The sequence below is a fragment of the Caldimonas mangrovi genome (assembly GCF_023721835.1).
Taxonomy (GTDB): domain Bacteria; phylum Pseudomonadota; class Gammaproteobacteria; order Burkholderiales; family Burkholderiaceae_C; genus Caldimonas; species Caldimonas mangrovi.
Window position 1 is genome coordinate 108754 of record NZ_JAMKFE010000003.1, and the last position, 111556, is coordinate 220309.

The 111556-nt window shown below is 66.8% G+C and carries 105 protein-coding genes, 2 pseudogenes and 1 riboswitch (2 of these 108 running past the window's edge); of the genes and pseudogenes, 58 read left to right on the forward strand and 49 right to left on the reverse strand.

Annotated features, from left to right (window positions below; translation table 11 throughout):
• The 11 genes from M8A51_RS05620 to M8A51_RS05670 all read left to right on the forward strand — a co-directional run.
• Nucleotides 1–86, forward strand: partial view of a polysaccharide pyruvyl transferase family protein gene (locus M8A51_RS05620; protein WP_251777200.1) — the end only. The gene continues 1012 nt to the left of window position 1, outside the view; 86 of the gene's 1098 nt are visible here — the last part of the coding sequence; its start codon lies off the left edge, out of view; it ends in the stop codon at nt 84–86.
• Nucleotides 83–1084 (forward strand): UDP-N-acetylglucosamine 4,6-dehydratase (inverting), encoded by a 1002-nt coding sequence (gene pseB, locus M8A51_RS05625; RefSeq protein ID WP_251777201.1) that lies wholly within the window; start codon nt 83–85, stop codon nt 1082–1084. The genes M8A51_RS05620 and pseB overlap by 4 nt, the downstream gene beginning before the upstream one ends.
• Complete coding sequence (gene pseC, locus M8A51_RS05630; RefSeq protein ID WP_251777202.1) at nt 1084–2244, forward strand: UDP-4-amino-4,6-dideoxy-N-acetyl-beta-L-altrosamine transaminase; 1161 nt, start codon at nt 1084–1086, stop codon at nt 2242–2244. The genes pseB and pseC overlap by 1 nt, the downstream gene beginning before the upstream one ends.
• On the forward strand, nt 2241–2933 hold the full coding sequence (gene pseF / locus M8A51_RS05635) for a pseudaminic acid cytidylyltransferase (RefSeq protein WP_251777203.1): 693 nt from the start codon (nt 2241–2243) through the stop codon (nt 2931–2933). The genes pseC and pseF overlap by 4 nt, the downstream gene beginning before the upstream one ends.
• Before the next feature lie 5 nt (nt 2934–2938).
• Nucleotides 2939–4045, forward strand: a complete 1107-nt coding sequence (pseG, locus tag M8A51_RS05640) for a UDP-2,4-diacetamido-2,4,6-trideoxy-beta-L-altropyranose hydrolase (RefSeq protein WP_251777204.1) — start codon at nt 2939–2941, stop codon at nt 4043–4045.
• On the forward strand, nt 4042–4560 hold the full coding sequence (gene pseH / locus M8A51_RS05645; RefSeq protein WP_251777205.1) for a UDP-4-amino-4,6-dideoxy-N-acetyl-beta-L-altrosamine N-acetyltransferase: 519 nt from the start codon (nt 4042–4044) through the stop codon (nt 4558–4560). Before pseG ends, pseH begins: the two co-directional genes overlap by 4 nt.
• On the forward strand, nt 4557–5630 hold the full coding sequence (pseI, locus tag M8A51_RS05650) for a pseudaminic acid synthase (RefSeq protein WP_251777206.1): 1074 nt from the start codon (nt 4557–4559) through the stop codon (nt 5628–5630). The genes pseH and pseI overlap by 4 nt, the downstream gene beginning before the upstream one ends.
• A 23-nt stretch (nt 5631–5653) precedes the next feature.
• Entirely contained in the window at nt 5654–6751 is a 1098-nt protein-coding gene (locus M8A51_RS05655; protein WP_251777207.1) for a tetratricopeptide repeat protein, read from the forward strand.
• A gap of 120 nt (nt 6752–6871) precedes the next feature.
• Nucleotides 6872–8875 carry a capsular polysaccharide biosynthesis protein gene (locus M8A51_RS05660; RefSeq protein ID WP_251777208.1) on the forward strand — a complete coding sequence of 668 codons (2004 nt, stop codon included), beginning with the start codon at nt 6872–6874 and terminating at the stop codon, nt 8873–8875.
• A gap of 256 nt (nt 8876–9131) precedes the next feature.
• The gene (locus M8A51_RS05665; RefSeq protein WP_251777209.1) at nt 9132–10526 is read left to right on the forward strand and encodes a capsule biosynthesis protein; all 1395 of its coding nucleotides are present in this window, start codon (nt 9132–9134) and stop codon (nt 10524–10526) included.
• Between the two features lie 36 nt (nt 10527–10562).
• Nucleotides 10563–11345 carry an exodeoxyribonuclease III gene (locus M8A51_RS05670; protein WP_251777210.1) on the forward strand — a complete coding sequence of 261 codons (783 nt, stop codon included), beginning with the start codon at nt 10563–10565 and terminating at the stop codon, nt 11343–11345.
• Between the two features lie 30 nt (nt 11346–11375).
• Here M8A51_RS05670 and M8A51_RS05675 read toward each other — a convergent pair whose 3' ends face one another.
• Nucleotides 11376–12257 (reverse strand): amidohydrolase family protein, encoded by an 882-nt coding sequence (locus tag M8A51_RS05675; RefSeq protein ID WP_251777211.1) that lies wholly within the window; start codon nt 12255–12257, stop codon nt 11376–11378.
• 578 nt (nt 12258–12835) lie between these two features.
• On the opposite strand from M8A51_RS05675, the gene M8A51_RS05680 reads away from it, so the two are divergent.
• The 7 genes from M8A51_RS05680 (at nt 12836) to rfbC (ending at nt 18411) form a co-directional block, all read left to right on the forward strand.
• On the forward strand, nt 12836–13879 hold the full coding sequence (locus tag M8A51_RS05680; protein WP_251777212.1) for a hypothetical protein: 1044 nt from the start codon (nt 12836–12838) through the stop codon (nt 13877–13879).
• 287 nt (nt 13880–14166) lie between these two features.
• Complete coding sequence (locus M8A51_RS05685) at nt 14167–14667, forward strand: hypothetical protein (protein ID WP_251777213.1); 501 nt, start codon at nt 14167–14169, stop codon at nt 14665–14667.
• Nucleotides 14668–14784: 117 nt separating this feature from the next.
• Nucleotides 14785–14985, forward strand: coding sequence for a CsbD family protein (locus M8A51_RS05690; RefSeq protein ID WP_251777214.1), 201 nt, complete (start codon nt 14785–14787; stop codon nt 14983–14985).
• A gap of 87 nt (nt 14986–15072) precedes the next feature.
• Nucleotides 15073–16077: a dTDP-glucose 4,6-dehydratase gene (gene rfbB, locus M8A51_RS05695; RefSeq protein WP_251777558.1), complete on the forward strand. Its 1005-nt coding sequence runs from the start codon at nt 15073–15075 to the stop codon at nt 16075–16077.
• Nucleotides 16074–16976 carry a dTDP-4-dehydrorhamnose reductase gene (gene rfbD / locus M8A51_RS05700; protein WP_251777215.1) on the forward strand — a complete coding sequence of 301 codons (903 nt, stop codon included), beginning with the start codon at nt 16074–16076 and terminating at the stop codon, nt 16974–16976. Before rfbB ends, rfbD begins: the two co-directional genes overlap by 4 nt.
• Nucleotides 16973–17857, forward strand: coding sequence for a glucose-1-phosphate thymidylyltransferase RfbA (gene rfbA, locus M8A51_RS05705; RefSeq protein ID WP_251777216.1), 885 nt, complete (start codon nt 16973–16975; stop codon nt 17855–17857). Before rfbD ends, rfbA begins: the two co-directional genes overlap by 4 nt.
• A 5-nt stretch (nt 17858–17862) precedes the next feature.
• On the forward strand, nt 17863–18411 hold the full coding sequence (rfbC, locus tag M8A51_RS05710; RefSeq protein ID WP_251777559.1) for a dTDP-4-dehydrorhamnose 3,5-epimerase: 549 nt from the start codon (nt 17863–17865) through the stop codon (nt 18409–18411).
• A gap of 4 nt (nt 18412–18415) precedes the next feature.
• Here the strand turns inward: rfbC and M8A51_RS05715 are convergent, their stop codons facing one another.
• Nucleotides 18416–19021 (reverse strand): 2-hydroxychromene-2-carboxylate isomerase, encoded by a 606-nt coding sequence (locus M8A51_RS05715; RefSeq protein WP_251777217.1) that lies wholly within the window; start codon nt 19019–19021, stop codon nt 18416–18418.
• Nucleotides 19022–19339: 318 nt separating this feature from the next.
• Between M8A51_RS05715 and M8A51_RS05720 the strand changes: the two genes are divergently transcribed.
• On the forward strand, nt 19340–20611 hold the full coding sequence (locus M8A51_RS05720; protein WP_251777218.1) for an ABC transporter substrate-binding protein: 1272 nt from the start codon (nt 19340–19342) through the stop codon (nt 20609–20611).
• A gap of 172 nt (nt 20612–20783) precedes the next feature.
• Nucleotides 20784–21677 carry a choice-of-anchor L family PEP-CTERM protein gene (locus tag M8A51_RS05725; RefSeq protein WP_251777219.1) on the forward strand — a complete coding sequence of 298 codons (894 nt, stop codon included), beginning with the start codon at nt 20784–20786 and terminating at the stop codon, nt 21675–21677.
• Here the strand turns inward: M8A51_RS05725 and uvrA are convergent.
• Nucleotides 21661–24576, reverse strand: coding sequence for an excinuclease ABC subunit UvrA (gene uvrA / locus M8A51_RS05730; RefSeq protein ID WP_251777220.1), 2916 nt, complete (start codon nt 24574–24576; stop codon nt 21661–21663). The two genes, M8A51_RS05725 and uvrA, sit on opposite strands and share 17 nt — an antisense overlap.
• A gap of 118 nt (nt 24577–24694) precedes the next feature.
• On the opposite strand from uvrA, the gene M8A51_RS05735 reads away from it, so the two are divergent.
• The 4 genes from M8A51_RS05735 (at nt 24695) to gudD (ending at nt 28689) form a co-directional block, all read left to right on the forward strand.
• Nucleotides 24695–25111, forward strand: coding sequence for an Ig-like domain-containing protein (locus tag M8A51_RS05735; protein WP_251777221.1), 417 nt, complete (start codon nt 24695–24697; stop codon nt 25109–25111).
• Between the two features lie 49 nt (nt 25112–25160).
• Nucleotides 25161–26207 (forward strand): LacI family DNA-binding transcriptional regulator, encoded by a 1047-nt coding sequence (locus M8A51_RS05740; protein ID WP_251777222.1) that lies wholly within the window; start codon nt 25161–25163, stop codon nt 26205–26207.
• A gap of 126 nt (nt 26208–26333) precedes the next feature.
• Nucleotides 26334–27302 carry a Bug family tripartite tricarboxylate transporter substrate binding protein gene (locus M8A51_RS05745; RefSeq protein ID WP_251777223.1) on the forward strand — a complete coding sequence of 323 codons (969 nt, stop codon included), beginning with the start codon at nt 26334–26336 and terminating at the stop codon, nt 27300–27302.
• Between the two features lie 40 nt (nt 27303–27342).
• Nucleotides 27343–28689 (forward strand): glucarate dehydratase, encoded by a 1347-nt coding sequence (gudD, locus tag M8A51_RS05750; RefSeq protein ID WP_251777224.1) that lies wholly within the window; start codon nt 27343–27345, stop codon nt 28687–28689.
• Here the strand turns inward: gudD and M8A51_RS05755 are convergent, their stop codons facing one another.
• Nucleotides 28690–29115, reverse strand: a complete 426-nt coding sequence (locus tag M8A51_RS05755) for an OsmC family protein (RefSeq protein WP_251777225.1) — start codon at nt 29113–29115, stop codon at nt 28690–28692.
• A gap of 128 nt (nt 29116–29243) precedes the next feature.
• Here M8A51_RS05755 and M8A51_RS05760 point away from each other — a divergent pair, with 128 nt between their 5' ends.
• The 3 genes from M8A51_RS05760 to M8A51_RS05770 all read left to right on the forward strand — a co-directional run bounded on the left by M8A51_RS05760 (nt 29244) and on the right by M8A51_RS05770 (nt 30909).
• Nucleotides 29244–29606 carry a hypothetical protein gene (locus M8A51_RS05760; protein ID WP_251777226.1) on the forward strand — a complete coding sequence of 121 codons (363 nt, stop codon included), beginning with the start codon at nt 29244–29246 and terminating at the stop codon, nt 29604–29606.
• Between the two features lie 167 nt (nt 29607–29773).
• Nucleotides 29774–30307, forward strand: a complete 534-nt coding sequence (locus M8A51_RS05765; protein WP_251777227.1) for a hypothetical protein — start codon at nt 29774–29776, stop codon at nt 30305–30307.
• Nucleotides 30308–30318: 11 nt separating this feature from the next.
• A complete protein-coding gene (locus tag M8A51_RS05770) occupies nt 30319–30909 on the forward strand; it encodes a hypothetical protein (RefSeq protein WP_251777228.1) in 591 nt (196 codons plus the stop codon).
• Between the two features lie 42 nt (nt 30910–30951).
• Here the strand turns inward: M8A51_RS05770 and M8A51_RS05775 are convergent, their stop codons facing one another.
• Nucleotides 30952–32934: a RecQ family ATP-dependent DNA helicase gene (locus M8A51_RS05775; RefSeq protein WP_251777229.1), complete on the reverse strand. Its 1983-nt coding sequence runs from the start codon at nt 32932–32934 to the stop codon at nt 30952–30954.
• Nucleotides 32935–33065: 131 nt separating this feature from the next.
• Between M8A51_RS05775 and M8A51_RS05780 the strand changes: the two genes are divergently transcribed.
• Nucleotides 33066–34289 (forward strand): MFS transporter, encoded by a 1224-nt coding sequence (locus tag M8A51_RS05780; protein ID WP_251777230.1) that lies wholly within the window; start codon nt 33066–33068, stop codon nt 34287–34289.
• Here M8A51_RS05780 and M8A51_RS05785 read toward each other — a convergent pair.
• On the reverse strand, nt 34247–35647 hold the full coding sequence (locus M8A51_RS05785) for a chloride channel protein (protein WP_251777231.1): 1401 nt from the start codon (nt 35645–35647) through the stop codon (nt 34247–34249). The genes M8A51_RS05780 and M8A51_RS05785 overlap by 43 nt on opposite strands.
• 129 nt (nt 35648–35776) lie before the next feature.
• Here M8A51_RS05785 and ssb point away from each other — a divergent pair, with 129 nt between their 5' ends.
• From ssb to M8A51_RS05805, 4 genes are all read left to right on the forward strand, one after another.
• A complete protein-coding gene (gene ssb, locus M8A51_RS05790) occupies nt 35777–36280 on the forward strand; it encodes a single-stranded DNA-binding protein (RefSeq protein WP_251777232.1) in 504 nt (167 codons plus the stop codon).
• A 150-nt stretch (nt 36281–36430) separates the two neighbouring features.
• A complete protein-coding gene (locus M8A51_RS26700) occupies nt 36431–36850 on the forward strand; it encodes a methyl-accepting chemotaxis protein (protein WP_407062208.1) in 420 nt (139 codons plus the stop codon).
• Between the two features lie 91 nt (nt 36851–36941).
• Nucleotides 36942–38144, forward strand: coding sequence for a maltoporin (locus tag M8A51_RS05800; RefSeq protein ID WP_251777233.1), 1203 nt, complete (start codon nt 36942–36944; stop codon nt 38142–38144).
• 145 nt (nt 38145–38289) lie between these two features.
• Nucleotides 38290–39288 (forward strand): glucokinase, encoded by a 999-nt coding sequence (locus M8A51_RS05805; protein ID WP_251777234.1) that lies wholly within the window; start codon nt 38290–38292, stop codon nt 39286–39288.
• A 12-nt stretch (nt 39289–39300) separates the two neighbouring features.
• On the opposite strand, the gene M8A51_RS05810 is transcribed toward M8A51_RS05805, so the two are convergent.
• Nucleotides 39301–42444: an efflux RND transporter permease subunit gene (locus M8A51_RS05810; RefSeq protein ID WP_251777235.1), complete on the reverse strand. Its 3144-nt coding sequence runs from the start codon at nt 42442–42444 to the stop codon at nt 39301–39303.
• Nucleotides 42445–42460: 16 nt separating this feature from the next.
• On the reverse strand, nt 42461–43498 hold the full coding sequence (locus M8A51_RS05815) for an efflux RND transporter periplasmic adaptor subunit (RefSeq protein ID WP_251777236.1): 1038 nt from the start codon (nt 43496–43498) through the stop codon (nt 42461–42463).
• A 295-nt stretch (nt 43499–43793) separates the two neighbouring features.
• On the opposite strand from M8A51_RS05815, the gene M8A51_RS05820 reads away from it, so the two are divergent.
• Complete coding sequence (locus tag M8A51_RS05820) at nt 43794–44174, forward strand: cupin domain-containing protein (RefSeq protein ID WP_251777237.1); 381 nt, start codon at nt 43794–43796, stop codon at nt 44172–44174.
• Between the two features lie 87 nt (nt 44175–44261).
• Nucleotides 44262–44846, forward strand: coding sequence for a CAP domain-containing protein (locus M8A51_RS05825; RefSeq protein WP_251777238.1), 585 nt, complete (start codon nt 44262–44264; stop codon nt 44844–44846).
• Between the two features lie 25 nt (nt 44847–44871).
• Here M8A51_RS05825 and mnmA read toward each other — a convergent pair whose 3' ends face one another.
• Nucleotides 44872–45972: a tRNA 2-thiouridine(34) synthase MnmA gene (gene mnmA / locus M8A51_RS05830; protein WP_251777239.1), complete on the reverse strand. Its 1101-nt coding sequence runs from the start codon at nt 45970–45972 to the stop codon at nt 44872–44874.
• Nucleotides 45969–46463 (reverse strand): NUDIX hydrolase, encoded by a 495-nt coding sequence (locus tag M8A51_RS05835; RefSeq protein ID WP_251777240.1) that lies wholly within the window; start codon nt 46461–46463, stop codon nt 45969–45971. The genes mnmA and M8A51_RS05835 overlap by 4 nt, the downstream gene beginning before the upstream one ends.
• 212 nt (nt 46464–46675) lie before the next feature.
• Here M8A51_RS05835 and M8A51_RS05840 point away from each other — a divergent pair, with 212 nt between their 5' ends.
• The 5 genes from M8A51_RS05840 to M8A51_RS05860 all read left to right on the forward strand — a co-directional run bounded on the left by M8A51_RS05840 (nt 46676) and on the right by M8A51_RS05860 (nt 50902).
• Nucleotides 46676–47485, forward strand: coding sequence for a TIGR04325 family methyltransferase (locus tag M8A51_RS05840; protein ID WP_251777241.1), 810 nt, complete (start codon nt 46676–46678; stop codon nt 47483–47485).
• A gap of 176 nt (nt 47486–47661) precedes the next feature.
• Entirely contained in the window at nt 47662–48777 is a 1116-nt protein-coding gene (locus tag M8A51_RS05845; RefSeq protein WP_251777242.1) for a Re/Si-specific NAD(P)(+) transhydrogenase subunit alpha, read from the forward strand.
• Nucleotides 48774–49136 (forward strand): aspartate 1-decarboxylase, encoded by a 363-nt coding sequence (gene panD, locus M8A51_RS05850; RefSeq protein WP_251777243.1) that lies wholly within the window; start codon nt 48774–48776, stop codon nt 49134–49136. The genes M8A51_RS05845 and panD overlap by 4 nt, the downstream gene beginning before the upstream one ends.
• Before the next feature lie 20 nt (nt 49137–49156).
• Nucleotides 49157–49471: an NAD(P) transhydrogenase subunit alpha gene (locus M8A51_RS05855; protein WP_251777244.1), complete on the forward strand. Its 315-nt coding sequence runs from the start codon at nt 49157–49159 to the stop codon at nt 49469–49471.
• The gene (locus M8A51_RS05860) at nt 49472–50902 is read left to right on the forward strand and encodes an NAD(P)(+) transhydrogenase (Re/Si-specific) subunit beta (protein ID WP_251777245.1); all 1431 of its coding nucleotides are present in this window, start codon (nt 49472–49474) and stop codon (nt 50900–50902) included.
• Nucleotides 50903–50971: 69 nt separating this feature from the next.
• On the opposite strand, the gene M8A51_RS05865 is transcribed toward M8A51_RS05860, so the two are convergent.
• On the reverse strand, nt 50972–51337 hold the full coding sequence (locus M8A51_RS05865; RefSeq protein WP_251777246.1) for a hypothetical protein: 366 nt from the start codon (nt 51335–51337) through the stop codon (nt 50972–50974).
• Nucleotides 51338–51712: 375 nt separating this feature from the next.
• Here M8A51_RS05865 and M8A51_RS05870 point away from each other — a divergent pair, with 375 nt between their 5' ends.
• Both M8A51_RS05870 and M8A51_RS05875 read left to right on the forward strand, forming a co-directional pair.
• Entirely contained in the window at nt 51713–53380 is a 1668-nt protein-coding gene (locus M8A51_RS05870) for a long-chain-fatty-acid--CoA ligase (RefSeq protein WP_251777247.1), read from the forward strand.
• A 68-nt stretch (nt 53381–53448) separates the two neighbouring features.
• Nucleotides 53449–54197, forward strand: a pseudogene (locus M8A51_RS05875) (5'-methylthioadenosine/adenosylhomocysteine nucleosidase).
• Here the strand turns inward: M8A51_RS05875 and M8A51_RS05880 are convergent.
• The 7 genes from M8A51_RS05880 to argS form a co-directional block, all read right to left on the reverse strand.
• On the reverse strand, nt 54182–55435 hold the full coding sequence (locus M8A51_RS05880) for a THUMP domain-containing class I SAM-dependent RNA methyltransferase (protein ID WP_251777248.1): 1254 nt from the start codon (nt 55433–55435) through the stop codon (nt 54182–54184). The pseudogene M8A51_RS05875 and the gene M8A51_RS05880 overlap by 16 nt on opposite strands.
• Nucleotides 55436–55646: 211 nt before the next feature.
• Nucleotides 55647–57173 carry an RNA polymerase factor sigma-54 gene (locus tag M8A51_RS05885; RefSeq protein WP_251777560.1) on the reverse strand — a complete coding sequence of 509 codons (1527 nt, stop codon included), beginning with the start codon at nt 57171–57173 and terminating at the stop codon, nt 55647–55649.
• 11 nt (nt 57174–57184) lie between these two features.
• A complete protein-coding gene (lptB, locus tag M8A51_RS05890) occupies nt 57185–57955 on the reverse strand; it encodes an LPS export ABC transporter ATP-binding protein (RefSeq protein ID WP_251777249.1) in 771 nt (256 codons plus the stop codon).
• Complete coding sequence (lptA, locus tag M8A51_RS05895) at nt 57952–58569, reverse strand: lipopolysaccharide transport periplasmic protein LptA (protein ID WP_259371879.1); 618 nt, start codon at nt 58567–58569, stop codon at nt 57952–57954. Before lptA ends, lptB begins: the two co-directional genes overlap by 4 nt.
• Before the next feature lie 120 nt (nt 58570–58689).
• Nucleotides 58690–59358 carry a thiol:disulfide interchange protein DsbA/DsbL gene (locus tag M8A51_RS05900; RefSeq protein ID WP_251777251.1) on the reverse strand — a complete coding sequence of 223 codons (669 nt, stop codon included), beginning with the start codon at nt 59356–59358 and terminating at the stop codon, nt 58690–58692.
• A gap of 67 nt (nt 59359–59425) precedes the next feature.
• Nucleotides 59426–60046 (reverse strand): SPOR domain-containing protein, encoded by a 621-nt coding sequence (locus M8A51_RS05905; protein ID WP_251777252.1) that lies wholly within the window; start codon nt 60044–60046, stop codon nt 59426–59428.
• A 64-nt stretch (nt 60047–60110) separates the two neighbouring features.
• Nucleotides 60111–61796, reverse strand: coding sequence for an arginine--tRNA ligase (argS, locus tag M8A51_RS05910; protein WP_251777253.1), 1686 nt, complete (start codon nt 61794–61796; stop codon nt 60111–60113).
• 90 nt (nt 61797–61886) lie between these two features.
• On the opposite strand from argS, the gene M8A51_RS05915 reads away from it, so the two are divergent.
• On the forward strand, nt 61887–63224 hold the full coding sequence (locus M8A51_RS05915) for a serine/threonine-protein kinase (protein WP_251777254.1): 1338 nt from the start codon (nt 61887–61889) through the stop codon (nt 63222–63224).
• 79 nt (nt 63225–63303) lie between these two features.
• Nucleotides 63304–65157: a putative bifunctional diguanylate cyclase/phosphodiesterase gene (locus M8A51_RS05920; RefSeq protein ID WP_251777255.1), complete on the forward strand. Its 1854-nt coding sequence runs from the start codon at nt 63304–63306 to the stop codon at nt 65155–65157.
• Here M8A51_RS05920 and M8A51_RS05925 read toward each other — a convergent pair.
• Both M8A51_RS05925 and M8A51_RS05930 read right to left on the reverse strand, forming a co-directional pair.
• Complete coding sequence (locus M8A51_RS05925; protein ID WP_251777257.1) at nt 65151–65954, reverse strand: anti-sigma factor family protein; 804 nt, start codon at nt 65952–65954, stop codon at nt 65151–65153. The two genes, M8A51_RS05920 and M8A51_RS05925, sit on opposite strands and share 7 nt — an antisense overlap.
• A 2-nt stretch (nt 65955–65956) precedes the next feature.
• Nucleotides 65957–66499: an RNA polymerase sigma factor gene (locus M8A51_RS05930; RefSeq protein WP_251777258.1), complete on the reverse strand. Its 543-nt coding sequence runs from the start codon at nt 66497–66499 to the stop codon at nt 65957–65959.
• 103 nt (nt 66500–66602) lie between these two features.
• Here M8A51_RS05930 and M8A51_RS05935 point away from each other — a divergent pair, with 103 nt between their 5' ends.
• Complete coding sequence (locus M8A51_RS05935; protein WP_251777259.1) at nt 66603–67121, forward strand: flavin reductase family protein; 519 nt, start codon at nt 66603–66605, stop codon at nt 67119–67121.
• Here the strand turns inward: M8A51_RS05935 and M8A51_RS05940 are convergent.
• On the reverse strand, nt 67102–67518 hold the full coding sequence (locus tag M8A51_RS05940; RefSeq protein WP_251777260.1) for a tautomerase family protein: 417 nt from the start codon (nt 67516–67518) through the stop codon (nt 67102–67104). The genes M8A51_RS05935 and M8A51_RS05940 overlap by 20 nt on opposite strands.
• A gap of 31 nt (nt 67519–67549) precedes the next feature.
• Nucleotides 67550–67765, reverse strand: coding sequence for a hypothetical protein (locus M8A51_RS05945; protein WP_251777261.1), 216 nt, complete (start codon nt 67763–67765; stop codon nt 67550–67552).
• 92 nt (nt 67766–67857) lie between these two features.
• Here M8A51_RS05945 and M8A51_RS05950 point away from each other — a divergent pair, with 92 nt between their 5' ends.
• From M8A51_RS05950 to trxC, 3 genes are all read left to right on the forward strand, one after another.
• Nucleotides 67858–68766, forward strand: coding sequence for a LysR family transcriptional regulator (locus M8A51_RS05950; protein ID WP_251777262.1), 909 nt, complete (start codon nt 67858–67860; stop codon nt 68764–68766).
• Nucleotides 68767–68801: 35 nt separating this feature from the next.
• A riboswitch (FMN riboswitch) is annotated at nt 68802–68965 on the forward strand.
• A 103-nt stretch (nt 68966–69068) separates the two neighbouring features.
• Nucleotides 69069–69734, forward strand: a complete 666-nt coding sequence (gene ribB / locus M8A51_RS05955) for a 3,4-dihydroxy-2-butanone-4-phosphate synthase (protein ID WP_251777263.1) — start codon at nt 69069–69071, stop codon at nt 69732–69734.
• Nucleotides 69735–69824: 90 nt separating this feature from the next.
• Nucleotides 69825–70247 carry a thioredoxin TrxC gene (gene trxC / locus M8A51_RS05960; protein WP_407062209.1) on the forward strand — a complete coding sequence of 141 codons (423 nt, stop codon included), beginning with the start codon at nt 69825–69827 and terminating at the stop codon, nt 70245–70247.
• A gap of 90 nt (nt 70248–70337) precedes the next feature.
• On the opposite strand, the gene M8A51_RS05965 is transcribed toward trxC, so the two are convergent.
• The 6 genes from M8A51_RS05965 to M8A51_RS05990 all read right to left on the reverse strand — a co-directional run bounded on the left by M8A51_RS05965 (nt 70338) and on the right by M8A51_RS05990 (nt 77378).
• Entirely contained in the window at nt 70338–71591 is a 1254-nt protein-coding gene (locus M8A51_RS05965) for a carbohydrate porin (protein WP_251777267.1), read from the reverse strand.
• Between the two features lie 149 nt (nt 71592–71740).
• Nucleotides 71741–72823, reverse strand: coding sequence for an ABC transporter ATP-binding protein (locus M8A51_RS05970; protein ID WP_251777268.1), 1083 nt, complete (start codon nt 72821–72823; stop codon nt 71741–71743).
• Between the two features lie 17 nt (nt 72824–72840).
• Nucleotides 72841–73755 carry a carbohydrate ABC transporter permease gene (locus tag M8A51_RS05975; RefSeq protein ID WP_251777269.1) on the reverse strand — a complete coding sequence of 305 codons (915 nt, stop codon included), beginning with the start codon at nt 73753–73755 and terminating at the stop codon, nt 72841–72843.
• A complete protein-coding gene (locus M8A51_RS05980; RefSeq protein ID WP_251777270.1) occupies nt 73752–74651 on the reverse strand; it encodes a carbohydrate ABC transporter permease in 900 nt (299 codons plus the stop codon). Before M8A51_RS05980 ends, M8A51_RS05975 begins: the two co-directional genes overlap by 4 nt.
• 55 nt (nt 74652–74706) lie before the next feature.
• Nucleotides 74707–75918, reverse strand: coding sequence for an ABC transporter substrate-binding protein (locus tag M8A51_RS05985; RefSeq protein WP_407062211.1), 1212 nt, complete (start codon nt 75916–75918; stop codon nt 74707–74709).
• A gap of 92 nt (nt 75919–76010) precedes the next feature.
• A complete protein-coding gene (locus M8A51_RS05990) occupies nt 76011–77378 on the reverse strand; it encodes a GH1 family beta-glucosidase (RefSeq protein WP_251777274.1) in 1368 nt (455 codons plus the stop codon).
• Nucleotides 77379–77634: 256 nt separating this feature from the next.
• Here M8A51_RS05990 and M8A51_RS05995 point away from each other — a divergent pair, with 256 nt between their 5' ends.
• Genes M8A51_RS05995 through M8A51_RS06010 form a run of 4 tightly spaced genes read left to right on the forward strand, consistent with a single transcriptional unit; the run spans nt 77635 to nt 82095 of the window.
• Nucleotides 77635–78666 carry a LacI family DNA-binding transcriptional regulator gene (locus tag M8A51_RS05995; RefSeq protein ID WP_251777275.1) on the forward strand — a complete coding sequence of 344 codons (1032 nt, stop codon included), beginning with the start codon at nt 77635–77637 and terminating at the stop codon, nt 78664–78666.
• 59 nt (nt 78667–78725) lie between these two features.
• Nucleotides 78726–79619 (forward strand): DMT family transporter, encoded by an 894-nt coding sequence (locus M8A51_RS06000; protein ID WP_251777276.1) that lies wholly within the window; start codon nt 78726–78728, stop codon nt 79617–79619.
• 31 nt (nt 79620–79650) lie between these two features.
• The gene (locus tag M8A51_RS06005) at nt 79651–81168 is read left to right on the forward strand and encodes an MFS transporter (protein ID WP_251777277.1); all 1518 of its coding nucleotides are present in this window, start codon (nt 79651–79653) and stop codon (nt 81166–81168) included.
• Between the two features lie 6 nt (nt 81169–81174).
• Nucleotides 81175–82095 carry a M48 family metallopeptidase gene (locus tag M8A51_RS06010; protein ID WP_251777279.1) on the forward strand — a complete coding sequence of 307 codons (921 nt, stop codon included), beginning with the start codon at nt 81175–81177 and terminating at the stop codon, nt 82093–82095.
• Between the two features lie 21 nt (nt 82096–82116).
• Here M8A51_RS06010 and M8A51_RS06015 read toward each other — a convergent pair whose 3' ends face one another.
• Entirely contained in the window at nt 82117–82755 is a 639-nt protein-coding gene (locus tag M8A51_RS06015; protein WP_251777280.1) for an MBL fold metallo-hydrolase, read from the reverse strand.
• 84 nt (nt 82756–82839) lie between these two features.
• Entirely contained in the window at nt 82840–83289 is a 450-nt protein-coding gene (locus M8A51_RS06020; protein ID WP_251777281.1) for an SWIB/MDM2 domain-containing protein, read from the reverse strand.
• 392 nt (nt 83290–83681) lie between these two features.
• On the opposite strand from M8A51_RS06020, the gene M8A51_RS06025 reads away from it, so the two are divergent.
• Both M8A51_RS06025 and M8A51_RS06030 read left to right on the forward strand, forming a co-directional pair.
• Entirely contained in the window at nt 83682–84260 is a 579-nt protein-coding gene (locus tag M8A51_RS06025) for a DJ-1/PfpI family protein (RefSeq protein ID WP_251777282.1), read from the forward strand.
• 113 nt (nt 84261–84373) lie between these two features.
• On the forward strand, nt 84374–84745 hold the full coding sequence (locus M8A51_RS06030) for a ribbon-helix-helix domain-containing protein (RefSeq protein WP_251777284.1): 372 nt from the start codon (nt 84374–84376) through the stop codon (nt 84743–84745).
• A 30-nt stretch (nt 84746–84775) separates the two neighbouring features.
• On the opposite strand, the gene M8A51_RS06035 is transcribed toward M8A51_RS06030, so the two are convergent.
• The 4 genes from M8A51_RS06035 to M8A51_RS06050 form a co-directional block, all read right to left on the reverse strand.
• Nucleotides 84776–85909: an alpha-hydroxy acid oxidase gene (locus M8A51_RS06035; RefSeq protein ID WP_251777285.1), complete on the reverse strand. Its 1134-nt coding sequence runs from the start codon at nt 85907–85909 to the stop codon at nt 84776–84778.
• 220 nt (nt 85910–86129) lie between these two features.
• Nucleotides 86130–86813: a Fe2+-dependent dioxygenase gene (locus M8A51_RS06040; protein ID WP_251777286.1), complete on the reverse strand. Its 684-nt coding sequence runs from the start codon at nt 86811–86813 to the stop codon at nt 86130–86132.
• Between the two features lie 140 nt (nt 86814–86953).
• Entirely contained in the window at nt 86954–89224 is a 2271-nt protein-coding gene (locus M8A51_RS06045) for a TonB-dependent receptor (protein ID WP_251777287.1), read from the reverse strand.
• A 200-nt stretch (nt 89225–89424) separates the two neighbouring features.
• On the reverse strand, nt 89425–90390 hold the full coding sequence (locus M8A51_RS06050) for a TerC family protein (protein WP_251777288.1): 966 nt from the start codon (nt 90388–90390) through the stop codon (nt 89425–89427).
• 297 nt (nt 90391–90687) lie between these two features.
• Here M8A51_RS06050 and M8A51_RS06055 point away from each other — a divergent pair, with 297 nt between their 5' ends.
• Complete coding sequence (locus M8A51_RS06055) at nt 90688–91095, forward strand: hypothetical protein (protein WP_251777289.1); 408 nt, start codon at nt 90688–90690, stop codon at nt 91093–91095.
• 46 nt (nt 91096–91141) lie between these two features.
• Nucleotides 91142–91498, forward strand: coding sequence for a phage holin family protein (locus M8A51_RS06060; protein WP_251777290.1), 357 nt, complete (start codon nt 91142–91144; stop codon nt 91496–91498).
• A gap of 12 nt (nt 91499–91510) precedes the next feature.
• Here the strand turns inward: M8A51_RS06060 and M8A51_RS06065 are convergent, their stop codons facing one another.
• Entirely contained in the window at nt 91511–93082 is a 1572-nt protein-coding gene (locus M8A51_RS06065; protein ID WP_251777292.1) for a M48 family metalloprotease, read from the reverse strand.
• Between the two features lie 127 nt (nt 93083–93209).
• On the opposite strand from M8A51_RS06065, the gene moaC reads away from it, so the two are divergent.
• Entirely contained in the window at nt 93210–93713 is a 504-nt protein-coding gene (gene moaC, locus M8A51_RS06070; RefSeq protein ID WP_251777294.1) for a cyclic pyranopterin monophosphate synthase MoaC, read from the forward strand.
• Nucleotides 93714–93900: 187 nt separating this feature from the next.
• On the opposite strand, the pseudogene M8A51_RS06075 reads toward moaC, so the two are convergent.
• The 14 genes and pseudogenes from M8A51_RS06075 to recA form a co-directional block, all read right to left on the reverse strand.
• Nucleotides 93901–95307 (reverse strand): annotated as a pseudogene (locus tag M8A51_RS06075) (Wzy polymerase domain-containing protein); the annotation flags it as partial.
• Between the two features lie 341 nt (nt 95308–95648).
• A complete protein-coding gene (locus M8A51_RS06080) occupies nt 95649–96077 on the reverse strand; it encodes a pilin (protein ID WP_280925996.1) in 429 nt (142 codons plus the stop codon).
• A gap of 108 nt (nt 96078–96185) precedes the next feature.
• Nucleotides 96186–96626 carry a pilin gene (locus M8A51_RS06090; RefSeq protein ID WP_280925997.1) on the reverse strand — a complete coding sequence of 147 codons (441 nt, stop codon included), beginning with the start codon at nt 96624–96626 and terminating at the stop codon, nt 96186–96188.
• Between the two features lie 164 nt (nt 96627–96790).
• The gene (locus M8A51_RS06100; RefSeq protein WP_251777295.1) at nt 96791–97552 is read right to left on the reverse strand and encodes an MBL fold metallo-hydrolase; all 762 of its coding nucleotides are present in this window, start codon (nt 97550–97552) and stop codon (nt 96791–96793) included.
• Between the two features lie 29 nt (nt 97553–97581).
• Entirely contained in the window at nt 97582–99828 is a 2247-nt protein-coding gene (locus M8A51_RS06105) for a CHASE2 domain-containing protein (protein ID WP_251777297.1), read from the reverse strand.
• Nucleotides 99829–99912: 84 nt separating this feature from the next.
• On the reverse strand, nt 99913–100596 hold the full coding sequence (locus M8A51_RS06110; protein ID WP_251777298.1) for an FHA domain-containing protein: 684 nt from the start codon (nt 100594–100596) through the stop codon (nt 99913–99915).
• Between the two features lie 53 nt (nt 100597–100649).
• Nucleotides 100650–101432: a Stp1/IreP family PP2C-type Ser/Thr phosphatase gene (locus M8A51_RS06115; RefSeq protein WP_251777563.1), complete on the reverse strand. Its 783-nt coding sequence runs from the start codon at nt 101430–101432 to the stop codon at nt 100650–100652.
• A gap of 24 nt (nt 101433–101456) precedes the next feature.
• A complete protein-coding gene (locus tag M8A51_RS06120) occupies nt 101457–104171 on the reverse strand; it encodes a CHASE2 domain-containing serine/threonine-protein kinase (RefSeq protein WP_251777300.1) in 2715 nt (904 codons plus the stop codon).
• Nucleotides 104172–104294: 123 nt separating this feature from the next.
• Nucleotides 104295–105017, reverse strand: coding sequence for a TerC family protein (locus M8A51_RS06125; protein ID WP_251777301.1), 723 nt, complete (start codon nt 105015–105017; stop codon nt 104295–104297).
• A gap of 193 nt (nt 105018–105210) precedes the next feature.
• Nucleotides 105211–106104, reverse strand: a complete 894-nt coding sequence (sucD, locus tag M8A51_RS06130) for a succinate--CoA ligase subunit alpha (protein ID WP_251777302.1) — start codon at nt 106102–106104, stop codon at nt 105211–105213.
• A gap of 20 nt (nt 106105–106124) precedes the next feature.
• Nucleotides 106125–107285 carry an ADP-forming succinate--CoA ligase subunit beta gene (gene sucC, locus M8A51_RS06135; RefSeq protein ID WP_251777303.1) on the reverse strand — a complete coding sequence of 387 codons (1161 nt, stop codon included), beginning with the start codon at nt 107283–107285 and terminating at the stop codon, nt 106125–106127.
• A complete protein-coding gene (locus M8A51_RS06140; protein WP_251777304.1) occupies nt 107282–107884 on the reverse strand; it encodes a DUF2889 domain-containing protein in 603 nt (200 codons plus the stop codon). Before M8A51_RS06140 ends, sucC begins: the two co-directional genes overlap by 4 nt.
• A 110-nt stretch (nt 107885–107994) precedes the next feature.
• Complete coding sequence (gene recX / locus M8A51_RS06145) at nt 107995–108444, reverse strand: recombination regulator RecX (protein WP_251777305.1); 450 nt, start codon at nt 108442–108444, stop codon at nt 107995–107997.
• A gap of 20 nt (nt 108445–108464) precedes the next feature.
• Nucleotides 108465–109568, reverse strand: coding sequence for a recombinase RecA (gene recA / locus M8A51_RS06150; protein WP_251777308.1), 1104 nt, complete (start codon nt 109566–109568; stop codon nt 108465–108467).
• A 225-nt stretch (nt 109569–109793) separates the two neighbouring features.
• Here recA and M8A51_RS06155 point away from each other — a divergent pair, with 225 nt between their 5' ends.
• Together M8A51_RS06155 and M8A51_RS06160 are read left to right on the forward strand one after the other, a co-directional pair.
• Complete coding sequence (locus M8A51_RS06155) at nt 109794–110465, forward strand: response regulator (protein WP_251777310.1); 672 nt, start codon at nt 109794–109796, stop codon at nt 110463–110465.
• On the forward strand, nt 110465–111556 hold the 5' portion of the coding sequence (locus M8A51_RS06160) for a sensor histidine kinase (protein WP_251777312.1). 447 nt of this gene lie beyond the right edge of the window; 1092 of the gene's 1539 nt are visible here — the first part of the coding sequence; its start codon is at nt 110465–110467; the stop codon falls past the right edge of the window. Before M8A51_RS06155 ends, M8A51_RS06160 begins: the two co-directional genes overlap by 1 nt.

A 111556-nucleotide genomic window follows, 5' to 3' on the forward strand; every position in this document is an offset into this window, starting at 1 on the left:
ATTTCAACAATCTTGCTAGAAACCTCTACCTTGAGGACTCTGCAACTCACAAAACGCAGTATCTGACGGAGGTTCCGATTTCATGACTCTTCACAACTCCACCATTCTCGTCACCGGCGGTACCGGTTCCTTCGGCAACACCTTCGTGCCGATGACCCTCGCCAAGTACAACCCCAAGAAGCTGATCATCTATTCTCGCGACGAGATGAAGCAGTGGGACATGGCGAAGAAATTCGAGAACGACCCACGCGTGCGATTCTTTATCGGCGATGTACGTGACCGTGATCGCTTGTATCGCGCGCTCGACGGCGTGGATTACGTTGTCCACGCGGCTGCTACGAAGATCGTCCCGACGGCAGAGTACAACCCGTTCGAATGCGTCAAGACCAACGTGCTGGGCGCCATGAATCTGATCGACGCTTGCCTCGACAAGAAGGTCAAGCGTGTGGTCGCGCTGTCCACTGACAAGGCCAGCAGTCCAGTCAACCTGTACGGTGCCACCAAGCTGGCCTCCGACAAGTTGTTCGTATCCGGCAATTCCTATGCGGGAGGGCACGATACGCGGTTCGCCGTGGTTCGTTACGGCAACGTCATGGGCTCGCGCGGTTCGGTGATCCCGTTCTTTCTGTCCATCAAGGACAAGGGGGTGTTGCCCATCACCGACGAACGCATGACACGCTTCATGATCTCGCTCGAACAGGGGGTTGAACTGGTGTGGCACGCTTTCGACGACATGGAAGGCGGCGAGATTTATGTAAAGAAGATCCCTTCGATGCGGGTGGTGGACGTGGCCAAGGCGATTGCGCCCGAAGCCAAACTCGAAATGGTCGGCATTCGCCCCGGCGAGAAACTGCACGAGCAGATGATCGGCTCCGAAGACGCCTACTACACCTACGAGTACCCCGAGCACTTCAAGATCCTCCCGGCCATCCACAAATGGAACGAATGTGAGTCCCGCATCAACGGCGGCAAGAAAGTGCCAGAGGGGTTTGTCTACGCGAGCGACAACAACCCCGAATGGATGAAGCCGGAAGCGCTCACGCGCTGGATCGAGCAGAACCGGGCCAAGATCGGAGCGATCTGATGATTCCGTACGGCAGGCAAGACATCCGTCAGGAAGACGTGGATGCCGTGGTTGAGGTGCTGCGGTCGGACTTCCTGACCCAAGGGCCGGCGGTACCGCAGTTCGAGCAAGCGGTTGCCGAATACTGCGGCGTCGAGCATGCATTGGCGGTCAACAGCGCAACCTCGGCATTGCACATTGCCTGTCTCGCTCTGGGCCTGGGGCCCGGTGACTGGCTGTGGACCAGTCCGATCACGTTCGTTGCATCGGCCAACTGCGCCTTGTACTGCGGGGCACAGGTCGACTTCGTCGATATCGACCCTCGCACCTACAACCTTTGCCCGGTGGCGCTGGAGCGCAAGCTGGTCGAGGCCGAACGTGCTGGTCGGTTGCCGAAAGTCGTCGTCCCTGTGCATCTGTGCGGCCAGCCGTGCGATCTGGCTTCGATGCACGCGCTTTCGCAACGTTTCGGCTTCAAGATCGTCGAAGACGCGTCGCACGCCATTGGTGGCCGCTACAAAGGCGAGCCCATCGGGAACTGCCGGTATAGCGACATCACTGTGTTCAGCTTCCATCCGGTCAAGATCATCACCACCGCTGAAGGCGGCATGGTGACGACGAACGATCGCCCCCTGGCGGACAAGATGGCGCTGTTGCGCACCCATGGCATCACGCGTGATGCGGCGCAGATGACGCATGCGCCAGACGGGCCCTGGTACTACCAGCAGATCGAACTCGGCTTCAACTACCGCATGACCGACTTGCAGGCTGCGCTTGGCCTGAGCCAGATGCGGCGGCTGGACAGCTACATCGAGCGTCGCCATCAGCTGGCCAGACGCTACGACGCACTTCTGGAGGGACTGCCTGTCACGACGCCGTGGCAACACCCGGATGGCCATTCCGGGCTGCATCTATACGTCGTACGCGTCAAGGCGGGCCCTGGCACAGGGACGCACAAGCAGGTGTTCGAGGCGTTGCGTGCGAACGGTATCGGGGTCAACCTTCATTACATCCCGGTGCACACCCAGCCCTACTACCAGCGCCTCGGCTTTGTGGAAGGGCAGTTTCCCGAGGCGGAGCGCTATTACGCGGAGGCGATCAGCCTGCCGATGTATGCGACCCTGACCGACGAGCAGCAGAGCGAGGTCGTTCGTGCGTTGCAGGGAGCGCTGAGTTCATGAGACTGGCGGTGATTCCTGCCCGGGGGGGCAGCAAGCGGATTCCGCGCAAGAACGTCAAGGCGTTCTGCGGCAAGCCTATCATCGCGTGGTCCATTGACGCGGCAATCCGCAGCGAGTGCTTCGATCATGTGATGGTATCGACCGATGACGACGAGATCGCTGAGGTCGCGCGTCAGTGGGGGGCAACCGTGCCGTTCATGCGGCCAACCGAGTTGGCCGACGACCATACCGGCACGATTCCCGTGATTCGCCATGCAGTGCAGTGGCATGAGCAGCAGGGCCATGTGATCGAAGCCGCCTGCTGCATCTACGCCACAGCACCTTTCGTGACAGCGTCGGACTTGCAGCGCGGGTGGGAGACGCTGCAGGCGACCGCGGCGGACTACGCCTTCTCGGTCACCAGCTACGACTTTCCCATTCAACGCGCGATTCGGATCACTGCCGCAGGCAGGGTCGAGATGTTCGAGCCTCAGCACTTCAATACGCGCTCGCAAGACCTCGAAGAAGCCTTCCACGACGCAGGGCAGTTCTATTGGGGACGCGCCGCTGCCTGGGGTTCGGCGCAGCCCATCTTTTCGAAAGCAGCCGCTCCGGTGATGTTGCCCCGGCATCGGGTGCAAGACATCGACACGATCGAGGATTGGGTGAGGGCCGAATGGATGTTCAAGGCCCTGCAATCGGTGCAGTGACGAGCATGTCGGCGCGCAAAGCCGTCTTTAGAGTGGATGCATCGCTGCAGATCGGCACCGGCCATGTCATGCGATGTCTAACACTCGCGGAGCTGCTTCGCACCCAGGGCGTCGAGTGCCATTTCGTCTGTCGTGAGCATGCCGGGCACTTGCTGGATGTCGTCGCGCGGCGCGGGCATGAGGTGCATCGCTTGCCAATGGCTGAGCGCCCGGATTCGATGGAGTCCCGGCAACTGCCGGCCCATGCAGGATGGCTCGGCGGGACTTGGCAGCTTGATGCGCATCAGACCGGGGCGGTGCTCGCGGCCACGCGGCCGCAGTGGCTGGTCGTGGACCACTATGCGCTCGATGCACGCTGGGAGAGCGCGGTGCGATCGGCGGCCGGGAGGGTGCTCGTCGTAGACGATCTTGCAGACCGACGTCACGACTGCGATGTGCTGGTCGATCAGACTCTTGGTAGGCAGTCCAAGGAGTACGAGCACTTGGTGCCGTCGTCCTGTCGCTGCCTGACCGGTGCGTCGTATGCATTGCTTCGGCCGGAGTTCGCCCAATTGCGGCCGGAGAGTCTTGCGCGGCGGCGCGGGCAGATGCGACTTCAGCACGTGGTGATCACCATGGGGGGCGTCGATCGGGACAATGCTGCAGGTCGAGTGCTCCAGGCACTCGATCGCTGTACGCTGCCCGAAGACTCGCATATCACAGTCGTGATGGGACCGACCGCCCCCTGGCTGCTCCGCGTGCAGGAGCAGGCTGCCGCGATGCGGTGGCCAACCCAGGTACTTGTCGACGTGCACGATATGGCCCGTTTGATGGCAACCGCAGACGTGGCGATCGGTGCGGCCGGCAGTACGTCCTGGGAGCGGTGTTGTCTTGGCGTGCCGACACTGATGCTCGTGCTGGCGGACAATCAACGGGGCGTAGCCGAAGCGCTCGAGGCGGCAGGGGCAGCGATCGTGCTCGGAGACGCAGACGCCGGCCCCGACCGCATCGGAGCCGCTCTGCAAGACCTCACCGACAACCCGCGCCTCAGGCAGATGATCGAACGCGCCGGCGCCGTGACGGATGGCCGGGGGGCTGTCGCCGTGTCGAGTTGCATGCTGGACGAACGATGAAGGAAGCCCATCTCCCAGACGGGCGAGTACGCGCGATGACGGAGCGCGACCTCGGTACGGTGCTTGAATGGCGCAATCATCCGGAAGTGAGGCGGTACATGTACACGCAGCACGTGATTTCCATGGAAGAGCACCGGCGCTGGTTCGAACGGGCCGGGCATGAACCAGCTCGGCATCTGCTGGTCTTCGAGGATGAACGCGGCCCGACCGGATTCGCGAGCTTCCATGCACCCGGTCATGGTCGCGTTGCCGAATGGGGCTTCTACCTGGCACCTGACGCGCCGAAGGGAACGGGCAGGCGGCTGGGCCGCGCTGCTCTTGAATACGGGTTCTCGACGGCGGGCTTCCACAAAGTCTGTGGCGAGGCGCTGGCTTTCAACGAACGTTCCATCCGTTTCCATCTGACCCTCGGTTTCCAGCAGGAAGGTGTGCTGCGAGACCAGCATTTCGACGGCCAGGCCTACCACGCCGTGGTGCGGTTCGGTCTGCTCCATCATGAATGGATTCCGCAATGAGCACGAGCAAGGACATGTCCACCCATCCCAGTATCACCATTGCCGGCCGACGCATTGCATCGACTGAGCCCCCATATGTCATTGCCGAACTATCGGCCAACCACAACGGCAAGCTGGAGACGGCGCTGCGCATCGTCGAAGAGGCGAAAAAGGCCGGTGCCGATGCGATCAAGCTGCAGACCTATCGCCCCGACACGATCACCTTGAACAGCGACGCGCCCGAGTTCCAGATTCGCGGGGGGTTGTGGGACGGCAAGACGCTGTACGCCTTGTACCAAGAGGCGCACATGCCGTGGGAATGGCACCAACCACTGTTCGAACGCGCGCGCCAGCTGGGTATCACCATCTTCAGTTCGCCATTCGACACCACGGCGGTGGATCTGCTCGAGGAGCTTGGTGCACCTGCCTACAAGATTGCCTCGTTCGAAGCCGTCGACCTGCCGCTGATCAAGTACGTTGCCGCCACCGGCAAGCCGATGATCATCTCCACCGGCATGGCTGACGCCGAAGAGATCCAAGAGGCCATTGACGCCGCTCGTGCGGGCGGTTGCAAGGAACTTGCGATCCTGCATTGCGTGAGCGGTTACCCGGCACCAGCGGAGGACTACAACCTGCGCACTCTGTCCGACATGATCGATCGCTTTGGCATGGTCACAGGCCTGTCAGACCACACGCTGGACAACACGACAGCGATCACGAGCGTGGCGCTCGGTGCTTCGATCATCGAGAAGCACTTCACCCTGGATCGCAGCGGTGGCGGTCCTGACGACAGCTTCTCGCTCGAACCCGCCGAAATGCAGGCGCTGTGTCAGGGCGCGAGGACGGCGTGGAGCGCTCTGGGAGCCGTTGACTATGGGCGCAAGTCGAGCGAGCAGGGCAATGCACAGTTCAGGCGCTCCTTGTACTTTGTGAAGGCCCTCAAAGCGGGTGAAGTCGTTACGGCCGATGCGGTGCGCAGTGTCCGACCCGGGTTTGGCCTCGCGCCGAAGCACTGGGATCAGGTGATCGGCAAGCGTCTCGCTCAAGACGTCGCGGCCAACACGGCCGTCGAATGGCGAGTGCTGGCTTGATTCAAAAAAGCGGAGGGGGTCGAATGGTTGCGTTTCTCGATGAGAAGTATCTGCAAGGCGCAGACGTCTGCTTCATCCATTTCACGAGCCGGACCAAGAAGCCGGGCACATTCGAGAAATATCCGACCCCGCCGGGAGTGAGCAATGTTTACGTGAACTGCGAGAACAACGGCTGGTATCTGAACGGCATTCCTGAGCTGGGCGATATGCGTACCGCGGCAACTGCACTGTCGCAACGAGCGAAAGCGGCGGGTGCTTCGAAGATCATATGCATCGGTGCTTCGATGGGAGCCTGCGGTGCTGCCTTATATGCCGCGTTGATGGGTGCGGAGCTGATCGCCTTTGGCACTGAATTGTGGCCCAACATATATACCGGCTTCAGCAGAGAGAATCTGGCCCCAGACGTTCGCGTGGATCCGTCACAGCTGGGAACGCCCAGTCGCGCACTGCTGCTTTGCGGGACAACTTGGCTTTCGGATCTGATATGTGCTCATCACTTCCAGCGTGCCTGGCCTAGCTGCCGGGCTGTTTATTTGCACAACTGCAAACACGAGTCGGCGCGGTTCTTGAAGGACAGAGGTGTTCTGCCGCTGCTGCTGGAAGCCTTCATCCGAGGCGAAAGTGAAGAGGCCGCAATTGCAAAGGTAAAAACTTTGCCGACGCAGACGGTCGAAAATCTTGACGTGCCGGCTCCCGCTGAGCTTGACGACACATCTTTGGAACGGTTTGCATTTGCGCTCTCAGAGCACTTGACGGTGGGCGAGCGCATGAAGATCGGCACTTTTCTGTACACGCAAAAGGCACTTACCCCAGCAGCGAGGTATCTTGCTGGACTCAAGGCTGCCTGCGGCGACACCGCCGAGATGACACTTGTCGAAGTCATGACGTTGCGCAAGCTCAATCGCTACGCCGAAGCGCTGCAACTATTGCGCAGCATAGAGAGGAATCCGTACTTTCGTGAGCAAGCCCTTTGGTACAAGGCATTGCTGCTTGAGAAGCTGGGGCGCGCGTCCGATGCAGCGGCAGTCTTTCAGATCATTGTCGAAGAGCACATGAAGAGTTCCATTGCCAACGGAGCGAAGGAACGTCTCAAGGCTCTTGCACCGGAGGCGATGCAATGAGCGCCGGTCAATATTTGCCTCGCTGGCAATGAATGGCTCCCGCTGTCAGGCGCAGCAGTTTTGACACGCCTGCCTGAACCCGGCTTCCACTCCACTTGCCTGATCGCCAGGAACTGGGGCGTGTGGCGCATTCCGACGCTGCAGGCACTGCTGCACGAGTACAAGATCGCGTTCCGGGCGTGTCCTCGGGGGGCAGATGCTATCGCCGTCATTGGATGGGGGCGCAAGTCGAGCGGAGAGGCGGCCCGCAGATATGCTGATCGGCACGGGCTCCGGTTCTTGTGTCTTGAAGACGGCTTTCTTCGATCTATCGGTTTGGGCCGTACCAGTCCGCCGCTATCGATCGTTGTCGATGACCTCGGGGTCTACTACGACGCAACTTCTTCATCACGGCTTGAAAGGCTGATTGCTTCACAGCATGACGAGTACCAGCGTCGCAGAGCGCGTGATCTAACGTCTCTGTGGCGCACAGCGCGCGTCTCCAAATACAACCATGCGCGCACTGCCGCGCTGCCAATCGAGGGTTCTTTCGTTCTCGCCGTCGATCAAACCGCAGGGGATGCGTCCATTCAGTATGGCTTGGCCGAAGCATCCAGCTTCCGGCGAATGCTGGATGCCGCTCTCAGCGAGTATCCGCATCTGCCCGTTGTGCTGAAAGTGCATCCGGACGTGATTTCCGGGCGCAAGCAGGGGCACTTCAATACGCTCACACCGGGCGAAGCCGCCCGAGTCTTGTTGCTCGCGACCGACGCTCACCCGCCCGACATCCTGTATGCGGCACACGCCGTCTACACCGTCACATCACAGATGGGTTTCGAGGGATTGCTATGGGGCAAGCCCGTGCGGACGTTCGGCATGCCTTTCTATGCGGGTTGGGGCGTGACGCAGGATGACGTGCCGGCGCCGGGCCGCCGCTCGTCTCAGCCTAGGGTATCCATCGAGGACCTTGTGCATGCTGCGCTGGTGGAGTATCCCCGCTACATCGACCCGGAGACCGGAATGCGATGTGAAGTGGAGAGGCTCGTCGAATGGATGGGGCTGCAACGGCGGATGCGCGAGCGCTTCCCCGCGCAGATCCATGCGGTGAACTTCTCCGCTTGGAAGCGTCCGATCGTGCGGGCGTTCTTTGGCGGCAGCGCTGTGAATTTTGTCGAGCGCGACAGCACGATCCCGGCAGGGGGGACACTTGCCGTGTGGGGGCGTTCGGGGGCCGGCGACGTGCAGACATCCGCGCCGGGAGACGAGTCGCGCACGGCCGGGGAACACCGCTCGCCGCCGCGGCAAGTCCTTCGCCTGGAGGACGGATTTCTTCGGTCGGTCGGACTGGGCGCTGACTTGGTGCGGCCCCTGTCGTGGGTGATCGATCGTCGCGGCATCTACTACGATGCCACCACCCCGTCCGATCTGGAGTGGCTGCTGCAGGAAACCGCATTCGACCCACCTCTCCTGGAGCGAGCCAAGCGCCTCCGTGAGCGCATCACTCAGGCTGGCATCACCAAGTACAACGTCGGCTCAGGCGAGTGGGCGCGGCCTGCAACCGCCCAGCGCGTTGTCCTCGTCCCCGGGCAAGTGGAGTCCGACGCTTCCATCGCGCTCGGTGCTCGGGGCGTGCGCACGAACATCGCTCTGCTTCAAGCGGTCAGGCAGGTCGCCCCTGAAGCCCACATTGTCTACAAGCCCCACCCGGACGTCGTTGCCAAGCTGCGCCGTGCAGGGGCGGGTGAAGCCGATGCATCACGCTACTGCGATGAAATCGTCGTCGACACGCCGATGCACCTGTTGCTGGATCGAGTCGACGAAGTGCATGTGCTCACATCGCTGGCGGGCTTCGAAGCCCTGTTGCGCGGCAAGCCTGTCACCTGCCACGGCAGCCCGTTTTACGCGGGCTGGGGCCTTACCACGGACGTCCATGCGCACCCGCGCCGTACACGCCGGCTCGCGCTGGACGAACTGGTCGCAGCAACGCTCATCCTGTATCCGACCTATGTCAGCCGCACCACGGGCGCTTTCACGACGCCCGAGCGCGCGCTCGACGAATTGCTCGACTGGCGGTCTCGTGGTCGTTCGGAAGCCGGGTGGTGGCGCAAGGGTTTAAGGTGGGTGCTCGGTTGGCGCAGACGTTGAGCGGTGGGACGGCCAGGGGTAAATAGCCATTGATTATTGAAATCGGCGCGCGTATTGAGGGAGTCTCCGGTTCTGACTGTTGCTGACGCCGGCCCTATTCTTCTGTGGCACGAAGCACACATTTGCTATCACCGGCCCCCGCTTGAAGGGGGCGTCCCAAGGCTGGCTGGGCCACAATACCGGGCTTGGCGCCCCAGACCCGTGCATTTGCCGTTGGCCGGCACGCACGTATCGGGCATCGCCGCTACGTATATCGATGCCCCACCCCGCTTCGCTCCTGTCGCTGTTGCGCCACCGCCGCCCCCTGCTGTTGCAGGGGCCGATGGGGCCCTTCTTCGCGCGGCTGGCGGATTACCTCGAGGCGCACGGCCAGCAGGTCTACAAGATCAACTTCAACGGCGGGGATGGCTTGTTCTTTCGCCGTCCGGGTGCCGTGGCCTACACCGGGCGGGCGGCCGACTGGCCGCAATGGCTGGAAACGCACCTGCACTCGCACCGCGTCGACGCGATCGTGCTGTTTGGCCAGACGCGGCCGATGCACATTGCTGCGCGCAAGGTGGCAGCGCAACTGGGCCTGCCTGTCTATGTCTTCGAAGAAGGCTACCTGCGGCCCGACTACGTGACGCTCGAGCTTGGCGGTGTGAATGGCGATTCAGCCGTGCCCAAGGAGCCCTCGTTCTACCGTTCGCTGCCCACGCGGCCCTTGCCGCCAGCCATGCCCACGCGGCAAAGCTTCTTGTCGATGATGGCCTACGCGATGGTCTACGGTTTGGCCGCCAACGCGATGCGCTGGCGCTATCCGTTCCAGAAGCATCACCGTTCGCTCAACCCGCTGACCGAGTCGTTCAAGTGGGCGCGGGGCGGGTGGCGCAAGCTGGCACACGCATGGGCCGAACGGCATGTGCTCGCGCAGCTCACGTCGCCAGAGCGTTCCAGGCAGTGGTTCCTGTTGCCGCTGCAGGTGCACAACGACAGCCAGATCCTCCATCACTCGCCCTACCCGAGCGTCGAAGTGATGATCGACGAGGTGATGGAGTCGTTCGCGTGCCACGCCGACTCGCGCGACTGGCTCGTCATCAAGCATCACCCGATGGACCGGGCCTACCGGGACTACGCAGCCTTCATCGATGAACGCGCGCGGGCTCATGGCGTTAGCAAGCGGGTGCTCTACGTGCACGACTTGCACCTGCCCACGCTGCTGAAGCATGCGCGCGGCGTGGTCACGGTTAACAGCACGACCGGCCTGCAGGCATTGTTCCACGGCACCCCGGTGCTCACGCTGGGCGACTGCTTCTACGCGATCCCGGGGCTCGTGAGCCAGAAGCCGCTGAAAGGCTTCTGGCGCAGCCCGAGCGGGGTCGACGCCGCGCTGTTCCAGCGCTTCCGCCACTACCTGGTCCGCCACACGCAGCTCAATGCGAGCTTTTATGCCGACACCCCGGCCTTGCGCGTGCCGGCGTTGCATGCCGTAGGCGAGGGGGGCGTGCTCGACGACGTGGCCTCGCTGGTCAGCCAGCCGGGCCTGATGATGGACGCTGTCGAAGCACGCCAGGCGTTGTCGCCGGTGCAGGCGCAGGTGTTGGGGGGCACTCTCCCAGCAGCACCCTCCGGCGAGACCTGGAGCCAGACACAACCGATGCGCATGCCTTAAAGTCCAGCCGGTGTCTTTCTCCGGCTCCGGTCTCTCATGCTTCGCGTCATCTCCGCCAACCTCAACGGCATTCGCTCCGCCACCACCAAAGGCTTCTTTCCCTGGCTCGCCCAACAGCAGGCTGATGTTGTCTGCGTGCAGGAGCTCAAGGCCCAGGACTGCGACATCGTCGACACGGTGCGCCAGGCCGATGGGCTCCAGGGCTGGTTTCACTGTGCCGAGAAGAAGGGCTACAGCGGCGTCGGCCTGTACGCGCGCAAGCAGCCCGATCGGGTGGTGTCGGGCATCGGCCATGCGGGCTTCGACGCCGAAGGCCGCTACATCCGGGCCGATTGGGGCAACCTGTCGGTGATCTCGCTGTACCTGCCGTCCGGCTCGTCGGGCGAAGAGCGGCAGCAGATGAAGTTCCAGTTCATGGACGAATTCTTCCCGGTGCTGCAAGGCCTGCGTGCCGAAGGCCGCGAGATTGTCATCTGCGGCGACTGGAACATCGCCCACCAGGAAATCGACCTGAAGAACTGGAAGAGCAACCAGAAGAATTCGGGCTTCCTGCCCGAAGAACGCGCCTGGCTGACGCGGGTGCTGGACGAACTGGGCTGGGTCGACGTGTACCGCCGGCTGCACCCCGACACCACCGGCGAGGCCTACACCTGGTGGAGCAACCGCGGGCAGGCGTGGGCGAACAACGTCGGGTGGCGCATCGACTATCACGTCGCCACGCCGGGCTTGGCCGCCACGGCCAAGCGCGCCGCAATCTACAAAGACGAGCGCTTCTCGGACCATGCGCCGCTGACGATCGACTACGACCACCCGTTCTGACTTTGTCGCAGGGGGCGCTTCCGTCCCGGGCTAATTCATGCCGAACAGCGCAGCCCCGTTCTCCCACGCAACCCGCCTCGCCACATCGCCGGGCAAACCACCGAGCCACACCCGGTACCCGCGCATCAGCTCCTCGTAGTACTGCCAACGCTGGTTGATCCAGGTGTCCGAGCCGATCACGAAACGGTCCGGGTAGCGCAGCAGCAGCTCCCGCCATGCGGGTGCCAGTTGACCGTCGTCCTGGGTCAGCCCCGGCCGGTACGACAGCTCACCGACCAGGCCGGGGTGCCGGTCGAACAGTTCGCGCACCCGTTCCACCGGCACGCCGCCGATGCCGGTGTGGGCCCAGATCAGGCGGGCCTTCGGCGCATGGGCGAACAGCTTGTCGATCGCGACGTCGTCGACATGCGCCAGCACCACCAGGTCGCGGTCCTGGGCCAGCTGCATCAAACGGCGGGCCACCGGGCCGTCGGCGTTGGCGCTGTCGTACAAGTGGAATTCGCCGATGCCGCGGTAGGGCCCGGCCGGCGTGCCGCGCGCCAGCTCGTCCTGCACCATGCGATAGATGGAATCGTCGGCGAACCAGCCGGTGTAATCGGCCCGGTTCCGGTACAGCCGGATGAACGGCACCACCGTCACGCCGGCGGCGCGGGTTTCGTCGCGCGCGGCGGCCAGGGCCCGGGTCCCGTCGTTCGGGCGGCTGTTGGCGACGATCGCTTGTACGCCGCTGCGCTGCATGCGGCCCAGCACGTCGGGCAGTGGGTGGGGCGCCTGCGCATCGTCGTTGTAGTGCAGGTGGGTGTCGAACAGCGGGCCGTTGTACGTAGGCGGTGCGGCAGGCGACAACCCGGCGGCGAGGGCCAGGAGCCCGCCAGCGACTGTGGGCAGCAGAAGGTGGCGCAGGTGCGGCATGGGTGGCGTCAACTATAGGGTCGCTTCGCGAATTCGCACACCACTTCATTTCCGTGAGGCTGACCAGTGCTCCCTGGGCCATAAACCCCCACTGTGCTCCGCGCGGCGAGTCGGCGTAAGGCGTTACGCGGAGAGGTCGCGCGCTCGATATCACCTTGAGAGGCCATATGCCGCTGCATCGACCGAACTGGCCACCATTCGTCAAGAAGTACATCCCCAAGGGCGATTTCAGCGAACGTATCGGGTTGGGACGAAAGGCTCCAACGGAAAACCCTGCCCCGTCGCCGGTCGCTGCCGATGTACCCCGTCGTTCGAACCCGTCTCCGATGCTGGCGCCGAGGCAATCGATCTCGTTGGCCGAGCCGTCGTCCGCGGCCGCTTTGCCAGCAACAGCCGGGGCCGGACCGACATCGGGTGCGCCCTCCGGCATACCGGTGGCCCCGCAGAGTGATGCTGCGCCGATGGCTGGGCCTTCGACGTGGTATGCCCCTCCTCGAGCGAGTGGCGGCTTGGCGGCGGCGCACCTTGGCCACTCTCGTGCATCGTCGAGTTGGAGCGAGGGCACTCCATCCGATTCGATGAACAGCAGCAAAGCCGCATCGTTTGAGTCATTGCTGCAACGAACCGGCCTGATGGCCCGCGGTGTTCAAGCAAGCGCGACGCACGACACCACTGCGTCGACGGAGAGGTTCGCGGTCTTCAAGGATCGGGACGGCCTGCGCCTCCATGCCAGAAATTCCGAGCGGACATACGATTTTTCGGTCACATACCAGGTTGGAGCGCCGGCGCATCTGGCACCAGAAGCGCGCGAATGCCTGCGCGCTCGCTTCCCGGACGATTCAACGCTTCTCACCCATATGAAGCAGCTGCTTGCTGCCGATTTCTCGAATCTGAAGGACGAGGTGGTGTATTCACCGGACTACCTGAAGGCGCATGAAAAAGCGTTCTTGAGCATGGGTAAGCTGGATCCTCGCAGGCGCGCCCTGGAAAATTGGGCCGAGCCGGAGAACCAGTACACCTCGCTTTTGAACTGGTCACTGATCGATTACTCGACCACCGGTGAAGCGGAGCGCATTGAAAACGAAGACGCCTTGCGGCCGGAAGCGGATCTCGATCCCATCGAAGAGGAAGTCCACCTCACCAAGGGGTTGCTTGCGCTTCCTCCTTTGAGTGATGTGATTCCAACCTTGAGGGTCGCCACGGCGGATGCCGAGCACTACTCCAAAGTGGACGAAAAGGGACGTTTTGCGATCAGCGGGAAAATCGAGCCGGGCGACTATGTTTCGAACTATCCGATTCCGATGTCGACGACGTCAGGCGTCAACCTGGAGCAGTTCTCGACACTCGACGCCAGCAACAAGGAGATTCGAGTCCTTCAATTCTTCGGGAAAACTTGCAAACCGCTGCTAAAGATCAACCCGGTGGACGACGAAGAAAAAGAGGTCTTGTACCACTCGAGATCGGCCTATCAACTTCTGGGCGCAGCCCTTGCCGTCCCTTCGGACAATCGCGTTTGCCCTCGCCTGGTCGCGCTGTATTGCGCGGTCGACGATCAAGACCCGAAGACGCTCAAGAACATTCATACGGGGCACCTGCCGAAGCACTTTCTGCGCGATTTATGACAGGGCAATGGCGCGATGCCGGAGCGGCCGACCCTCCCCGTGCCGCGCCTGCAGCCCAACACGGCAGACCGCCTCCTCTGGCTGTAGGACCTGGCCGACACGCGTCGTCGCGCTGTCCTATCGGGTGTGCGCGACTTGTCCTGCATCTGCAGTGCTGGGCGCTCCATAAGCTTCGTTCACCACGCGATGCAGCGATGCGCCGCTTCAATGAACCGCTTAGGAGGAAACCCATGCGAACGACAACCCCCCACCGCCTTGCGCGAGCCGTCGCGGCAGCTGTTGGCGCCTTGGCCCTTGCCGCCGGCGCCCAGGCCGCAGGTGACAAGACCGTGTACGAGCAGGCACAGGCCACGGCCAAGGCCCAGTACGACACCGCACGCAAGCAGTGCGACAGCCTGTCAGGCAACGCCAAGGACGTGTGCGTGACCGAAGCCAAGGCCACGCGGACGACGGCGGAAGCCCGGGCCAAGGCCAGCTACGAAGGCACGCCGAAGGCGCAGCAGAAGGCGGCCGAGGACGTTGCACGGGCCGAATACAGCGTGGCGAAGGAACGCTGCGACGAACGCTCCGGCAACGCCGAGGACGTCTGCGAGAAGGACGCTAAGGCGGCTTACGAACGCGCGAAGGCGGAGGCTCGCCTCGACAAGACGGTGGGCGAGGCCCGCCAGGAGGCGGTCGAACACAAGCGCGAAGCGACCATCGACGCGCAGGCCGAACGCTGTGATTCGCTGGCCGGCGACGCGAAGGCGGCCTGCCTGGACCGCGCCCGCAACCCGCTCCGCGACTGAACTGCACCATGGATAAGGGCCCTGCCGTGCCCGTCTGCCGACGCTACCGACACCCGAAGGCATGCCGGCACCCAGGGCCCTTTGCCGAACCACACTTTTTCACCGAAAGGACATGACATGAACTGGGACCGTATCGAAGGCAACTGGCGTCAACTCAAGGGCAAGGCGATCGAGCAGTGGGGCAAGCTCACTGACGACGACTTCGACCGCATGGATGGCAAGCGCGAACAACTGGTGGGGCGCATCCAGGAAGCCTACGGCGTCTCGCGCGATGAAGCCGACCGCCAGGTGGACGACTGGTCGAACCGCCTGATGTGAACACCGGCGGGCGTTGCGCTGCACGCCCGCCACGCTGCCGGTGCGGCCGGCGCTACCATGAGCGTCTCTCAACGCGAGCTGGCGCTCATGATTTTCGTCACCGGCGGCGCCGGCTTCATCGGCAGCAATTTCGTGCGTGCATGGCTGGCCGGCGGCCAAGAGCCGGTGCTCAACCTCGACGCCCTGACCTACGCCGGCAGCGTCGAGCCGCTGGCCACGCTGCAGGGGGACGCCCGGCATACGTTTGTCCACGGGGACATCTGCGATGCATCGCTGGTGGCCCGGCTGCTGGCGCAGCACCGGCCCCGGGCCATCGTTCACTTCGCGGCCGAAAGCCATGTCGATCGTTCGATCGACGGCCCGGGGGCCTTCGTGCACACCAACGTGCAGGGCACGCTGTCGCTGCTCGAGGCCGCCCGCGCCTACTGGCTCACGCTGGGTGAAGCCGACCGCGCAGCGTTCCGCTTTCTGCACATCTCGACCGACGAGGTGTACGGCTCGCTCGATCCTGCCGAGCCCCCGTTCACCGAAGACAGCCGCTACGCTCCCAACAGCCCCTATTCGGCCAGCAAGGCCGCCGCCGATCACCTCGTGCGCGCTTGGCACCACACCTATAGGCTGCCGGTGTTGACGACGCACTGCTCGAACAATTACGGGCCGTTCCAGCACCACGAGAAACTGATCCCGCGCCTGATCGGCAATGCACTGGCCGGCAAACCCCTGCCCTTGTATGGCGACGGGCGCAACGTGCGCGACTGGCTCCACGTGCAAGACCACGTGGCGGCCTTGCACACGGTGCTGGCGCGTGGCGTGCCGGGCCGCACCTACAACATCGGCGGCGAGTGCGAGAAGTCCAATCTCGAGGTGGCGCGCGCGGTGTGTGCGCTGCTCGACGAACTGGCCCCCGCGGCGGCAGGCAGCTACGAGCGTCTGATCGCCTTCGTGCCCGATCGCCCGGGCCACGACCGCCGCTATGCGATGGACATCACCAAGATCCGCACCGAACTCGGCTGGCGCCCGATGGAGACTTTCGCCAGCGGGTTGCGCAAGACGGTGCCCTGGTACCTGGACCGCCTTCGGAGTCGGTCGTGAGGCTGCTGCTGCTGGGCGGGCAAGGCCAGGTGGGCTGGGAGCTGCAACGTGCACTGGCGCTGCTGGGCGAGGTGGTCGCTCCAACACGCGCCGAGGCCGACCTGACCCGGCCGGACTCGCTGCGGCGGTGGGTGCAGGCCGTGCAGCCGCAGGTGATCGTCAATGCGGCCGGCCATACCGCGGTCGACCGTGCCGAAACCGAGCGCGAGCTCGCGTGGCAATGCAATGCCGAGGCCGCCGGCATGCTGGCGGAGCAGGCGGCCGCAAGGGGGGCCTGGTTGGTGCACTTCAGCAGCGACTATGTCTTCGACGGCTCGGGGCAGCGGCCATGGCTTGAAGACGACGAGGCCCGTCCGTTGAACGTGTATGGCAGCAGCAAGCTGGAAAGCGAAGCGCGCGTTCGAGCGTGCGCCGGCCGACATCTGATCTTGCGGACCAGTTGGGTGCATGCCGCACGGCGCAGCAACTTCGTTGCCGCGGTCCTGCGGCGCGCGGGTGCGCAAGAGTCGCTGTGCGTGGTCGACGACCAGATCGGTGCACCGACCGGTGCGGAACTGGTCGCGGACGTGACCGCGCATGCGTTGCGCGTGGCGCTGCTGCAGCCCGAGGTGAGCGGCACGTACCACCTCGCGGCAGCCGGTGCCGCCAGCCGCTTCGAGGTTGCTCGTCATGTGCTCGCATGGGCGCATGCGCGCGGCCATGTATGTCAGCGAACCCTCGACGCGCTGCGACCGATGTCGAGCGAGCACCTTCACGCCCCGGCACGGCGGCCGCTCAATTCCCGGCTCGACACCGGCAAGCTGCAGCGCTGCTTCGGGGTGGCACTGCCACCTTGGCAGGTGGGCGTGGAACGGGTGCTGACCGAGCTGCTGGAACACCAACGAGAGGCACCGCCATGAATGCACGCAAGGGCATCGTGCTCGCCGGGGGCGAGGGCACGCGCCTGCATCCAGCCACCTTGGCGGTGAGCAAGCAGCTGCTGCCGGTGTACGACAAGCCGATGGTGTACTACGCGCTCAGCACGCTGCTGCTCGCCGGCATCCGGGAGATCCTCGTCATCTCGACACCGCAGGACACGCCGCGCTTTCAGCAACTGCTCGGCGACGGCCAGGCCTGGGGGCTGTCGCTGCACTATGCCGTGCAGCCCCGGCCGGGCGGCATTGCGCAGGCGTATCTGGTCGGCGAGCGATTCCTCGCGGGGGCGCCTTGCGCGCTGGTGCTGGGCGACAACCTGTTCTACGGGCACGACCTCGCGCCCCGACTGCGGGCCGCCGCGGCGCGGCCGAACGGCGCCACCGTCTTCGCTTATCCGGTGCATGAGCCGCAGCGCTACGGGGTGGTCGAGTTCGATGCGGCGGGCCGGGCCGTGGGCATCGAGGAGAAGGCCGCCGTGCCGAAGAGCCGTTATGCCGTTACCGGCCTGTACTTCCACGACGCCCGGGCGGTCGACATCGCCCGCGGGCTGCGGCCGAGCGCCCGTGGCGAACTCGAGATCACCGACCTGAACCGCAGCTACCTGGACGCGGGCGAACTCGACGTGCAACGGCTCGGCCGCGGTGATGCCTGGCTCGACACCGGCACGCACGACTCGCTGCTGGAGGCGAGCCAGTTCATCCAGACCATCGAGAAGCGCCAGGGCCTGAAGATCTGCTGCCCGGAAGAGATTGCCTGGCGGCAGGGCTGGATCAGCGACGAACAGCTGGCGGCCCTGGCGCAGCCGCTCGCCCACGGCGGCTATGGCCGCTACCTGCTGCAGCTGCTGAAGGACAAGGTGTATTGATGGCGATGCAGGCCATGCAGACGGCACTGCCCGGCGTGTGGTTGCTCGAGCCGCAAGTGCACGGCGACGAGCGCGGCTTCTTCGTCGAAAGCTACAACCAGCGTGCGTTCGAAGCCGCCACGGGGTGTTCGGTCAGCTTCGTGCAGGACAATCATTCGCGTTCGGCCGCCCGTGTGCTGCGCGGCTTGCATTACCAGTTGCCTCCGCATGCGCAGGGCAAGCTGGTGCGGGTGGTGGCCGGCGCGGTGTTTGATGTGGTGGTCGACCTGCGTCGCGACAGCGCAAGCTTCGGGCGCTGGACGTCGGCGGAGCTCAGTGCCGACAACAAGCGCCAGTTGTGGGTACCGCCCGGCTGCGCGCACGGCTTCCTGGCCCTGGCCGAGGGTACCGAGGTGATCTACAAGACGACCGCCTACCACGATGCGGCGGCCGAGCGGTGCATTCGCTGGGACGACCCGCAACTCGCGATCGACTGGCCATTGGCGGGGAGTCGTCCACAGCTGTCCGCAAGGGACGCGGCTGCGCCGGCGCTCGCCGAGGCCGAACTCCCCTGAGCCGTCAGCCCCGGGCCAGCCGCCGCTCGACGAAATCGAGCCGGTCCTGGCCCCAGAACAGCTCGCCTTCGATCACGTAGGTCGGTGCACCGAACACCCCGGCGGCAATCGCCTCTTCAGTGCTGGTCTCGTAGCGCTCGTGCGCGGCCTGGCTGTGCGCGTCCTCGAGACGGGCAGCCGGCATGCCGTTCTCGGCCAGCAGCGTGGCGAGCACCGATTCGTCGGCGATGTTGCGCTCCTGTTCCCACACGGCGCGCATGACGGCGCCGGCGATCTTCATCGCCGCTTCGGTGCCTTCCTTCATTTCCACCGCGATGATCAGCTTCGCGGCGTCGTCGCCGGCCACCGGGAAGTAGCGAGGCTCGACATTCATCGGCAGCCCCAGGTGTTCGCTGAAGCGGCGCAGCTCGACCAGCCGGTACGCCTGCCGCTGCGGCGCACGCTTGGACAGCGGCAGCCCGCCCGAGACCGGGAACACCTTGCCGCCGAGGTCGACCGGCCGCACGCGCACCGTCGCGCCGGCTTGGCGCGCCATATTCCAGAAGCGCTCGTGGCCGAGGTAGGCGTACGGCGATTGCGGGGCGAAGTAGTAGTCGACGGCAAGGCTCACGAGCAGGTCCTTTCTCAAAGGTCTCCACCGCGTTTCTCAGCGCGCAGTGGTCGGCGAATCGCCATTGCCCAGTGGCGCCGCGGATCCGGCTTCGCCAATCCGCTGGCGCCGCCCCTCAAGGGGCGGCCGAAGGCCGTAGGGGTGGTCCAGTCAGTGCGGCGCAGTCTAGCGGCGTTGGCCCAACCTTGCAGGCGACGCTGCATTGCGTTCATGTCGGGCCTCCTGCCGGCTGCTGAACCTTTGAAACCGGGCATTCATCCGCCGGAGTTCTCGTACGCCTTGTCGCCTGGTGCGACACCCAGGCAGGAGGGCACGCAGATGAGACACATCAGAACAACGGCGGGGTTGCTGGCAGCGCTGCTGCTGGGCGGTGCCGCGCAAGCCGCGACGATCCGGCTGTCGTGCGGCGCCGTGGGGCAGGAGCTGGAGCTGTGCAGGAGCGCTGCGCAGAACTGGGCCCAAAGGACCGGCCACACGGTCGAGGTGGTGACGACACCGGCCGACGCCAACGAGCGGCTGACGCTCTACCGGCGCCTCCTGGAAGCCCGTTCCGACCAGGTCGACGTGTTCCAGATCGACGTCGTGTGGCCCGGCCTGCTCGAGCGCCACCTGCTCGATCTCAAGCCCTACTCGAAGGGCATAGAGCAGCAGCACTTCGGCGGCGTCGTCTCCAACAACACCGTCAACGGCCGGCTGCTCGCGATGCCGTGGTTCATCGACGCCGGCCTGCTGTACTACCGGCGCGACCTGCTCGCGAAATACAACCTGAAGCCTCCCAGGACCTGGGACGACCTGGTGCATGCGGCGAAGACCGTGCAGGCGGGCGAGCGCGCTGCAGGCCACACGCAGATGTGGGGCTATGTGTGGCAGGGGCGCGCCTACGAGGGGCTGACCTGCAATGCGCTCGAATGGCTGATCAGCCACGGTGCGGGCACCGTCGTCGACGTCAGCGGCATCGTCACCGTGCGCAACTCGCAGGCCGTGAAGGCACTGCAGATGGCGGCCTCGTGGGTCGGCACGATTTCGCCCGACGCGGTGCTGAGCTATGGCGAGGAAGACGCCCGCCGCGTGTTCCAGGCCGGCCAGGCGGTGTTCATGCGCAACTGGCCTTACGCCTGGTCGCTCGCGCAGGCGGCCGACAGCCCGGTCAAGGGCAAGGTCGGCATCACCGTGCTGCCGATGGGCACCGGCCCCGGCGCCCGCTTTGCGGCCACGCTGGGCGGGCAGCAGCTGGCCGTGTCGAAATATTCGCAGCACGCTGCTTTGGCCGCCGAACTGGTGATGTACCTGACCAGTGCCGAGGTGCAGAAGGAGCGCGCGATCAGCGGGTCGTTCAACCCGACCTTGTGGCCGCTCTACGGCGACCGCGACGTGCTGAAGGCAGCCCCCTTCATGGGCGAGCTGTACGGCGTGTTCGCGTTCGCGGTGGGGCGCCCGGCCGGGCCGACGGGCCCGCGCTACCAGCAGGTGAGCGAAGCGTTCTGGAACACCGCGCACCAGGTGCTGTCGCGCAAGCTGCCGGCCGCCGAGGCGCTGAACCGGTTGGAGGTGGAACTGGCACGCGTGGGGCGCGGCGGCAAGTGGGATTGAGCGGCGGCGGGCGCCAAGGGGATACGCCTGCCGATACACAAGACACGCACTGACGCACTTTCGCCAGCGCGAGACGTCGAAAAGCGGGGCGTGCGCTGCTACGCTGCCCGCGCCTTCGTGAAAAGCATCACACCTCGAAGGCCTTCACCGTTTTTTCCCAGGGAGATTCCTCATGAAACGTCTACTTGCCGCCGGCATGGCGGTTGCTCTTGTCTCGGCCGCGCAGGCCGTCACCGTGGTGCCATTGACCGACGCCTCGACCGTCGGTGGCACGCTCGTCGACCACCTGCTCCAACCATCGTCGGGGCTCACGGTCCAGCCCGGCTCGGTGCAGTACATCGGCAACACCGCGGTCGGCCAGTCCGGCACGTACAGCGGATTCGACTTTGCGGCCACCGGCGGGCGGGCGGCGCTGTCGATCGCGGACGGCATCGTACTCAGCTCGGGCAGCGCGCAGGTGCCCGACAGCAACACGGCCGAGGGCTACACGACCATCACCGGCACCGGGGGCAGCGAGGTGATCAGCGAGATCACCGACCGCGACTCCTACGACCAGAACCTGCTCAGCTTTTCGTTCGAGGCGGTGGCGGGCAGCACCAGCGTCTCCGCATCGTTCATCTTCGGCACGGACGAGTACCCCGAGTTCGCCGAATCGCCCTTCGTCGACGGCTTCGCCTTCGTGGTCGACGGCGTCAACTACGCCACCTTCCCCGACGGTTCGCCGGTGTCGTTGCTGACCTACGAAAGCAATGACAACCTGCTCGACAACCAGGAGGGCTTGTACGGCATCGAGTACGACGGCCTGACGCAGCGGCTGACCATCACGGGGCTGCTCGACACCACCCGTTCGGTGCACACGCTCGACATCATCGTGGCCGACACCGGCGACGAGGAGTACGACTCGGCCGTTTACCTGTCCGGGCTGCGCGCCGGCACGGCAGGCAGCGGTGGCGTCACGCCGCCGCCGCCCATTCCCGAGCCCGAGACCTATGCGCTGATGCTCGCGGGCCTGGCCGGCGTGGGCTTCATCACGCGCCGGCGTTCGCGCGCTAAAGCAGCGGCTTGAGATACCGCCCCGTGTAGCTGCGCTTGCAGGCGGCGACGTCCTCCGGCGTGCCGGTGACCACCACCGTGCCGCCGCCGTCACCGCCCTCGGGGCCCATGTCGACGATCCAGTCGGCCGTCTTGATGACGTCGAGGTTGTGTTCGATCACGACGATGGTGTTGCCGTGGTCGCGCAACTGGTGCAGCACGCGCAGCAACAGCTCGATGTCATGGAAGTGCAGCCCGGTGGTGGGCTCGTCCAGGATGTAGAGGGTGCGCCCGGTGTCGCGTTTGCTCAGTTCCAGCGCCAGCTTGACGCGCTGCGCCTCGCCACCGGACAGCGTGGTGGCGCTCTGCCCGAGGCGGATGTAGCCCAGGCCGACGTCGAGCAGCGTCTGCAGCTTGCGCGCCAGGGTGGGCACGGCGCTGAAGAACTCGCGTGCATCCTCGACCGTCATGTCCAGCACTGCGCTGATGTTGCGGCCCTTGTAGAGCACCTCCAGGGTCTCGCGGTTGTAGCGCTTGCCGTGGCAGACGTCGCAGGGCACGTAGACGTCGGGCAGGAAGTGCATCTCGACCTTCAGCACGCCGTCGCCCTGGCAGGCCTCGCAGCGTCCGCCGGCCACGTTGAAGCTGAAGCGCCCGGCGCCGTAGCCGCGCTCGCGCGCGGTGGGCACCTCGGCAAACAGTTCGCGGATCGGCGTGAACAGCCCGGTGTAGGTGGCGGGGTTGGACCGTGGCGTGCGGCCGATCGGCGACTGGTCGACGTTGATGACCTTGTCGAACGCGTCCAACCCTTCGATGTCGTCGTGCGGCGCCGGCTCCAGGTGGCTCTGGTACAGCTTGCGTGCGACCGCTGCATAGAGCGTGTCGTTGACCAGCGTCGACTTGCCCGAGCCCGAGACGCCGGTGACGCAGGTGAACAGCCCGACCGGCAGCTCGACGTTCACGCCTTTCAGGTTGTTGCCGCGCGCATTCAGGATCTTCAGCGTGCGCGGGTCGGTGCTGTCGGCCAGGCGGTGGCGCTTTTTCGGTACGTCGATCTTCAGCGTGCGCGCCAGGTAGCGGCCGGTCAGCGATTCCGCGTGGCCGCACACCTCGGCCGGCGTGCCCTGCGCGATCACGCGGCCACCGTGCACGCCGGCACCGGGGCCCATGTCGATCACGTGGTCGGCCGCCAGGATCATGTCCTCGTCGTGCTCGACGACGAGCACCGAGTTGCCCAGGTTGCGCAGGTGCTTCAGCGTCTCGATCAGGCGATCGTTGTCGCGCTGATGCAGGCCGATGCTGGGCTCGTCGAGCACGTACATCACGCCGGTGAGGCCCGAGCCGATCTGCGACGCCAGCCGGATGCGCTGGGCCTCGCCGCCGGACAGCGTGTCGGCGCTGCGGTCCAGGCTCAGGTAGTCGAGCCCGACATTGTTCAGGAAACTCAGGCGCGAGCGGATCTCGCGCACCACCTTGTCGGCAATCTCGGCCTTGGCACCTTTCAGCTTCAGCGATTCGAAGTGCTGCTGCGCCTCGCGCAGCGTGGCGCGCGAGATCGCATAGATCGGCTTGCCGTCGCCGGCCTCGGCGTCGACCAGCTTCACGAAGCGGGCTTCGCGGCGCAGCCGGGTGCCGTCGCATTCGGGGCAGGGACGGGCAGCCTGGTAGCGGGCCAGTTCCTCGCGCACCGCCACCGAGTCGGTTTCTCGAAAGCGCCGCTCGAAGGTGGGAATGACGCCCTCGAACGGGTGCCAGCGCTTGACGGTGCGCTTGCGGCCGCTGCTGCCGTCGGCCTGGTAGACGAACTCGATTTCTTCGGTGCCCGACCCGTACAACAGCACCTGGCGGGCTTCCTTCGGCAGTTCCTCGAACGGCAGCTGGATGTCGAACTGGTAATGGCGGGCGACGCTCTCGAGCATCGAGAACGTGTAGGCGTTGCGCCGGTCCCAGCCCTTGACGGCGCCGCTGGCCAGGCTCAGCGACGGGAAGGCGACGACGCGCTCCGGGTCGAACACCGTCACTTCGCCCAGGCCGTCGCACGACGGGCAGGCACCGACCGGCGAGTTGAACGAGAACAGACGCGGCTCCAGCTCAGCCAGCGAATAGGTGCACACCGGGCAGGCGAACTTGCTGGAGAACAGGTGCTCGCGCGTGTCGTCCATCTCCAGCGCGATGGCCCGGCCGTCGGCGATACGCAGTGCCGACTCGAAGCTCTCGGCCAGGCGCTGCTGCATGTCGGCGCGCACCTTCAGCCGGTCGACCACGACGTCGATGTCATGCTTCTCGGTCTTCTTCAGCTTGGGCACGTCGGCGGCTTCGTAGATCGTGCCGTCGATGCGAAAGCGCACGTAGCCCTTGGCCTGCATGTCCTGGAACAGCTCGGCATGCTCGCCCTTGCGGTCGCGCAGCACCGGCGCCAGCACCATCAGCCGGGTGTCGTCGGGCAGCGCCAGCACCGCGTCGACCATCTGACTGACGCTCTGCGCCTCCAGCGGCAGGTCGTGGTCGGGGCAGAACGGCGTGCCCGCGCGCGCATACAGCAGGCGCAGGTAGTCGTGGATCTCGGTAACGGTGCCGACCGTCGAGCGCGGGTTGTGCGAGGTCGCCTTCTGCTCGATCGAGATCGCCGGCGACAGGCCCTCGATCACGTCGACGTCCGGCTTGTCCATCAGCTGCAGGAACTGCCGCGCGTACGCCGACAGGCTTTCGACATAGCGGCGCTGGCCCTCGGCGTACAGCGTGTCGAAGGCGAGCGACGACTTGCCCGACCCCGACAGCCCGGTGATCACCACCAGCCGGTGGCGCGGGATGTCGAGGTCGATGTTCTTCAGGTTGTGCGTGCGGGCGCCCCGCACGCGGATCTGCGGGCTTTCGGGCGCCGCGGCCCCGGGAGAGGCATCGTGCTGCGGAGGGGGAGACGGTCGCGCGGACATGCGGGGTATGGGCCTGTGCTGGAGCAGGAAAACCCACCATCATAGTGAAGCCGGGTGTCGGCGGTTGGCAGTGGCCCTGGCTTGGCGAGCTGGCGGCTGTCGGCGTAGCATCGCCCGCATGCCATTTGCTTCCTTGCGCTCCCCTGTCACCCCCGCTCGCCGCCTGCGCGTGCTGGCGCTCGGCGCTGCCCTGCTGCTGGCCGGCTGCGGCGGCGGTGTCTACTGGAGCATCGGCGACGACGACGAGCCCGACGTGGATCTGGCCGCGTCACCCGATCTCGTGTCGTCCGGCGATACCTTCGAACTGCAGGCCAGCGCTGGCGGCGGCTCGGGCTTCATCGACGAAGTGCGCTTCTACCGCGTGGACGACGATGCGCTGGTCTTCCTCGGCGCCGACACCGAGTCGCCGTACCGGTTGACCGTCACCGCACCGACGGTGACGTCGACCACCACCCGTCTATACGTGGCGCGCGCATGGGACGAATTCGGCAACCGCGGTGAAAGCGACGAAATCACTGTGACCGTGCAGCCCTGAGGCGAGCCGCCTGTGATCGTTACCATCGCAGGCTGACGAACGCCTCGCGATGCCCGACACCCCGCCCCCCGCCAAGACCCGCGCGCCTGGCCGCCGCGCCAGCATCACCGTGCACGACGTCGCCCGGCTGGCCGGCGTGTCGGCCATCACGGTGTCACGTGCCCTGAACACCCCGGCGCAGGTTTCTGCCGAGACGCTGCAGCGAGTGCGCGACGCGGTGCAGCGCACCGGCTACGTGCCCAACCTGCTGGCCGGCGGGCTGCGTTCCAGCAAGAGCCGGCTGGTGGCTGCCGTGGTGCCGACCCTCGCGGGGCCGGTCTTTCTTGAAACCATCGAGGCCTTGACCGCGGCACTTGCCGAGCGGGGCTATCAGCTGATGCTGGGGCAAAGCGGCTACGCCGATTCACGTGAGGACGCACTGCTGGATGCCATCATCGGCCGGCGCCCGGACGGCATCGTGCTGACCGGCGTCATGCACACGCCTGACGCGCGGCAGCGGCTGCTCGCCTGCGGCATTCCGGTGGTCGAGACCTGGGACCTGACACCCACGCCGATCGACATGCTGGTGGGCTTTTCGCACAAGCGCATCGGCGAAGAAGTGTGCGAATACCTGCACCGCAAGGGCTGCCGGCGGCCGGTGCTGATCAGTGGCGACGACGCCCGTGCGCGGCGTCGCCACGAAGGTTTCGTGCGGGCCGCGGCGCGGCTTGGCATGACCGGCGCCACCGCGACGGTGCCGACCTGGTGGGTGCCCGCGCCGGCCAAGCTGCCCGGCGGCCGCGAAGGGCTCACCCGCCTGCTGGCCGAGCACCCGGGACTGGACGGCGTGTTCTGCAGCTCGGACCTGCTGGCGCTCGGCGTGTTGACCGAAGCGCAGGCGCGTGGCCTGAGCGTTCCGCGCGACTTTGCCGTCGTCGGCATGGGCGATCTCGATTTCGCCGCCAGCCTGCACCCCGCACTGACCACGGTACGCATCGACGGCACCCGCATCGGGCGCACGTCGGCAGCGTTCATCGTCGACCGGGCGGAGGGGCGGGCGGTGGCCGAGCCTGTCGTCGACATCGGGTTTGCGCTCGTCGAGCGCCACAGCGCCTGAATCGGTTGTCCTAAGGGAAAACTCCTGGTTGTACGATCTTGACGGCAAGATTGTTAACGATAACACTTGGTGCTGTTAACGATAACAATTGTGCCGTCCACCCGCCCGGATGAAGGAGACCCGTCCATGATTCGTCGCCATCTGTTTTGCGCGATCGGCCTTGCCACCCTGCTGGCTGCCGGCGCCCACGCCGCCGATTACCCCACCAAGCCGGTCACGATGGTCGTCCCCTTCCCGCCCGGCGGGTCGACCGACACGATCGCCCGCACCCTGGCCGCCAAGCTGCAGGAGCGACTCGGCCAGCCTTTCGTGGTGGAAAACAAGGCAGGCGCCACCGGCACCATCGGTGCGGCCCAGGTCAAGCGCTCGCCTGCCGACGGCTACACGCTGTTCGTCTCGTCGCTGGGGCCCTTCGTGATCGCGCCGCACCTGATGAAAAACGTGCAGTACGACCCGGGCAAGGACTTCGACCTGCTGACGGTGGCGGTGCAGGCGCCCAACGTGCTGGTGGCCCACCCGTCGGCACCGGCCGGCAGCGTGGCCGAGCTGATTGCGGCACTGAAGAAGACGCCCGGGCAGCTCAGCTTCGCCTCTTCGGGCAACGGCTCGTCCGATCACCTCACGGTCGAGCTGTTCTGGCAGCAGACCGGGACCAGCGGCGTGCACGTGCCGTACAAGGGCGGCGCTCCGGCCATTTCCGACCTGGTCGGCGGGCAGGTGCCCTACTCGTTCCAGAACATCAACGCGGTGATCCAGCACATCCAGTCCGGCAAGCTGAAGGCCTTGGCCATCACCGGCCACCAACGCTCGCCGCTGTTGCCCAATGCGCCGACGATGGCCGAAGCCGGCGTGAAGAACGTCGAGGTCTATTCGTGGCAGGCGGTCGCGGCACCCAAGGGCTTGCCGGCCGACGTGAAGGCCACGCTGCACGCTGCGCTGCTCGCCGCCTTGAACGACCCGCAGGCGCGCAAGGGCATGACCGAAGTCGGCTTCGAGATCGTCGGCAACACGCCCGAGCAGTTCAGCCGTTTCCAGCAGCAGGAGTTCGCCCGCTGGCAGCAGGTGATCCAGGCGGGCAAGATCTCGGCGGACTGAGCCCGCCGCGTCCCCTGCGACCCTTCCACGTTCGATCACCATGCCCATCGACCATACCGCCCCTACCTCGCCGCTCGTGACCGAAATGCGCGTCGTCCCCGTCGCCGGGCACGACGGCATGCTGCTCAACCTCAGCGGTGCGCATGCACCGTTCTTCACGCGCAACCTGGTCATCCTGAAAGACAGCGCCGGGCACACCGGCGTCGGCGAAGTGCCGGGCGGCGAGAAGATCCGGCAGACCTTGGAGGACGCGCGCCCGCTGGTGCTGCAGCAGCCGATCGGTCGCTGGCACCGGGTGCTCGACGGCGTGCGCCGCAACTTTGCCGAACGCGATGCGGGCGGCCGGGGGCTGCAGACCTTCGATCTGCGCACCACCATCCACGTGGTCACCGCACTCGAAGCGGCGCTGCTCGACCTGCTCGGCCAGCACCTCGGCGTGCCGGTGGCCGAGTTGCTGGGCGAAGGCCAGCAGCGCGACGAGGTCGAGATGCTGGGCTATCTGTTCTACGTGGGTGATCGCAACGCGACCGACCTGCCGTACCGCAGCGAACCGGACGCCAGCGACGACTGGCTGCGGCTGCGGCACGAGCCGGCGCTGACGCCCGAGGCGGTGGTGCGGCTGGCCGAGGCAGCACATGCGCGCTATGGCTTCAACGACTTCAAGTTGAAGGGCGGCGTGATGCGCGGCGAAGAAGAAGTCGAGGCGATCCGTGCGCTGCACGAGCGCTTCCCGGGCGCCCGGGTCACGCTCGACCCGAACGGCGGCTGGCTGTTGAAGGACGCGGTGCGCCTGTGCCGCAACCTGCACGGTGTGCTGGCCTATGCCGAAGATCCCTGTGGCGCCGAGGACGGCTATTCGGGCCGCGAAGTGATGGCCGAGTTCCGCCGTGCCACCGGGCTGCCGACGGCGACCAACATGATCGCGACCGACTGGCGCCAGATGGGGCATGCGATCCAGTTGCAGTCGGTCGACATTCCGCTGGCCGACCCGCATTTCTGGACCCTGGCGGGCTCGGTGCGCGTCGCGCAGATGTGCCACGACTGGGGCTTGACCTGGGGCTCGCACTCCAACAATCACTTCGACGTGTCGCTGGCGATGTTCACGCACGTCGCCGCCGCGGCGCCGGGCCGCATCACCGCGATCGACACCCACTGGATCTGGCAGGACGGCCAGCGCCTCACGCGCGAGCCGTTGCGCATCGAGCGCGGGCGCGTGCAGGTGCCGCGCAAGCCGGGCCTCGGTGTCGAGCTGGACATGGCCGAAGTGGAGCGCGCACACGCGCTGTACCGTGAACACGGCCTGGGCGCGCGCGACGACGCGGTGGCGATGCAGTACCTGGTGCCCGGCTGGCGCTTCGATCCGAAGCGGCCGTGCCTGGTAAGGTGATCAGCTTTCCAGGCGGGATTCGAGCGTGATCTTCGCGTTCAGCAGCTTGGAGATCGGGCAGCCTTCCTTGGCGCGCTGAGCCGCTTCCTCGAATGCCGTGCGGTCGGCGCCGGTGATCCTTGCCAACAGGTCCAGGTGCACGGCGGTGACGGCAAAACCGTCGCCCACCTTCTCCAGCGTGACGGCGGCTTTCGTTTCGATGCTTTGGGCCGTCATGCCGGCATTGCCGAGCTGCGCCGACAGCGCCATCGAGAAACAGCCCGCATGGGCTGCAGCGATCAGCTCTTCGGGGTTGGTGCCCGGCCCGTCCTCGAAACGGGTGCCGAAGCCGTACTGAGCCCTTTCGAGCAACCCGCTCTGCGTAGAGATGTGGCCCTTGCCGTCTTTCAGGCCGCCCGACCAGACGGCGGTTGCAGTGCGCTTCATGCGGTTCTCCTGGCGTGGGTTGGAAAAAGCCGTTGCAGCGTAGACGAATTGGCACGGCGTCGCTGTTACCGCCCTGCCTGGGGCAGGGGCAGCCGAGGGGTTTTCACGGCGCGTACACAATCCGGAACATGTCCACCGTGCTGCCGCCTGCGCTCGCCGCCGCCATCGAGGAAGTCCGCTCCCTCGCGGAGCAGCGCGCCTGGGTGCTGCCCGGCGACGCCACGCTGGACGAAGCGCGCCGCCTGCTCATGTTGCTGCGCGCCGGCTGGCCCGAGCCTGTGGTACAGATCGAACCGGACGGCCAGGTGACGCTGACCTGGGAAGCCGGCCGCCGAGGCTGGCTGACCTTTACCGTCTCGGGCAGGGGCATGCTGGCCCACAACGGCGTGATCGTCGGCGATGACTACGTCAAGGAAGAGCCGTTCGGCGACGAGCTGCCTGCCTGGGCGGCTGAGGTGTTGCGACGGCTGTGGGGCACGGCGCTGCAATAGGGCCGGGCCCTGTGGCGTGCCGCCAACGAGGGAATGCGCGGGTGCGAAGGCCTATGGACTTGCATCACAATGGCGCCGCGCGAATCGCAAAGATCGCGCACATATAAACAAACATAGATCTGAGTTCGAGGGATTTCATGTCGCTTTTTCGAACGTGCGCTGCAGGCGTGGCCGCAGCGTTGCTGACTGGTTGCGCGTCGTTCATCGCTCCCCCTTATTCACCCCACTTCGAAACGCTGGACAGCTTGAAAAAGCAGCCCATCGACAAAGTGGCGGTGGGTCAGGTGCAGCCCACGGATCCTGCGGCGCCGGTCAATCGCATCACCTTGCGCGGGTCCAGCCTGAGCAGTCCGCACGGCACGTTCGCCAAGTATCTCGAGAAGGCGCTCGAGCAGGACTTTAAGGAACTGTCGGTCTATGACCCGGCGGCCAGCACGCGGGTGGACGCGACCATCGTGAAGAACGACATCGACATCTCGGGCATCAACACCGGCACGGGCGTGATGGAAGTGGAGGTCAAGGTCCATCGGGGCACCGAACAGCGCCTGAAGAAGACGTACCAGGCGACGACCGAGTTTCCCAGTTCGTTCGCCGGTGCCGTCGCCATTCCGAAAGGACAGGCCGAGTACGGCAACCTGGTGCGCAGCCTGCTGCGCAAGGTTTACGAAGATCAGGCATTCATCAACGCATTGAAGAAGTGAGGGAAACCGAGATGCAAGTCGTTCGTCTGGCCCGCTTGGGCATGGCCGCTGCCGTCGTCACGCTGCTGGCAGCATGCGCTCACCCCATCAACCTTGAACCGAGCATGCTGCCTGAGCGCACCGAGAGCCAGCTCGTCAAGAAAAAGGTCGGCTATGTGATCACTGATGCGGACCGCGCCAAGGAGGTCACGACACCCGGCGGTGGCGGCGACAAGGTGAGCTACTTCCCGTACAGGGACATGGAGAAGGCCGTGCGTTCGGCATTGCGCGCCGTCTACGAGGAAGTGTCTTCGGTGAAGGCGGGATCCGACGCCACCGCGTTGCGTGAGGCAGGCATCTCCTACGTCTTCACGCCGGAGATCATCACCAACTCCAGCTCGCCGTCGCCGTTTACATGGCCCCCGACGAAGTTCTCGGCCGAGGTCTCGTGCACTGTCACAGACGCTGCCGGCACGGTGGTGGCACGCGTCCGCGCGACCGGCAACGGCGCAGCCGAGTTCGAGGAGTTCAAGAGCGACTTCTCTTTGTCTGCGCGACGAGCAGTGGCTGACGTGGCCGAGAAGCTCGTCGCCGAGATCCGGAAGAGCGAGCAGTTGCGCTGACAGCCGGCGCTTGCACTGGCCCCCGTCCGTCGGGCGGGGCTTTCATCTCTCCAGCACACGCAGGATCTCCGCCCCGTAGGCTTCGAGCTTTTTCGCGCCGACGCCGCTGATTTCGCTCAGCTCGGCCAACGAGCCGGGGTGCACGCGCGCCATCTCGGCGAGGGTGGCGTCGTTGAAGACGATGTAGGCTGGCAGATTGTGCTCGCGCGCCACCTCGAAGCGCCAGCTTTTCAAGGCCTGGAAGCGCTGCAGCGCATCGGCGTCCAGATCGACCGGCGCAGCCCGGCCGGTCGCCTTGCCGGTGGCCTTCGCCTTGGCCCCCCGGCCGCGCTTTGTTTCGGTGGCCACGCGCAGTTGCAGGCTCACCCCGCCACGCAGCACCGTGCGGGCGCTGTCGGTCAGCCCCAGCGTGTTGAACTCGCCCTCGGCCACCACGTGGCCCAGCGCCACCAGCTGGCGCAGCACCGAGCGCCATTGCTGTTCCGACAGGTCAGCGCCGATGCCGAAGGTGCTCAACGACTCGTGGTGATACTGCGCGACCTTGTCGGTGCGCTTGCCCCGCAGCACGTCGATCAGGTGGCCGGCGCCGAAGGCGCGCGGCCCGAAACCGCCGCCGTGCTGCTGGAAGCGGTAGATGCACGAGAGCAGCTTGCGCGCGGCCTCGGTGGCGTCCCAGGTGGCGGGCGGGTTCAGGCAGTTGTCGCAGTTTCCACAACCAGCCCCCGGGGTCGGCACGCCGTGCGCTCCCTGCCCCCCGAGGAGGCTGCGCCCGTCTTGGGACGGCCCGGCGGCCGGCGCGGGCTCGCCGTAGTGTTCGCCGAAATACTCGAGCAGGCGCACACGCCGGCATTCATGCGTTTCCGCCAGGGCCAGCAGCGCATCGAGCTTGCCGCGCTGCACACGCTTGAACTCCTCGCCGGCGGTGCCGTCGTCGATCATGCGGCGCTGGTTGACCACGTCCGCGAGGCCGTAGGCCATCCAGGCTTCGGCGGGCAAGCCGTCGCGACCGGCGCGGCCGGTCTCCTGGTAATAGCTCTCGATGTTCTTCGGCAGGTCGAGGTGGGCGACGAAGCGCACGTCGGGCTTGTCGATGCCCATGCCGAAGGCAATGGTGGCCACCATCACCAGCCCTTCCTCACGCAGGAAGCGGTCCTGGTGGCGCTGCCGCACCGCGGCATCGAGCCCGGCGTGGTAGGGCAGCGCCGAGATGCCTTCGTCATTGAGCCAGGCCGCGGTTTCCTCGACCTTCTTGCGCGACTGGCAATACACGATGCCGGCTTCGCCTTCGTGCTCGTCGCGGATGAAACGCAGCAGTTGCGTACGCGGGTTGTCCTTCTCGACGATCAGGTAGCGGATGTTGGGGCGGTCGAAGCTGCTGATGAAGACGCGCGCGTCCTGCAGCTGCAGCCGCTCGATGATGTCGGCGCGGGTGTGCTCGTCCGCGGTGGCGGTCAGAGCGATGCGCGGCACGTCGGCATAGCGTTCGTGCAGCACGTTGAGCGCCAGGTATTCGGCGCGGAAGTCGTGGCCCCACTGCGAGACGCAATGCGCCTCGTCGATCGCGAACAGGCTCAACAGGCCGCGCTGATGCAGCGAGTCGACCTGTGCGAGAAAGCGCGGTGTCGTCACGCGCTCCGGGGCGGCGTACAACAGCGTCAGACGGCCGCTCATCATCTCGCGCTCGACATGCTGCGCCTCTTCCAGCGACAGCGTCGAGTTGAGAAAGGCCGCGTGCACGCCGACCTCTTCGAGCGCGCCGACCTGGTCGTGCATCAGCGCGATCAGTGGCGAGACCACCACCGCGACGCCCTGCCCGCGCCGATGCCGCGCGATGGCCGGCACCTGGTAGCACAGCGACTTGCCGCCGCCGGTGGGCATCAGCACCAGCGCGTCGCCGCCGCCCGTGACATGCTCGACGATGGCTGCCTGCTGCCCCCGGAAGGCGTTGTAGCCGAACACCTCGTCGAGGATATGCAGCGGTTGCGTGACGGCGGAATCGGAGCGGTGGGCGGCGATGGTGGACATGGGCGGGGGCTGGCGCGGACGCGAGCAGGCGCTCGCGCGCGAAGCCCGCATCCTACCGCCCTCAGGGATCCCATCCGGCGGGACGCCAAAAGGCGCTCGGCGACAATAACGGTTTGCCCCGACCCGTCTCCATGAGCTCTTCGTCCTCATTGCGCATGACTGCGGCAGAACGCCGCGCCAGCGGCTGGCTCGCCGGGCTGTTCGCGCTGCGCATGCTCGGGCTGTTCCTGATCCTGCCGGTGTTCGCGCTGCATGCACGCTCGCTGCCAAGTGGCGAGCAACTGGGGTGGGTGGGACTGGCGATCGGCATCTACGGGTTGACGCAGGCGATGCTGCAGATTCCCCTCGGCTGGGCGTCCGACCGCTACGGCCGCAAGCCGGTCATCACCGCCGGGCTGCTCGTCTTCGCCGCCGGCTCCTTCGTGGCCGCGGCCGCCGACAGCCTGCTCCTCGTGACGATCGGGCGCGCCTTGCAGGGGGCCGGTGCGATCTCGGCGGCAATCACTGCGCTGATCGCCGACAGCACCCGCGACGAAGTCCGCACCAAGGCGATGGCGATGGTCGGCGGCTCGATCAGCCTGAGTTTTGCGCTGTCGCTGACGCTGGCGCCATGGCTCTATGCGCAGATCGGCATGGCCGGGCTGTTCACGCTGACCGGCCTGCTGGCCGTGGCCGGTTGCGCAGTGGTGTGGAAACTGGTGCCCGACGTGCCGGCCGCCCCGCGCGCGCGCGACCGGGCCAGCTGGCACCAGGTGCTGTTGCATGCCGAGCTGGCGCGCCTGAGCGGCGGCGTCTTTCTGCTGCACACCGTGCAGATGGCGATGTTCGTGGTCATTCCGATCGCACTCGTCGAGCATGCGCAATTGCCGGTGCAACGACACGGCTGGGTGTATCTCGGCGTCGTGCTGGCTTCGCTGGCCGTGATGCTGCCGGTGATGTTCTGGAGCGAGCGACGCCAGCGGGTGCGCACCGTCTTCCTGGCGGCCATCGGGCTGCTCGCGCTGACGCAGGTGGCGCTGGCCTGGGGCTACGCGGAACCTGCGATGCTGGTGGCACTGCTGGTGTGCTTTTTCATCGGCTTCAACCTGCTCGAGGCGACGCTGCCATCGCTCGTCTCCCGGGTCGCGCCGCCGGCGGCGAAGGGCTTGTCGCTCGGCGTCTTCAACACCTGCCAGTCGCTGGGCCTGTTTGCCGGCGGCCTCATCGGCGGCAAGCTGGCCGCGATGTGGGGCTACGACGGCGTGTTCAAGGTCTGCGCACTGCTCTGCGTCGCGTGGCTGGTGCTCGCCTGGCCGATGCGGCCGCCCGCGCGTCAGCGTGTCGTGGCCGAGGCAGCGGACCCGTCTTCCGCCTGAGGGGCCGGCTGCGCCGGGGGCTCGCTCGACACGGGGCCGAGCCGCAGCATCTGCAGCTCTGCCATCGCGCTGTAGAGCGGACGGCTCAGCAAGCGCGAGACGAGGCTGGACAGCATGGCCACGGACATCAGGCTCAGCACCATCGCATGCCCGTCGACCATCTCCATCACGATGATGAAGGCGGTCAGCGGTGCCTGGGTTGCAGCCGCCAGGAAGCCTGCCATGCCCATTGCGATCAGTGCAGGTGCGTGTTCGGCGTGGCCGGTCAACTGCGCGACGTCGTTGCCGAGCCCGCCGCCGATCGACAGCGAGGGCGCAAACACCCCGCCCGGCACGCCGGACCAGCTCGAGACCCAGGTGGCGAGAAACTTCAACGGCACGTACAGCTCCGGCAGGCCGGGGTCGCCTGCGAGCATGCGGCGGGTGTGTTCGTCGCCGCCGCCATAGGTCGTGCCGTCGGCGGCCCAGCCGATCAGTGCAACGACCAAGCCGCAGGCGGCGGCGAAACGAAACGGATGACGGCGGCGGTAGTCGCTGTAACGGTCCGGCAGGCCCGCGATCGAGGCGACCAGCAACCGTGCCAGCAGCCCGCCGAGCAGGCCGCAGGCCAGCACCACCAGCAACCCGGGGCCGAGCAGGCTCCAGTCGAGGCGGGGCACCCGGATGACGCCGAAGTAGGTGAAGTTGCCGAACACCGAGACCGCCATCAGGCCGGCCAGCACGATGGCGCCGATGATGAGCCCGCTGTTGCGCCCGCTGTGGCTGGGCTCCATGCCGCGCGTCAGCTGCTCGATCGCAAACACCACCCCTGCCAGCGGCGCGTTGAAGGCGGCCGCAATCCCGGCCGCACCGCCGGCGACGAGCAGGCCGTGGTCACCGATGCCCGAGCGGGGCGAGAGCCAGCGGCGTGCGTGCAGCATCACACCGGCGGCCGCCTGCACCGACGGGCCTTCGCGGCCGATGGACAGCCCGGCCAGCATGCCGCCCGAGGTCAGCACGATCTTTGCGCACGACAGTTTCAACGAGACGAACAAGCCCCGCTGCGACTGCGGCGTCGCGGGGTCGAGCGCGGCCATCACCTGCGGGATGCCGGAGCCGGCAGCGCCGGGAAAGAAGCGCTGCGTGATCCAGACCAGCGCCACCACCCAGGCGGGGGTCCACAAAAACACCATCCACGGCTGCCAGGCCTCGACGTGCTTGAACCGGTGCAGCGCGGCTTCGGTCAACATCGTGAAGCCCACGATGAACAGCCCTGCCGCGGCCGCATAGGCCAGCACGATCGCGCGGTCGAACCACAGGCGCCAGTCAGCGAATTCGGCGCGCAGGTTGTGAAGGAAATCGGGTTCCTGGTGTTTCATCGGCGAGGGCTCGCGGCAGGGGCCGCCCATGCGGGGGGTGGCATCGACCCATGCAAGGTCCACGCCGGAGCATCGGAGATAATGCCGCATTCCCTACCGAACCCAACACGACACCAGGAGCCGGGCACCATGGCCTCTATCAACAAAGTCATCCTGATCGGCAACCTCGGCCGCGACCCGGAAGTGCGCTACTCCCCCAACGGCGCTGCCATCTGCAACGTCACGATCGCCACCTCGCGCAACTGGAAGGACAAGAATTCCGGCGAGCGCATGGAAGAGACCGAGTGGCACCGCGTGGTGTTCTACGACCGCCTGGCCGAGATCGCCGGCGAATACCTGAAGAAGGGCCGCCCGGTCTACGTCGAAGGCCGCCTGAAGACCCGCAAGTGGCAGGACAAGGACGGCGTCGACAAGTACACCACCGAGATCATCGCCGACCAGATGCAGATGCTCGGCGGCCGTGAAGGCATGGGCGGCGACGACACGGGGGGCGGCGGCGGTTACAGCCGCGACAGCGAAGGCGCGGGCGGCGGCCGCGGCGAGCGTGCGGCGCCCGCACCCCGTCCGGCGCCGAAACCGGCGCCCAAGGCGTCGACCGGCTTCGACGATATGGACGACGACATCCCGTTCTGACCCTACGCATCCCGGTTCGGTGAGGCCGGGCGTCGCCGGGCCCAACGGGCCCCGGCCGGCACGGCGGTCGGCGAGATCGCCAGCGGACAGCAGGACCTGTGGCCGCGCAGCGAAGCAGCCGCTTCCAGCCTGCAGCAGACGTCCGCATCGATGCAGCAGTTCACCGCCGCCGTGCGCGACAACAGCCGTTCGGCGCGCGGGGCCCATGCGCTGGCGTCCACCACCGCACAGGCGGCAAATCGCGGCGGCGCTGTCGTGGCCCAGGGGGTCAGCAGCATGGGCGACATCGCTGCCTCACCCGGGCGAATTGCCGACATCACGGGCGTGATCGACGCCATTGCCTTGCAGACCTACCTCCTCGCGCTGGACGCCGCGGTGGAAGCGGCTCGCGCCGGAGAGCAGGGCCGGGGTTCGTCTGGTGGCCGACCCGGAGCAGGCGCCGTCGCCTTTACCGATTCAGCCGGCACGCCGTTTGCCATGCCGGCCCCCGGTTGTCGAGACGGTTTGACCCTGAGCCTGGGTTTGTCTCATTTGTTTGACATTCGTATTAACGATAAGTTAAAGATTTAAAGACTCCTTAAAGAATTCGGCCCGGAGTCGGCGTAGCAGCGCCGGCTCCTTGAACCGTTCATCCCCATAGGAAGCTTGAGGAGTCTTAACAATGTCTAAACGTCTTCATTCCCGCACGGTGCTCGGCACCGTCGCCATCGCTGCGGCCACCATTTGCGGTTCGGCCTCCGCACTCGACAGCAACGGCTACTTCCGCGCCGGGCCGGGTGCCACCAAGAAGAACGCCGCGCGCGCCTGCTACGGCCTGAACGGCCCGGGGCTCAAGTACCGCCTGGGCAACGAATGCGACTTCTACGGCGAGTTCTTTCTCAGCGAGAAATTCGATCTCGAGGGGGTGGAGACCAAGGTGCAGTTCACGCCCAACCTGTGGAATGGCGGCACCGACAGCAACGACGCCAAGCTGGGGTTGGCCGAGATGTTCGTCGAAGGCAAGGGCTTCGACATCGCGCCGGACGCCTCGTTCTGGATCGGCAAGCGCTATTACGCCCGGGCCGACGTCCACATCGTCGACACCTTTTTCACGCAGCAGGACGGCGTGGGTGCCGGCGTGAAGGGCATCGCGATGGGCCCCGGCAAACTGGCGGTGGCCTATTTCCGCGACGACGACGGCGATGACGACACCGCCGGCGACCAGCCGGGCAACCGCCTCAGCGCGGAGTTCTACGACGTGGCAGCCAACCCGGGTGGCAAGCTGCGCTTCGTCGGCACGTTGACCGACGGCACCTACACCGGCGGCAAGAACGGTGTCGCGCTGACCGCGCAGCACACCCAGGACAACCTGTTCGGCCTGGGAGGCAACAACAACCTGTGGCTGCAGTACGCGCAGGGCTCGGCCAACCTGAACACCGGCTTCGGCAATCTGGGCGCGGGCTCGGGCACCAAGGGCTGGCGTGTGGTCGAAGCACTGAGCTGGCAGGTGGGGCGTTTCGGTGGCCAGGCAATGGCGCTGTGGCAGCAGGACCGCGACGACGACGGCAACAAGAGCAACAGCATCTCGGTCGGCGGCCGCGCCTCGTATGCCTTCACCAAGCACTTCAAACTGGTGTCCGAACTGGGCTATTCGCAGAAGAAGCCCGACGGGGGCGAGACGCAGAAGCTCACGAAGTTCACGCTGGCGCCCACGCTGTCGACCGGCTCGGGCTTCTGGAGTCGCCCCGAACTGCGCCTGTACGTGACGACGGCCAAGTGGAACGCAGCGGCCAACGCCGCGGCGGGCGAGAACGGCTTGACCGGCATCGGGGACGGACGCACGCGCGGCACGAGCTACGGCGCGCAGGTCGAAATCTGGTGGTAAGGTGAGCCGGCCCGGCCGAGCCGCGGGTCGGCCGGGCATGAATGCTGCACGTGGTGCGGTGGCTTGCCGTACCGGCGGGCCGGCCTCGCGGGGCGACCTTCCTGCCCCGGCCCGGGTTCGGCCCGGCTACTCGACGACCCTCGACATGAACGCACACACCTATCCGCGGCTGGTCGGCGACATCGGCGGCACCAATGCCCGTTTCGCCTGGATCGATCGCCCGGGCGCGCCCGTGGACGACGCGGCCACCTACCCCGCTGCCGGGACGCCGACGCTGATCGAGGCCATGAAACGCTACCTCGCCGACCAGCGCAAGCCGCCGCCGCGCTGGTGCGCCATCGGCATCGCCAACCCGGTGGTCGGGGACCGGGTGCAGATGACCAACCACCACTGGTCGTTCTCGATTTCGCAGGTCAAGCGCGAGCTCGGCGCGCAGCGCTTCCTGGTCATCAACGACTTCACCGCGCTGGCACTGTCGCTGCCGCTGCTCGGTCCCGACGAATTGCATCAGATCGGCACCGGCCAGCCGGTCGCTCATGCGCCGTGCGGGCTCGTCGGCCCGGGCACCGGCTTGGGCGTGTCAGGGCTGCTGCCGGCCTTGGCAGGCCGGGACCTGATCCCGATCAACGGCGAAGGCGGGCATGTCAGCCTGCCGGCGGCGAACGATCGCGAAGCCGCCGTCATCGCCGAACTGCGCGGGCACTTCGGGCATGTGTCGGCAGAGCGGGCGGTGTCGGGCCCGGGGCTGGTCAACCTGTACCTGTCGCTGTGCGTGCTCGACCGCGTGGAGCCGCGCACGCTGGATGCCGCGGCGATCGCCCACGACGCAGTGGAGGCCACCGATCCGCAATGCGTCGAGGCGTTGACGCTGTTCTGCGCCTTCCTCGGCTGCGTGGCCGGCAACCTGGCGCTCACGCTGGGCGCGCGCGGTGGCGTTTACATCGGCGGTGGCATCGTGCCGAAGCTGGGCGACTGGTTCGAGCGCTCGCCGTTTCGCGAGCGCTTTGAAAGCAAGGGACGCTTTGGCAATTACCTGCGGCCGATTCCGACCTACGTCGTGCGGGCGGCCGCGCCGGCGCTGCTGGGGGCGGCGCACGCGCTCGACGCGCTGCCCGACGAGCCGGCGCTCGCGCACGCTGCCTGAGCGCGGACCGCGCTACGCGGCAGTACGCCGCCGCCAGAACGCCAGCCGGTCGCGCCAGCGCCGCTTGCGCTCGCGCATGAACGCGAGATACAGCAACGGCACCACGTACAGCGTCAGCAACGTCGAGAACGCCAGGCCCCAGACGATGCTGGCCGCAACCGGCCCCCACAGCAGGCTCTTGCCGCCCAGTCCGGTGGCCAGCGCGAACAGGCCGCCGATCGTGGTGGTGGTCGTGATGAGGATCGGCACCACGCGCCGGCGCGCCGCCCAGACCACCGCATGCAGCGTGCTCATGCCGTGCGCGCGCCGGTCGTTGGCGGCGTCGATCAGCACGATGGCCGCGTTCACGGCGATGCCGGTCAGCGCGATCACGCCGTACATCGTGAACAGCGACAGCGGGTTCTGCGTGAGCGCCAGGCCGAAGGTCACGCCGGTGAAGGCGAGCGGCACCGTGACGAGGATCATCAGCGGCTGCCAGTAGCTGATGAACTGCGCTGCCAGGATCAGGAAGATGAGGCCGACACCGAGCGCGAACAGCATGCCCATCGCATCCAGGCTCTCCTGGATGTCTTCCAGCTCGCCGGAGAACTCCAGGTCGATGCCCGGGTACTGCGCGCTCATCGACTTCCAGGCTTCCTGCACGCGTTGGTTGGCCTGCTGTGTGTTGAGCGCCTCGGGGTTGTCCTTCGGGTCGTCGAGGTTGGCCTCGACGGCGATGGTGCGGCGCAGGTTGTAGTGGCGGATGAAGCCCTTGCCTTCCTCGACGCTGGACTGCATCAATGCATTGAGCCGCGTGACCTGGCCGTTGGGCAGCGTCAGCGGCTCGTTCAGCAGCGTGGCCGGGTCGTCGCGCAGTTCGTCCCGGGCACGCACCCGCACTTCGATCTTGTTGCCCTCTTCGCGCGTGAAGGCCACCACCTCGCCGTCGACCAGGATGCGCACCAGCCGTGACAGCTGCGCAGCGTCGAGCCCCGCCTTGCGCACCGCGTCGTAGTCGAAGTTGAGCAGCAGCTTGGGTCGGCCGGGCACGTCGTCGTCGGTCACGTCCTTGGTGCCGGGCACCTTGGCGACCACTTGCTTCAGCGCGTCGGTGGCACGACGCAATTGCTCGTAGTCGTCGCCGCGCACCTTCACGTTGATCGGCTTGGCCTTCGGGGGCCCGCCCGACAGCATCGTGAAGCTCTTGCGGCCGGGACCCGGCAGCGCCTCGATCTCGGCACGCATCGATTCGACGATGTCGGCCACCTCGCGGCCGTCCTTGCCGCGCGGGTTCAGCGACACCGACACCTGCCCATACGGATCGCCGTAGACCGGCTCGGTCTCGGTGAACTTCAGGCCGGCGATCGACACCACCGAGCGCGGCTCGCCTTCGCGCAGATGCTTGCGCACGGCGCGCTCGACCGCTTCGGTCTCGGTCAGGGTCTGTTCCAGCGTCGCCTGCGACGGCATGTCGACGTTGACGTAGTAGATGCGCATCGGGTCGAATGCAAAAAACTGCACCTGCACCAGCCCGGTGACGAACAGCGCCACCGCGCCGGCCACCAGGGCGGCGGCGATCACGCCCGACCACGCGGCCCGGCGCAGCACCATGGCCAGCGTCTTGCCGTACCACAGGCGGATCTTGCGGTTGAATTCGTTGCGCCACTGTTGCGAGCGTGCGTTGTGGTCGATCTTCAGCCGGATCGCGCCCACGTGCGTGGGCAGCATCCAGAACGCCTCGACCAGGCTGATCAGCAGCGCCATGGTCACGACGAAGGGAATCACGAACATGAACTTGCCGACGATGCCGGGCAGCAGCATCAGCGGCAGAAAGGCGGCCATGGTGGTCGCCACCGACGACACCACCGGCGCGAACACTTCGCGCACTCCTTCGATTGCGCTTTCGATCACATCGGCGCCGCGCTGCACGCGGTAGTAGATCGCCTCGACGACCACCACCGCGTCGTCCACCAGCATGCCGAGTGCGATCACGATGCCCAGCAACACCGAGATGTTCAGCGTGTGGCCGAAGCTGTTGAGGATGATCATCGTGCCGGCCAGCGAGAACGGGATGCCCAGGGCGATGAGCACGCCGATGCGCCAGCCGAGGAACAGCCAGCAGATGAGCAGCACCGAGATCAAGCCGAAGATCGCATTCGACTCCATCACGCCGATCGCCTCGCGCGTGGGCACGGTCTGGTCGTCGCTGAGCACCAGCGTCAGCCCGCTCGCGGCCAACGTGCGGTTGCGTTCGTCGATGTAGCCGCGCAGCCGCTCCACCAGGTCGAGCGTGTTGGCGCGGGCCTTCTTCGTCACCGCGAGGCTGATGGCCGGCCGGCCTTCCATGCTGGCGTACTGGCTGGCCGGCTCGCGTGCGCGTTCGATGCGTGCGACGTCGCCCAGCCGCGTGCTAACGCCCGGCTGGTTGCGGCTCAGGATCGGAATGCCGGCCAGGCGCTCGGGATCGGTCGCGATGCCCTGTGCGGTCACCGACCAGGCGCCGCCGCGCGTCTTCAGCGTGCCGGCCGAGGTGTCGCGGAACACGCTGCGCACCGCATCGGCGACGTCGGTGGCGCTCAAGCCGCGTGCGGCCAGTGCGGCCGTGTCCGGTGTGATCAGGAGCTCCGGGTCGCGCAGGCCCGAGGCATAGACCTGGTCGACACCGGTCAGGCGCTCCAGATCGAGCTTGATCTGCCGGCCCGTCTCGCGCAGCGTTTCGTCGTCGGCCTGGCCGAGCAGCATCATCGCCGCGGTCGGGAAGCCGTTGGACGTGGTGATCTCGAGGATCAGCGGGTCTTCGGCCTCGCTGGGCAGTTCGGTGTTGGACTTGTTCTGCACTTCGCGGCGCAGATCGTTGATGCGCTTGTCGAACGTCGCGGGCGAGATCTCACGAAAGCGCACCAGGATGCTGGAGACGTTCTCGCGGCTGGTCGAGACCACGAAACGCAAGTCGGCCACGCCCTTGATGCCGTCTTCCAGCGGGTTTGTGACGAGGCGTTCGATGTCCTCGGCCGAGGCGCCGGGCAGCACGGTGGTGATGCCGACCCAGTTGAAGTTGATCTCCGGGTCTTGCGCCCGGGGCATCGTGAGGTAGCTGATCACGCCGAGGACCAGCACCACCGCGAAGGTGACGTTGGCGAGCGGGTGGTTGCGGATCAGCGCGCGCAGCAGCTTCATGGTGGCTCCTGCGGTGTCAGCGCGTCACGCTGACCGGTTGCCCGTCGCGCAGCGCCGCCTGGCCGCCGACGACCACCTGCGTGCCGGCCGCCAGCGGGGCCGGTGCGGCACGACCTTCCTGAGCCTCGGGCAGCGGCACGAACTTGGCGCGGCCGCTCTCGACGACAAAGACGCCCAGCCGGCGCTCGCGCTGCACCAGGATCGAAGCCGGCACGTGCGGGCGCTGCTCGGCCCAGCGGAGTTGCCCGGCGCTGCCGACGACCACCGGCTGCGCGGGTGCCAGGCGGACTTCGACGGTGCGCGCCGGGGCGGTCACGGTGGCCGAGGTGCGCAGCAGCTTCAACGGGACCACCTGGCCGCTGCCGACGAACTCCAGCCGCGTGCTCGCATTGACGCTCGGCACGTCGGCCGGCGCAACCTGTGCGCTCACTTCGGCAGCGTCGGTCTGGGTCAGCACGTACAGCGGCGTGCCGGCCGCCACGAACTCGCCCGTCTGAGCCAGCCGCTCCTTCACGCTGGCGGCGAACGGCGCCGTGATGCGCGTCTTCGCAAGCGAACGTTCGGCCGCGGAGAGTTGTGCGCGGTTCGAGACCAGCTCGGTACGCAGCAACTGGACTTCGGTTTCGCGGCTGTTGAGTGCCTCTTGCGAAAAGAAGCCTTGCGCGACAAGTTCTCGGGCTCGCTGCAACTGCGACTCGGCCAGCTTCAGCCGCGCCTGGCTGGCATCGACCGCCGCACGGGCCTGGTCGCGCGTGAGCCGATAGTCGGTGGCCTCGAGTTCGACCAGCAGCGCCCCGCGTGCCACCTTGCCGCCGGTGTCCGCGGTCCAGCGCACGACACGTCCGGCCACCTCGGCGGACAGCCGGGCCTCGTTGCGCGCGACGATGGAAGCGGGCGCCTCGCGCAGCGGGTGGATCGCCAGCTGCTCGAAGGCCTGCACCTTCACGGCAGCGGCGTCGGGTGCCGATGCCGCGGGGACGGCGGGCGTTTGGGACCAGGCGAATGCGGGCAGCAGCGCAGCAGCGGCCAGGGCGGTGGCAAGGCGATGTCTCATGAGGGCTCTCGGAAAAAAGCCGGTCGCGGCCGGGCGGCACGCAGGCATCACAACAGGGCACCCTCAGTGCAGTCGCGGTACAACTGTGGCCTGCGGCATGGCGGCGCCCGGGCCTCCGGACAGGGACTGTTCTTGTCGCCGGCGCCGGAGTCGAAAGGGCCGGCGCCAGGGCTGTTTTGTTGGCGATGCACGCGCTCGTCACGCGCGACACGGTCTGGCAAGCCCCGCAATCTATCACTTGTGTATTAAGACGCGGCGGGCGATGCTCGGGCGCATACGAATTTCCGGAGGTCGCATGCAGATGAAAGCCGTTGCTCCCGCCCAGGTCGCCGCCGCGCTCGACGAACACTGGTCCCCGCGTGTCGTCGGCGAAGTCGACGATGTGTACGTCAAGGTCGCCAAGGTGCAGGGCACGCTGGCGTGGCACAGCCATGAGCACGAGGACGAGCTGTTCTACATCCTCAAGGGTCGGCTGCGCATCGAGATGGAGCAGGGCCACGTCGAGCTGCGCGAGGGCGAGATGTTCGTGGTGCCCAAGGGCGTGCGCCACAACCCGGTGGCCGACGAGGAGTGCCAGCTGCTGCTGATCGAACGCAAGTCGACGCTCCACACCGGCGACACCGTGACGGCCAAGACCCGCTCGATCGACGAGCAACTGCGGCCGGTGTCGAAGTGATCGCACGGGCGGTCCGGGCTGGTATCTCCCGGTCACCTGTATTGGTTGCGTATCGGCGATGCTGACGGGAAACAACGGAGCGGTTCGATGAAACCAGATACGGCGCGTCGCTGGGTGACGGCGATGGCATTGACGGCGGCGATGGCCGCGTGCGGCGGCGGTTCCGGCAACGATGAAACGAGCGACGACACGGCCAGCCCCAACGACGACGGCAGCCCGTCGGCCGGCGCGGACATCGCGTGCGGCCTGCCCGACTTTCAGGCCGAAGCGCTGCGGCTGATCAACCAGCGGCGCGCCGCCGGCGCCAGTTGCGGGACGCGAGGCAGCTTTGCGCCCACCACGGCGTTGACCTGGGACCCGAAGCTGGCACAAGCCGCCTACGGCCACGCGCTGGACATGGCGAACCACGACTATTTCTCGCACACGGGCCGCAACGGCAGCACGCTCGGGCAACGTGTCAGTGCCGCCGGCTACACCTGGTCAGCGGTGGCCGAGAATATCGCGGCAGGCACCCGCAGCGTATCGGCCACGGTCGACGGGTGGATGGGCAGCGATGGACATTGCGCCAATTTGATGAGTCCGGGCTATCGCCACGCGGGCCTGGCCTGCGCCTTGAACACCGGCAGCACCTACGGGCGCTACTGGGTGCTGAACCTCGCCGCCCCCCGTTGAGGCCAAGACCTGCCTGTACGGTGTTTCAAGCTTCGCTGCCGGCGATCACCCCGCCGCCCAGGCAGACCTCGCCGTCATACAGCACGGCCGATTGCCCCGGGGTGACGGCCCATTGCGCAGCGTCGAAGCACAGCGAGAAGCCATCGCCGGTGCCCGGCGTCAGCGTACAGGCGGCGTCTTCCTGCCGGTAGCGTGTCTTGGCCGCGAGGGCGCCCACTGCAGGCGCCGCGCCACCCACCCAGCTGGCGTCGTCGGCAGTCAAGGTGTGCGCCAGCAGCCAGGGATGATCGTGGCCCTGAACCACGTAGAGCGTGTTGTGCTCGATGTCCTTGCGCGCCACGAACCACGGGTCGTGGTCGCCGCCGCCGCGTGGCGCGCCCCTTTCCTTCAGCCCGCCGATGCCGATGCCCTTGCGCTGCCCCAGCGTGTAGAACGACAGCCCGACGTGCTCGCCGATGGTGCGGCCGCGGTCGTCCATGATGGGGCCCGGCCGGTTTGCGAGATAGCGATTCAGGAACTCGCGGAACGGCCGTTCGCCGATGAAGCAGATACCGGTCGAGTCCTTCTTCTTCGCGTTGGGCAGCCCGATCTCGGCGGCGATGCGCCGCACCTCGGTCTTGTGCAGTTCGCCGACCGGAAACAGCGTCGTCGACAGTTGTGACTGGTTCAACCGGTGCAGGAAGTAGCTCTGGTCCTTGGACGGATCCAGCCCCTTCAACAGCTGGAAGCGGCCGCCGGACTCGCGCACCCGGGCGTAGTGACCCGTCGCGATCTTGCCTGCGCCCAGCCGCATCGCGTGGTCGAGAAAGGCCTTGAACTTGATCTCGGCGTTGCACAGGATGTCGGGGTTGGGGGTGCGCCCGGCCTGGTATTCGCGCAGGAACTCGGCGAACACGCGGTCCTTGTACTCGGCCGCGAAGTTGACGTGCTCGACGTCGATGCCGAGGACGTCGGCCACCGACGCGGCGTCGAGCCAATCCTGTCGCGACGAGCAGTACTCGTTGTCGTCGTCGTCTTCCCAGTTTTTCATGAAGATGCCGACCACCTCGTAGCCCTGCTGCTTGAGCAGCCACGCGGAGACGGCGGAATCGACGCCGCCGCTCAGGCCCACCACCACGCGGGTCATGGTGTCTTGATCTCCGGGTCGAACACGGTGGCGTGGGTCGTCACCAGTTCGAGCGGATACTTCTTGCCGGCCAGATGGTCTTCCAGGCAGCGCAGCACCAGCGGGCTGCGGTGGCGATCCGCCGACGCGCGGATCTCCTCCGGCGTCAGCCACAGGGTGCGCACGATGCCTTCGTCGAGCACCCAGCCCGGCGCCGGGTCGCTCACGGTGCCGCCATAGGCGAAACGCACATAGGTCACGTCTTCGTGGGTCGCCGGGCGATGGAAGCGCGACAGGTACACGCCGACCACGTGGGTGGGCTTGAACACGCAGCCGGTTTCCTCCAGCGCTTCGCGTGCGGCGCCCTGCTCGGGCGATTCGCCCGGGTCCAGGTGGCCGGCCGGATTGTTCAGCCGCAGGCCTTCGGAGGTGTGCTCCTCGACCAGCAGGTAACGGCCGTCGCGCTCGATGATGGCCGCGACGGTGACGCTCGGTTTCCAACGTTCTTCCATGGCGGGCAGTTTATGGCAAGGCCGACAAGTCCCTTGCGTGCGCGCGTTGTGGTGAGCGTGCTTGCGTTCGGGCCGCACGACATGCTGGCGTGCCTGCGCACGCCCCCTGATTCGGGGATGTCAGCGTGCGCCAACTTTCAGATGATCCGTCTGTTCAAAGGACAGGGTCGCTGCCGACCTCCGCAGCTGACCGTCGAACGGGAGGGTCTACCATGCAATGGCTGCACACACTGCATCAGGCGGTCGATCGGTTGGCAATGACACCGGGGATCCGTCAGCTGGGTCGCCGCCGTCACGCACGGCGCTTCCTGCGCAACACCGACGAAAACCTCTTCCTTGGCGTTTTCGACAGTTTCGACGCGGCGGCCGCCGCCGCACCGCGCACCGGCAAGCTGGGCTACGACAACGACGACTCGGCCAACCTGCCCTACACGAGCGCCATCGCGCCACGCGACTACCCGGCCATGTTCTGGCTCGGCAAGTCCTTCACCGAGGGTCTGCACAGCGTGTTCGACCTGGGCGGGCACATCGGCGTCAAGTACTACGCCTTTCGACGTGCGCTGAGCTACCCGGCCGCCCTGCGCTGGACGGTCTGCGACGTGCCCGCGGTCGTCGCGCGCGGTCGCGAGCTGGCGCTGGCTCGCGCCCCGGAGGGCCGGCTGCTGTTCACGAGCGACCACCACGCTGCCACAGACCACGAGGTGCTGTTCGCGTCCGGCAGCCTGCAATATCTCCCGTTCACGCTGGCCGAACTGCTGCAGCGGCTGCCCCGGCTGCCCAGGCGCCTGGTCATCAACGGCACGCCCATCCACGAGTCGCGCGCCTTCTTCACGCTCAACAGCATCGGCTGCGCGTTCTGCCCGTACCGGGTGCAGGCACGCGAGACGTTCGTGTCCGACATCCTTGCGTTGGGCTACGCCAAGCGTGACGACTGGGAAAACACCGCCAAGGCCCTGACGCTGCCCTTCCAGGCCGGGTACGATGTGCCGCACTATTCGGGCTTCTGCTTCGACCTGCCTTGACTGATCGCGACAGCGAGCGGCGTGGCACGGAACAGGCTTGTCGCTTCCGGGATAGCTGTCAATCCGCTGAAAGTTGAAACTCGGTTACTGGGACCGCCCCGTAAGCTTGTGTAAGCTGCCGGGCGGTTCAATCAGTCGACCGTGAACGTTCACGGATACCACCTTAGGAGGGCTACATGCTCATAGGCGTACCGCTGGAGACGCTGGCGGGGGAGACCCGCGTGGCCGTCACGCCCGAGACGGCAAAAAAACTCAAGGCGCAAGGCCACACGGTGCGGGTGCAGTCCGGCGCCGGCGTCGCTGCTTCGGCACCCGACGAGGCCTACACGGCGGTCGGGGCCGAAATCACCGACCGGGCCGGCGCGTTTGGCGGTGAGCTGGTGCTGAAGGTGCGTCCCCCGCAGCCCGACGAGATGGCACTGATGAAGCCGGGCACCACGGTGGTCGGGATGCTCAATCCCTTCGATGCCGAAGGCCTGCAGCGGCTGGCCGCGGCGGGCTTGACCAGCTTCGCGCTCGAAGCGGCACCGCGCACCACGCGCGCGCAGAGCATGGACGTGCTCAGCTCGCAGGCCAACATCGCGGGCTACAAGGCGGTGATGATCGCGGCCGACCGCTACCAGCGCTTCTTCCCGATGCTGATGACGGCGGCGGGCACGGTGAAGGCCGCGCGGGTCGTGATCCTGGGCGTCGGCGTCGCCGGCCTGCAGGCCATCGCCACCGCGAAGCGCCTGGGTGCCGTGATCGAGGCGTCCGACGTACGGCCCTCGGTGAAGGAGCAGGTCGAATCGCTCGGCGCCAAGTTCATCGAGGTGCCGTACGAGACGCCCGAAGAGAAGGAGGCGGCCGAGGGCGTGGGCGGCTATGCGCGCCCGATGCCGCAGAGCTGGCTGGACCGCCAGAAGGCAGAGGTCGCCAAGCGCGTGGCCCAGGCCGACATCGTGATCACCACTGCGCTGATTCCCGGGCGGCCGGCACCGGTGCTGGTGACCGAAGAGATGGTCCGCAGCATGAAGCCCGGCTCGGTGATCGTCGACCTGGCCGCACCGCAAGGCGGCAACTGCCCATTGACCGATCCCGGCAAGACCGTCGTCAAGCACGGCATCACGCTGGTCGGCGAGACCAACCTGCCAGCGCTGGTGGCGGCCGACGCCTCGGCGCTGTACGCCCGCAACGTGCTCGACTTCCTGAAGCTCCTGATCACGAAAGAAGGCGCGTTGGCCGTCAACCTCGAAGACGACATCGTGGCCGCTTGCCGCATGACGCAGGACGGGCAGGTGACGCGCAAATGAACCGCATGATGCTGCGCGCGAAGCTGCACCGCGCGACCGTGACCGAGGCAGACCTTCACTACGAAGGCTCCTGCGGCATCGACGAAGACCTGCTCGACGCTGCCGACATGCGCGAATTCGAGCAGATCGAGCTCTACAACATTCACAACGGCGAGCGCTTCTCGACTTACATCATCAAGGCCCCGCGCGGTTCCGGCGCGATCTCGCTGAACGGCGCCGCGGCGCGCAAGGCGCATGTCGGCGACCTGCTGATCATCTGCACCTACGCGCCGATAAGCGAAGACCACGCGCGCGACCACAAGCCCAAGGTGGTGCTGCTCGACGAGCGCAACCGCATCAAAGAAATCCGCAAATTCTGAGGATCTGAGGAGCTCAATCGATGGAAACCATCAGCCCGGTGATCGTCAACCTGATCATCTTCGTGCTCGCCATCTACGTGGGCTACCACGTGGTCTGGACCGTCACACCCGCCTTGCACACGCCCTTGATGGCGGTGACCAACGCGATCTCGGCGATCGTGATCGTCGGCGCGATGCTTGCGGCGGCGCTCACCGAAACCACGCTCGGCAAGAGCATGGGCACGCTGGCGGTCGCGCTGGCAGCGGTGAACGTCTTCGGCGGCTTCCTCGTCACGAGGCGCATGCTGGAGATGTTCCGCAAAAAGGACAAGAAATCCACCGGGGAGGGCAAGTAAATGGAGCTCAGCCTCAACGTCGTGACGCTGCTGTACCTGGTGGCGTCGGTCTGCTTCATCCAGGCGCTCAAGGGCCTGTCCCACCCCACCACGTCGATCCGCGGCAACCTCTTCGGCATGGTCGGCATGGCGATCGCCATCCTGACCACTGCCGCGCTGATCGTGAAGCTGAGCGGCCAGGCGGCCGCCGGCATGGGCTACGTGCTCGCGGGCCTGGTGATCGGCGGCGGCGTCGGCGCCGTGATGGCCAAGCGCGTCGAGATGACCAAGATGCCGGAACTGGTGGCTTTCATGCACAGCATGATCGGCCTGGCGGCGGTGTTCATCGCGATCGCGGCCGTGGCCGAGCCGTGGGCCTTCGGCATCACCGGCGTGGGCGAGCCGATCCCGGCGGGCAACCGGCTCGAGCTGTTCCTGGGGGCGGCCATCGGCGCGATCACCTTCAGCGGTTCGGTCATCGCCTTCGGCAAGCTGTCGGGCAAGTACAAGTTCCGTCTGTTCCAGGGGGCGCCGGTGGTTTTCGGCGGCCAGCACCTGCTGAACCTGGTGCTCGGCCTCGCGACCGTCGCGCTGGGCCTGGCGTTCATGTTCACCGGGAACTGGACCGCCTTCTTTGCGATGCTGGCCCTGAGCTTCATCCTCGGCGTGCTGATCATCATTCCGATCGGCGGGGCCGACATGCCGGTCGTGGTGTCCATGCTCAACAGCTACTCGGGCTGGGCGGCGGCCGGCATCGGCTTCTCGCTGAACAACAGCATGCTCATCATCGCCGGCTCGCTGGTGGGCTCGTCGGGCGCGATCCTGAGCTACATCATGTGCCGTGCGATGAACCGCTCGTTCTTCAACGTGATCCTGGGCGGCTTCGGCGGCGACACCTCGGCGGCGGCCGGCGGGTCGCAGGAGCAGCGCCCGGTCAAGAGCGGCAGCGCGGACGACGCGGCCTTCATCCTCGGCAATGCCGAAACGGTGGTCATCGTGCCCGGCTACGGCCTGGCGGTGGCTCGCGCCCAGCATGCCGTGAAGGAACTCGCCGAGAAGCTCACGCACAAGGGCATCACGGTCAAGTATGCGATCCACCCGGTGGCCGGCCGCATGCCAGGCCACATGAACGTGCTGCTGGCCGAGGCCGAAGTGCCGTACGACCAGGTCTTCGAGATGGAAGACATCAACGGCGAGTTCGGCCAGGCCGACGTGGCGATCATCCTGGGTGCCAACGACGTGGTGAACCCTGCGGCGCAGGTCAAGGGCAGCCCGATCTACGGCATGCCGATCCTCGAGGCCTACAAGGCCAAGACCGTGATCGTCAACAAGCGCTCGATGGCGGCGGGCTACGCGGGCCTGGACAATGAACTGTTCTACATGGACAAGACCATGATGGTCTTCGGCGATGCCAAGAAGGTCGTCGAGGACATGGTCAAGGCGGTCGAGTAGCCGCACCCGGCTCGCGATCGACCGGGCGGCCCGCGGGCCGCCCGGGTCTTGGGTGGCGTCGCTGGGCGCTCAACGCGTCGGGTTGGCCGGGGCCGTCTGACCCTCGATCTGGATGGCGCCGGCCTCCGGGTCTGTGGGTTCGGTCATGTTCCCGGGGTCCACCCGGCGCGGTGCCTGGCGCAACGTCGGGTCGGCGGCGCGGCCGAGGTCGTCATACGGCCGTTGCTCCTCCGGGGACGACCCCGGGCTCGCATCCCGTGGGGCTGCGCCGGGTTCGCCGGCGGGTCGCGCCATCGGCGAGGTCGGCTGGACGGAGCCGCTGTTCGACCCGGGCAGCGTGGCGCCGTCGCCGGCGTTTTGCGCGCTCGCCACACCGAAGGCGGCAACGCCGGCAAGCACGATCGCAATATTGCGTAGCAGATGCAGTGGTCTCATGTCTCGCTCCTTGTGGACTGCGCCGGGCACGGACGACACCCGGTCGGTCCGTCGATATTGGACGCGGTGCTTTCAGCAGGGCTTTTCGTGGCGCGACAGCCGTAACGCTGCTCATGTCAGGCGAATGCCGACCCGTGTCGGAACGGCGGCCGCTGCCGAGCAGCGGTCGTCGGCCCGTGACGCCTCAGCTGTAGGACAACGCCCCATCGGGACGCAGAGAACCGGTACATCTGCACACGCAGCCGCCCCGCATGTCGCGTACGCGACGCCGGAGCGACTTTTTCTGGGGAGCACCATCTAAGTCGCGCTATCGAAACACCTGATGCGTTTGCCGTCAGCCTTCCGTCAGAATCGCGGCTCTTAGCGGAGAACTGGATGAACAAGGTTTGGCTGAAGCACTACCCCGAGGGCGTCCCTCACGAGATCGATCCCGACCAATACGCCTCGCTGGTCGAGCTGCTGGAGGAAAGCTTCCGCAAGCATCGTGATCGCGCTGCCTACAAGTTCCTGGGCAAGACGGTCACCTTCGGTCAGGTGGACGACCTCTCGCGTGCTTTCGCCGCTTACCTGCAGGCGCAGGGGCTGGAAAAGGGCGACCGCGTGGCGATCATGATGCCCAACGTGCCGCAGTACCCGATCGCGGTGGCGGGCATCCTGCGCGCCGGCATGGTGGTGGTCAACGTCAACCCGCTGTACACCCCCCGCGAGCTGGAGCACCAGCTGAAGGATTCGGGCTCGAAGGCCATCGTCATCATCGAGAACTTCGCCAAGACGTTGCAGGATTGCCAGGCTCACACGCCGACGAAGCAGGTGATCCTGGCGTCGATGGGGGAGCTGATCGGCCTGAAGGGCCTGATCGTCAACTACGTCGTGCGCAACGTGAAGAAGATGGTGCCGGCCTATCACCTGCCGGGCGCCACGCGCTTCAAGGACGCCCTGGCCGCCGGCCGCAACGCCGCCTTCCGCAAGCCCGACATCAAGCGCGAGGACATCGCGGTGTTGCAGTACACCGGTGGCACCACCGGCGTCAGCAAGGGCGCGGTGCTGCTGCACCGCAACGTGATCGCCAACGTGCTGCAGTCCGAGGCGTGGAACCAGCCGGCGATGAAGAAACTGGCGCCCGGCGAGCAGCCGGTGACGATCTGCGCGCTGCCGCTGTACCACATCTTCGCGTTCACCGTGAACATGATGCTGTCGATGCGCACCGGCGGCTGCAATGTGCTGATTCCCAACCCCCGCGACATACCGGCGGTACTGAAGGAGTTGTCGCAGCACAAGTTCCACAGCTTTCCGGCCGTCAACACGCTGTTCGGTGCGCTGGCGCACCACGCCGACTTCAACACCGTGGACTGGAGCCATCTGTCGCTGAGCGTCGGCGGCGGCATGGCGGTGCAGCAGGCCACCGCGAAGCTGTGGCTCGAAAAGACCGGCTGCTCGATCTGCGAAGGCTATGGCCTGTCGGAAACCTCGCCGTCGGCCACCTGCAACCCGACCGACAGCAAGACCTACACGGGCACCATCGGCCTGCCGATCCCGTCGACCGAGATCAAGCTGCTCGACGACGAAGGCAACGAAGTGCCGTTGGGTACGCCCGGCGAGGTATGCATACGCGGCCCGCAGGTGATGGCCGGCTACTGGCAGCGGCCCGACGAGACCGCGAAGGTCATGACCGCCGACGGCTTCTTCCGCACCGGCGATATCGGCACGATGGACGAGCGCGGTTACTTCAAGATCGTCGACCGCAAGAAAGACATGATTCTGGTGTCCGGCTTCAACGTCTATCCCAACGAGGTGGAAGATGTGGTCGCGCAGATGGACGGTGTGCTCGAGTGCGCGGCGGTCGGCGTGCCGGACGAGAAGTCGGGTGAGGCGGTCAAGCTCGTGATCGTGCGCGAGAACCCGGCGATGACCGAGGCCGAGGTGCGCGCGTACTGCGAGCAGAACCTGACCGGCTACAAGCGTCCCCGGATCATCGAGTTCCGCACCGAGCTGCCGAAGACCCCGGTGGGCAAGATCCTGCGGCGCGAGTTGCGCAACAAGTAACACGTTCGCAGATCTCGACGGCCCGGTGGCAACATCGGGCCGTTTGCTTCTTTTCCGGAGCCGCACCGATGGGCCGCATCGCGATCATGGCCGCCATGCACGAGGAACTCGCCGCGTTGCTCGCGCTGATGCCCGACGAACATAAGGAAATGGTCGCCGGTCGCGAGTTCTGGGTCGGCATCTGGAAGGCCGCGAAGTGGTCGCGGTGCTCTCGCGCATCGGCAAGGTCGCGGCGGCGACGACCGCAACGCTGCTGGCCGACCGCTACCAGGCCGAGGAACTGCTTTTCATCGGCGCGGCGGGCGGCTTGGGCGGGCACGTGCGGGTAGGCGACGTCGTGATCGCCGATGCCTTGCTGCAGCACGACCTCGACGCGTCGCCGATCTTCCCGCGCTGGGAGGTGCCGCTGTACGGGCGTTCTCGCTTCCAGCCGGATGCCGCGATGAGCGAGCGGCTGCGCTCGGCCGCGATATCGGTACTGGCCGATGCCCCCGCGCACCTGGGGGCCGACCTGCTGGCAACCTTCGGCATCGCAACGCCCGCACTGCACGCCGGCCTCGTCATCAGCGGCGACCGTTTCGTCAGCACGGCCGCTGAAAGCACCGCCTTGCGCGCTGCACTGCCGGACGCGCTGGCCGTCGAAATGGAGGGCGCCGCAGTGGCCCAGGTCTGCCACGACATGGGCCTGCCTTGCGCCGTGTTGCGCACGATTTCCGACCGCGCCGACGACAGCGCGCACGTCGATTTCAATGCCTTCATCCGCGAGATCGCGAGCCGCTACAGCGCCGCCATCGTGCGCGGCTATCTGCGGGGCTGATGGTCCTCGGCACCTGCTGCACCCCGCATGCTGCCGGCCACCAGATCGAACTTGAACAACCGGCACTCGATCGGACCGTTCCACATCGGCACGCGCCGGCTTTCCTTCAGGCGCATCAATGACGGCAGCTTCATGTCCGGGCTCAAGACCCAGGCCGTCCAACCGCCGAAGTGGCGCTTCCAGTGCGAGGCGAGCCGGGGGAAGAAGTCGTCCGGCGTGCCGGTCTCTTCCTTGCTGCGCGCGACGCTGCCACCTGCCGAGATGCGTTCGCCATACGGCGGGTTGACCATCATCGTGCGCGCCAAGCCATCGGGAACGGCAGGCGCGGGCCGCTGCAGCACGTCACCGCCGTGCAGTTCGATCGCATGCGCGACACCCGCCCGCTCGGCATTGCGTCGCGCAAAGTCGATCATCCGGAAGGCGACGTCGCTGGCGTAGACCGGCACCGTCGGCGCATGCGCCCGCGCACGCGCCTGCTGCTGCAAGGCGGCCCACTCGGCGCGCACCTGCGGGCCCGAGAACGGCGTCAGCCGTTCGAACGCGAAGCGCCGCTTCAACCCCGGCGCAATGCCGCAGGCGATCTGTGCCGCTTCGATGGCGATGGTGCCGGAGCCGCAGCAAGGGTCGAGCAGCGCCCCGCCCTGTTCGGGCGTGCCCTTCCAGCCGGCCGCCGCGAGCATGGCCGCGGCGAGCGTCTCCTTCAGCGGGGCCTCGCCCTTGTCCTCGCGCCAGCCGCGCTTGAACAACGGCTCGCCCGAGGTATCGGCATACAGCGTTGCATGCTCTTCGCTCAGATGCAGCATCACGCGCAGGTGCGGGCGTTGGGTGTCGACGTTGGGGCGGTCGCCTGCTTCGGCGCGCATCACGTCGCACAGCGCGTCCTTGATGCGCAGCGCGGCGAAGTTGAGGCTGCGCAGCGGTGAACGCTGTGCGGTGACGTCGATCTTGAAGGTCTGCCGGGGGTCGATCCAGGCCTGCCAGGGCACCTCGCGGGCGAGTGCGTAGAGATCGTCCTCGAGCTTGTAGCGGCCGTGGGCCACGCGCACCAGCACGCGCTGTGCGAGCCGGCTTTCGAGGTTGAGCGCCATCACCGCGCGCGCGTCGCCCTGCAAGGCGATGCCGCCTCGCTCCAGCATGCCGCCGGTGTCGGGGCCGAGGATCGCCATCGCCTCTTCGGCCAGCAGTTCCTCGACGCCGCCCGCGCAGGGCAAGAACAGTTCAAACAACGGGGCAGGCATGCAACTTCACACTTCGCGACGGGAGGCCCTGAGGGGGTGGACCACCATGGACCCGGCTTCGCCGGGCCGTCAGTGGGCCTTGCAGGCCGCCTCGGACCGAGGACGGTCCAGCCCTTCGCCGGGCACGAGCAGTCCGCAGGGACTGCTGGTGTCCGGGCTCAGCCTCCTCGAAGGGGGCGCGCGCAGCACGTAGGGGGTGGTCGGTGCCCATTCAGATGCTCTTGCGCAGATTGGCGGGCGCGATCTTCAGCGCTTCGCGGTACTTCGCCACCGTGCGGCGCGCCACCTGGATGCCCTGCTCTTCGAGCATCTGGCTCAGCTGGCTGTCGGACAACGGCTTCTTCGGGTCTTCGGCGCTGACGAGCTGCTTGATCAGCGCGCGCACCGCGGTGCTCGACGCATTGCCACCGGCTTCGGTGTTGAGCGACGAGCCGAAGAAGTACTTCAGCTCGAAGGTGCCGAAAGGGGTGGCCATGTACTTGGCCGTGGTCACGCGCGAGATGGTCGATTCGTGCAGCCCCAACTCGTCGGCGATCTCGCGCAGCACCAGCGGCTTCATCGCGATCTCGCCATGGGTGAAGAAATTCTTCTGTCGCTCGACGATGGCCTGCGAGACGCGCTGGATGGTCTCGAAACGCTGCTGAATGTTCTTCATGAACCAGCGCGCCTCCTGCAGCCGTGCGCTCAGGGCCTGCCCGCTGTCGCCGCTGCGCTGCTGCTTCAGCGCCTGCGCGTACAGGTCGTTGATGCGCAGCTTGGGCATCACGTCGGGGTTCAGCACCACCTTCCAGCCGCGGCCCGACTTCTGCACGATCACGTCCGGCACGACGATGTTGGCCTCGGCGTGCACGAAGGGCCGCCCGGGTTTGGGCTCGAGCGAGACGATCAGGCCCTGGGCCTGGCGCAGCAGGTCCTCGTCGGCACCGGTGGCCGCCATCAGCTTCTTGACGTCGCGCCGGGCGAGCGCTTCGAGGTGGCCCTTGCAGATCAGCAGGGCGATGATCTGCGCCTCGCTGCGTTCCATGGCGCGCAGCTGCAGGCACAGGCATTCGGACAGGCTGCGCGCGCCGATGCCGGTCGGCTCCATGTTCTGCAGCCATTTCAGCGCGCATTGCAGGCGTTCGAGCAGGTCTTCGCGACCTTCGGGATCGTCTTCGTCGACCAGGCGCTCGACGATCTCCTCCAGCGGGTCCGCGAGGTAGCCGTCCTCGTTGAGGGATTCGATCAACACCATGACCGCGGCGGCGTCCTCGGGGGTCAGGCGCATGCCCAGCAACTGGCGGCGCAGGTGGTCCTGCAGGCTGATGCCGGGCGAGGCCCGGTCGATCGGGTCGAGGTCGTCGTCCTCGATCGCGCCGTTGCGGTTGGTCGGTGTCTCGCGGATGCCGTCGAAGTCGTCGCGCTCGGTGCCGTTCTCCCAGTCGTCGCGCTCGGTGGTGCCGAGCTCCACCGTGTCCATCGCCGGGGCAGCGTCGGTGGCCTCGAAGCTGTCGCTGTTGTTCTGCTCGGCATCCGTCGTGGTGCGTTCCTCGCGCGTCAGCGGGCGCTCGGTCGCATCGAGGGCGGAAGGCTGGGCGACGAACTCTTCCTCGGGCTCGAGGAAGGGGTTCTGCTCCAGCATCTGCTCGACTTCCTGGTGGAGTTCGAGGGTCGACAGCTGCAGCAGGCGGATCGACTGCTGCAATTGCGGGGTGAGCGCAAGATGCTGGGAGAGGCGGACCTGCAAGGACGGTTTCATGCCGCTCATCTCTACATCCGGAAGTGTTCGCCGAGGTAGACCTTGCGGACGTCGGGGTTCTCGACGATCTCCGCAGGCGTGCCTTCGGCCAGCACCTCGCCCTCGCTGATGATGTAGGCGTGATCGCAGATGCCCAGCGTCTCGCGCACGTTGTGATCGGTGATCAGCACGCCGATGCCGCGCGCTTTCAGGAAGTTGATGATGCGCTGGATCTCGATCACCGCGATCGGGTCGACGCCGGCGAACGGCTCGTCGAGCAGGATGAAGCGCGGCTGCGTCGCCAGGGCACGGGCGATCTCGACGCGGCGGCGCTCGCCGCCGGACAGTGCGGGTGCCGGCGTGTGACGCAGCTTCTCGATGCTCAGGTCGTGCAGCAGGCTGTTGAGCCGCTGCTCGATCTTGTCCTTGGGCAGCGGGCGGCCTTTGCTGTCGTGCTGCAGCTCCAGCACCGCCCGGATGTTCTCGGCCACCGTCAGCTTGCGGAAGATCGACGCTTCCTGGGGCAGGTAACTCAGGCCCAGGCGCGAGCGCTCATGGATGGGCTGGCGCTCGACGCTGCGGCCGTCGAGCGTGATCTCGCCGGCGTCTGCGCGCACCAAACCGACGATCATGTAGAAGCTGGTGGTCTTGCCGGCGCCGTTGGGGCCCAGCAGGCCGACCACTTCGCCGCTCTTGACCGAGAGGTGCACGTTCTTGACGACCTTGCGCGCCCCGTAAGACTTCTGCAGCCCGCGGGCTTCGAGCCGGCTGGGGCCGGCTTCCGACAGGGCAGCCGCGTTCATCGAGGCTCCTGGGGGGCGGAAGCGGGCGGGATCGGCGCGCTGGCAGCAGGCGGCGGCGCGATGACACCGCTGACGCGCCCGCCGGCTTCCCGGCCACCATCGACCGCAAACACTTCGGCCACGTTGTCATAGGTGATCGTCTGGCCCTTGACCTCGTCGGCCAGCGCTTCGCCCCGGTAGCGCCGGATCACGGCGTTACCGGTCAACTTCAACGTGTCGGTGCGACCGTCGTATTCGATGCGGTCGGCTTCGCCTTCGACGTGCTCGTCGACCCGGTCTCGCTTCTGACGGTACTGGGCCGGCTTGCCGGCTCCGCCGATGGCGACGGCGGCTTGGTGGCCGTCGGCGGTCTGGCGCACCTCCACGCGTGCAGCGCGCATCGACATCGTCCCCTTGGTGATCACCACATTTCCCGTCAGGACATTGGTCTGACGGGCGTCGTCGTAGCGCAGTGCGTCGGCCGTGAAATTCAAGGGCTTCTCCCGGTCGGCCCGCTCAGCCCCGACGGAGCTGGCCGTTGCCGTCAGCAAGGCCGCAACGGCGACGGGAGCCAGCTGCCGAGCCAGGCGATGGAGAAGGGAGGGCGCGCAGCTGCGCTCGTACAGGGAGTTCATTGAGGCATGAAACTTGCAGTTCGCCTCATTCTAGCCCACGGTTTCCGGTTTGCTCAGCGGCGTACCGGACGATCCCGGACGCCGGCGGTGCATTTTTGCGCAACCGCCCGCGAAAACGCCTCAGCGGCGCCGCGCAAGATCGATCAGATGGTCCGCCACACGCAGCGAACGCTCCAGCGAGCCGGTCAGTCCGCCCGACGTCCAGTAGCGGCCGGCCACCCCCAGCGTGGGCACACCGTCGATCTTGTAGCGGTCGGACAGCTGCCGGGCGTGCAGCGCCTTGGTCTCGACGTCGCGGGATCGGTAAGCCTCGACGAATTGCGCCCGGTCGACACCTTGAGTGGCCACGAAATCGGCCGCGGCGGCTTCGGTGTTCAGCGGGTTCTTCTCGGTGTGGATGGCGAAGAAGACCTTGCGGTGCAGGTCCTCGACCCGCCCCAGGGCCTCCAGGGCGTAGTAGATGCGCTGGTGCACGACGAAGGCGTCACGGAAGGCGACCGGCACGCGGCGGAAACCGACATCGGCCGGCAGCTGCTGAACCCAGGCTTCGAGCATCGGCTCGAAACGGTTGCAATGAGGGCAGCCATACCAAAAAAATTCGATCACCTCGATCTTGCCGGCGCCGAGCTGGCGCAGCGGCGGCTGGATCACGACATAGTCGCGGCCGGCCTGCGGCGTCTGTGCGCGGGCCGACGGTGCGGCGACCAGAGCGCCGCCTGCCAGCCACGGGGCCAGCCTGCCGGTGCCGACACAGGCGCTGAGTGCGGCAGTGAATGCGCGACGCTTCATGGCGAGTCCTTCTTCAATGTCGTCCGGTCAGTCATCGAGCGCCTCGGGCGCCCGGAGTTCCGCAAGCTCAGCGCTGGACGCGCACCAGGGCTGCTTCGATGCCGCTGCCGCTCAGCTTCTCGCGCGCGGTGTCGGCGTCGACCTGCGTATCGTAAGGGCCCAGGCGCACCCGGTACACGGTGCGGCCGGCCTGCTCGCGCTCGGTGATGCGAGCCGCAAAGCCCAGCATCGCCAGGCGCGCGCGCTGCTGCTCGGCTTCCTCGATGCGGCTGTACGCGCCGGCCTGCACGAAAAACGCGAGCGCCGGTTCGCCCGACAAGATGGCCGCCGGGTCGCGCGACGAAGACGGCGCAGCCGCCGCCGAGCGCTCGGGCTCGCTGGGTCGCGCCGCGCCCGGGCGCAGCCCCGGCGGCAAGGCGGCGGACGCGGGCGGCAGCGCCGGCTCGGCCTGCGCGGGCCCCGCCGGGGGCTTCGCAACGGCGTTGCGGCCCTGCAGCGGCGCATTCGGGTCCCAGTTGCGGTTGCGCTCGGCCTCGGCCGCATCCTGTTCGGCGGTGCGCGACGGCACCTTGTTGACGAAGGGCACCGGTACCTTCGTGACGTACAGCGCCACGCCCAGCGCGAGCGCCAGCCCGACGAGCAGGCCGACGATCATGCCGAGAAAGAAGCCGCCACGTTGTTGTTTCATTCGGTTTTTCCTGTTGATCGCGCGCACTGGAACGCCTTGTGGTCAGGGACAGGGCACATGGTCATCACATTTTCTCAGGGGCACTCACACCCAGAACCGCCAGACCGTTGTGCAGCACCTGCCGGGTCGCGGTCAACAGCGCCATGCGCGAGCGCATCAATTCGACATCCTCGACCAGAAACCGCACTTCCGCGTAGTAGGTGTGGTAGGCGCTCGCAACTTCGCGCAGGTAGAACGCGACGTCGTGCGGTGCGAGGTTGTCGGCGGCGGTCTTCAGCATGGCCGGAAACTCGGCCAGCTTCAGCATCAGCGCGCTCTCGGCCGGCTGCACCAGATGGGCCAGGTCGGCCGACGGCAGCGCCGCGGGCTGGCCGCCGTGGTCGCCCTGCCAGTTGCGGATGACCGAGCAGATGCGTGCATGCGCGTATTGCACGTAATAGACCGGGTTCGCGTTGTCCTGTTCCAGCGCCAGGTCGACGTCGAACACGAACTCGGTGTCGGCCTTGCGGCTGATCAGGAAGAAGCGCACCGCGTCGCGGCTGGTCCATTCGATCAGGTCGCGCAGCGTGACGTAGGAGCCGGCGCGCTTGGAGATCTTGACCTCTTCGCCGCCCTTCATCACCGTCACCATCTTGTGCAGCACGTAGTCGGGATAGCCGGCCGGAATGCCGGCATCCGCCGCCTGCAGCCCGGCGCGCACGCGTGCGATGGTGCCGTGATGATCGGTGCCCTGGATGTTGACGACCTTCGTGTAGCCGCGCTCCCACTTGTTGATGTGGTAGGCCACGTCGGGCACGAAGTAGGTGTACGTGCCGTCGGACTTGCGCATCACGCGGTCCTTGTCGTCGCCGTAGTCGGTGCTGCGCAGCCACAGCGCGCCGTCCTGCTCGTAGGTCTTGCCGGCGTCGACCAGCTTTTGCACCGTCTGCTCGACGCGACCGCTGGTGTACAGGCTCGACTCGAGGAAATAGCGGTCGAATTTGACGCCGAAGGCCTGCAGGTCGAGGTCCTGCTCGTGGCGCAGATAGGCGACCGCGAACTGGCGGATGCCGTCGAGATCGTCCGGGTCGCCTGACGCGGTGAACTCGCGGTCGTCGGACTTGACCGTCTTCTTTGCCATGAAGTCGGCCGCGATGTCGGCGATGTACTCGCCGTTGTAGGCCGCTTCCGGCCAGCCCGCATCGCCCGGCTTCAGCCCCTTGAGGCGCAGCTGCGTCGAGTTCGCGAGCGTGGCGATCTGCACACCGGCGTCGTTGTAGTAGAACTCGCGCGTCACCTCGTGGCCTTGCGTCGCCAGCAGGTTGCAGATCGCGTCGCCGAGCGCGGCCTGGCGGCCGTGTCCGACGTGCAGCGGGCCGGTCGGGTTGGCCGACACGAACTCCACCATCACGCGCTGCCCGTTGGCAGGCTGCCGGCCGAAGGCATCGCCGGCTTCCATCACCTCGGCGACGATCTGTTGCTTCGCGGCGGCCTTCAGGCGCAGGTTGATGAAGCCGGGGCCGGCGATCTCCATGCTGTCGACCCAGCGCTCGAAGGCCTCGCGTTGCTTCAGCCCGTCGATCAGGGTCTGCGCGAGTTCACGCGGATTCTTCTTCAGCGGCTTGGCGAGCTGCATGGCCGAGGTGCAGGCCAGGTCGCCGTGGGCAGCCTGCTTCGGGCTCTCGAAGGCGGCTGCGGGCGGCTGCGTGGGGGCCAGCACGGCCAACTCGTCGGCCAGCGCCTGCAGGAGTTCTTGTTTGGCACGGATCATGCGGCGATTCTACTTTTCGAGTCGTAGTTCGCTTGCCGGCAGCAGGCGACGGTGAAATGATGCACCCTCCCTGTCCCATACACGCCTTGCATGACCGAAACCGACGCCCCGGTTGCCACTTTCACGCACATCGGTGAATACCGAGTGCTGCGCAAGCTGGGCGAAGGTGCGACCAGCGAGGTGTTCCTGTGTCGTGACGAATTTCACGCACGCGAGGTCGCAGTCAAGCGCGTGCGCGACGCGGCGGTGCGCGATCCCGTCGATGGCCGCTACTACTCGCGCTTCTTCGCGGCCGAGGCGGCCCTGGTCGGCCGGCTGCAGCACCCGCACGTGGTGCAGATCTTCGACGCCTCCGACAAGCCCGACGAGCAGTACCTCGTGATGGAGCATGTGCCGGGCAGCACGTTGCGTCCCTATTGCAGGGCCGACCAGCTGCTGCCGCTGGAACTGATCGTCGAGATCGGCTTCAAGTGCGCGATGGCGCTCGGCTACGTGTTCCGCCAGGGCCTGGTGCACCGCGACATCAAGCCTGCGAATATCCTGGCGGTCGAGGCCAACGGCCACGTCACCGACGTCAAGGTGAGCGACTTCGGCAGCGTGCTCAACCTCGGCGCCGACACGACGCAGGTCCATCGTGTCGGCTCGCTGACCTACATGTCGCCCGAGCAGCTCGACGGCGGGCCGCTCAACGCGCAGTCGGACATGTACGCACTCGGCGCGGTGCTGTACCACCTGATCACCGGCCACCCGCCGGTGGAGGCCGACTCGCAGCCGGCGATGATCCAGCGCATCCTGAATGCGCCGGTGGTGCCGCCCAGCGAGCGCCGCCACGGTGTGGAGCCGGCCGTCGACGGCGTCATCCTGCAGGCGCTCAACAAGCTGCCCGAGCACCGTTATGCCAACTGGGACGACTTCGCCAATGCGCTGGCGTCGCTGATCACCAACCGACAGGTGCCGCGCGGCAACCTGCAGGCGGTGCTCGATTCGGAGCGTTTCGGCCTGCTGCGCCAGCTCGACTTCTTCAAGGGCTTCGACGACGTCGAGTTGTGGGAGGTGGTGCATCAGGCGCGCTGGCAGCGCTACTCCGTCGGCCACAAGCTGATGAAGCGGGGCGAGCGCGGGCGCGACTTCCACATCGTCGCCCAGGGCGCGGTCGAGGTGCTCCGCGAGCGGCAGAAGGTCGAGACGCTGAAAGCCGGCATGCTGGTCGGCGAGATGGCCTACCTGGCGCCGAGCAAGGACATGCGGCTGCGCTCGGCCGACGTGGTGGCGACCGAGCCGATCACGACCATCTCGTTCACGCCCGACACGCTGGCGCAGCTCAGCGTGGCATGCCGCGGGCGCTTCAACGAAGCCTTCATCGGCGTGCTGGTGCGCCGGCTGCATGCCGCGCACGAGGCCTTGTCGCATCCTCAACGCATCCTCTGAACACCGCGGGCGCTCGGTAGTACCCCTGCCGGGAGGCGCGCAGACGCTGGTGCACAATCAGCAGCCAGCCTGGTCGCCGATGAGCAAACGCGAGCCCCACCCCCCCGAATCCAGCCCCGTCGCAGGCGAGGGCGGCTCCTTGCTGCGCCAGACGATCCTCGAGTACCAGGCGATCTTCGACCATGCACCGGTCGGCATCGCGCTCAGCCGCAACCGGCGCATACAGCACGCCAATCGCCGCTTCGAGGAAATGTTCGGCTGGTCGCACGGCGGGCTCGAGGACCAGCCCGGATCGGTGACGTGGGCCACGCCGGAAAGCTATGTCGAGGTTGGCCGGCTCGCCGCGCAGCGGCTGGCTCGCGGCGAGCTGCTCGAGATCGAGCGAGAAATGCGCCGCCGGGACGGCAGCACCTTCTGGGCCCGCGTGCGCGCGATGCCGATCGAGCCGGAGCATCCCTCCAAGGGGGCGACGGTCTGGATCATCGAGGACATCACGGAGCAGCGCCAAGCGATGCAGACGCTGCAGGTCTCGCAGCACGAACTCGAAGCGCGCGTGAAGGAGCGCACCGAGGCGCTGGCGCTGGCGTATGCCCAGCTGCGTCGCGAGACCGAGGAGCGCGAGACCGCCGAGAACCAGGTGCGCCACCTGGCCGAACACGACGCACTGACCGGCCTGCCGAACCGTCGCCTGCTGGAATTGCGACTGCGCCAAGCGTTGCACGATGCGCGCGAGCAGGGTGGCTGCGTCGCGGTGATGTTCATGGATCTCGACCGTTTCAAGACCATCAACGATTCGCTCGGCCACGTGGTCGGCGATCGCCTGCTGCAGCAGGTGGCGCTGCGCGTGCACCAGTGCATGCGCCGGCCCGACACCGTCGCGCGGCTCGGCGGCGACGAGTTCGTGATGCTGCTGCCGGGCCTGAGCGGCGCCGGCGACGCGGCGATGGTCGCCTCGCAGCTGATCGACGAAGTCGCCAAGCCCTACGAGATCGACACGCTCGAGCTGCGCGTGACGCCGTCGGTCGGCATCAGCCTGTTCCCCGATCACGGCGACACGCCCGACGTGCTGGTCGGCAAGGCCAGCGCCGCGATGTACCAGGCCAAGGCGCAGGGACGGCGCAGCTATCTGTTCTTCAGCGGGCAGACCGACGCCTCGTCGTCACAACGGCTGCTGCTCGAGAACGACCTGCACCGTGCAATCGAGCGCGGCGAGTTCGTGCTGCACTACCAGCCGCGCTACGAGCTGGCCAGCGGCATGCTGTGCGCCTGCGAAGCACTGCTGCGCTGGCAGCATCCCACGCGCGGCTCCATCAGCCCGGTGGAGTTCGTTCCGCTGGCCGAGGAAAGCGGCCTGGTGGTGCCGATCGGCGAATGGGTGTTGCGCGAAGCCTGCCAGCAGCTCCAGCGCTGGCACGCCAAAGGGCTGGACGTCTGCCCCATCTCGGTCAACATCTCGGCGCGGCAGTTCCGCAGCCTGGAGCTGTTGTCGATGATCCGCTCGGTGCTCGATGAAACCGGGGTCGACCCGCGGCTGCTCGAAGTCGAGATCACCGAGACGACCCTGATGCACAACACCGAGGAGACGCTGTCCATCCTCGGCCAACTGCATGCGCTGGGCATCAAGATCTCGGTCGACGACTTCGGTACCGGGTATTCCAGCCTGGCCTACCTGAAGCGCTTCCCGGTGGACTTGCTGAAGATCGACCGATCGTTCGTGCATGACCTGGTGACCGATGCCGACGACGCCATCATCGTCAGCGCGATCATCGGCCTGGCCAGGAGCCTGCAACTGCGCGTGGTGGCCGAAGGCGTCGAGACGCCCGAGCAGGTCGACTTCCTGAAGCGCCGCGGCTGTGACGAGGTGCAGGGCTTCCTGTTCAGCAAGCCGCTGCCGGCCGCGCAGATCGAGTCATTGTTCAACCTGCGCTACTGAGCCTTCTTGGCTTGCTGGTAGATGCTGCTCGCCAGCGTGACCAGCTGTTCCTTCGGCAACTGGCCCGCCAGCGCATAGCCGACCTCGTCGTCGACCCAATAGAACAAGCCCACATCGGCTTGCTGCTCGTAGCGGAAGGCCGCCGGCGTGTCCGTTTCCGGCTTGCGCAGGTAGACCGTGACGCGCTGCCGGGCGCCGTTCTCGTACATCAGCTGGGCGCTCGGCCCGGTGACGTCGGGCAACAGGCGGCCCCCGACGAGCTCATAGCCGTGCGCCTGCAGGTCGAACAGTCGGACCGGGGCGTCGATGCGCCGCGTGAGCCAGCGGGCCAGGTGTTCTTCCCGTGCACGCACTTCCACCGGGTGGCGCACTTCGGGCACGTAAACGCTGTGCGCCACTGCCGCGCGCTGCACCCATGGCAAGGGCTGCTGCCGCGCGAGCGGCGTGGCCTGCGAGCGCATCTGCTGCCACGTCGCTGCCGCGCCCACGAGACCGCCACCGACGAACAACAAGGCGCCGGCGGCGATGCGCCATTGCGCCCACCGACTGCGGCTGTCGTGCATCACGGTGCGCGACAGCCGATCCGGCGTCGGTTCGTCGAGCGCTGGCTGCAGGGCCGCGCGCAAGGCATCGCGGTCGGCATGCAAGACATTGAAGCGGGCTTGTGCGGCCGGGTTCGCGGCCAGCCACGCCTGCACCGCTGCGCGGTCGGCATCGTCGAGTTCGCCGTCGAGGTAGGCGTTCAGGCGCAGGTCGCGGTCAGCGGCTTCGAGGGCGGGGGATGTGGGCGTCGGCATGGTCAGGCAATGCGTCGCAAGGTGGGGCGGCGGGCGGCAGCCGGTGCGGGCGTGGCCGCGTCGGCAGGGCTGCCCAGCAGGGCGCGCAGGGCGGCTCGGCCGCGCGACAGGCGCGACATCACGGTGCCGATCGGGATGCGCAGGATGTCGGCGCACTCGGCATACGAAAGCTGCTCGACACCCGCGAGCACCAGCACTTCTCGCTGCTCCAGCGGCAGGCGCTGCAGCGCGCGCAGCAGGTCGAGGCCGGCGTCGAGATCGATGGCCGGCCCCGCCTGCTGCGTGCCGGAATCGTCTTCCGCGAGCGGCGCGTAGCGCGACTGCTTGCGCACCTCGTCGAGATGGGCGTTGTGCGTGATGCTGAGCAGCCAGGCGAGCAGGTCGCGTCTCTGGTCGAACTGATGCCAATGGGCGAGCGCACGTTCAAGCGCAGTCTGCACGAGGTCGTCGGCAGCATGCGTGTCGTACACCAGCGAGCGCGCATAGCGGCGCAGGCGCGGGATCGCGTCGAGCAATTGCGTGCGGAAAGCGGCCGGAGCGCTCATGCAGGGGTGTACGTCGTGGCCTGCAGCTTTATTCCATCCTGGTGTTGCGTCAAGCGCCGTTCATAGACCCGCTTGCGAGCGTATCCGCGCCGTGCGCGGAATAATGGTCGCCGTGAACCCACCCCGCCGGGCCGCGGCCCCCAGTTTCTCGTCGCTCGAATTCCGTCGTGCCCTCGGCATGTTCGCCACCGGCGTGACGATCGTCACCGCGCGCGACGTCGACGGGCGCCTGATCGGCCTAACGGCCAACTCGTTCAATTCGGTGTCGCTGGAGCCGCCGCTGGTGCTGTGGAGCCTGTCGCGCCGGGCGGGCTCGATGCCGGTGTTCTCGCGCGGATCGCATTACGCGATCCACATCCTCGCCGCCGACCAGATCACGCTGGCCGAGCGCTTCGCGGCGAAGAACGTCGACCGTTTTGCCGGCGTCGACTACCGCGAGAACGGCTCCGGCACGCCGGTGATCGAGGGTGCGGCCGCGGTGTTCGAATGTTTCAACCGCAGCCAGTACGAAGAGGGCGACCACGTCATCTTTGTCGGCGAGGTCGAGCGCTGCATCCATCGCGCGGAAGCCTCGCCACTGCTGTTTCACGGCGGACGCTACTTCACCGAGTTGCCGCTTTGAGCCTGGCCTCGATGTAGCGCCGTTCCTGGGTAAGGCCGGCATAACCGTATGCGTCGCCGCGCACTTCGTCGACCAGCACGTAGCTGGCCGGATGCAATGCGCCCAGCAGCCCCTGCATCGCCTCGTAGACGACGGCGACGTAGCGTTCCTTTTCGTCCTTCGTGTTGGTGCCCTCGGTGATCGAGATGCGCAGGTTGAAGCTCGCAAGCCGGTGCTCGTTCAGGCTGCGGGTGCCGATGATCCACAGCGCGGGATCGACCGGTTCGAGTTGCACGGCCGTGACCTCGGGCTTCTTGCCCAGGATGTCGGTGGTCAGCGTCGTCAGTCGCGTTGCCAGGTCGTGCGGGGTGGTCTGCAGGGCAGGGTCGGCGCTGTAGCGCAGGTGAGCGAAAGGCATCGATGGGCTCCTGTGGGTGTCGAGGGGGGTGTCAGAGATAGGGTGCCGTGCCGGGGTGGCACCAGCCCCGGCTGGACCAAACGTGGTGCGCGCGCTCGGCCCAGGCTTCGAACCAGCGGTCGAACAGGCCCTGCGCCCCGCCGACGTCGACCGCTTCCCCGGCAGCCGCTTCGGCGGTCGGGGAGGCCAGGCGCAGCAGGGGGGCGGTGGAGGCTGAATGACGGGGACAGGCGGTGGGGGCAGTCATGGCGAACTCCTCGTGTCGGTGTCGTGACTCTAGGTTTGCGTTGACGCACAAACAAGGCGAAGATCGGCATATCAAGTTTGCAAAAAGGCACAATGCCCGCTTCCGCTCCCCCCTCCGCCCTCGACTGGGACGACCTGCGTTATGCGCTGGCCGTCGCCGACGCCGGCTCGCTGGTCGGTGCCGCCCGTGCTCTGGGCGTCCAACACTCAACGGTGCTGCGCCGACTGGACGCGCTGGAACACCGGCTCGGCACGCGCTTGTTCGACCGCCACCGCCAGGGTTACGCGCCGACCGAGGCCGGCGAGCTGCTGGCCGACCAGGCGCGCCGCATGCAGCCGGCCATCGACGACGTGGCGCGACGCATCGTCGGGCGCGATCTGCAGCTGACGGGCGTCGTGCGGCTCAACACCTCGTACATCGCGATGCTCTACCTGTTGCCGCAGCCGCTGGCCGCTTTCGCGCGAGCGCACCCCGGTATCGAGGTCGAGGTGGTCGAGGCGATGGCACTGGTCGATCTGTCGCGCCGCGACGCCGACGTGGCTTTGCGCATCAGCACCCAGGTGCCACAGCACCTTGTCGGCCGTCAGCTCGGCACCGTGCGGTTTCGCATCTATGCACGGCGCGGCGACGCCGGGTTGCCGCAGCGGCCGCTGCCGATGCGGCAGCTGATCGAGCAGGCACCGTGGATCGGCTTCGAACGCGACGCGTCGGGCACCTTCTTCGAGCGCTGGATGCGCAACCACGTGCCGGCCGAGCGTGTGCGGATGCGCGTCGACCTGTTCCATTCGATGACCGTGATGCTGCGCACCGGGCTGGGCGTGGGCGTGCTGCCGACCTTTGTCGGCGCGCAGGAGCCGGAGCTGATCGCCGTGTCGGACGACGTCGACGAGATCGCGACCCCGCTGTGGCTGCTCACGCACCCTGACCTGCGGCGCACCGCGCGCGTGCGTGTTTTCATGCAGCACGTGGGCGATGCCGTGGCGCAGCGGCTGTCAACTTGACGACAGGCGTCGGTGCCGCAGCGGCTCTATGATGGCCGGGTCTTCAGGGCGGGGTGAAAGTCCCCACCGGCGGTAGGAAGGGCGCGTTTCGCGCCGTTCGAGCCCGCGAGCGCCCGCGGGAGCAGCATGCACCACGGGGTCAGCAGATCCGGTCCCAAGCCGGAGCCGACGGTCACAGTCCGGATGAAAGAAGACAGCGGTTGCGGCGTGGCCGGCAGCCGGCGCATGCACGTGCGCCAGTGGCCGGTTGCGACGCCGCCGTGCCCTGAAACGCCCGTCCTTCACCCTTGCAGGAGCGTTTCATGAGTTCGACTCTGCTTTCCCCCAGCCCCCTCCCAGCGACTTCGCACGGCGACCTGCCGGCGCATTGGCGTGCCGCTTTGCTGGCACTCCAACGCGGCGAGCCCATGCTCGTCACTGACGACGAAGATCGCGAGAACGAGGCCGACTTCATCGCGGCGGCCGCCACGATGACCGAGGCGACGATGGCACGTTTGATCCGCGACGGCAGCGGCATCGTCTGCCTCTGCCTGGAACCCGACGCCGTCGACGCGCTCGGCCTGCCACCGATGGTGGCGCTCAACGAGAGCCGCTACGGCACGGCTTTCACCGTGTCGATCGAAGCGCGGCAAGGCGTCGGCACCGGCGTGTCGGCGCGCGATCGGCTGACCACCATCGCAGCCGCCTTGGGCACCGTGCCGGGCGGGGTCGCGAGCCCGGGGCATGTGTTCCCGTTGCGCGCTGCACGCCAAGGCGTGCTGGAACGGCGCGGACACACCGAGGCCGCGGTCGATCTGGCGCGTGCAGCGGGTTTGCATCCTGCCGGCGTGCTGTGCGAGCTGATGAATCCGGACGGCTCGATGGCGCATGGCGCGCAAGTGACCGACTACGCCGCACGCCACGGGTTGGTTGTGCTGGGGATCGAGGAGGTGGTCCAGCTCAGGCGTTTGCTGCTCGCCGGCACTTGATTTGCCTGGCAGGCGCACGCACTTTGCAAAGCACAGGCCCGTCGGATGCTGGCCCTCTTGCCTGTGCAGGTCCGACTCAGGAGGTACCCCGTGCTGATCGCCTGCCTTCACTGCCAGACCCTCAACCGTGTGCCGCAAGCGCGACTGCAGGACGACCCGAACTGCGGGCAGTGCAAGCAGCCGCTGCTGAGCGGCGAGCCGTTCGAGCTGACCGACGAGAATTTTGCCGCCGTGGTCGGCAAGACCGAACTGCCGGTGGTGGTGGACGTGTGGGCGCCGTGGTGCGGCCCGTGTCGCATGATGGCACCGCAGTTCGAGCAGGCGGCGCGCGAGCTCAAGGGCCAGGCCCTGTTCGTCAAGCTCAACAGCGACGACAACCCGAAGACCTCGGTCCGGTATCGCATCCGCAGCATCCCCACGGTGCTGCTGTTCCGTGGCGGCGAGGAGTACAGCCGCCAGTCGGGCGCGATGCCGGCACGCGATCTCGTACGCTGGGTGCAGCAGGTACGCTGAAGGTTCTTTCGAACCCGCCAGCCGCCTGACCAGCGCGGGTTGCCGTCGTGTTGAGCCGTTACACGCAAGAGGCCCTGTGGCCCTTGCTCATCACCACCATGCCTCGAATTGCGCGCCGATCGACGAGCCGCTCTTGCGGTCGCCGAACACCTGGCTCAGGCGCGAGCTGCCCAGGCCGGTGTCGGCATTGATCGCATCGCGTGCGGCGTCGTTCCAGCGCGCGTAGGTGTAGAACAGCCGGATCGTGGGACGCGAGCTCGGCTGCGTGCCGGCGGACACGGCCGCGGCCAGCGTCAGCTTGGTGAGGTTGCGAGTGGGGCCGTCTTCGGGCTTGATGATGTCGTGCCCCAATTCGATCAACCCGCGGAACGGCCCGCTGATGTGCGTGTCGGTGCGTCCGCCCAGCGAATACCATTTTTCGTCTGCGCCGCTGACGCGCTTCGTGCGGTACTCGGCAATGAGGTCCCAGCCGGTGCGGATGCTGTCGAGCATGCCGGTCTGTTGCAGCACCGCGCGCCACTGCCTGAAGTCGTCCGATTTCTCGATCTTCGCGCCGACGAAGGTATTGCCGCCCAAGGTGCCCTTGGTCACGTGGTACAGGCCGAGGCGGGTGTAGGCGTCCTTCTCGGCCTTGGGGGTCGGCGGGTCGGTCGACTGGTCTTCGCTCGTCGTGGTGTTCGCGTAGCCCAGGTAGACCGCCAGCTCGCTTTTCCCGAAGGTCGGGATGCCGGTGTAGCGCAAGGCGTGCTCGTAGCGGTTCTCGACGGCGCTTTCGCTGCGAGGGTTCATCATGAAGGCATAGCTGAACTTGCCGACGCCGAGCTCCACGTCCTCGATACCGGCGCCGTCGCCGTCGTGGTTCTCGAGGAACTGGTCGTTGATACCCAGCTGCACGCGGTCATAGAAGCGGCGGCCGACCCACACCTTGCCGTTGCCCAGCTGCGGAATGCCCGCGCCGTAGGCATACGCCTGGCCGAAGCGTGTGGTCAGCTCGTCGGTGCCCGCCTCCTCGTCGCCCCAGGCGCGGTAGACCGAGGGCATCAGGTGGATGTACCAGCGGCCGCCGTTGTCGATGTCGGCCAGCTTGGCCACGAAGCTGGGCTCGATCACGTAGTCGCACTCGTTGCCGAGGCGGTACTTGGTGTCGGCGCCCGGCAGCTGGTAGCACACCATCGTGCCGCCGCGCGAGTTGACGCCGGTGGCCGCCCGGGCGTAGCCGGAGAACTCCAGCGTCGGGGAGGTCTGGGCGCCGGCTGCAGCGGCGACACACGACAGGACTGCGCCGGACAGCAGGCGCCGCTTCGGGGCGCGCGAGGGCGCCGACATGGGGATGGACAGTCTCACTTTTAGTCTCCTCGGTACAAGAACAAGCCGCCGGCCTCGGCGGCACCAAACTCCGGTTGCCCGGATGAAAACGTTTACATAAATTTTCCAGGTCGAGCGAAGGCGGCGCAGGGCCCTGTGGTTGTCGAAGAGGTCGAGGAAGCGCCGCTCTACAGGCGCTGTTGCGTCGGGGCGTCGAACAAGGACACCTTGCTGGCGTCGATCTCGAAGCCGACCACCTGGTCGGGCGGCATCTCCTGGTCAGCGGCCGATTGGACGGCCAGGGACTGGCCGTGCGCGTCGAGCCAGGTCACCAGGTGTGCGCCCATCGGCTCGACCAGCGAGATGCGCGCGCTGCCGGTCTGCGCTCCGTTCAGCGCCTTCAGCGTGATGTGTTCGGGCCGGATGCCCAGCACCGTCTTCGCGCCGTGCACGGCGGTGTGCTGGAACGCATAGCCGCTGACGTCGACGGTGGCGCAAGCCGAGCGGAACAGCACGCGGCCATGATCGCGTTCGAGCTGGCCTTCGAGGAAATTCATGCCCGGCGCCCCGAGGAAGCCGGCAACGAACATGTTGACCGGACGGTGGTAGATCGTGGCCGGGGCGTCGATCTGCTGGATGCGGCCGTCTTTCATCACCGCGATGCGGCTGGCCAGAGTCATCGCTTCGACCTGGTCGTGGGTGACGTAGATCATGGTCGAGCGCAGTTCCTTGTGCAGTTGCTTGAGCTCGCGACGCAATTCGGTGCGCAGCTTGGCGTCGAGGTTGGACAGCGGCTCGTCGAACAGGAACACCGCCGCTTCGCGCACCAGGGCGCGGCCGATCGCGACGCGCTGGCGCTGCCCGCCCGACAGCTGCGACGGCTTGCGCTGCAGCAGCTCGCCCAGGTGCAGGATGTCGGCGGCACGCTTCACACGGCGCGCGATCTCGTCCTTGGGCACACCGTTGATGCGCAGCCCGAAGGACATGTTGCGCTCGACGTTCATCGTCGGATACAGCGCATATGACTGGAACACCATGCCGATCGAGCGGTCCTTGGGGTCGGCCCAGGTGACGTCCTCTCCGGCGATCTCGATGCGGCCGTCGTGCACGTCGAGCAGCCCGGCGATCGAGTGCAGCAGCGTGGACTTGCCGCACCCCGACGGCCCGAGCAGCACGAGGAACTCGCCCTCGTCGACCTTGAGCCGCAGGTTCTCGAGGATGGAGACATGGCCCATGCGGACCTGGAGATCTTCGATGCAGACGCTGGACATGTGTCGATCCTCGGCTTTCAGCCTTTGACCGCGCCGGCGGCGATGCCTCGCACGAACCAGCGCCCGGAGATGAGATAGACGGCCAGCGGCACCAGCGAGGTGAGGATGGTGGCTGCCATGTTGACGTTGTAGAGACGCTCGCCGGTGGTGGTGTTGATGATGTTGTTCAACTGCACCGTCATCGGCAGGTTCTCGCGGCCGGCGAATACCAGCCCGAGAATGAAGTCGTTCCAGATGCCGGTGACCTGCATGATCACGGCCACGACGATGATGGGCAGCGACATCGGCAGCATCAGCTGGAAGAAGATGCGCCAGAAGCCGCCGCCATCGATGCGCGCGGCCTTGAACAGCTCCATCGGCAGGCTCGCGTAGTAGTTGCGGAACAGCAGCGTCATCACCGGCATCCCGAAGATCGCGTGGATCAGCACGATGCCGGGCAGCGTGCCGAACAGCGACATGGCCGCGAATGCACGCACCAGCGGGAACATCAGCACCTGGTAGGGCACGAAGGCACCCAGCATCAGCACGCCGAACAGCCATGCACCGCCGCGCGGCCGCCAGAACGACAGCGCGTAGCCGTTGATGGCGCCGAGCAGGATGGACAGCACCGTGCTCGGCACCACGATGGCCACCGAGTTCCAGAATCCGGTGCGAATGCCCTCGCACTGCAGCCCGGTGCAGGCGGACGCCCACGCGACCATCCACGGCTCGACCGTGAGGCTGACCGGCGGCGAGAAGATGTTGCCCAGGCGGATCTCTTCCATCGGCTTCAGCGACGTGACCAGCATCACGTACAGCGGCAGCAGGAAGAACGCGGCGGCCGACAGCAAGAAGAAGTACAGGCCGACGCGCGAGGCGGTCCAGCGCGAGCGGCGACGTGCCGGCGCGCGGGTGACGGGGCGAACGGCGAGAGGCGGCATGGCGACGCTCATCGGGCAGCCTCCCGCCGCGCGGCGCGGCTGCGGGCGTAGAGGTAGGGCGCCAGCAAGGCCAGCACGGTCAGCAGCAGCACGGTCGAGGCGGCCGATGCGAGGCCGATGTTGGCTCGCGTGAAGAGATGATCCATGATGAACTTCGCCGGCACTTCGCTGGCGGTGCCGGGGCCGCCCTGGGTCATCGCGACCACCACGTCATAGACCTTGACGACACCGACGGCGAGCAGCACGAAGGCGGTGGCGATGGCCGGCCACAGCATCGGCAGCACGATGCTCAGGTACACCCGCCAGCGCGGAATGCCGTCGATGCGCGCCGCTTTCCACAGGCTGTCGTCGATGCCGCGCAGGCCGGCGAGCATCAGCGCCATCACGAGACCCGAGGCCTGCCAGACGGCGGCGATCACGATGGCATAGATGGCCTTGTCCTGGCTGACGATCCAGTCGAAGGTGAAGCCCTCCCAACCAAGACCGCGCATCGTCGATTGCAGCCCGAGCTCCGGGTTGAGCATCCACTGCCACACCAGGCCGGTCGCGACGAAAGACATGGCGTACGGGTACAGGAAGATCGTGCGCAAGGCGCCCTCGCCGGCCACCTTCTGGTCGATGAACGCCGCCAGCAGAAAACCGATCACCAGGCATGCCGCGATGAACAGCACACCGAAGATCACGACGTTGTGCAGCGAGATGATCCAGCGCTCCGTGTCGAACAGCCGCACGTATTGCGCCAGCCCGACGAAGCTGCCGGTCGGCAGCGTGCGCGAGCCGGTGAACGAGATCCACACCGACCAGCCGACGGTGCCGATGTAGGCGAGCAGCACGGTCGCGGCCAGCGGCAGCAGCGCGGTGTAGACCGCCCACTGGCGCAGCAGCAGGGCCGGGGGCCTGGCGTTCATGTCGTCTCCATGTGGGGTGGTTCCCGCCGGGCCCGCCGGCGGGACCGTTGCGGCTTCAGCCCTTGGCCGCGGAGGCGAAGGCCTTCACGACGTCGTCGACCGACTGGTTGTTGTTCCAGAACTTGGTGATCACGTCCTGCAGCGCGCCGTTGACGTCCGGCGTCACCAGCATCTCGGCGTTCGGCAGGTGGCGCGAGGGATCCTTCATGATGCGGATGCCGGTCTGCGCACAGACGTCCATCTTGCTGGCATCGACGTCGGTGCGGATCGGGATCGACCCCTTCTTGTTGTTGAAGGCGACCTGGGTGGCCGGCGAGGTCATCAGCGAAGCCAGCGTGCGCTGTGCCTTGATGGCGCCCGCGTCACTGGTCTTCGGGAACACGAACACGTCGCCCGAAATGATGTACGGCGAGTTGCTGCCCAGGCCGGGGAAACACCCGAACTCCTTGCCGGCCGTCTGGTTGGCCGCGCTGAACTCGCCCTTGGCCCAGTCGCCCATGATCTGGATGCCGGCCTTGCCGGCGATCACCATCGAGGTCGCGTCGTTCCAGTTCCGCCCGGCGGAACCGGCGTCGACGTAGTCGCGCAGCCGCTTGAAGGTGGCCAGCACGCGCTTGAATTCGGCCGAGTTGATGGCCTTCGGGTCGGCGTCGCGGTAGACCTTCATGAACAGGTCCTTGCCGCCCACGTTGGCCAGCAGCGTGTCGAAGGTGATTTTCTCCTGCCACGGCTGGCCGCCGAGGGCCAACGGCACGAGGCCGGCTGCCTTCAGCTTGTCGAGCGCGGCGAACAGTTCGTCGACGGTCTTGGGTTCGCTCTTGATGCCGGCCTTGTCGAAGGCCGACTTCGAATACCAGAACCAGCCGGGCATGTGAATGTTGACCGGCACCGCGTAGTAGTGGCCCTTGACCTTGACGCTGTTGATGATGGGCGCCGGGAACAGCTGGTCCCAGCCTTCCTTCTGCGCCACCGCGTCCATGTCGTTCAGCAGGCCCTCGGCGATCAGGTCGTGGAACTGCTTGGAGATGTTGAACTGCGCGGCGGTCGACGGGTTGCCGCCGACGATGCGGTTGACGGCTGCGGCACGCGCCGGCTCCGCGCCGGCCACCGCGTTGTCGACCCAGGTGCCGCCGGCGGCCTTGAAGGCATTGGCGAACTCGTGCATGGCGGCCGACTCGCCGCCCGACGTCCACCAGTGAATGACCTCGGCCTTCAGCGCCTGTGCCTGCGCAGCGGCGGCCAGGCTCAGCAGGGTTGCGGCGGCAATTTGCTTGATGGGGAATCTCACGTCTGTCTCCTCGGGGTGGCGAGCTTAGTGCTCTGTGTTTGCGGAAGGAATACGGGGCATCGGCAGTTGCTTCATGGCGTGCGCGCGGCCAGGAAATCGCGGATGGCCAGCGCGCTGTCCTTCAGCGTGCGCTGCTGCGTGTCGTAGTCGACGTGGACGATGCCGAAACGGCGCTCGTAGCCGAACGCCCACTCGAAGTTGTCCATCAGCGACCAGATGAAGTAGCCGCGCACATCGACGCCTTCGCGCATGGCGCCGTCCACCGCGCTGAGGTGGCGGTCGATGTAGCTGAGGCGCTGCGGATCGCGCACGCGGCCGTCCTCGATGCGGTCGTCGCAGGCGCAGCCGTTCTCGGTGATGTAGATCGGCGGCAGGCCCGGGTAGTCGCGCTTGAAGCCGATCAGCAGGCGGCGCAGGCTGTCAGGGTGGACTTCCCAGTCCATCTGGGTGCGCTCCACGCCCTCGGCGCGCACTTCGGTGTAGCCGTGTGCGCCATCGCTCTTCACGTGCACGCGGAAGTAATAGTTGATGCCGAGGTAGTCCATCGGGCGGCCGATCACGTCCATGTCGCCGTCGAGCACCAGCGGCTCGCTGCCGGGCCACAGGCGGAACAGGTCGTCCGGGTACTGCCGCTTGAACAGCGCGTCGAGGATCCAGGCGTTGTGTTGCACCTCGAACAGGCGTGCGGCTTCGCGGTCCTCGGGCGTCGGGCTTGCGGGCGAGGCCGCGCCGACATTGGCAACGATGCCGCGGCGCGCAGCCGGGTCGTTTACCTGCAGCGCCGGCAGCGCGAGCCCATGGCCGAGCAGCAGGTGGTGCAATGCCTGCGTCGCGTAGCGGGTCGAACTGAGCCCCGGCGCGTGGTGGCCGTTGCCGTAGCCGAGGAAGGCCGAGCACCAGGGCTCGTTCAGCGTCGACCAGGCGGTCACGCGGCCGGCGAGTTCGCGGCTCAGCAGGTCGGCGTAGTCGGCGAAGCGGTACGACGTCTCGCGGTTCAGCCAGCCGCCGCGATCTTCCAGATGCTGCGGCAGGTCCCAGTGGTAGAGCGTGACGTAGGTGTCCAACCCCTTCTCGCGCAGGCGGTCGAGCAGCCGCTTGTAGAAGTCCAGCCCCTTGTCGTTCTTGCGGCCGTCGGCGTGCATCACGCGCGGCCACGCCACCGACAGGCGGTAGGCGTCGACGCCGAGACCGGCGATCAGTTCGACGTCCTCCGCCCACTTCTCGTAGTGGCGGCACGCGACGTCGCCGTTGTCGCCGTTGAGGACCTTGCCCGGCGCGCGGCAAAAGGTGTCCCAGATGGACGGCAGGCGGCCGTCGGTGTTGCTCGCGCCTTCGATCTGGAAGGCCGCGGTCGCGACGCCCAGCAGGAAGTCCTGCCGCCGCACCGGCGAGTCGGGCGGCAGGTGGGTCAGCCCGGATGTGGCATCCGAACGTTGCATCGACACAGTGCTTCTCCTTTGGAGCATACGGTTCAAGGCCGCGGCGGATCGTCCCGCCGCGGAAGGCCGCTGCGAGGCGGGCGCCGGCTCCGCGCCTCTCAGCTCAATGAAATCGTTTTCAAGATAATGCATTTGATCGACGTTAGGAAAAACTGTCAACCCCTGGTTCGCCCTAGTTCACCGCAAGCTCGCCATCGCTCTTGTCCAATGCGGCACTACAATCCGCGGCTGATCCATCGGCCGACCCGCACGCATTGTGAAAACGAAAAGCAAAACGCCCCGTGAAGCGGGCGGCTCCGCGACCTTGCTCGAGGTCGCCCGGACGGCGGGGGTCTCGGCCGCCACCGTGTCGCGCATCCTCAACGGCGGCACACGGGTGTCGGCGTCCAAGCGCGAGGCCGTGGAGGCCGCGATCGCTGCGCTGAACTTCAAGCCCAATTTGCTGGCGCAAAGCCTGAAGCGCGGCCGCTCGATGATGTTCGGCGTGCTGACGCAGGACGTCGACAGCCCGTTTTTCGCCGAGACGCTGCTGGGCGTGGAGGCTGCACTGTCCGGCACCGGCTACGAGCCGCTGATCGCCAGCGGTCACTGGAACCCGAAGGAGGAAGCCGACCGCATCCGCCGGCTGCTGGCGCGGCAGGTGGACGGCATGATCGTGCTGTTCGGCCGTTTGTCGAACGACGAGTTGCAGCGCTTTTCCGAGCATGTGCCGGTGGTCGCCACCGGTCATGAACTGCGTGCGCCACGAGCGCTCGCTTTCCGGCTCGACAGCGAACTGGGCGGCTACATCGCGACGCGCCACCTGCTCGATCTCGGCCACCGCAGCATCGCCCACATCACTGGCGACCTCGCCCATGCCGACGCGGTCGACCGTCTTGCCGGCTACCGCCGCGCGCTGGCCGAGGCGGGCGTGCCCGGCGACGAACGACTGGTCGTCAGCGGCAACTTCAAGGAACCCGGCGGCGTGATGGCCGCGAACCGGCTGCTCGACGCCGGCGTGCCGTTCACCGCGATCTTCGCGGCCAACGACCAGACGGCCTACGGTGCTCGACTCGCGCTGTACCGTCGCGGGATCCGCGTGCCGGAAGACCTGTCGCTGATCGGTTTCGACGACCTGCCGAGTTCGCTCTACACGACGCCGCCGCTGACCACGGTGCGTCAGCCGATGTTCGAGGTCGGCAAACTGGCTGCGCGGTCGCTGCTCAAGCTGGTCGAGGGTGAGCCGGCCGATGTCGAGATTCCCGAACTCTCGCTCGTGATCCGGGAGACCACGCGCCGGCTGCGCTGAAGATCGCACGGGCGGCGGTGGGCCGTGCAGCGGGCGTCGGCGGCGGGCAAAATCATCGGATGACTGACCGCCGACCGCATCTCGACTCGCGTGCCGTGATCCTGCTCGTAGGCTGCTGCCTGTTGTGGGGTTTGCAGCAGATCGTCGCCAAGGCGACGCTGCCGATGATGCCGCCGGTGATGCAGGCCGCGGTGCGTTCGGCGGTGGCCGCGCTGCTCGTGTGGGCCTGGGCCGCATCGCGTGGCACGCCGCTGTTCGGGCGCGACGGCACACTGCCCGGCGGCCTGCTTGCCGGGTTGCTGTTCGCGGCCGAGTTCGTCTGCATCTACATCGGCTTGGGCTACACCACGGCATCACGGCTGGTCGTGCTGCTCTACCTGTCGCCTTTTGTCGTCGCGGCAGGGATGCCCTTCATCGCACACAGCGAGAAGCTTTCGCCGCTGCAGATCGCCGGGCTCGCGCTCGGGTTCGCAGCGGTCGCGATGGCTTTCAGCGAAGGGTTTTCCGGCGGTGGCGAGCAGCGCTGGATCGGCGATCTGCTTGCCGTCGGCGCGGCGATCCTGTGGGGCGCAACGACCTTGGCGATCCGCGCCACGCGCCTGAGCATTGCAGCGCCGGAGAAGACGCTCTTCTATCAGCTCGCCATCTCTGCAGCTGCGATGGGTCTCGTCTCGGTGCTGCGCGGCGAAGCCTGGCCTGCCGAGTGGAGCGGTGCGCTGTGGGGGTCCATGTTTTTCCAGTCGGCGCTTGTCGCCTTCGCCAGCTACCTCGTGTGGTTCTGGCTGATCCGCCACTACCCGGCCACGCGGCTCGCCTCGTTCACCTTCCTGACGCCCTTGTTCGGCCTGCTGATGGGGTGGGCCATCCTCGGCGAGGCGATCACGCCGCAATTGATGGCGGCCCTGGCCGGCGTCGCCGCCGGCATCTGGCTGGTCAACCGCAAACGAGTGTAGGCCGCTGCCGTGCGCTCCCTAGAATGCGCGCATGACATCCGCCCCTCCGGCTGCACCGACTCCCGCGTACAAGCGCAAGCTCTTCTGGGTCGCGCTGCTGTACTTCTCCGAAGGCCTGCCGCTCGGCGTCTTCTACGACATCTTCCCGGTCTACTTTCGGCAGCAGGGCGTGGGCCTCGCCGACATCGGCCTGCTCAGCCTGCTTGGCCTCGCGTGGACGATCAAGTTCCTGTGGGCGCCCGCGATCGACTGGGCGCGCCATCACCGGTGGTGGATCGCGGGCGCCAACCTCGGCATGGCGCTCGTGATGTGGCTGTTCGCCGGCAGCCTGGGCTTTGGTCCGTGGGTGTGGGTCGCCATCGGCGTGTTCACGATGTTTTCGGCCACCAATGACATCGCCACCGACGGCTACACGATCGAGCTGCTCGACAAGCGCGAGTACGGCCTGGCGAACGGGTTTCGCATCGGCTTCTACCGCGTCGGCATGCTGTTCGCCGGCGCCGTGCTGATGCTGTCGGGCTGGTTCGGCTGGTCGTTGGCCTATGTGCTCGGCGGTGCGGTGTTCGTCGTCAATGCGATGGTGGTGCTGCTCGCACCGCGCGAGGCCGCGCGTCCCGGCGCACCGCCCGGCAGCGTCGGCAAGGAGCTGTCGCTGCTGCGCCAGCAGCCGTTGTGGGTGGCGGCGCTCGGCCTCGTGCTGCTGGGCCTGTTGTGGCCGGCACTGCCGCCGATCGCGAAGGCAGCCGGCTGGGACGGTCTGGTGCCGCTGGCTGGCACCTGGTGGTTCCGCGGCGCCATACCGGTGAGCCTGATGTTCGCCGGTGCCGGCCTGATGGTGAAGGCCGCGCACGGGCCGCGCGCGGAACTGATGCGGGAAGGGCCGGTGTTCGGCGCCTGGGTCGAGCTGCTGTCGCGCCACGGCATGATCTCCATCCTCGTGTTCATCCTGCTGTTCAAGCTCGGCGATGCGGCGATGGGCTTCATGGTCAAGCCGTTCTGGGTCGATTCGGGCTTCTCCAACCAGCAGATCGGCTTGGTGAGTGTCAACGTCGGCCTCGCACTGTCGATCGCCGGCGGCCTGGTCGGTGGCTGGTACGTCGACCGCGTCGGCATTTTCAAAGGCCTGTGGGTGCTCGGCTTGTGGCAGGCCCTGTCCAACCTCGGTTACGCGCTCGCCGCGTGGTTCGTGCCGCGCGTGCTGCCCGGTGCAGACGGCATCGTGCAGCCGGCCGACATCGCGGCACATCACCAGGCGGCGGTGTATGCGGCCAGCGCTTTGGAGAGCCTCACCGGTGGCCTGGGCACCGGTGCCTTCCTGGCGTTTCTGATGGCCATCACCAACCGCGCAAAGGCCACCACCGAGTACGCGATCCTGTCGTCGATCTTCGCGTTCTCGCGCGCGGTGGCAGGGTGGGCGGGGGGCATCGGCGCGCAGGAAATGGGCTACGCCGCCTACTTCTTCCTGACCTTCTGGCTATCCTTTCCCGCTTACCTGCTGTTGCCGCGCGTGCGGCGCATGCTGGAACATCAGGACACGAACACAGTCTGAGGACGTATGAAACTGCAAGCCTTCCATCACTGTGCCCTATGCGCGGGGCTGGCCGCGCTCGATGCCGGCCACGAAGCGAGCGTGGCACGTTCGGGCCGGCGCTTGTTCACCGGGGCGCTGCTGGCTGCCGGCGTCGGCGCCACCCTGCCGGCCCTCGCGCAGTCGCGCGATGGCGTCGACGTCGGCAAGCAGTCGTCGTTTTCCAAGCTGGTGCCGGCTGAGCAGGTCGAGGCCGCGGCGTCCCAGCAGTACGCGCAGATGATGCAGCAGGCCCGCTCGCAGAAGGCACTGGCGCCGGCCGATCATCCCCAGGTGGTGCGGCTGCGCTATGTCGCCGAGCGCCTGATCCCTTTGAGCCTGCGCTGGAATGAGCGTGCCAAGCAGTGGAAGTGGGAAGTCAATCTGATCCACTCGAAGCAGATCAACGCTTTCTGCATGCCGGGCGGCAAGATCGCCTTCTACAGCGGCATCCTCGAGCAGCTGAAGCTCAACGACGATGAAGTGGCCCAGATCATGGGCCACGAAATCGCCCATGCCTTGCGCGAGCACGCGCGCGAACGCATGGGCAAGACGGCGGCCACGCGCCTCGGTGCCGGCCTGCTGTCCAGCCTGCTCGGCCTGGGCAGCACCGGTGACACGCTGCTCAACATGGGCGGCCAGCTGCTGACACTGCGCTTCAGCCGCGAAGACGAGTCCGAGAGCGACCTGGTCGGCATGGACATCGCGGCGCGTGCCGGCTACGAGCCCAACGCCGGCGTCACGCTGTGGCAGAAGATGATCGCCGCCAGCAAGGGCGCGCCGCCGCAGTTCCTGTCGACCCACCCCGCCGGCGAAACCCGCATCCGCGACCTGCGCGAGAACATGCCGCGGGTGATGCCGCTGTACCAAAAGGCGGAGAAACCGTCACGCCGCTTCGACCCGGCGTGACGCCGGCTTGCTCCTGGGGGCTCAGGTACCGCGCACGAACGGGTTGCTCCTCCGCTCCTGCCCGAACGTGCTCTCGGGCCCGTGCCCCGGGATGAACACCACGTCGTCGCCCATCGGCCACAAGCGCTGCGTGATCGACGCCACCAGCGTCTGGAAGTCGCCGCCGGGAAAATCGGTGCGGCCGATCGAGCCGGCGAACAACACGTCGCCGACGAACGCCCGGTTGGCCTCCGGCGAGAAGAACACCACGTGCCCCGGTGTGTGCCCCGGGCAGTGGCGCACCTGCAAAGTGCAATGGCCGATGCTCACGCTGTCGCCATCCTTCAGCCAGCGCGTCGGCGTGAACGGCTCGCTCGGGGGGAAGCCGAACATGGCCCCCTGCTGCGGCAGTCCCTGGATCCAGAACAGGTCGCCCTCGTGCGGGCCGATGATGGGCAACTGACGCTTGCGTGCGAGTTGCGCGGTCGCGCCGGCATGGTCGATGTGCGCATGCGTCTGCCAGATCTGCGTCAACTCGACGCCCAGACGCTGCGCCTCGGTCAGCAGCTTCGGCAGGTCGCCGCCCGGATCGATGATGGCGGCCTGGTTCGTCTCGTCGCACCACACGATGGAGCAGTTCTGCTGGAAGGGCGTGACGGGGACGGTGAGGTAGCGCAGCATGGCATCGAGGGAAGAACGACGAGAGCATGAAAAAAGCCCGGGGAGTGACCCGCCGGGCTTTTGAGAGAGAGCGGACCGGGCCGATTACTTCAGCTGGTTGCTGATCAGCTTGGTCATCTCGAACATCGACACCTGGGCCTTCTTGAAGATTTCCTTCAGCTTGGCGTCGGCGTTGATCATCCGCTTGTTGACTGCGTCTTGCAGCTTGTTCTTCTTGATGTATTCCCAGACCTTCTTGGTCACTTCCGTGCGCGGCATCGGCTTGTCACCGATCACGGCGGCCAGCGCCGGGGTCGGGGTCATCGCCTTCATGAACGCGGCGTTCGGCGTGCGCTTGACCTTGGGCTTGGCTGCCTTGGCAGCGGCCTTCTTGGCAGGCGCCTTCTTCGCAGCGGCCTTCTTGGCCGGTGCCGCCTTCTTCGCCGGGGCTGCCTTCTTCGCAGCCGGAGCCTTCTTCGCCGGAGCGGCCTTCTTTGCGGCCGGGGCCTTCTTGGCTGCCGCTTTTTTCGCGGGAGCCTTCTTCGCAGTTGCCATGTCGAATTTCTCCATCAAGTGAGTGGTTGATGTGCCGGGTCGGGGCGAAGGCCGCATGAGCTCTCGTTTCCTGCCAACACCTGCGACGCGAATGGTACTGCGAGAGTGCTGCATTGAGAAGCACGTTTCCCAGGGAAATCAAGCGTTTCGCCCAGTGTGCGTGCGGTTTTGTCGCGGGCCGGCATCACTTCCGCTCTCTGCATGCTGTCTGCATGCGTCCCTGGGTGGTCGCTAGGGACGACGCTCTCCGTTCTGAGCCCCCCCGCAGCAGACGCAGTAGCCGGCTATTACCCGCATCGCATGCACCGTTTCGACAATCGGGACAGAGGCCTCGCTGCCGTGCGTGCGCCTCTGCTCCACCCGCGTTTTCCCTCTCGAGAAAGGAGACAGACATGGCCAAGAAGATCCTCATGATCGTCGGTGACTTCGGCGAAGACTACGAGACGATGGTGCCTTTCCAGGCGCTGTCGATGGTCGGCCACACGGTGCATGCGGTGTGCCCGGACAAGAAGGCCGGCGAATGGGTGATGACCGCGGTCCACGACTTCGACGGCTACCAGACCTACTCCGAGAAGCCGGGCCACCGCTTCACGCTGAACGCCGGCTTCGACGAGGTGCGGCCGGAAGACTACGACGCGCTGGTGGTGCCGGGTGGCCGTGCGCCGGAATACCTGCGCATGAACCCGAAGGTGATCGCGTGCGTGCAGCACTTCTCGAAGGCGAACAAGCCGATCGCCGCGATCTGCCATGGTGCCCAGCTGCTCGCAGCAGCCGGCGTGATCCGCGGCAAGCGCGTCTCGGCGTACCCGGCCTGCGCGGCGGAAGTCGAACTCGCCGGTGCCAGCTACGCGCAGATCGCCGTCGACCAGGCGCTGACCGATGGCCTGCTGGTCACCGCGCCGGCCTGGCCCGCGCACCCCGCGTGGCTGGCGCAGTTCCTGTCGGTGTTGGGCACGCGCATCGAGGCCTGACCCGCTCGGCGGTCTTGCGGGCGGGCGCTTTCCATCCGTGCGTCGAGCCGCTATCTTTGCTGTTGCGCGAGCCCCTGCACCGGCCAGAGGGCTCGCCCCAGGAGGCAACAGCGATGTGCGAGATCTTCATCCGCGCCAACCCGGCGTCCTACCAGTCGAAGACGCGCTCCGTGCGGCTGCACGGTGTGGTCACGAGCATTCGCCTCGAGAACCTGTTCTGGGAGATCCTCGCCGAGATCGGCAAGCGCGACGGCATGAGCGTGTCGCAACTGCTGGAGCGGCTCTACGACGAACTGGTGCAGTCCCGCGGAGAGGTCGGCAATTTCGCGTCCTTCCTGCGTGTCAGCGCGCTGCGCTACTTGGCGCTGCAGGCGCACGACCGCATCCCGACCGACCTGGCGGTGCCGATCCGCTCGCTCGACGCGAAGCAGGTCCTCGAGCGCCTGCCGGAAAGCTGGGTGACGCCCGAACTGGTCACGCACTGAAGCGGTTGCGGGGGCGCCCCGCAGGCGGGCTCACGCGTCTTCGTGCACCAGCAGCGACGGCGTGGCATCGGCCAGCGTTGCACAGCCGCTCAACGCCATCGCGATCTCGAGCTCGTCGCGCAGCAGGCGCAGCACGTGCGCCACGCCCAACGCACCGGCGCTTGCCAGCGCGAACACATAGGGGCGCCCGACCAGTACCGCTCGCGCACCCAGAGCGACCGCCTTCAGCACGTCGGTGCCGCGCCGGATCCCGCCGTCGACCAGCAGCGGCAGCGCGCCGCCGACAGCGTCCACGATGCGCGGCAGGGCCCAGGCGGTGGTCACGGCCGTGTCGAGCGTGCGCCCGCCGTGGTTGGAGACGACCAGCCCGGCGACGCGCAGCGCGGCTGCCTGCCGCGCGTCGTCCTCGTGCAGCACGCCCTTCAGCAGCACCGGCAATCGTGTCTGGCCGAGCAGCCATTCGACGTCGTCCCAGGTCGGCGCCGACTGCAGCAGGTCGTCGAACAGCACGCTGCTGCCGGCGGTAGACGCCGCGGCGGCGGGCTGCGGCACGCCGGCGAGGTTGACAGCCGTGATGCCCGTCGGCAGACGGTAGCCGGCGCGGCGCTCGCGATCGCGTGCGCCGCTGGTCGGCGCGTCGACGGTCAGCACGATGGCTTCGTAGCCGGCCGCTTCGGCACGCCGCAGCAGCTCGACCGTGTGCCCGCGCTGGCGCTGCAGGTAGAGCTGCAGCCACAGCGGCCCGCGTTGCGCTTCGCGCAGCACGGCGCGGGCGACGTCTTCCATCGGCGTGCTGGCCTGCAGGCTGAGCACCATGCCCGCCTCCTGCGCCGCGGCGGCGCACGCGCTGCCGATCTCGCCGTCCGGGTGAGCCATGCGCTGGTAGGCGATCGGCGCCAGCAGCAGCGGATGCGCGAGCGTGCGGCCGAGCAGCTCCAAACGCGTGTGCCCGCCGGCCACACGGCGCAGCACGCGCGGCTGCAGGCTGAGCGCGTCCCACGCCTCGCGGTTGCGGCGCAACGTGATCTCGTCCGCCGCACCCCCACTGAAGTAGGCCCACGCAGCCGGGTCGAGCCGCTCTCGCGCAACGGCTTCGTAGTCGCCCGCGGCCACGACGCCGGGTGGGATGCGTGTCGGGGCAGAGGCGGAGTGGCTTGTGCTCATGGTTTTACAGCAGCGATATTGCAGCTCACTTCACGGAAGGCAAGATGCCTCGTGATCGAGTGGCGCCGCGGATCCGGCTCTGCCGGTCCGCTGGTGCCGCCCCCTTGGGGGGCTGAGACCGGACACGAGCGGTCCCTGCGGACCGCTCGTGCCTGGCGAAGGGCTGGACCGTCCTCGGTCCAGCGCGGCCTGCCGGGCCGCGCAGCGCGTAGGGGGTGGGTCAAGTTGTTGCCCACATGCGCAGCAGGTTGTGATACGTGCCGCTGAGCGCCACCGCCAGTTCGGATTCACCGTCACGCTGGCGCAGTTTCAGCAGGTTCATGTCGAGGTCGAACAGCAGCCGCCGCTGCTCGTCGCTGCGCACCATGCTCTCGACCCAGAAAAAGCTGGCGAGCCGCTCGCCGCGCGTGACCGGTGCCACGCCGTGCACGCTGGTGCCCGGGTAGATCACCATGTCACCGGCCGGCAGCTTGATGCGCTGGCTGCCGTAGGTGTCGTCGATCACCAGCTCGCCGCCATCGTATTCGCCGGGCTCCGACAGGAACAGCGTGCAGCTGACGTCCGAGCGCACCCGCTCGCCGCTGGCACGCGAATGCAGCACGGCGCCGTCGACGTGCTTGCCGTAATGGTTGGTCGAACCGCCGTAGCGGTTGAACAGCGGGTTGAAGATCTTCTTCGGCAGCGCGGCCGAAAAGAACAGCGCATGCCGGTTCAAGGCACCCAGCACCAAGGCCCGCAGCGAACGCGAGGCCTCGCCGTCCTGCGGCAGTTGCTGGTTGTTTTTGACGTTCAGCGCCTGCTGCCCGGCGGTGGAGCTGCCGTCGATCCAGGACGCCGCCTGCAGCGTGGTGCGGGCGGCGCGCAATTCTTCCGCCGTGAGGATGTTCTGAAGGTGCAGCAGCATGGCGTGGTGTCGACCTGGGGGGCAGTGTATCGGCGGCGGGCTGAAACGGCTGTGCGCCCCGTCAAGCCGCGGCAAAAGCGAAAAGGCCTGCCGGCCCCGGTGCACGGGAGCGGCAGGCCGTGGGACGCGAAGCCGCAGGCTCAGAACAAGGCTTTGAGCGTCAGCTGGTAGGTACGCGGTGCGCCCGGCGAGTAGAAGCCGCGGTACAGCGAGTCGGCGTACAGCTCGTCGGTGGCGTTGTTGACGTTGAACTTCAGCGACAGGTTCTCGTTGAAGGTGTACTCGGCCATCAGGTCCAGCGTGGTGAACGCGCTGGCGGTGACCGTGCGGTTGCCTTCCGGATTCTGTTCGCCGCGGTAGTTCACCCCGGCGCCCAGACGCAGCGCAGGGATGACGCGGTACGTCGTCCACACGCTGGCCATGTGCTTGGGCGTCAGGCCCGGGCGGTCGCCCTCGCGTTGTGCATTGTTGGGGTTGCCGTTCGCGTTGGTTGGCTGGACGTTGCTCTTGTCGATTTTTGCGTCGGGGACCCAGGTGTATGAGAAGAAGGCCTCCCACGCGGGCGTGATGCGGCCGGCGATGTCGAGGTCCAGCCCTGCGGCATGGCGCTTGCCGGACAGCAACTCCTGCTCTGCGGCACTGTCCGGGTCGGTGTTGCGCTCGTTGTACTTCTGCGAATAGAACACCGCGGCGCCGAGCGACAGGCGGTTGTCGAACAGGTCGAACTTGCTGCCGATCTCGAAGTTGCGGCTCTTCTCGGCCGGGGTGTTCGCGGTGCGGCTGTTGAACTGGTAGGTGTCGCCCGAGGTGTTGAACGAGGTGCCGTAGGACACGTGATACGACGACCAGTCGTTCGGCTGCCAGATCAGCCCGAGACGGTGGCTCCATAGCGCGTCGGTACGGCTGAAATTCGTCTCGGTGGCCGTGGGATCGGCCGTTTCACTGTTGTCGTAGCGCCCTTTGAAGTGGTCGTAGCGCAGGCCGGCCAGCAGCTTCAGTTGCGACGTCAGTTCAACGAGGTCCTGCCCGTAGAGGCTGATGGTCTTCGCGTCGAACTCGTTCATCGGGATGTTCCCGCGCGGGTCGTCGAAGGTGGCGCCGTCATGCGGCGTGCCCACGGTCGTCGTCGGCCGCGTTCCCGCGCCGGCGATGTTGTTGTTGCGCTTTGCGTCCTCGTGCATCCACTCGGCGCCGGCGATCAGGTTGTGCTTGACGCCGATCCAGTCGATGTCGTTCGTGTAGGTCGTGCCCAGGTAGGTCACGTCGGTCTCGCCGACCCGGCCCTTGGCGGTACGGGTCAGCACCTGGTCCGGGTTCTTGTAGTCGTCCAGCGTCAGCGTCGTGCCTTGCGGCGCCTGTCCGCGGATCACGCTGGCCCACAGATTGCGCTTGTAGCGGCCATGGCGCAGCGTCGTCTTGAGTTCACCGCCTTCGCCCATGCGCAAGATGTGGCTGAAGGTGCCGTAGGTGGCTTCGCCCTTGTTGTAGTCGCTGTCCAAGCCGTAGTAGTTCTTGGCCGGCAGGGTCTCCTTCAGCTTGCCGTTCTCGTCCAGCACCCAGGGGTGGTTGTAGAGCGGGCGGTTGTCGTATGCCATGTGGTACAGCCCGACCGAGAACTCGTGCCGGGTGCCGATGCCGAAGCGGTAGGTCGGGGCAATGCCCTTCTTCGAGACACGTGCGCCCCACTTGTCGGCATCGTGGTACATCGCGTTGATGCGCAGCGCGGCATCGTCGCCCGTCTTCAGGTTGAAGTCGCCCGTCAGCCGGTATTCGTCGCCGGAACCGACGGTGGCCTCCACCTCGTGTTGCGTCATCAGGAACGGCTGCTTGGAGACCTGGTTGACCACGCCGCCGGTGGAGCCGCGGCCGAACAGCATCGATGCCGAGCCTTTCAGTACCTCGATGCGGTCGTGGTTGAAGGTGTCACGCTCCTGCAAGGCCGGGTCACGGATGCCGTCGACATAGATGTCGCCCGCCTGGAACAGCGAGAAGCCGCGCAGTCGCACGTCTTCCTCGCCGGTTTCGCCCGCCTGGAAAGTCACGCCGGCGGTGGTGCGCAGCACCTCGCGGAAGTCGTCCAGGTTGCGGTCGTCCATCAGGCGCTCGGTCACTACCGTCACCGACTGTGGAATATCGCGCAGCGCCTGGTCGCCCTTGCCGATCCCCGAGCGCTTGGCCCGATAGCTTTCCTTGGACTCGGTCTCCGGCGTGCCCCGCACGGTGATCACGGGCAGCGAACCGGCCTGCTTCGGCTCTTCGGCCACTGGCGTTTGCGCCAGTGCGACGCCGGCAAAGCCGAAGCCGGCTGCCAGCGCGCCGAGCGGCGCCAGCGCGGAAAGCGCCGCGCCGCGGGTGACGGATGAGGGGGCCGGCGCGACCTTGACGGGCGCCCGACGTTGCTTGCGAGCCATGAACTACTCCTGGAGGCGTGTTGTGAGAAAACGAACACCGCAGGCCGTGGCTGGCAATGAAAAGCGCCCCCTCGGGGGCGCTGAGCTGGCGAAAGACCGGATCAGTGACAGGCGGTAATGATAACGATTCTTGTTTGTGTTGTGCTGCCTCGAGGCTACCGTGCCGGCCGGGCATGGCATTTGCGCAACATGCCCGCGACCTATTTGTCTTGCCGGACGGGCAGCCGGGGCGCGGTCTTGACACTCAGCACCATCGTTGCCGCGAGGATCGCGACCACCACGCCCAGCGACGCCAGCACCGGGATCTTGTAGACGTCGATCAGCAGCATCTTGGTGCCGATGAAGGCGAGGATGACCGCGAGACCGTAGCTCAGCAGATGGAACTTGCTCGCCATGGCCGCCAGCAGGAAGTACATCGCGCGCAAGCCCAGGATCGCGAAGATGTTGGAGGTCAGCACGATGAACGGGTCGGTCGTGATCGCGAAGATCGCCGGGATCGAGTCGACCGCGAAGATCACGTCGATCACACCCACCAGCAGCACCACCAGCAGCAGCGGCGTCGCGAGACGCTTGCCGTCCTGCCAGGTGAAGAAGCGCTCGCCGTCGAAACCGTTCGAGACCGGCACGATGCGACGCAGCAGCCTCAACGCCGGGTTGCTCTCGAGATCGGGCTCCTGTCCCGAAGCCCACCACATCTTGATGCCGGTGACGAGCAGGAAGGCGCCGAACACGTACAGCAGCCAATGGAACTCGCTGATCAGCCAGCTGCCGAGCAGGATCATCACCGTGCGCAGCACGATGGCGCCGATGATGCCGATCATCAGCACCCGCTTCTGGAAGCCGGCCGGCACCCCGAAGTAGGTGAAGATCATCAGGAACACGAAGATGTTGTCGACCGCCAGCGACTTTTCGATCAGGTAGCCGGTCAGGAACTCCGTCGCCCGTGTGTTGGCGACCGCGTTGCCGTGGTCTTGCGCCACCGCCCACCAGAACAGCCCGTTGAACGCGAAGCTCAACGCGACCCAGACGAGCGACCAATTGAGCGCTTCTTTCACCGAAACCTCGTGCGTGCCCTGCTTGCGCAGCACGACGAAGTCGATGAACAGGGCGACGAGAACGGAAACGACAAAAAAAGCCCACAGCCAGACAGGCGCAATGGTGTCCATGAAGACTCCGAGAAAAACGGGTTGGTTTTGCGCCGAAAGGTCTTGCGGGGGAAGCGGCGCCGGCGGTGAACTGCCGGCGTGCCTTTGCGGGACCCGGGCGCTCCAGCGGGTAGAGCGTCCGTACTGACGGGTGGCCGCCTCGGTGGGGAACCGAGTGCTACTCCCCTTTCGACAGCGCGGATTGTGCGGGCGAGGGCTAAACCAAGCAAGGTGCGGGGGCATTGGCCTGCGCTGGCCCGCCGGGCCGCACGCGATGCAGACTCTGGCGTTCACCGCTGCCGAATTGAGGTTGCCCCGATGAAGAAAAAGGTTGCCGTGCTGCTGGACGACGCGGCGCACGCCCAGGACCGACTCGCCCCCCGCCTGCACCAGACGCACGACGTGCACTGGGTGCTGGTGGCTTGCGCACCGCGCATGACGCACCGGGCTTCCAAGTGGGTGTCGCACGGTGCACGCGAACACTGGCGCAGCAAGTGGGCCGCCAAGCTGTTCGCGCAGATGCAGCCGTGGCTCGACGAGCACGGGCTCGAGGCCGAACCCTGCCTGGCCAAGGGCCCCTTGCCGGAACTGATGCAGCAGCTCACGCCGGACGAGGTCATCGACGTGCGCCGGCCCAAGCTGGCCGGCGCCGAAGCGACGGGATTCAGGCTACCGTCGTTCCTGGTGGCCGGCGTGGGGCTGTGGTTCGCGATGGCCGAGGCCTGAACCGCGCCGGCTTGAACCGTCAGGGGCCGGTGATATCCTGCCGGCCATGAAGATTCTTGCGCGTTGGTTCCTGCTGGCGGCGGCCCTGTTGCTGGTGACGCAAATCTATCCCACCGTCCAGGTCAGCAGCTTCGGCTCGGCCTTGATCGCGGCGTTGGTGCTCGGGCTGCTGAACGCCGTCGTGCGGCCCATCCTGGTGGTGTTGACGCTGCCGGTCACGCTGGTCACGCTGGGGCTGTTCCTGTTCGTGATCAACGCGTTGATGTTCTATTTCGCGGCCAACATCCTCGACGGGCTCTACGTGCCGGGTTTCACGGCCGCGCTGATCGGCTCGCTGCTCTACAGCCTGTGCGGTGTTGTCATCGAAGCCGCGCTCGACCGCCTGTTCGACCGGCAGCGGTAAGCCTGGCGCCGTTCAGCGCCGCATTTCCTCACGCACGCGCCGCTGCCACTCCGCCTCCACCTGCTTCATCCGTGCGTCGATCACCGACGCCTCGATGAAGTCGGTCTGCCCCGGCGCCCGCGCCAGTTGCTGCGCGGCCCTCAGCCGGTCCAGCGCGCCTTGCAGGTCGCCGGTGACGTAGCGCGCCTCGGCCTGCGCTCGTACGGCCCGCAACGGTTGTCCCAGCCGATCCCAGGTCTGGCCCAGCAGCTCCCACGCCTGCACGTCGGCGCCGTGCATGGACACCCAGCTTTGCAGGTCTTCGGCCGTGCGTTGCAGGCGCGGGGCCGCGGCCGGCCCCTGCACCGCCAGGCTCACCTGCGCGGCCAGCAGCTCGCTGGCGCGCGAGCCGTCGCCGCGCCAGGGGGCCAGCGCCTCATCCGCGCGAGCGACGTCACCGCGCGCCAGCGCCGCTTCGATGCGCAGGAAGGCGATGCTGCGTTCGGCGCGGCTGTCGCCGCGGGCAAGTTGCTGGGCGCGGACCAGCGCGGCCTCCGCCGTCGGCCAGTCGCGCAGTAGCGTTGCCGCCTGCGCCTTGGTGGCTTCGGTCAGAACCTGCCCGGCGCGATGGCCCGCTGCGGCGTCGGACTGCCGCAGCCACTCGCGCAGCATGTCGGGCCGGGTGTCCATGCGGATGCGCGCGCGCGCCTGCATCACCGCATGCTCCAGCACCGTGCGCGGCGGTGTGGCGGTGCGTGACTGGGCCCGTGCGCGCGCTTCGCCGATGCGCTCGCTCGTCAACGGGTGGGTGCGCAGGTAAGGGTAGGCGCCGCTGTCGTTCAGCCGCGAATTCTGCTGCAGCCGCTCGAACATGCTGGCCATGCCGGCCGGCGAAAACCCGGCTTCATCGAGCACACCGAAGCCGATGCGGTCGGCCTCGCGCTCCATGTCGCGCGAGAAGTTCAGCTGCCCCTGCAACGCCACCGCCTGCCCCCCGGTCATCAGTGCGTTCGCCGCGTCCGGGCTGCGGCTGGCCGCGATCATGCCGATGATCAGCGACGCGATCGCCAGCATCGACTGCTGCTTGCCCTTCACGAGGCTGCGCGCAATGTGCCGTTGTGTCACGTGCGAGAGTTCGTGCGCCATCACCGAGGCGAACTCGTCGCGCGTGTTGGTCATCGCGATCAGCCCCAGGTGCACGCCGACAAAGCCGCCCGGCAGTGCGAAGGCATTGACCGTGCGGTCCTGCACCAGGAAGGCCTGCCACGCGAAGCGGTCTTCCAGCTCGGGCGACAGCTCGCCGCGGACGCGCGCGGCCGCGAGCAACGGCTGCCATACCGACTGCAGGTAGTCGCCCAACACTGCGTCGTCGAGGTAGAGCGGGTCGCGCCGGATCTCGGCCATGATGCGGTCGCCGAGCTGACGCTCGGCTGATACGCTGAAGTCGCCGGCGACGCTGTCGCCCAGCGCCGGCAGGTTGTTCTGCGCGTGCGCCAGCGGGCCCCAGCCCGGGGCCGCGGGGAACACCAGCGCAACGCACAGCGCCAGCGTGCGAAGCAAAGGCCGTGCGGCATGGCCGCGCGCGAAAAGGTGAGGTGTCTTCAACAGCGTGTGATCCGTGGTGGCCTCGAGCGGGCCGCAGGCTCGATTGGAGCCGCCGCGCCGCAAGACGTTCACTCCCCGCGGTTGCAGTTGCAACAGACGGGTAGCCGCTCGCTATGATGCCAAAGCCATGAACACCCCTCAGAACCCTTCCTCCCACAGCGGCCTGACCCACTTCGACGCGCAAGGCCAGGCCCACATGGTCGACGTCGCGGCCAAGGACGTGACGCACCGCATCGCCGTGGCCACGGGCTACATCGAGATGCAGCCGGCCACGCTGCAGGTGGTCCTGTCGGGCACCGCCAAGAAGGGCGACGTGCTGGGCATCGCGCGCATCGCCGCGATCCAGGCGGCCAAGCGCACCGCCGACCTGATACCGCTGTGCCACCCGCTGCCGTTGACGCGCGTGGCGGTGGAACTCGAGCCGGACGAGGCCGCTTCACGCGTGCACTGCCGCGCGCAGGTCGAGACGCTAGGGCGCACGGGCGTCGAGATGGAAGCGCTCACGGCGGTGCAGGTCGGGCTGCTGACGGTCTACGACATGTGCAAGGCGATCGACCGCGGCATGGTGATGGGTGGGGTGAAGGTGCTCGAAAAGCACGGCGGGAAGTCGGGCTCGTTCGTCGCCGCATAGCGGCACGCCGGTTGCGGCGCCACGACTGCGTCAGCGCACCGGGGGGCCGGATGGCCGACGGGTACAGCTCGCGATAGTCGAACGTTCTTCTCACGCGATCGCATTGGAACGGCAACGGGTCGACCGGCGTTTCACAGACCTTGAAGAACGCATCCCCCAGCGGATGCCGGAACTCGCGCAGCCGCTGCGCCACGTAGACAGCCTTGTCGCGATCGCCGAGTTCGTCGAGTGCCTTGGCGTACGCGATCATCAGTCTGGCGTCCACGAGATGTCGCAAGGGGCGCTCGAACGCGTCGAACACCTGGGACGGATGTTCCGCGGTCGTGACAGCGGCATAGTCGGCGTGGTGGCCGAAGAAGGTGCTGCGCCGGCCGGCCTCGATGCGATCGGGCAACGGCGCCTTGCCGGCGGTGCCGTAAGGCGCATAGATCTGCACCACCCGTTGGTAGTCCCACACCGCGTAGATGGAGCCGATGATCATCAGCACACCGACGGCCTGGAACGGAGCCGCCGCCCACCTGCCGGACACGGCGCCGGGCTGCCCGTCGGTGCGACGAGGCCAACCGATGCCGAGATAGGTGCCGAACGCGAATGCGGCCGGGAACAGGAAGTAGGGGTACCACAGCGGGTACTCGAGCAGGCTGTGCCAGCCAAGCAGCATCAGCATCATCAGGCAGCAGCGGGCGAGCAATGCGGTTTGCGGGTCGGGGTGTCTCAACGCGCCGCGCGCCCGCCACAGCAACCACAAGAAAGAACCGAAGATCACCGCCGTTGCAAGCAGCCCGAGCTCCACCGCAAACTGCAGCATCAGGTTGTGGGTGTGGTCAAAGAACGCGATGGGCCGATTCGGGAATTCGGTGAAGGTCCAGGCGAAGTTGAAATTGCCCCAGCCCACGCCGAAGAGGGGGTTGGTGGCGATGAGGTCGAGGGTGTTGGACCAGATCCCAAAGCGGGAACTGCTGATGTCGCTGCCGGATGCGGCCCGCGCCTCTGCAAAATAAGTCGTTCCACCGAAATGCCCCCAGGCCCAGAGACCGGCCCACCAAACGGCGAGAACAGGGACGGCACCGACCAGCAAGCGTCTCGACGTGGCGGGCAGCCCTCTGTCGAGTAGGCCCCAGAATGCGAGCAGCAGCGTGCCGACGAGACCCGTGCGAGAACTGCTCAATGCAACGCCGAGCAGAAGCCCCGCGATGAGCACGGACGCATAGCGCCGCCAAAAGCCCGGACGGCTTGCCGCCCATGGAAGCGACGAGGCGGCCAGCAGCAGCAGCGTGCTCAACTGATTGGGTTGGCGCAGGTTGCCCCCGGCGCGTCCGGCGCCGGCGGCGCGAGCGAGCAGGTGACCATCTGCCCAATCGGGAACGAAATACTGGACGACAGCGATGGCAACGCTTGCAAGTCCGGACAGCAGCAGCGCCAGGAGTACCAGGGTCTGCGGTCTGCCCTGACTCGTGCGGGCAAACGCTGCAAAGCCGACCAGGGCGGCGCACGCGATGACCGAGATGCGAGGGCCGCCGAACACGAGCAACAGCGCCGCACCCCATGCAAATGCCACCCAGGCCGAGCAAATCGCACTCGACATGCGATGCATCAAAAAAAGCTGGCGCGACAGCGATGGAACCAGCCAGACGCCCCACGCGAGGACGGCCACGAAGGCATTGAAAACGGCGGTTGATGGTGGCTGCGAGTAGCCGAGCAAGAAACTCAGGGCCAGCAGAACGATAGTGGCGGAAGACAAGGCATGCGCGGCGAAACGGCCAACAAGCAAAGACGCGAAGCTTGTACCAGATTTTCCTGGGTGAGGAGCCGCCGGCGCTCCGGGCGTCGGTGATGGGGCCAACACAGAGCAGGGCCCGCGCCGAAGCGGTGACCGCTGGCCTAGCAATGGAAAGATTTACTGCGCGAACTGCTTTTGGGCGGCAGCTCTGCGCGTCAGTTCCGGCAATCGGACGGAACGAATCGATGATCGGTCGGGGAACTGCAGCGCCACTCCACCGGCAAGTTCGCTGCGGCAATGCTCGGAGAGAGCCGAACCACCGCGTTCTGGGCGCTGGCGGTCATGGTTACCGTGATGACGCCGTCGCCGTCGACGCCGCAATTCATCGAGGCGACGTTGCCCGACGGTGCAGCGACAGGTGTAACGCCGTCGCAAGAGGCACCATCCACGGCGCCCCCGCTGTTCGAGACGTTTTCGGTGACGGTCGCCTTGGCCGCTGCAGCCAGGGCCAAACCTTCTGTCACTCTGGCGCGGATTGTGTAGTCCTGGTAGGCGGGAACTGCGATTGCGGCGAGGATGCCGATGATGGCGACCACGATCATCAGTTCGATGAGCGTAAAACCTTGGTGCCGAGTTGCGGTCATGTGAAACCTCGCTAAAAAAAAGCGGCGCATTGATCAATGCGCCGCTTCTTCTACTTCGCATCAGCAGCACTATGTTGCTGCCGGCGCTCTAGCTACATACGATGCCAATCAACGGCACTCGGCAGGCACGTGGCGCGTTTCACCCGCAGTGATGGAGCAGTCCCACGTGATGGCGCCACCGGCGGCACCTGGGGCGGCGGGCGTCAGCGTCAGCGTGACGTTGCCTGCAGCCGCCGTGGTGACAACCGTGACCATGCCGGAGGCGGCGTCGCAGGCGGTGGATGCAACGTTCGTCGTGGCGACCGTCGGCGCAACACCGACGCAAGCGTCGGCCGGCATCACACCACCGTTGTTCGAAATGTTCTCACCCACGGTGGCCTTGGCCGCCGAAGCGAGGCCGAGCGCTTCGGACACGCGAGCGCGGATGGTGTAGTCCTGATAAGCCGGCAGCGCCACGGCGGCCAGAATACCGATGATCGCCACGACAATCATCAGTTCGATCAGCGTGAAGCCTTGTTGCACGCGCTTGATGCCTTGAATTTGCTTCATAGAGAGACTCCTTCGGGGTTTGAGGAAAGCGGGGTTTGTTATGCAGGCCGTGTGCCAGGGGCTTCGGGCCGGTGCGGCGTGATCTACTGCACGAATGTGTCGAGGGGGGTCGACAGCTTTGAGACCGGGCGTGTCAATCGCAGTGCCCGAGGTGACAGGAATGGTCAGATCACGAAGACCTGACCCGCCTCCAGGTGCTCGATGCGGTGGCCCGAATCGAGCGCGTGCACCTGCGTCACGATCGAACCCATCTCGCCCGGCTTCGCGTGCGTGACGAACACCGGCACGTCGCGGGCCAGGCCGCGCAATTCCTGCGACAAGGTGCCGGGTGACAAGTGCTTGCTCACGCGTGCCAGTTCCTGCTCGCTGTCGCCGAAGGCGGTTTCGATGACAAGCATCGCCACGCGCCGCCGCGCCAGCACCGGCCATAGTGCCGGGTTGGGGCCGGTATCGCCAGTGAAGGCCCACCAACCGGTGCGGCCTTCGACGGCGTAGCCGACGGCGGGCACGGTGTGTTCGGCGGGCAGCACCTCGATGCGCTTGCCTTCCAGGTCGAGCACATCGCCGGTCGCAAGCGGCTCCAGTCGCAGCACCGGCCGCTCGCGCGTGGGCAACTGCGTGAAGTCGGGCCAGATCACCCAGTTGAGGATGTGAGCGCGCAGCGCCTCGATGGTGGCGGGCAGCGCGTGCACGACGATCGGGCGGGTGCGGCGGTTCATCACGCTGTCGACCAGCAGCGGGATCGAGACGATGTGGTCGAGGTGCGAGTGCGTGACGAGGATGTGGTTGATGCGCGCGAGCTCGTCGAGCGTCAAGTCGCCGACGCCGGTGCCGGCGTCGACGAGCAGGTCGTCATCGAGCAGGAAGGACGTGGTCTTGCATCCCGCTGCGATGGCGCCGGAGCAGCCCAACACCCGGACTTTCATGTGGTGCGCGGTTTCCTGAGATCTGTTGTCTATCTGGCCTCGAAGGCCCCGTCCCATCCGGCGGGCGGCGGATGCTTGCGCAAATGCGCCACGCGGTAGGCAAAGAGACTGTACAGCCGCTTTTCAGGATTCAGGCGTTGCAAATTCAACAGTTGGACGTCGGCCTGATCCCAATCCTGCATCCGGTAGGCTTTCAGTGCCATATGCCACGCCATCAACTCGCTGGCCAACGCCTTGTCGCTGTCCGGCGACGCATGCAGCGGGGTGTACAGCGTCACCGGACGGCCCTTGCCCTTGATCTGTACGCGGTCAACCTCCTGCCACGGCAAGTGGTTGGCCGCGTCGCGCGTGCCGTCCGCGGCCAGCACATCGACGCCGTAGCTGCGTGCGAGCGCCTCGACGCGCGACGCAAGGGTCACCGCATCGCCCATCACGGTGTAGCTGCGGCGCAGGTCTGAGCCCATGTCGCCGACCCACATCATGCCGGTGTTGAGGCCGATGCCTACTGCGATTTCCGGCAGGCCGCGGGCTTGCAATTCGGCGTTGAGCGGGGCGACGGCGCGGGTCATGGCCTGGGCGGCCTGCACCGCCAGTTCGGCGTGGCGCGGCTCGTCCAACGGCGCACCCCAGAAGGCCATCAGCGCGTCGCCGATGTATTTGTCGAGGGTGCCGCGGTGATCGCGAATCACCTGGGTCATGCGCAGGAAGCAGAGATTGAGCAGTTCTCGCACCTGCTGCGGCTGCAGGCTGCCGGACAGCTGGCTGAAGTTGCGGATGTCGCAGAACAGGACCGTCAGCGGCTTGTTCTCGGCGTCCATGCCGTTCCCTTGCACCGGCTGCCGCGCCATTTCGGCGACCAGCTCTGCCGGCACGTAGTGGCCGTACAGCCGCGTCAGCGCGCGCTGTGCACGCTCCTCGACGAAATAGCCGTAGCCGACGTGCGCTGCAAACAGCGCAATGGCGAGCAGCAGCAGCGAGGCCGAGGGCATCACGAGGCCGGCAGCGACGTACAGCCAGGTGTCGACCGCCAAGATCGTGAGCAGTGCGACCGTCGCGGCCAGCGCAGCCGCGACGGCGCCGAGCTGCGGCAGCAGCAGCGCGAGCCCGATGCCGACAAGCAGCAGCATCAGCACCTCGTAGCCGAGTGCATAGTCGGGCTGCACCGGCAAGCGGCCGTCGAGCAGGCCCGACAGCAGGTTGGCATGGGCCTCGACACCCGGGTAAACCTGACCGACGGGCGTGCTGCGCAGGTCGAACATGCCGGGCGCCGTGGTGCCGACCAGCACGATCTTGCCGCTCAGCTCGGCCGGCGGCAGCCGACCCTGCAGCACGTCGCTGGCCGCCACATAGCGGAAGGAGCCGCCCTGAGGGCCGCCCGGGCCGCGGTAGGGCACCAATGCACCGACCCTGGCGTCGACGGGGATCGCCATCGACGACGGCCCGCCGGTGCGCAGCTGGATGCTGTCGAGACCTTGATAGCTGCGCGGCAGCCAGCGTTCGGCTGGAAAGCCAGGCTGCACCGGCGGCCACCCGTGCAGGCTGCGGAACATCGCCAGCGCGATCGATTCGTAGTGCTTGCCGTCGAACTCGGCGACCAGCGGCACCGAACGCACCAAGCCGTCCGGGTCTTGTATGGAATTGAAGAAGCCAGCGTGTGGTGCCGCCTCGGCCAGCACCGGCAGGTTGGCGCCGTATCCGTCCCAGCGGGTGAAGCGCACCGGGCGGCCGGCCAGGGCGGCACGGTCCATCACCGGGGCCGGCAGCACGCCGCTGGTGCCGCCGCCGCGGTCGCTGGTGAAGTAGTAGCCGAGCACGACCGGGCGGCCGCGCAGGGCTTGCGCAAAGCGGGCATCGTGGTCGAGCGGCGCTCGCAGCTGCTCCAGCCGGGCCTGAAAGGCGGGCACGTCCTTCAGCTCGCCGCGGGCCAACTGCTCCAGCTGCGCCAGGCCCGAGCTGTGGTCCGGTTCGGCGAACACGATGTCGAAGCCGACCAGTTGCACCCGCTGCCGCTCGAACAGTTCGCGCGTCAGCTGCGCCATGTGCTGACGGCCCCAGGGCCAGCGGCCGACGTCGGCCAGGCTTTTCTCGTCGATGTCGACAATGACGATACGCTCGTCCAGCGTGCGAGGCATCGTCGCGCGCAAGCGCACGTCGTAGATGAAGTGGTCGAGCCGCTCGATGAAGCCGAGCGGCACCAAGCCGGTGGCATGCAGCAGCATCGGCAGCAGCAAAACGCCGGCGATCAACCATCGCGGCCAGTACTGCGTCGCGTACACGGGGTGCTCAGGCCGGGAATGCTGGGCCGGCGGATGTCATGCGGCGCCGTGGGGCGAAAGGGCGGGCGCCAGCAATCGTCTCGCTCAGGACTGCACGAACTGCATCTGGGTGCCGGCGAGTTCGATGACATCGCCGTTCTTCAGGTGCACCGGGTCGTTGCCGACGGCATTGCCGTTGACGGTCGGCTTCATGGCGCCTTCGACATGGGCAAACACATAGCCGCCCGGGCGTTTTGTGATCGACGCGACCTGCACGCCAGGCTTGCCGACGGTGGTGACGACCTTGGTGAGGCTCACTTCGCGGCCGGCCGCCGCGCCGTTGAGCACCTTGATCGAGGCCGCGGGCACCGGCGTACCGCCGAGGCCCCCGAAGCCGGACGGGGTGCTGAGCGGCGACACCGGGGGCGGCTGGAAACCGCCGGCCGGTGCGCCCGGAGCCGTGCCCGGCTTCATGACCATGGTCTTTTCGTACTCGTGCACCTCGTCAGTCAGGTACTTGATCTTGTACTTGCCGATCTCGACCGTGTCGTTGTGCGTGAGCAGTTGTTTTTTGATCGCCTTGCCGTTGATGTAGGTGCCGTTGGTGCTGTTGAGGTCTTCGATGAACACGTCCTGCCCCACCATCTGGAGCACGGCGTGTTCACCGCTGACGGCGAGGTTGTCGATGACGATGTCGTTGTAGGGACGCCGGCCAAGAGTGGTCTTGTCCTTGGTGAGCTGAACCTCCTTGATCACCACCCCGTCGAGCGAAACGACCAGTTTCCCCATGCTTGACCTCTGTTGGATATGTCTCTTGTGACGCTGATTGTGGTACTGCGCTCTCAGCGCCTGAACGGCCACCATGAACGGCCGGCGGTCGCGGTGCCCTGGGCCCGCACGAGCACGACGGCGATATTATCCCGTCCGCCTGCGGCATTGGCGGAGGCCACCAGGCCCGTTCCCGCTTCTCGCAAGTCGTTGGCACTTTGCAACACTGCGGCGATCTGGTCGTCGCTGATCATGTCGGACAGGCCGTCCGAGCAGAGCAGCAGGATGTCGCCCGACAGCACATCGTGCAGGTGGGTTTCGAGCAGGACGTTGTCTTCGACGCCGACCGCTCGGGTCACGAGGTTCTTGTTCGAGGAAAAAGCTGCTTGTTCCGGGGTGATCAGGCCGGCATCGATCTGCTCCTGCAGCAAGGAGTGATCCTTGGTGATCTGCGTCAGCTTGCCGTTGCGGAAGCGGTAGCCGCGAGAGTCGCCGATGTGGCCCATCAGCAGCCGGCCTTCGCGCAGCACCGCCACCACCAGCGTGGTACCCATGCCGGCGTACTGCGGGTTGGAGTTGGCCGCATTGAAGATGGCGCGGTTGGCGTTGTCGACGCAGATATCCATCGCGCGCCGCACGTCGGTGTCGGTGGCGTTGGCCGAGGCTTCGGTGAGCCAGCGACCCAGTTCGGACTTGATGAAGGCGGTTGCCATGCCGCTGGCGATCTCGCCGGCGTTGTAGCCACCCATGCCGTCGGCCAGCACGGCCAGGCCGGCGGGCTCGTCCACGGCCACCGAGTCTTCGTTGTTGTCGCGTGCGCGACCCGGGTCGGTCAGACTGAAGAACTCGAAAAGCATGGAAGCGGAACTCAAAGCCGGCACCTATTGTTTGGGCTTGGAAGCGGTGGCCGCCGGGTGGGCTGGATTGTGCCGCGGATCGTTGCCGGCCACGCCGGACTGCCCCCCTTGGTTACGGGGGGGCAGGCGCAAGGTCGGTTCGGCGCTGGGCGCCGGCACTGCCGCCGTTGCAGCATACGACACACCTGCCTGGGCCACAGCACCCGGGGGCAGCACCGTGGTGGCGCCGTCGTCGGCGGCCGGCACGGATGCAGCAGGCAGGCCGGCCGCCACGTTCATCAGGTCGGCGGCCAGTTGCTGGCCGTCCGAATAGCGGATCTCGGCGCGCTTTTCCATCGCCAGCGCCACGATGTTGGCGAGCGCCTCGGGCAGTTCCGGCCGCAGCGTGCGCACGTCGGGCGCCGTTTCGTTGGCGATCTTGTACATCAGCTCGGCCATCGACTCGCCGCGGAAGGGCAACTGCCCGGTCAGCAGCTGGAACAGCGTGACGCCCAGCGAGTACAGGTCGCTGCGGCCGTCGATCTTGCGCCCGGCCATCTGCTCGGGCGACATGAAAGACGGCGTGCCGAGGACCATGCCGGTCTTGGTGCGCGACGAGTCGGTGATGCGAGCGATGCCGAAGTCGGTGACCTTGACGGTGTCGCTGGCCAGGTCGTACATGATGTTGGCCGGCTTGATGTCGCGGTGCACGACACCCTGGGCATGCGCATAGGCCAGCGCCTGCGCCACACGGGCGACGACGGACACCACCTTGGCCGCGGGCAGCAGCGCGCCGGGCCGGCAGTGGGGGACCAGGTCCTGGCCCTTGAGGAATTCCATCGCGATGTACGCGAGGTCGTGTTCCTCGCCGGCATCAAAGATCGTGACGATGTTCGGGTGCTGCAACCGCCCGGCGGTCTCGGCCTCGCGGAAGAAGCGCTCGCGTGCATCGTCGAGCTCGGCGCCTTCGAATTCCTGGCTCAGCGCCATCGTCTTGATGGCCACCATGCGGCCGATCTTCGGATCGCGGCCGAGGTAGACCACGCCCATCGCGCCCTTGCCGAGTTCCTTTTCGACCTGATAGCGACCCAGCATGGGTTTTTCGACCTGGCCGTTGCCGAGCAGCACTGTTGCGCCGGCCGACGACCCACCGCCGCCGAGCATCACGGTTTCGGACAGATTCTTGGCCCGCGCGAGCTTGGTTTCGATGTCCTTGTACTTGCGGTCGTAGCCGGCCATGTGCTCGTAGATGGCCTGCGCCTTGTTGAACTGGCGCTTGCGCTCGAAGTCGAGGGCCAGGTTGTACAGGTTGTCCATCAGCGGCGTTGACAGCGGCACCCGGCGGAACTTGTCGAAGGCCATGTCGAGCTGGCCCTGGCCTTGCAGCGCCAGGCCCAGCATGCGGTTGGTTTCGGCGGATTCCTCGTCGGACTTGATCTTGCCCGCCTCGGTGACCAGGAAGCGCTTGGTGGTCAGCAGCAGGTGGCCGATCAGCAGCAGCGCCGCCGGCAGCACGAACTGCACCCACACCGCCATCTGGCTCAAAAGCACCAGCTCGGCGACCAGCAGCACCAGCAGCGCCAGCCCGGTGGCGACAGCGCCGACGCCGGCCGACAGCCGGGGCAGCAGCACGATCAGGTAGAGCGCTACCAGCGCGGCGGCGCCGAGCGACAGTGCGTGGGCCCAGCCCGGCGAGGTGACGAAGTGCTCGGACAGGATGCTGGAGGTGATGTGCGCCATAGTCTCGACCGGCGTCATCGAGGCGGCAACAGGGGTGGGCAAGCTGGTGCCGACGCCGGCGGCGGTGGCACCGATCAGGACGATCTTGCCGGCGTACTTCGAGGCCGGGATCTTGTCGTTGAGGACGTCATAGAACGAGTCGATCGGGAACGCCGGCCTGCCGTCGGTCGCATAGAAGTGCGGCCGCATCAGTGCGGCCCCGTCGGTCACGATCTTGAGCCGCCCCAGCTCGATCACGTCGCCGGTGCCGACCTTCACGTCGGCGATGCCGAGGTTCAGGCTGCTCGCAGCGGCCAGCAGGGGCAGCGACGGCACGGCGCGACCGTAGTAGTCGATCAGCAGTGCGTCGCGCCGCACCGCGCCGTCGGGGTCCTGCAGCTGCCGGAGGTGGCCGATGCCGATCGATTTGGCGCCCAGTGGTTCGATCGGCTGCTGCGTATCGATGGCCGTGATGAGAAAAGCGCCGGCGGGGTCCAGCGAACTGGCGAGCGCGAAGTTCGGCAGCGGACGGTCCGGACGGCCGAGCGGGTCGCCCAGGCGCAGGTCGGCGGCCAGCAGCACGTTGCCGGCACGGGCCATGCTGGCGGCCAGGCGCGAGTCGGTGTCGAGCGCGGCTTCGGCGTCCTGCAGCAGCTGTGCGGCCGGCGGGTTGTCGGCCACGCCGGGCACCTGGCGCAGCCGGCGGATGTATTCCAGCCCGCGGTCTTGCTGCGGTTCGAAGAAGAAGGCGGTATGAACGATGGTCTTGGCGCCCGCGGCCGACAGCTTGTCGACCAGGCGGGCATGCACATCGCGCGACCAGGGCCAGCGGCCGATGTTGGAGATGCTCTGGTCGTCGATCGCGATGACGGCGATGCGATCGGAGGGGGTGCGGGCCGCACTGGCCATCCCGAAGTCGTAGTAGCGACGCTCCATGCCGCCGATGAAATCGGTCGCCGCGTGCAGGACCAACACGCCAAGCACCACCCAAACGCCGACGAACCAATCGGCCCGCCAGACGCTTCCCTTCCTCTTGCTCATTGAATGCTCGTGCTTTCGTGCTGCAGATGGCAGTGAGCTGGCACGTTAGCAGAGCCCCTCTGGCAAGACAAGGGCGCGCTCACGGCGGTGAGCGGCGCCCTGGGCACGGTTGGTGTGGAAGGATCAGGTGGCGCTGGATTCGCCGGGGCGTGGCTTGCGCATCGCCACCAGCTTGCCGACGGCGAGCACCAGCAGCGCGCCGCCGATGCCGAAGGCGTACTTCATCACGTCGGTCTGCGGCAGCTGCGGCAGGTAGGTGGCGACGGCGGGGTCGGTCAGGGCCATCGTGCCGGCGATCCAGCCAAGCAGCATGCCACCGGCAGTGATGATGATCGGGAAGCGGTCCATCAGCTTGATCACCAGTTGGCTGCCCCAGACGATGATCGGGATCGACACCAGCAGGCCGAAGATCACCAGCGGCATCTGGTGGCCTTCGCCGGCCGTCTCGGCGGCGCCGGCGATCGCGATGACGTTGTCCAGGCTCATCACGAAGTCGGCGATGATGACCGTTTTCACAGCGGCCCACAGCTTGTCGCTGGCCTGGATGTTGGCGTGCTCGTCCTCGTCTTCGGGGGCCAGCAGCTTGATGCCGATCCACAGCAGCAGCAGCGCGCCGACGATCTTGAGGAAGGAGATCTTCAGCAGCGTCAGCGCAAAGAAGATCAGGATCACGCGCAGCGCGATGGCGCCGAAGGTGCCCCACAGGATGCCCAGCCGGCGCTGCGCTGGCGGCAGCTTGCGGCAGGCGAGCGCGATCACGACCGCATTGTCGCCGCCCAGCAGGATATCGATCATGATGATCTGCCCGACCGCCACCCAGAACTCGGGTGTCATGAACTGCTCCATGTGCTGTCCTCTTGCTTCTTGAAAAACCAGGGCGGAGCGCTGGCGCTCCTGGGGAGAACCCGTAAGTGTAGGGGGAGGCGCCCGCCAGGCCCTGCGACAACTACGTACGCCGACAGGACACCGACAGGGAATTGACGGCCCAGACGAAAAGAGGCCGCAGGTGCGGCCTCTCGTCGGGGCGATCAGAGGGCGCTCAGAGCATGCCCTTGAGCAGCTTGCCCATCTCGGACGGGTTGCGCGTGACCTTGAAGCCGCACTCTTCCATGATGGCGAGCTTGGCGTCGGCAGTGTCGGCGCCACCGGAGATCAGTGCCCCGGCATGGCCCATGCGCTTGCCCGGAGGCGCGGTGACACCGGCGATGAAGCCGACGATGGGCTTTTTCATGTGGTCTTTGCACCAGCGCGCCGCTTCGGCTTCGTCGGGGCCGCCGATCTCGCCGATCATGATCACCGCATCGGTGTCCGGATCGTCGTTGAACATGCGCATCACGTCGATATGCTTGAGGCCGTTGATCGGGTCACCGCCGATGCCGACCGCGCTCGACTGGCCGAGACCCAGCTCGGTGACCTGGGCGACCGCTTCGTACGTCAGCGTGCCGGAGCGCGAGACGACGCCGATGCGGCCCTTGCGATGGATGTGGCCGGGCATGATGCCGATCTTGATTTCATCGGGCGTGATCAGACCAGGGCAGTTCGGGCCGAGCAGCAGGGTTTCCTTGCCGCCGGCCGCGACCTTGGCCTTCATCCTGTTGCGCACTTCCAGCATGTCGCGCACCGGAATGCCTTCGGTGATGCAGATCGCCAGATCCAGGTCGGCCTCGACGGCTTCCCAGATGGCCGCGGCGGCGCCGGCGGGCGGCACGTAGATCACGCTGACGGTCGCGCCGGTGGCCTTCGCGGCTTCAGAGACATTCGCGTAGATGGGGATGCCTTCGAAGTCTTCGCCGGCCTTCTTGGGGTTCACGCCAGCGACGAAGCAGTTCTTGCCATTGGCGTAGTCGCGGCACATGCGGGTGTGGAATTGGCCCGTCTTGCCGGTGATGCCCTGGGTGATGACTTTCGTGTCCTTATTGATCAGGATGCTCATTTCAGTTTCCTCTCAGGGCTTTACTTCACCGCGGCCACGACTTTTTGCGCGGCTTCGGCCATCGTGTCGGCGGCAATGATGGGCAGGCCGGACTCGGCCAGCATCTTCTTGCCGAGTTCTTCGTTGGTGCCCTTCATGCGCACGACGAGCGGCACCTTCAGGCCGACCGCCTTGGACGCGACGATCACGCCGTCGGCGATGGTGTCGCAACGCATGATGCCGCCGAAGATGTTGACCAGGATGGCCTTCACCTCGGGGTTCTTCAGCATGATCTTGAAGGCCTCGGTGACCTTCTCTGCCGTCGCGCCGCCGCCCACGTCGAGGAAGTTGGCCGGCTCGCCGCCGAACAGCTTGATCGTGTCCATCGTGGCCATCGCGAGGCCGGCGCCGTTGACCAGGCAGCCGATGTTGCCGTCGAGCTGGATGTAGGCAAGGTCGAACTTGGAGGCTTCGATTTCGGCCGGGTCTTCCTCGTCGAGGTCGCGGTAGGCGACGATCTCGGGGTGGCGGAACAGCGCGTTGGCGTCGAAGTTGAACTTCGCGTCGAGCGCCTTGATGTTGCCGTTGCCCTCGAGGATCAGCGGGTTGATCTCGGCCAGGCTGGCGTCGGTCGCCATGTAGCACTGGTAGAGCTTCTTGAGCACGTCGACGGCCTGGGCCACCGAGCCGTCCGGCACGCCGATGCCCCGAGCCAGCTCGGCGGCTTGTGCGTCGGTCAGGCCGGTCGCCGGGTCGACGAAGACCTTGAGGATCTTCTCGGGCGTGGCGTGCGCCACTTCCTCGATGTCCATGCCGCCTTCGCTGGAGGCCATCATCGCCACGCGCTGCGTGCCGCGATCGGTCACGGCGGCGACGTAGTATTCCTTCTTGATGTCCGCACCTTCCTCGATCAGCAGGCGGCGCACCTTCTGGCCTTCGGGGCCGGTCTGATGGGTCTTGAGCTGCATGCCGAGGATCTGCTCGGACAGGCTCTTCACCTCGTCGATCGAGCGGGCCAGCTTGACGCCGCCGCCCTTGCCGCGGCCACCCGCGTGGATCTGTGCCTTGACCACCCAGACCGGGCCGCCCAGCTTCTGGGCCGCCTCGATGGCTTCCTGCACGGTGAAGGCGGGGTAGCCGCGCGGCACCGGCACACCGAAGTTGCGCAAGATCTCCTTGCCTTGGTACTCATGAATCTTCATGGTGTGACTCTCTCTGGGTCGTCTACGGAAATGACCGGTCCGGCGGGGGGCCGGTACCAGCGCGGGTAAAACAGTCGGACCGCCTCGCCGTCGGAACGCAGCGCATGGCAGCGATCGAGCTGGAAGGGCGGGTTGTCGCTGGCGGCGGCGCCGCTTTCCTGCGTGTCGAGCACCTCACCGGCGAAGGCCTGGATCACGGCGGTCGGCAGCACCTGGGTCATCTCGGTCAGGTGCGTGCAGCCTTGGATGCCGCCGAGACGCTCCTTGACCGCCTGGCGGAAATTCTTGAACAGGTTGAGACCGACCAGACGGGCATAAGCATGGCCGTGGGCGTCGCAATGACCAGGGTAGGGCATGCCTTCGGTGATGGCACCGGCTTCGAGGATGTCGAGCTGTTCGTTGACGACCAGACGCAGGGTCATGTCGTGCACAGGCTCTCCGGCGAGGCGAACGCTGCCGGCCAGCGGGTAGTCGCGTGTCTTGACGTCGGTCAGGCGGGCGTCGACTTCCCAAAGCCCGTCGCCGCGGGCATAGACGGCAACGTCGATGCTGCGGCGGTGCTTGAGCTGGCGCTGGGGGGCAGCCGGAGGAAGTGCCATGTCAGCCGGGAGTTACAGGCGGGTTTCAGGCCGGTTACGGCGAGCCCGTGACTTTAGCATGGTGCGCTGCACCAAACCTTGCGGGCGGCTGTCGCCCCCAGCGGGGCGCGTCAATCGTCGTCGGTGCCGCGCACCACCCGGCGGATCACCTCGGGCGAAAAGCCGCGCCCGGCCAGAAAGCGCATCTGCTTGACGCGCTGGGCGGGCTCGATCGCCGGGGTGCCGAACTTTTTCTGCCACAACGCCTGCGCCCGCTCGAATTCGGACGCCTGCAGCTGACCGACCGCCTGCGCGACCGCGTCGGTGTCGAGCTGGTGGGCATTCAGTTCCTGACGGATGCGGGCGGCGCCGAAACGGGCCGATTTGCGGTGCAACAGCGATTCGACGAAACGGGCCTGCGAGAGCAGGCCTTTGGCTTCGAGTTCGTCGAGTGCCGCTTCGACCTGGCCCGGTTCTTCTTCGTGTGGGCGCAGCTTGCGCTCGAGTTCGGCGCGGGAATGTTCCCGCGCCGCCAGGTATTTCAGCGCCCGCCCCTTCAACGACAACTTGCCGAAACCCATGGCGGCGGGCGCGGTTGGGCTTACTCGACCTTGTCCTTGGCTTCCTTGCTGTCCTTGGACTTGCCCTTGCCGTTGGGCTTGTCGGCCGCCTTGTCGGCGCCTGCCAGCAGCGGCACGCCGAGCGCTGCGCGCACCTTGTTCTCGATTTCGAACGCGATGTCGGCGTTTTCCTTCAGGAATTCGCGTGCGTTGTCCTTGCCCTGACCGATCTTCTCGCCGTTGTAGGCATACCAGGCACCCGACTTTTCGATGATGCGAGCGTTGACGCCCATGTCGATCACTTCGCCCTCGCGGCTGATGCCTTCCCCGTAGAGGATGTCGAAGTCGGCGGTCTTGAACGGAGGCGCGACCTTGTTCTTGACGACCTTGACCTTGGTTTCGTTGCCGATGACTTCATCGCCCTTCTTGATCGAGCCGACGCGGCGGATGTCCAGGCGCACCGACGAGTAGAACTTCAGCGCATTGCCGCCGGTGGTGGTTTCGGGGCTGCCGAACATCACGCCGATCTTCATGCGGATCTGGTTGATGAAGATGACCATGCAGTTGGTCTTCTTGATGGTGGCGGTCAGCTTGCGCAGCGCCTGGCTCATCAGGCGCGCCTGCAGGCCGGGCAGGCTGTCGCCCATTTCGCCTTCGAGTTCGGCCTTGGGGGTCAGCGCGGCGACCGAGTCGACGATGATCAGGTCGATGGAGCCGGAGCGCACCAGCGCGTCGACGATCTCGAGGGCCTGTTCGCCGGTGTCAGGCTGGGAAATCAGCAGGTCCTGCAGGTTGACGCCCAGCTTTTGCGCGTATTGCGCGTCGAGCGCGTGTTCGGCGTCGATGAAGGCGCACACGCCGCCCAGTTTCTGCATTTCGGCGACCACCTGGAGCGTCAGCGTGGTCTTGCCGGACGATTCGGGGCCGTAGATTTCGACCACGCGGCCGCGCGGCAGGCCGCCGACGCCGAGCGCGATGTCCAGGCCCAGCGAGCCGGTAGAGACGACCTGGATGTCCTCGATCACTTCGCCTTCACCCAGGCGCATGATGGAGCCCTTGCCGAACTGCTTCTCGATTTGCGCCAGCGCGGCCTGCAGGGCCTTGGCCTTTTCGGTATTGAGGGCGGATTTGTTCGGTGCGTCCATTCGGTTCTCCAAAGATCCGGCGCATTATCGCAAAAGCTGGATGTTTGTACAGTACTGGATGAGGTCACCCCTACGCGCTTCGCGCGCCCTCCAAGGGGCGCCACCGGCAGCCCGGCACAGCCCGAGCTGCGATGGCCGCTCGGCAATGCGCGGTGGACCCGCCGCGCACACCTACAATCGGTCACAGCAGCGCACTCGAGCATCAAGAGCTGCAGGAGACATACGATGCGGATCCTGATCGCTGAAGACGATCAAGTGCTGGCCGACGGCCTGCTGCGTTCGCTGCGCAGTTCGGGCTATGCGGTGGACCAGGTCGGCTCGGGAGCCGAGGCCGACGCGGCGCTGTCTTCGCACGAATTCGACCTGATCATCCTCGATCTCGGTCTGCCGAAGATGCACGGGCTGGAAGTGCTCCGGCGGCTGCGTGCGCGCGGCACCGCGACGCCTGTACTGATTCTGACGGCCGCCGACAGCGTCGAGGAGCGCGTCAAGGGGCTCGACCTCGGCGCCGACGATTACATGGCCAAGCCGTTTTCGCTGCAGGAACTGGAAGCGCGCGTGCGCGCACTGACCCGCCGCGGCCTGGGCACCGCGTCGAGCGTGATCAAGCATGGGCCGCTGACCTTCGATCAGACCGGCCGCGTGGCCTACATCAATGAGCAGATGATCGAGTTGTCGGCGCGCGAACTCAGCCTGCTTGAAGTGCTGCTGCAGCGCGCGGGGCGGCTGGTCAGCAAGGACCAGCTGGTCGAGCGCCTGTGCGAATGGGGCGAAGAGGTCAGCAACAACGCGATCGAGGTCTACATCCATCGCCTGCGCAAGAAGATCGAGCAGGGCCCCATCCGCATCGCTACCGTGCGTGGATTGGGCTACTGCCTCGAGAAGATCCCCGGCTGATGCCCCCCAAGCCCTTTGCCACCGGCACCCCGGGGCAGCGTGAGCAGCGTTCGCTGTTCGGCGAGATTCTCGACTGGATGCTCGCGCCGCTGCTGCTGCTGTGGCCGATGAGCGTCGCGCTGACCTGGCTGGTGGCCGAGAACATCGCCAACCGGCCGTTTGACCGGGCGCTCGGCGAGACGGCGCGCTCGCTGGCGCAGCAGATCGTCTCGTCGCCGGAACAGACCGTGCAGCAGTTGCCGCGCGCGATCTCGGAGTTCCTGCGTGCGGACAATGTCGACACCATCTATTTCCAGGTGCTCGGCACGCGCGGCGAATACGTCAGCGGTGACCGCGAGTTGCCGGTGCCCGACGCGGAACCGGTCCGTCCGGGCGAGGTCCGGCTGCGCAGCGACGAGGCGCACCACGAGCCGGTGCGCGTCGCGTACATGTGGGTCGCACTGCCGGGGGCGCCGGAGGACGGGCCGGCGCTGGTGCAGGTGGCCGAGACGCTCAACAAGCGCTCGCAGCTGGCGACCGAGATCATCAAGGGCGTCATCCTGCCGCAGTTCGTGATCCTGCCGGTCGCAGTGCTGCTGGTGTGGCTGGCGCTGTCACGCGGCATTGCGCCGCTGTCCGAGCTGCAGCAGCGAATACGGCGTCGGCGCAGCGACGACCTGAGCCCCATCGACGAGCGCGATGCCCCCGAGGAGGTCGCACCGCTGGTGCGCTCGATCAACGATCTGTTGGGGAGGCTGGACCAGTCGCTGCAGACACAGAAGCACTTTCTCGCTGACGCGGCGCACCAGCTGAAGACGCCGCTGGCGGGCTTGCGCATGCAGGCCGAGCTGGCGCAGCGCGAGATCGACGCCGGTCAGCGCGACCCGCAGGAGCTGAAGAAGTCGCTGCGCCAGATCGCGCGCTCGAGCCAGCGTGCGGCGCACATGGTCAACCAGCTGCTGTCATTGGCACGGGCCGAGAACCAGGGGCAGCTGCCGCACCGCCACGAGGTGCCGCTGGCGCGCCTGGCCATGGAGGCGGTGCACGACTTCGTGCCGCGAGCCATGGAGAAGCGCATCGACCTCGGCTACGAGGGACCCGAGCCCGGGCGT

What these genes read in the sequence shown, in the direction of transcription:
- pseB (WP_251777201.1), top strand. Translation starts at nt 83, where the DNA reads ATGACTCTTCACAACTCCACCATTCTCGTCACCGGCGGTACCGGTTCC.
- pseC (WP_251777202.1), top strand. Translation starts at nt 1,084, where the DNA reads ATGATTCCGTACGGCAGGCAAGACATCCGTCAGGAAGACGTGGATGCC.
- pseF (WP_251777203.1), top strand. Translation starts at nt 2,241, where the DNA reads ATGAGACTGGCGGTGATTCCTGCCCGGGGGGGCAGCAAGCGGATTCCG.
- pseG (WP_251777204.1), top strand. Translation starts at nt 2,939, where the DNA reads ATGTCGGCGCGCAAAGCCGTCTTTAGAGTGGATGCATCGCTGCAGATC.
- pseH (WP_251777205.1), top strand. Translation starts at nt 4,042, where the DNA reads ATGAAGGAAGCCCATCTCCCAGACGGGCGAGTACGCGCGATGACGGAG.
- pseI (WP_251777206.1), top strand. Translation starts at nt 4,557, where the DNA reads ATGAGCACGAGCAAGGACATGTCCACCCATCCCAGTATCACCATTGCC.
- M8A51_RS05655 (WP_251777207.1), top strand. Translation starts at nt 5,654, where the DNA reads ATGGTTGCGTTTCTCGATGAGAAGTATCTGCAAGGCGCAGACGTCTGC.
- M8A51_RS05665 (WP_251777209.1), top strand. Translation starts at nt 9,132, where the DNA reads ATGCCCCACCCCGCTTCGCTCCTGTCGCTGTTGCGCCACCGCCGCCCC.
- M8A51_RS05670 (WP_251777210.1), top strand. Translation starts at nt 10,563, where the DNA reads ATGCTTCGCGTCATCTCCGCCAACCTCAACGGCATTCGCTCCGCCACC.
- M8A51_RS05675 (WP_251777211.1), bottom strand. Translation starts at nt 12,257, where the DNA reads ATGCCGCACCTGCGCCACCTTCTGCTGCCCACAGTCGCTGGCGGGCTC.
- M8A51_RS05680 (WP_251777212.1), top strand. Translation starts at nt 12,836, where the DNA reads ATGAACAGCAGCAAAGCCGCATCGTTTGAGTCATTGCTGCAACGAACC.
- M8A51_RS05690 (WP_251777214.1), top strand. Translation starts at nt 14,785, where the DNA reads ATGAACTGGGACCGTATCGAAGGCAACTGGCGTCAACTCAAGGGCAAG.
- rfbB (WP_251777558.1), top strand. Translation starts at nt 15,073, where the DNA reads ATGATTTTCGTCACCGGCGGCGCCGGCTTCATCGGCAGCAATTTCGTG.
- rfbA (WP_251777216.1), top strand. Translation starts at nt 16,973, where the DNA reads ATGAATGCACGCAAGGGCATCGTGCTCGCCGGGGGCGAGGGCACGCGC.
- rfbC (WP_251777559.1), top strand. Translation starts at nt 17,863, where the DNA reads ATGCAGGCCATGCAGACGGCACTGCCCGGCGTGTGGTTGCTCGAGCCG.
- M8A51_RS05720 (WP_251777218.1), top strand. Translation starts at nt 19,340, where the DNA reads ATGAGACACATCAGAACAACGGCGGGGTTGCTGGCAGCGCTGCTGCTG.
- M8A51_RS05725 (WP_251777219.1), top strand. Translation starts at nt 20,784, where the DNA reads ATGAAACGTCTACTTGCCGCCGGCATGGCGGTTGCTCTTGTCTCGGCC.
- uvrA (WP_251777220.1), bottom strand. Translation starts at nt 24,576, where the DNA reads ATGTCCGCGCGACCGTCTCCCCCTCCGCAGCACGATGCCTCTCCCGGG.
- M8A51_RS05735 (WP_251777221.1), top strand. Translation starts at nt 24,695, where the DNA reads ATGCCATTTGCTTCCTTGCGCTCCCCTGTCACCCCCGCTCGCCGCCTG.
- M8A51_RS05740 (WP_251777222.1), top strand. Translation starts at nt 25,161, where the DNA reads ATGCCCGACACCCCGCCCCCCGCCAAGACCCGCGCGCCTGGCCGCCGC.
- M8A51_RS05745 (WP_251777223.1), top strand. Translation starts at nt 26,334, where the DNA reads ATGATTCGTCGCCATCTGTTTTGCGCGATCGGCCTTGCCACCCTGCTG.
- gudD (WP_251777224.1), top strand. Translation starts at nt 27,343, where the DNA reads ATGCCCATCGACCATACCGCCCCTACCTCGCCGCTCGTGACCGAAATG.
- M8A51_RS05755 (WP_251777225.1), bottom strand. Translation starts at nt 29,115, where the DNA reads ATGAAGCGCACTGCAACCGCCGTCTGGTCGGGCGGCCTGAAAGACGGC.
- M8A51_RS05760 (WP_251777226.1), top strand. Translation starts at nt 29,244, where the DNA reads ATGTCCACCGTGCTGCCGCCTGCGCTCGCCGCCGCCATCGAGGAAGTC.
- M8A51_RS05770 (WP_251777228.1), top strand. Translation starts at nt 30,319, where the DNA reads ATGCAAGTCGTTCGTCTGGCCCGCTTGGGCATGGCCGCTGCCGTCGTC.
- M8A51_RS05775 (WP_251777229.1), bottom strand. Translation starts at nt 32,934, where the DNA reads ATGTCCACCATCGCCGCCCACCGCTCCGATTCCGCCGTCACGCAACCG.
- M8A51_RS05780 (WP_251777230.1), top strand. Translation starts at nt 33,066, where the DNA reads ATGAGCTCTTCGTCCTCATTGCGCATGACTGCGGCAGAACGCCGCGCC.
- M8A51_RS05785 (WP_251777231.1), bottom strand. Translation starts at nt 35,647, where the DNA reads ATGAAACACCAGGAACCCGATTTCCTTCACAACCTGCGCGCCGAATTC.
- ssb (WP_251777232.1), top strand. Translation starts at nt 35,777, where the DNA reads ATGGCCTCTATCAACAAAGTCATCCTGATCGGCAACCTCGGCCGCGAC.
- M8A51_RS26700 (WP_407062208.1), top strand. Translation starts at nt 36,431, where the DNA reads ATGCAGCAGTTCACCGCCGCCGTGCGCGACAACAGCCGTTCGGCGCGC.
- M8A51_RS05800 (WP_251777233.1), top strand. Translation starts at nt 36,942, where the DNA reads ATGTCTAAACGTCTTCATTCCCGCACGGTGCTCGGCACCGTCGCCATC.
- M8A51_RS05805 (WP_251777234.1), top strand. Translation starts at nt 38,290, where the DNA reads ATGAACGCACACACCTATCCGCGGCTGGTCGGCGACATCGGCGGCACC.
- M8A51_RS05810 (WP_251777235.1), bottom strand. Translation starts at nt 42,444, where the DNA reads ATGAAGCTGCTGCGCGCGCTGATCCGCAACCACCCGCTCGCCAACGTC.
- M8A51_RS05815 (WP_251777236.1), bottom strand. Translation starts at nt 43,498, where the DNA reads ATGAGACATCGCCTTGCCACCGCCCTGGCCGCTGCTGCGCTGCTGCCC.
- M8A51_RS05820 (WP_251777237.1), top strand. Translation starts at nt 43,794, where the DNA reads ATGCAGATGAAAGCCGTTGCTCCCGCCCAGGTCGCCGCCGCGCTCGAC.
- M8A51_RS05825 (WP_251777238.1), top strand. Translation starts at nt 44,262, where the DNA reads ATGAAACCAGATACGGCGCGTCGCTGGGTGACGGCGATGGCATTGACG.
- mnmA (WP_251777239.1), bottom strand. Translation starts at nt 45,972, where the DNA reads ATGACCCGCGTGGTGGTGGGCCTGAGCGGCGGCGTCGATTCCGCCGTC.
- M8A51_RS05835 (WP_251777240.1), bottom strand. Translation starts at nt 46,463, where the DNA reads ATGGAAGAACGTTGGAAACCGAGCGTCACCGTCGCGGCCATCATCGAG.
- M8A51_RS05840 (WP_251777241.1), top strand. Translation starts at nt 46,676, where the DNA reads ATGCAATGGCTGCACACACTGCATCAGGCGGTCGATCGGTTGGCAATG.
- M8A51_RS05845 (WP_251777242.1), top strand. Translation starts at nt 47,662, where the DNA reads ATGCTCATAGGCGTACCGCTGGAGACGCTGGCGGGGGAGACCCGCGTG.
- panD (WP_251777243.1), top strand. Translation starts at nt 48,774, where the DNA reads ATGAACCGCATGATGCTGCGCGCGAAGCTGCACCGCGCGACCGTGACC.
- M8A51_RS05855 (WP_251777244.1), top strand. Translation starts at nt 49,157, where the DNA reads ATGGAAACCATCAGCCCGGTGATCGTCAACCTGATCATCTTCGTGCTC.
- M8A51_RS05860 (WP_251777245.1), top strand. Translation starts at nt 49,472, where the DNA reads ATGGAGCTCAGCCTCAACGTCGTGACGCTGCTGTACCTGGTGGCGTCG.
- M8A51_RS05865 (WP_251777246.1), bottom strand. Translation starts at nt 51,337, where the DNA reads ATGAGACCACTGCATCTGCTACGCAATATTGCGATCGTGCTTGCCGGC.
- M8A51_RS05870 (WP_251777247.1), top strand. Translation starts at nt 51,713, where the DNA reads ATGAACAAGGTTTGGCTGAAGCACTACCCCGAGGGCGTCCCTCACGAG.
- M8A51_RS05880 (WP_251777248.1), bottom strand. Translation starts at nt 55,435, where the DNA reads ATGCCTGCCCCGTTGTTTGAACTGTTCTTGCCCTGCGCGGGCGGCGTC.
- M8A51_RS05885 (WP_251777560.1), bottom strand. Translation starts at nt 57,173, where the DNA reads ATGAAACCGTCCTTGCAGGTCCGCCTCTCCCAGCATCTTGCGCTCACC.
- lptB (WP_251777249.1), bottom strand. Translation starts at nt 57,955, where the DNA reads ATGAACGCGGCTGCCCTGTCGGAAGCCGGCCCCAGCCGGCTCGAAGCC.
- lptA (WP_259371879.1), bottom strand. Translation starts at nt 58,569, where the DNA reads ATGAACTCCCTGTACGAGCGCAGCTGCGCGCCCTCCCTTCTCCATCGC.
- M8A51_RS05900 (WP_251777251.1), bottom strand. Translation starts at nt 59,358, where the DNA reads ATGAAGCGTCGCGCATTCACTGCCGCACTCAGCGCCTGTGTCGGCACC.
- M8A51_RS05905 (WP_251777252.1), bottom strand. Translation starts at nt 60,046, where the DNA reads ATGAAACAACAACGTGGCGGCTTCTTTCTCGGCATGATCGTCGGCCTG.
- argS (WP_251777253.1), bottom strand. Translation starts at nt 61,796, where the DNA reads ATGATCCGTGCCAAACAAGAACTCCTGCAGGCGCTGGCCGACGAGTTG.
- M8A51_RS05915 (WP_251777254.1), top strand. Translation starts at nt 61,887, where the DNA reads ATGACCGAAACCGACGCCCCGGTTGCCACTTTCACGCACATCGGTGAA.
- M8A51_RS05920 (WP_251777255.1), top strand. Translation starts at nt 63,304, where the DNA reads ATGAGCAAACGCGAGCCCCACCCCCCCGAATCCAGCCCCGTCGCAGGC.
- M8A51_RS05925 (WP_251777257.1), bottom strand. Translation starts at nt 65,954, where the DNA reads ATGCCGACGCCCACATCCCCCGCCCTCGAAGCCGCTGACCGCGACCTG.
- M8A51_RS05930 (WP_251777258.1), bottom strand. Translation starts at nt 66,499, where the DNA reads ATGAGCGCTCCGGCCGCTTTCCGCACGCAATTGCTCGACGCGATCCCG.
- M8A51_RS05935 (WP_251777259.1), top strand. Translation starts at nt 66,603, where the DNA reads ATGGTCGCCGTGAACCCACCCCGCCGGGCCGCGGCCCCCAGTTTCTCG.
- M8A51_RS05940 (WP_251777260.1), bottom strand. Translation starts at nt 67,518, where the DNA reads ATGCCTTTCGCTCACCTGCGCTACAGCGCCGACCCTGCCCTGCAGACC.
- M8A51_RS05945 (WP_251777261.1), bottom strand. Translation starts at nt 67,765, where the DNA reads ATGACTGCCCCCACCGCCTGTCCCCGTCATTCAGCCTCCACCGCCCCC.
- M8A51_RS05950 (WP_251777262.1), top strand. Translation starts at nt 67,858, where the DNA reads ATGCCCGCTTCCGCTCCCCCCTCCGCCCTCGACTGGGACGACCTGCGT.
- ribB (WP_251777263.1), top strand. Translation starts at nt 69,069, where the DNA reads ATGAGTTCGACTCTGCTTTCCCCCAGCCCCCTCCCAGCGACTTCGCAC.
- M8A51_RS05970 (WP_251777268.1), bottom strand. Translation starts at nt 72,823, where the DNA reads ATGTCCAGCGTCTGCATCGAAGATCTCCAGGTCCGCATGGGCCATGTC.
- M8A51_RS05975 (WP_251777269.1), bottom strand. Translation starts at nt 73,755, where the DNA reads ATGAGCGTCGCCATGCCGCCTCTCGCCGTTCGCCCCGTCACCCGCGCG.
- M8A51_RS05980 (WP_251777270.1), bottom strand. Translation starts at nt 74,651, where the DNA reads ATGAACGCCAGGCCCCCGGCCCTGCTGCTGCGCCAGTGGGCGGTCTAC.
- M8A51_RS05990 (WP_251777274.1), bottom strand. Translation starts at nt 77,378, where the DNA reads ATGCAACGTTCGGATGCCACATCCGGGCTGACCCACCTGCCGCCCGAC.
- M8A51_RS06000 (WP_251777276.1), top strand. Translation starts at nt 78,726, where the DNA reads ATGACTGACCGCCGACCGCATCTCGACTCGCGTGCCGTGATCCTGCTC.
- M8A51_RS06005 (WP_251777277.1), top strand. Translation starts at nt 79,651, where the DNA reads ATGACATCCGCCCCTCCGGCTGCACCGACTCCCGCGTACAAGCGCAAG.
- M8A51_RS06010 (WP_251777279.1), top strand. Translation starts at nt 81,175, where the DNA reads ATGAAACTGCAAGCCTTCCATCACTGTGCCCTATGCGCGGGGCTGGCC.
- M8A51_RS06015 (WP_251777280.1), bottom strand. Translation starts at nt 82,755, where the DNA reads ATGCTGCGCTACCTCACCGTCCCCGTCACGCCCTTCCAGCAGAACTGC.
- M8A51_RS06020 (WP_251777281.1), bottom strand. Translation starts at nt 83,289, where the DNA reads ATGGCAACTGCGAAGAAGGCTCCCGCGAAAAAAGCGGCAGCCAAGAAG.
- M8A51_RS06025 (WP_251777282.1), top strand. Translation starts at nt 83,682, where the DNA reads ATGGCCAAGAAGATCCTCATGATCGTCGGTGACTTCGGCGAAGACTAC.
- M8A51_RS06030 (WP_251777284.1), top strand. Translation starts at nt 84,374, where the DNA reads ATGTGCGAGATCTTCATCCGCGCCAACCCGGCGTCCTACCAGTCGAAG.
- M8A51_RS06035 (WP_251777285.1), bottom strand. Translation starts at nt 85,909, where the DNA reads ATGAGCACAAGCCACTCCGCCTCTGCCCCGACACGCATCCCACCCGGC.
- M8A51_RS06040 (WP_251777286.1), bottom strand. Translation starts at nt 86,813, where the DNA reads ATGCTGCTGCACCTTCAGAACATCCTCACGGCGGAAGAATTGCGCGCC.
- M8A51_RS06045 (WP_251777287.1), bottom strand. Translation starts at nt 89,224, where the DNA reads ATGGCTCGCAAGCAACGTCGGGCGCCCGTCAAGGTCGCGCCGGCCCCC.
- M8A51_RS06050 (WP_251777288.1), bottom strand. Translation starts at nt 90,390, where the DNA reads ATGGACACCATTGCGCCTGTCTGGCTGTGGGCTTTTTTTGTCGTTTCC.
- M8A51_RS06055 (WP_251777289.1), top strand. Translation starts at nt 90,688, where the DNA reads ATGAAGAAAAAGGTTGCCGTGCTGCTGGACGACGCGGCGCACGCCCAG.
- M8A51_RS06060 (WP_251777290.1), top strand. Translation starts at nt 91,142, where the DNA reads ATGAAGATTCTTGCGCGTTGGTTCCTGCTGGCGGCGGCCCTGTTGCTG.
- moaC (WP_251777294.1), top strand. Translation starts at nt 93,210, where the DNA reads ATGAACACCCCTCAGAACCCTTCCTCCCACAGCGGCCTGACCCACTTC.
- M8A51_RS06080 (WP_280925996.1), bottom strand. Translation starts at nt 96,077, where the DNA reads ATGACCGCAACTCGGCACCAAGGTTTTACGCTCATCGAACTGATGATC.
- M8A51_RS06090 (WP_280925997.1), bottom strand. Translation starts at nt 96,626, where the DNA reads ATGAAGCAAATTCAAGGCATCAAGCGCGTGCAACAAGGCTTCACGCTG.
- M8A51_RS06100 (WP_251777295.1), bottom strand. Translation starts at nt 97,552, where the DNA reads ATGAAAGTCCGGGTGTTGGGCTGCTCCGGCGCCATCGCAGCGGGATGC.
- M8A51_RS06110 (WP_251777298.1), bottom strand. Translation starts at nt 100,596, where the DNA reads ATGGGGAAACTGGTCGTTTCGCTCGACGGGGTGGTGATCAAGGAGGTT.
- M8A51_RS06115 (WP_251777563.1), bottom strand. Translation starts at nt 101,432, where the DNA reads ATGCTTTTCGAGTTCTTCAGTCTGACCGACCCGGGTCGCGCACGCGAC.
- M8A51_RS06120 (WP_251777300.1), bottom strand. Translation starts at nt 104,171, where the DNA reads ATGAGCAAGAGGAAGGGAAGCGTCTGGCGGGCCGATTGGTTCGTCGGC.
- M8A51_RS06125 (WP_251777301.1), bottom strand. Translation starts at nt 105,017, where the DNA reads ATGGAGCAGTTCATGACACCCGAGTTCTGGGTGGCGGTCGGGCAGATC.
- sucD (WP_251777302.1), bottom strand. Translation starts at nt 106,104, where the DNA reads ATGAGCATCCTGATCAATAAGGACACGAAAGTCATCACCCAGGGCATC.
- sucC (WP_251777303.1), bottom strand. Translation starts at nt 107,285, where the DNA reads ATGAAGATTCATGAGTACCAAGGCAAGGAGATCTTGCGCAACTTCGGT.
- M8A51_RS06140 (WP_251777304.1), bottom strand. Translation starts at nt 107,884, where the DNA reads ATGGCACTTCCTCCGGCTGCCCCCCAGCGCCAGCTCAAGCACCGCCGC.
- recX (WP_251777305.1), bottom strand. Translation starts at nt 108,444, where the DNA reads ATGGGTTTCGGCAAGTTGTCGTTGAAGGGGCGGGCGCTGAAATACCTG.
- recA (WP_251777308.1), bottom strand. Translation starts at nt 109,568, where the DNA reads ATGGACGCACCGAACAAATCCGCCCTCAATACCGAAAAGGCCAAGGCC.
- M8A51_RS06155 (WP_251777310.1), top strand. Translation starts at nt 109,794, where the DNA reads ATGCGGATCCTGATCGCTGAAGACGATCAAGTGCTGGCCGACGGCCTG.